The organism is Streptomyces sp. NPDC020747, from assembly GCF_044334695.1.
Taxonomy (GTDB): Bacteria; Actinomycetota; Actinomycetes; order Streptomycetales; family Streptomycetaceae; genus Streptomyces.
In genome coordinates this window covers 115,344-230,686 of sequence record NZ_JBIRTJ010000016.1, presented here as the reverse complement: position 1 = coordinate 230,686, position 115,343 = coordinate 115,344, and the positions used below count along the sequence as shown (strand labels likewise).

Below are 115,343 nucleotides of genomic sequence, written 5' to 3'. Positions count from 1 at the left end.
TGACGGCCTTCGAGCCGATCGGGTGCGCGGGCGGGGACTCCGAAGGGCTGGGTGAGTTGCTGGCGGGGGCGCGTCCGCTTGTGGGGCGGGGGGTTCCTGTGGTGATCGCGGGGTGGGGGCCGCCGGAGCGGTGCGCGACCGCCTCGGTGCTGCGGGTCGCCACCAAGCTGGCGGATCCGCTGCGGGGGGCGGGGAGTTGGCGGCCTGCCCTTCGGGACGATCTGGAGGAGGTCGCTCAGCGGGCCGGGCTTCGGCCCGACGGGTCCGGGCGGGTCGCCTGCCCATTCGGGTATGCCGATGTGGACGCCGCGGTGCGGGGGTTGCTCTCCACGGGGCTGTTCGACGCCGCCGTCGCTGCCACGGATCCGGCTCAGGTCGACAAGGAGGTCCGCGAGGCGCTGCATCCGCATCAGCGGCGGGACGGGACGGTGTGGATGCCGAACATCTTCCGCTACCTGATCGCGCGTACGCCCTGACGGGGGCTTTTCTCGCCCCCGCCGCCCCTACCCGTCCCATCCCTGGGGGCGGCGCCCCCAGACCCCCGCATCGCGCTGACGCGCTCGTCCTCAAACGCCGGACGGGCTGGGGGTGGGTGGGGGTGGGGGTGGGTGGGCAATCGGCCTGAACGGCCTCGTCCTCGAACGCCGGACGGGCTGAAGGGGATCGGGCATGCCGGGGAAGCGGGGCTCAGCCCCGTCTTTGAGGGGCGCGGGGAACTGCGCGACCAGCCACACACGACCCGCACCGGCACCCGGCACCCGGCACCCGGCACCCGGCACCCGCACAAACGACACTGGGGGCGTCCTTCCGAAGAAGGGCGCCCCCAGTCTCGTACCGGAAAGTCGTCAGCCCATGAACTTCTTGAACTCGTCGGGGAGTTCGAAGTCCTGCGGCTGCTGGCCGCCCGGGAGGCCGAAGGCGCCGCCGGCCTGGCCCGCGGCCTCGCGGCGTGCGGCGGCCTCTTCCTCCTGCTGCTTGCGCTTCATCGGGTTGCCGGAGCGCTGCTTGCCCTTGGCCTTCTTGGGCTGCTTCTTCGCGCGGCCGGCGCCGCCACCGGTGCCCGGCATCCCGGGCATTCCCGGCATGCCGCCGCCCTGGGCCATGCGGGACATCATCTTGCGGGCCTCGAAGAACCGCTCGACCAGGCCCTTGACCGCGCTGACCTCGACACCGGAACCCTTGGCGATACGGGCGCGGCGCGAGCCGTTGATGATCGTCGCGTCCTGGCGCTCGGCCGGGGTCATCGACTTGATGATCGCGGCCGTACGGTCGACGTCACGCTCGTCGAGGTTGTTGATCTGGTCCTTGATCTGGCCCATGCCGGGGAGCATGCCGAGCAGCTTGGAGATGGAGCCCATCTTCCTGACCTGCTCCATCTGGGCCAGGAAGTCGTCGAGCGTGAAGTCCTGGCCCTTCTTGGAGGCCAGCTTCTCGGCCATCTGCTCGGCCTCTTGCTGCGAGAAGGTCTGCTCGGCCTTCTCGATCAGCGTGAGCATGTCGCCCATGCCGAGGATGCGGGACGCCATGCGGTCCGGGTGGAACGCGTCGAAGTCGTCCAGCTTCTCGCCGTTAGAGGCGAACATGACCTGGCGGCCGGTGACGTGCGCGATGGAGAGCGCGGCACCACCGCGGGCGTCGCCGTCGAGCTTCGAGAGGACCACGCCGTCGAAGCCGACGCCGTCACGGAAGGCCTCGGCGGTGTTGACCGCGTCCTGACCGACCATCGCGTCGACGACGAAGAGGATCTCGTCGGGCGAGACCGCGTCGCGGATGTCCGCGGCCTGCTGCATCAGCTCCTGGTCGATACCGAGGCGGCCGGCGGTGTCGACGATGACGACGTCGTGCTGCTTCTGCTTCGCGTACTCGATGGAGTCCTTGGCGACCTGGACCGGGTCACCGACGCCGTTGCCCGGCTGGGGGGCGTAGACGCCGACCCCGGCGCGCTCGGCGACGACGCTCAGCTGGGTCACCGCGTTCGGGCGCTGGAGGTCGCAGGCGACCAGCAGCGGGGCGTGTCCCTGGCCCTGGAGCCACTTGCCGAGCTTTCCGGCGAGCGTGGTCTTACCGGCACCCTGCAGACCCGCGAGCATGATCACGGTCGGCGGCTGCTTGGCGAAGCGCAGCCGCCGGGTCTCGCCGCCGAGGATGCCGACGAGCTCCTCGTTGACGATCTTGATGACCTGCTGGGCGGGGTTCAGGGCCTGGGACACCTCGGCCCCGACGGCCCTCTCCTTGACCTGCTTGATGAAGGCCCGCACGACCGGCAGCGCGACATCCGCTTCCAGCAGGGCGATACGGATCTCGCGCGCGGTGGCGTCGATGTCCGCCTCGGACAGGCGCCCCTTGCCGCGAAGGTTCTTGAATGTCGCTGCGAGGCGATCGGAGAGAGTGTCGAACACGGCGGTCGCGAATCCTCAAGTAGGGGGCAGGGGGGCAGGTCCGCCCTCCAGGGTATCTGTCCGCGCCAGTAAGGGTCTCCACCCCGTCACAGGTTCCGGTCGCGGAGTCCCTTCAGGGGCGCGGGCGGTGACATTGTGCGGCTCCGCCGCATGGGCGCGACCCGCCACGGCCGGCCCGCGGCCGTCGAACCACCTGCCGACGGAACACTCACTCCCGCAACGTGTCCTCCAGCGCCCGCGCGACCGAAGCCGCCTGTTCTCCGGGCAACGGCGCCCCTTCGGGCCCGGTCACATAGAACGCGTCCACCGCGTTCGCCCCCAGCGTGGACACGTGCGCGCTGCGGACCCGCACCTGAGCCTCCTCCAGCGCCCGCCCGATCCGGTGCAGCAGTCCAGGCGCGTCATGGGCACGCACCTCGATGACCGTGGCCAGCCGGGATGCCGCGGAGGCCACGGACACCCGGGCCGGCGGCGCCACGATGCCCCGCCTGCGCGGATACGCGGCGTCCCGTTCGGCGAGGCGTCCGGCGATGTCGAGGGAGCCGTCGAGGGCGCGTACGAGATCGGCGCGCAGGCGGGCGGCCTGCGGCAGTGAGCCGTACTCGGCGGCGACCCGCCAGTCGAGGAGCAACACGGAGCCGGAGACGCCGTCGGGCAGCTCCAGCGCCCGTAGCTCCGCCGTCCGCACGGTGAGCCGGTGCATGGCGAGGACGCCGGCGACCGCCGGCAGGACGCCCTCCTGGTCCGGTACCGCGATGAGCAGTTCCACACCGAGGGGTTCCGGGTCGCCGGACGGCTCCTCGGTGGGCGGCTCGGTCTGGGCGCGCAGCGCGAGCACGGGTCCGCCGGTGCGGGCCGCCTCGATGGCGAGCCGCTCCTGCTCGGCGGTGGGCGCGGCGGCCTCGGGCTCCTCGGGGGTGTCCCCGGCGAGCACGGCGGAGACCCGCTTGACCAGGTCGGCGACGAGGGAGGCCCGCCACGAGGACCAGGCGGCGGGCCCGGTGGCCAGCGCGTCCGCCTCGGTGAGCGCGTGCAGCAGCTCCAGCGTGCCCTGCGAGCCGACCGCCTCGGCGACCGAACGCACGGTGGCCGGGTCCTCCAGGTCGCGCCGGGTCGCCGTCTCGACGAGCAGCAGGTGATGGCGTACGAGGGTGGCGAGTACGGCCACGTCCGAGCGGTCGAAGCCGATCCGGGCGGCCACGTCCCGCGCGATGATCTCGCCGGCCACGGAGTGGTCGCCGGGCCAGCCCTTGCCGATGTCGTGCAGCAGGGCGGAGACGAGCAGCAGGTCGGGGCGGTGGACGCGGCGGGTGAACTCCGCGGCGCGGACGGCCGTCTCGATCAGGTGGCGGTCGACGGTCCAGATGTGGACGGCGTTGCGCTGCGGGCGGCAGCGGACCCGCTCCCAGTCGGGCAGCAGCCGGGTGATCAGGCCCTCCGCCTCCAGGGCCTCCCAGACCTCGATGGTCGAGGGGCCCGAGCCGAGCAGCGTGACGAGCTGCTCTCGGGCCTCGGCGGGCCAGGGCGTGGGCAGCGGGCGGACCCCGGCGGCCATGCGGCGCACGGCGTGCAGGGAGAGCGGCAGGCCCGCCTGGGCGGCCGCGGCGGCGGCGCGCAGCGGCAGTACGGGGTCTCGGTCGGGGCGGGCGGCGCGGGCGAGAACGACCTCGCCGTCCTGCTCGACGACGCCCTCGGCCAGCGGTGAACGCTCGGCGGTCGGCTTGCCGCCGCCCAGCATGGCGCGCAGCCGCGGCCGTACGGCGCGCGACCGCAGCACGCGCCCCACCTCGCGCCAGGTGACATCACTGGCGTACGAGACGACGCGGGCGGCCTCGTACACCTGGCGCAGGAGTGTGTCGGCGTCGAGCAGGCCGAGTTCGGCGGCGACCTGGTCCTGCTCCTGGAGGGAGAGGCGGTCGGTGGCTCGGCCGGTGGCGAGGTGCAGGGCGTCGCGGACGTCGAGGAGGCGCCTGCGGGCGTCGGCGAGGCCCTCGCGCGGGGCGTCGGCGAGCCAGGAGGCGGCGACGGCGCGCAGCGCGGTGGCGTCGCGCAGGCCGCCGCGGGCCTCCTTGAGGTCGGGTTCGAGGAGGAACTGCAGCTCACCCTGGCGCTCGGCGCGTTCGGCGCACAGTTCCTGGAGTTCGGGGAGACGTTTCGGCGCCTGGTTGCGCCAGTCGGCGAGGACGGCCGTGCGCAGTCCGGCGGTGAGGCCGAGATCGCCCGCGAGGTGCCGGGCGTCCAGCAGCCCGAGTTGGACCTTGAGGTCCTCGCCCGCCGTCTTGCGTGCCTCGGCGGGCGTACGGACGGAGTGGTCGAGGTCGAGGCCGAGGTCCCAGATCGGGTACCAGATGCGGTCGGCGAGGGAGGCCACCGCGCCCGGGTCGGCGCTGCCGTCGTGCAGAAGCAGCAGGTCGAGGTCGCTGCGCGGGGACAGCTCGCCGCGGCCGTAGCCGCCGACGGCGACGAGCGAGATGCCGCGCAGTTTGTCGGCGCCCGCGTCGAACAGACCGGACAGCCAGTCGTCGGTCAGTTCGGCGAGGGCCGCACGGCGCGGCGGCCCGGACCGCGCCTCCTCCTGGAGGAGGCGCAGCCGGGCCGCCGCATAGCCGCTGGGTCCCGAGTCCTCTGCTTCCGTACGCACGTCCGTACTCGTCACCCAGTGGCTCCTGTTCTTGTTCTGCCTACAGCGCGTCGGGTCCGCGCTCGCCGGTCCGGACCCGGACCGCCGTCTCGACCGGGACGGACCAGACCTTGCCGTCGCCGATCTTGCCGGTACGGGCCGCCTTCACGATGACGTCGAGCAGCTGCTCGGTGTCGTCGTCCTCGACCAGCACCTCGATACGGATCTTGGGGACGAGGTCGACGGTGTACTCGGCACCGCGGTAGACCTCGGTGTGACCCCGCTGACGACCGTAGCCGCTCGCCTCGGTGACCGTCAGACCGTGAACGCCGAAGGCCTGGAGGGCCTCCTTGATCTCGTCGAGCCGGTGGGGCTTCACGACGGCGGTGATGAGCTTCATGCGTCCACCTTCTTGGCCGGGGTGCCCTGGGCCGGGGAGGATGCGGCGCTGAAGGACGCGCCGCCGCCGCCACCGCTGAAGTCGTATGCGGTCTCGGCGTGCTCGGCCTGGTCGATGCCCGCGATCTCGTCGTCCTCGGAGACGCGCATCCCGATCGTCTTGTCGATCAGGAAGGCGAGCACCGCGGAGGCCACGAGGGAGTAGGCGAGGACCGCGAAGACACCGGCGCACTGCTTCCAGAACTGGTCGAGGCCGCCGCCGTAGAAGAGGCCCGCGACGTCGGACTGGCCGCCGCCGGTGGCGAAGAAGCCGATCAGCAGGGAGCCGACGACACCGCCGACGAGGTGGACTCCGACGACGTCGAGCGAGTCGTCGTAGCCGAACTTGTACTTCAGGCCGACGGCCATGGCGCAGAGGATGCCCGCGATGGCACCGACGGCGATCGCGCCGAGCGGGGAGATCGCACCACCCGACGGGGTGATGGCGACCAGACCGGCGACCGCGCCGGAGGCGGCACCGAGCGTGGTGAACGCGCCGTGGCGGATCTTCTCGTAGGCGAGCCAGGCCAGCATGGCCGCGGCGGTGGCGATCTGCGTGTTGATGAACATCAGCGCGCCGACGCCGTCGTCGTTGCCGAGCCAGGAGCCGGCGTTGAATCCGAACCAGCCGAACCACAGCAGACCGGCGCCGAGCATGACCAGCGGCAGGCTGTGCGGGCGCATCGGGTCCCTCTTGAAGCCGACGCGCTTGCCGATCACGAGGATCACACCGAGTGCCGCGGCACCCGCGTTGATGTGGACCGCCGTACCACCGGCGAAGTCGATGACGCCGAGCTCGAAGGCCCAGCCGCCGGCGCCCCAGACCCAGTGCGCGACCGGGAAGTAGACGACCGTGGCCCACAGGGCGACGAACAGCGCCCAGCCCGTGAACTTCACACGGTCCGCGACGGCGCCGCTGATCAGGGCGGGCGTGATGATCGCGAACATCAACTGGAAGACGGCGAAGACGTAGATCGGGATGGTGTAGCCGTCCCAGAGCTGCGTGATGCCGATTCCGCTGAGGCCCACGTAGTCCGAGGACCAGCCGATGATGCTGCCCGAGTCGGTGCCGAAGGCGAGTGAGAAGCCGTAGAGCACCCACAGGATGGTGACTATCCCCATGCTGATGAAGCTCATCATCAGCATGTTCAGGGTGCTCTTGACCCGGACCATGCCTCCGTAGAAGAAGGCGAGTCCGGGAGTCATGATCAGCACCAGGGCGGAACAGATGAGCATGAACCCGGTGTTGGCGGCAGACAGCGTGGGAGCGTCTGCGGCAAGCGTGATGGCTGGTGCCATCGGCGTCTCCTCGTCGTTTGGTACGGCCCCGTGCGGGCGAAGCCATGAGCGGTTATGAGGGGTGGGCCGGTTATGCGCCAGAGATTGGCGCAGCGCGGTTTCGACCGGCGCCCCTCGATGTTTCGCCGCAGTGACGAAGAGGTCCTGTGTGTTACGCCTCGATGAACTGGCTGATGTCGGTCCGCGCGATCGTTATCGTGGCGCAACCTTCACCGAGGGTATGGAACCGGCCGCGGCCGGCCGTCCGATGACCTGGCATGGGGGAGCCGAGTCGGGCTGTTAAGGACGGCGGCCACGGCCGGGGTACTGGGGTCAGACCGCCTCGGCGGTCTCGGGCAGATCGATGGCGAGCTGCTCGGTCAGGTCCACCACGGCGGCGAGATCCCCGAAATCGCGTACAGCCGTGTCGACGGTTTTTCGGATACGAGTGTTGACCCTCTCGGAGCGCACCTTCTTGGCGACCTTGAGGGCTTCACGCACCAGGACGGTGCTCTGCTCGGGCTCCCGCCTCAGGAGGTGCACCGTGCCCATCCCGACGAGGTTGAGTGCGTACGAACGCTGGTGCTCGGTGTCCTTCTCGAAGAGGTCCACGGCCTTCTGCATGATGGGCTCGGCCAGCGAGGCGTACGTGGGGCTGCGGCCCGCGACGTAGGCGAGGTCGCGGAAGGAGTGGGAGTTCTCGCCGTGCAGCTCGGCCTCGGAGAAGAAGCGGATCCAGTCGGGCTCGGGCTCGTCGAACTCGACCGCGTCGCCGAAGGTGTCCTCGGCCATCCGGACGGCTCGCTTGCACTTGCCGGGCTGCCCCATGTTGGCGTAGGCCCGGGCCTCCATCGCATACAGCATGGACTGCGTTCGGGGGCTCGCGCAGTCGCGGCTTCCGTACTGGGCGAGGTGGATCAGTTCCAGAGCGTCGTCGGGCCGGCCGAGGTGGATCATCTGGCGGCTCATGCTGGAGAGGACGTACGAGCCGAGCGGTTTGTCGGCGGCTTCCTTCGCGGCGTGCAGGGCGAGGACGAAGTACTTCTGGGCGGTCGGCTGGAGCCCGACGTCGTAGCTCATCCAGCCCGCCAGCTCGGCCAGCTCGGCGGCGACCTTGAACAGACGCCTGGTGGTGGCCTCGGGCTGGGGCTCCTGGAGGAGGTCGGTCACCTCGTGCAGCTGGCCGACGACCGCCTTGCGGCGCAGGCCTCCGCCGCACTGGGCGTCCCACTGGCGGAACATCACCGTGGTGGATTCGAGGAGGTCGAGCTCGGGCTGGGAGAGCCGGCCGGGGCGGCGGAGGGCGGCGGCGGACTCGGGCTGCTCACGCGGGGTGACGGGGCTGGGCACCAGCCAGCGCTGCATGGGCTCGATCAGTGAGGGGCCCGCGGAGAGCGCCAGTGACGTGCCGAGGAAGCCGCGCCGGGCCAGCATCAGGTCGCTGCGCGAGAACTCACCGATCAGGGCGACGGTCTGCGGACCGGTCCAGGGCAGGTCGACGCCGGACACGGACGGTGACTGGTGCGCGGCGCGCAGGCCCAGGTCCTCGACGGCCACGACACAGCCGAAGCGCTCGGAGAACAGCTCGGAGAGGATGCGCGGGATGGGCTCGCGGGGGTTCTCGCCGTCCAGCCAGCGGCGGACCCGCGAGGTGTCCGTCGAGATGTGGTTGGCTCCCAACTGGCGCGCTCTGCGGTTCACTTGACGCGCCAGCTCACCCTTGGACCAACCGCTGCGCACGAACCACGAGCCCAACAGCTCGTTGGGGCGCTTGTCAGCAGTCGTCCCGCCTCCGCCGTTGCCGCCCACTGGAACGCCCCCATCCCTCAACCCACTTGTGCGCTGTGTGCGCCAAGCCCTACCAGAATGCCGGTACATATGGTCGTCCGTCCGGTGGTTCTCACCCATCGAACGAGAAGCCGAGTTGCCTCCGGCATACCCGCGAGTGCATGCGTCCCCAGGACCCGTGCACACACGGTAATCCTACGATCACCCCTCCAGCCATGGCGATCCCGGAAACGCCACCATTCGCCACCCCTTCGAATGAACTCCCGGCAGCCTGTACGCGATTCACTTGACACATGACGGCCGGGAGTGGGCGGAGCGATGCACGCCGGGGCGCGCGATGCCGGACGCACCACCCGTGACACCACCGGGCGCCGCATGAACCGCACAGCGCCGGGAACAGAGAGTTACGGATCCGTTCCGTCACGTAACCACCGGCACGCCGGACCCGTTGGAGGGGGCATGGGCTTCACGATCGGCGGCATCCGCGAAATCCGGTCCGGCTCTCGTCGCCGCGGCCGCTCCTCGGAGTGCACGGCCGTGGCCGAGTTCACCGGCCTCTGGGGCTGGGACGTGGCGCCCGGCGCCCGGACCGCCGCGGGATCCTGCTCGTGCGGCCGGGCCGACTGCCCGGCACCCGGCGCGCATCCCCTGGACTTCGCCCCGGTCGTCCCGGCCGGTGCCACACTCGACGAAGTGACGCGCACCTGGGGCGAGTTCCCCGGCGCCGCGGTGATGCTTCCCGTGGGCCGCGCCTTCGACATCATCGAGGTCGCCGAGCCGGCCGGCCGCCGCGCCCTGGTCCGGCTCGAACGCATGGGGCTCCCGGTGGGCCCCGTGGCCGCCACCCCGGACGGCCGCGCCCACTTCTTCGTCGCCCCCGGCGCCGCGGCCGAACTGCCCGAGCTGCTCTACCGCATGGGCTGGGACGACGCCGCGCTCGACCTGCACGGCCTGGGCCCCGGCACGTACATCACGGCCCCGCCCTCCGACCGCGCCGGCCTCGGCCCGGTCCACTGGCTCCGCTCCCCCGCCCTCGACTCGGCCACGAAGCCGCCCGCGGCCCGGCTGCTGCTGGGGACACTGGCGTACGTGGCACACCGCTCGCGCGCCTAGGGCCCTTCTGATGGATCTCCGCGGCGTCGCGACGCCTGGCACGCACGCTCGCCGCACGGCGCGAAGGGCCAGGTGGCTCCGCCACATGACCCTCCACACCGCACGCCGATCGCACGCACCGACCGCCGCTCCTTCTCCCACGGAGATCCATCAGAAGGGCCCTAGCCCCGTCGGTACGGGCCCGCCCTCGCGGACCTACCGATACGGAAGGGCCCCACTCCATCTGCACCATGGCGTGGGGCCCTTCCTCGCGTACGTACCTCTCGTACGGGACGTCACTCTCCGATAAGGGCATCCACGAACGCTTCCGGCTCGAACGGGGCCAGGTCGTCCGCGCCCTCGCCGAGGCCGACGAGCTTGACGGGGACGCCCAGTTCACGCTGGACGGCGATGACGATGCCGCCCTTGGCCGTGCCGTCGAGCTTGGTCAGGACGATGCCGGTGATGTCGACGACCTCGGCGAAGACCCGGGCCTGGACCAGGCCGTTCTGGCCGGTGGTGGCGTCCAGGACGAGCAGCACCTCGTCCAGCGGGGCGTGCTTCTCGACGACGCGCTTGACCTTGCCGAGCTCGTCCATGAGACCGGTCTTGGTGTGCAGCCGGCCCGCGGTGTCGATGAGCACGACGTCCGCGCCCTCCTGGATGCCTTCCTTCACGGCGTCGAAGGCGATGGACGCGGGATCGCCGCCCTCGGGGCCGCGCACGGTGCGGGCGCCGACGCGCTCGCCCCAGGTCTGCAGCTGGTCGGCTGCGGCGGCACGGAAGGTGTCGGCCGCGCCGAGCACCACGTGTTTGCCGTCGGCGACGAGCACGCGCGCGAGCTTGCCGGTGGTGGTGGTCTTGCCGGTGCCGTTGACCCCGACGACCATCACGATGCCCGGGGTGTCCAGACCGGACTCGGTGTTCACGGTGCGGTCGAAGTCGGGCACGAGGAGGGTGAGCAGTTCCTCGCGCAGCAGGGACCGCAGCTCGTCGGGGGTCCGCGTGCCGAGCACCCGCACGCGCTCGCGCAGCCGCTCGACCAGCTCCTGGGTGGGCTGCACGCCGACGTCGGCGGTGAGCAGCGTGTCCTCGATCTCCTCCCAGGTGTCCTCGTCGAGGTGCTCGCGCGAGAGGAGCGTGAGCAGCCCCTTGCCGAGCGCGTTCTGCGAGCGGGAGAGGCGGGCGCGCAGCCGCACCAGGCGGCCCTCGGTCGGCTCCGGGACCTCGACCGGGGGTGCTTCGACCACCGGCGCGGGCTCGTCGACGGCGACCGGCCCGGCCGCCGAGCCGTCCGGAAGATCCACCTCCTCTATCGTGCGGCGCGGTTCGTCGCGCGGCGTCTCGGCCTCGTCGCCGATATGCGGCTCGGCCGGCGGAGCGGTGATGTCGGGGGCGGCGGGGGGCGACGGGGGCAGCTGCTTCCGCTTGCGACTGCCGATGACAAGCCCGCCGAGCGCGCCGATCACGACCACGGCGATGACTACAGCAAGGATGACGATTTCCATAACGCGTCCAGTATGCGTGACCTCTCACCCGGCCGTTCGTTGCCCGCGCAGGGCTGCGTGCCCTACGGGCCGGCCCGGCCCGCCGCCCGACCTCGCGTCGGCCGGACGCCCCTCGGGGGCGGAGTCACAACGCACCCGGTGTCGGACGCGTCAGGGTGCGCACAGCGTCCTCGGGGCGTGTCACGGCCCATGAGGTTGGCCGTGACGCGCTCTCGCCACCGGCCGGCCGTTGCTCGCACTCTGGCCGTCTGATGATCCGTCAGTTACGGTCCCCCTGCACCAACGCCACCGGCACCCCACCCGACTCGGCGAAGGGGGACTTTCCCATGCCCGCAACGGTCGTACGTTTCAACCTCGTTGAGCCCGGCGCGACACCCGCCTCGCTCAGCGCCCGCTACAAGGCCGCGCTGGAGATGGCGACTTACGCCGACGACCGCGGGATGACCACCGTGCAGACCGAGGAGCACCACGGCGTCGACAACAACTGGCTGCCCTCGCCGTTCACCTTCGCGGGCGCGGTCTTCGGCGCGACCCGGCGCATCGCGGTCACCGTCTCGGCGATCATCGGCCCGCTGCACGATCCACTGCGGCTGGCCGAGGACATCGCCGTACTCGACCTGCTGAGCGGCGGCCGGCTGATCACGGTCGCGGGGATCGGCTACCGGCCCGAGGAGTACGCGATCTTCGACGTGGAGTGGAAGCGCCGCGGCCGTCTCCAGGACGAGCTCCTGGAGACGCTGCTGAAGGCGTGGACCGGCGAGGAGTTCGAGTACCAGGGCCGTACCGTACGGGTCACACCGCGCCCCTTCTCGGATCCGCACCCCCTGCTGCTGGTCGGCGGCTCCTCCAAGGCGGCGGCCCGCCGCGCGGCCCGGCTCGGTCTGCCGTTCTTCCCGAGCGCGCATCTTCCGGAGCTGGAGGCCTACTACAAGGAGCGGCTGGTCGAGTACGGCAAGGAGGGCTGGACCATGATGCCCTCGGCGGTCACCCCGCTGCTGCACCTGGCCGAGGACCCGGACCGCGTCTGGGCCGAGCACGGCGAGCACTTCCTGCACGAGGCGAGGACGTACGCCTCCTGGCAGTCCTCCGACATCCGCTCGGCGGTGCGGTCGGCGGCCACGACGGTCGACGAGCTGCGCGCCGAGGGCGTCTACCGGATCCTTACGCCGGACGAGTGTCTGACGCAGGGCCTCGACAGCTACGTACTGCATCCGCTGTCCGGCGGGATGCCGATCGACGAGGGCTGGCGCAGCATGCACCTGTTCTGCGAGAACGTACTGCCCCGACTCAAGGGCCACTAGGGCCCTAGCTCCTGCGGATCCTGGGACGGATCTTCGGGGGCCCAACCGGGGCAGTACGTCCTACGGGTACGAGGAGAGGGGCAGCGGGGACTTGGCCCATCTCCCCGAGTTCGGGGAGCCGCCAGGGCTTGCGCGAGCCGCGGCGGCCCGACGGCCTAACCCATCTCCTCCAGGGTCTTGCCCTTCGTCTCCGTCACGAACTTCAGCACGAACGGGATGGAGAGCGCGGCGAAGACCGTGTAGATCACGTAGGTCATGGAGAGGTTCCAGTCGGCCAGCGACGGGAAGCTCGCGGTGATGGCCCAGTTGGCGATCCACTGCGCGGAGGCGGCGACGCCGAGGGCGGCGGCGCGGATCTTGTTCGGGAACATCTCGCCGAGGAAGACCCAGACGACGACACCCCAGGAGAGGGCGAAGAAGAGCACGAACACATGGGCGGCGATCAGGGCGACCCAGCCCTGGGTGGCGGGCAGCTTGCCGTCGACGAGGTCGAAGGAGAAGGCCCAGGCCTCCAGGCCGAGCCCGATGACCATGCCCACGGAGCCGATGAGCGCGAGCGGCTTACGGCCGATCCGGTCGACGAAGATCATGGCGATCACGGTGCCGACGATGTTGATGATCGACGTCGTGAACGAGTAGAAGAACGACTCGGAAGGGTCGACGCCGACGGACTGCCACAGCGTCGAGGAGTAGTAGAACGCGACGTTGATGCCGACGAACTGCTGGAAGACCGAGAGGCCGATGCCGATCCAGACGATCGGCTTGAAGAAGAAGGTCCCGCCGAGCAGGTCCTTGAAGACCGACTTGTGCTCGCTCTTCATGGCGTGCTCGATCTCGGCGACGCGGGCGTCAAGGTCGATGCTGTCGCCCTCGACCTCGCGCAGTACCTCACGGGCGCGCTCGTCCCTGCCCGCGGAGATCAGGAAGCGCGGCGACTCGGGGATCGCGAAGGAGAGCAGCCCGTAGAGCACGGCCGGGACGACCATGACGCCGAGCATGACCTGCCAGGCCTCCAGGCCCATGATCTCGCCGCGCTGGTCGCCGCCCGCGGCGTTCAGGATGCCCCAGTTGACCAGCTGCGAGATGGCGATGCCGATGACGATCGCGGCCTGCTGGAAGGAGCCGAGCCGTCCGCGGTACGCGGCGGGGGCGACCTCGGCGATGTAGGCCGGGCCGATGACCGAGGCCATACCGATGGCGAAGCCGCCGATGACCCGCCAGAAGGCCAGGTCGTACAGGGCGAAGGGCAGCGCGGACCCGACGGCGCTGACGATGAACAGCACGGCCGAGATCTGCATGCAGCGGATGCGGCCGATGCGGTCGGCGATCCGGCCCGCGGTGGCGGCGCCGATCGCGCAACCGATCAGCGCGATGGCGATGACCTGGGCCAGGGCCGCGGAGCCGATGTCGTAGCGGTCCCGGATGGCCTCGACGGCGCCGTTGATCACGGCACTGTCGTAACCGAAGAGGAAACCGCCCATCGCGGCCGCCGCCGCGATGAAGATGACGTGCCCGAGATGTTCGGGATGAGCCGCTCGGGCTCCTGACGGGGGTGGCTGCGCTGTGCTGGTCACGTGTGACTCCTCGGGCCACCGGCCTCACTGCCGGGGGTGGGGGCGAGCCCTTCAGGACGGTGTTTCCAGTGGCGCACACGTTTACGCCGCCCACCGCCTGAAGGTAAAAGCAACGCCGTCGACCTTATGCCTTCAATTCCCGAAGTCAAGAGGGCATAGCTGTGAGCAATGAGGCCCGAGATGACGAAGATGTGTTCAACTCTTGAAGAATTAGAGGCGAGCCGTCAAAACTGCCTGGTCATGGGAAGACGACCGCCCACTGCTACCGCAACCGCTGACTGATCACCTTGGAAACACCGTCCCCCTGCATGGACACGCCGTACAACGCGTCGGCGACTTCCATCGTCCGCTTCTGGTGCGTGATCACGATCAGCTGCGAGGCCTCCTGCAGCTCCTGCATGAGCCTGATCAGCCGCTGAAGGTTCGTGTCGTCCAGCGCCGCCTCGACCTCGTCCATCACATAGAACGGGCTGGGCCGCGCCTTGAAGATCGACACGAGCATGGCCACGGCGGTCAGCGACCGCTCGCCACCGGACAGCAGCGACAGCCGCTTGACCTTCTTCCCCGGCGGCCGCGCCTCCACGTCGACACCCGTGGTGAGCATGTTGTCGGGATCGGTGAGGATCAGCCGCCCGTCCCCACCCGGGAACAGCCGGCCGAAGACCCCTTCGAACTCGCGCGCCGTGTCCCAGAACGCCTGGGTGAAGACCTGCTCGACCCGCTCGTCGACCTCCTTCACCACCTGAAGAAGATCGGCACGCGTCTTCTTCAGGTCCTCCAGCTGCTCGCTGAGGAACTTGTGGCGCTCCTCCAGCGCGGAGAACTCCTCCAACGCGAGCGGATTGACCTTGCCCAGCTGCTGGTAGGCCCGTTCGGCGGACTTGAGCCGCTTCTCCTGCTCGGCACGGTGGAAGCGCCGGGGCTGGTTGCGCGGGTGCTCCGGATCCTCCGGCAGCTCCTCGCCCTCGGCGGGCAGCGAGGGCGGTACGAGCTGGTCGGGCCCGAAGTCCGCGATCAGCCCCGCCGGTTCGACCCCGAGCTCCTCCAGCGCCTTGGCTTCCAGCTGCTCGATCCGCATCCGCTTCTCGGCCCCGAGGACCTCGCCGCGGTGCACCGAGTCCGTGAGCTTGTCGAGCTCGGCCTTGAGGTCGCGGCCCTCGTTGCGGGCGACGACGAGGTCCTGCTCACGCCGCGCCTTGGCGCGCTCCGCGGCCGTGCGCTCCTCGTCCGCCCGGGCGAGCGAGACCTCGACGTGCGCGAGCAGCTGCCGCGCACCGGAGGCGACGGCCCCGGCGACGGCGGCCTCGTGCCGCAGCCGCGCCCTGCGCTGCTCGGCACGCGCGCGTGCCTCACGTTCGGCCCGCGCGGCCCGGTCCAGCGAATCGGCCCGCCCGGCAAGCCCCTTGACCCGCTCCTCGTGCGTACGCGTCTGGAGCCGGGCCTCCATCTCGGTCTGCCGGGCGTTGGCCCCGTCGGCCGCGAGCCGGTCCCGTACGGAGGTGCCGGGCTCCTCCTCGAACGGCATCTCCTCGGCGACGGCGAGCCGTTCGGCCAGCTCCTCCGCCTCCTGGACGGCCCGTTCGAGGGCTTCCTGCGCACGGGTGGCCGCCGCGGTGCTCCGCTCGGCCTCTCCGGCGGCGCCCCGCGCCTGCCCGGCCAACCGCCCGAGCTGCTGGGCGACCTGGGACTTCTCCCGCTCACCGGCCCGCCGCCGCTCACCCAACTCCTCGACGAGAGCGGTCCGTTCCCTGCGCAGCTCAGCGGCCCGGTGCTGCTCCTCGGTCAACTCCTCGCACAGCACGCCCAGTTCTTCCAGCTCGGCCGCCGCCTCGTCGACGGACGCCTGTACTTCGAGCAGACTCGGCGCCCCGGCGGAACCGCCCTGGGCGAAGTGCGCCCCGAGCAGGTCCCCCTCGGCGGTCACCGCGGTCAGCTCGGGCCGGGAGTAGACGAGATCCTCGGCGTCCTCCAGCGTCCCGACGACGACGATGCCCCGCAGCAACCTCCGTACGGCGGGCATGAGATCGAAGGGCCCACGGACGAGATCGGCGGCGAACCGCGGACCACCGCGGTCCGGCTCTCCGCCGGAGGACAGCTCACCGGCTCCCCCGGCGGACTGCCCGCCTGATACGTCGCCGGGGGCGGCCCCAGCGGCGGGCGCGTCCGGCACCCCCGGGGGCCACGCGCCGACGAGATCGTCACCGGTACCGTCCTGCCGGGCGACGCCCTCGGCGTCCGACGGCCCCTCCACGCCACGGCCTCCGGCGCCGCCCGGTCCCGCACCGCCTCCGCCCGCCGACGTCACCGGACTCCGCGGGCCGCGACCGGCCGAGGATCCCGGGGCTGGGTACCCGCCCGCCGGCTCCGGCGCCCCCGCCAGCAACAGCGCCGCCCGTCCCCCGTCCTGCTTGCGCAGCAGGCGGATGGCGTCGGCCGCCGCGGACGGGCTGGTCACCGCGATCGCGTCCGCCGCCACTCCGAAGGCGGCCGCGACCGGGACCTCGTGGCCGGGTGTGACGGAGAGCAGTTCCGCCGCCGGGCCCAGCAGACCGGTCAGCCGGTCCTTCGCCACGAGCAGCGCCCCCGTGCCGTCCTTCCGGCGCAGGCCCAGGGACAGGGCCTCGTGGCGGGCCTGCGTGGCGGCGCGCTTGCGTTCGGCCGCGGTGGCCGCCTCGCGGGCCTCGGTCAGGGCGGACTCGGCGTCGGCGAGGGCGCGCTTGGCCGTCTCGTGCCGCTCGGAGAGTTCCTCGTCGCCCGCGTCCAGGCCGTCGACCTCGGCCTTGAGCTGCTCGTACTCCTCCTGGGCGGCGACGGCCCGTTCCTGCGCCTCGTCGCGGGCGGAGGCGAGCCGGTCGATCTCCGCCTGGGCGGACGCGGCACGCGAACGGGCCGCGTTGACCTGCCCGTTCAGCCGGGCCAGACCTTCGCGGCGGTCCGCGATGGCGCGGGCCACGTCCTTCAGGCGCCGCTCCTCCACCGCCAGTTCGCGCTCCAGGTCGGCCCGGTGCGAGACGGTGTCCTCCAGGGCCCGCTCGGCCGCCTCCAGGGCCGCTTCGAGCTCGGCCTCCTGCTCACGGATCCGGGCGGCCTCGCGCTCCATGTCCTCGGGGTCGCGCCCGCGCCGCTCCTCCGGCGGCTGGGCGGTCGCGCTCTTGACCCGCGCGTCCGCCAGCGAGACAGTGCCGCGCACCCGCTCGGCCAGCTGCGACAGTTCGTGCCAGGTCTGCTGCGCCCGCTGCAGACGCGGGGTGAGCCGCCGTACCTCGTCCTCCAGCATCGCCTCGCGCTGGAGCGCCTTCTTCAGCTCGGCCTCGGCCGACTCCTTGCGCTCCTTGAGCGCGGCCTCGTCGGCGACCTCGGCCTGGAGCGCGCCCCGCAGCCGTACGAGATCGTCGGCGAGCAGCCGCAGGCGGGCGTCGCGGAGGTCGGCCTGGATCACGGCGGCCCGGCGGGCGACGGCGGCCTGCCGGCCCAGCGGCTTCAACTGGCGCCGCAGTTCGTCCGTGAGGTCCTGCACGCGCGCGAGGTTGGCCTGCATCGCGTCCAGCTTCCGCAGCGCCTTCTCCTTGCGCTTGCGGTGCTTGAGGACGCCCGCGGCCTCCTCGATGAAGGCGCGGCGGCCCATCGGATCGGCGTGCAGGACGGAGTCGAGCTGGCCCTGTCCGACGATGACGTGCATCTCGCGGCCGATGCCGGAGTCGGACAACAGCTCCTGGATGTCCAGCAACCGGCAGGTGTCGCCGTTGATCTGGTACTCGCTGCCGCCGTTGCGGAACATGATCCGCGTGATGGTGACCTCGGCGTACTCGATGGGCAGCGCGCCGTCGGAGTTGTCGATGGTCAGGGACACCTCGGCGCGGCCGAGCGGGGGCCGCCCGGTGGTGCCGGCGAAGATGACGTCCTCCATCTTGCCGCCGCGCAGCGACTTGGCGCCCTGCTCGCCCATGACCCAGCTGAGGGCGTCCACGACATTGGACTTGCCCGAGCCGTTGGGGCCCACGACGCAGGTGATGCCCGGCTCGAACCGCAGCGTGGTCGCCGAGGCGAAGGATTTGAACCCGCGCAGGGTCAGGGCCTTGAGGTGCACGCAGCCGGACTCTACCTTCCGGGTGGGTCTCGCTCCACGAACGCGCGGTTTCACCCTTGAACATGCAGGGCACACCAAACGTTAAAGACAGTGAAAGGGTGCGCGGGGGCAAGAAAGAAGGGACGCCGAAGCGTCCCTTGCAACTTTGTCAGCGGCTGACACGGGCAGCCTGTTCACTGGTGGTGACGATGCGATTCAGTGATCAGGTGAGCGCAGGCTCCGCCTGGGGTACGTCGATGCTGTCGAAGTCGTGAGAAGCGGCAGCCGCGAGCGCGTCGTTCTCGGCCTGGATCCGTCCGAGCTCGGATTCCAGATCCTGGACGCGTTGCTGGAGCCGTCGCATCTCGGCAATGAGTCGCGGGTCGGAACCGCCGACGTAACCGAGAAGCGCCTTTGCCATGATGGATGGTCCTCCACACTGAGTGACCGACCGAAGCGGTGTGGGTCGTGAGGGAATCGCACCCGCGATGTTTGGCACTGACGAGTTCTACCGCCGCTCTTACATGCCAAACAGCTAAGGTGCGCGGGGACTTTCAGCGTCTCACCAAAAAGTTTGACGGTCAACACGATCACGCCCCGTATTGGGGGCCAACCCGGGGCGCGCGGCTTGAGAACGGGCGGCGCGGCCACTGTTTCGGGGCCCTGGGGGCGTAGAGATCATCCTTACTCGCGGAGCCTGCCACGACAAGCGATTCTTGGCAACCACCAGGCGCTTTCTGCCCGTGGCAGGTGCCCGGCGCACGCCCCGCGCCCGCTGCCTGGGGTGTTGCGAGCGGTGGTGCGGAGTGGATCTCACCGGATGGCGAAGCCGTCGTAGCCGCCGCGGGGCGTGTCCCAAATCTCAGTGACTCCGTCGACACGGCCCGGCGTGTCGTCCCCCTGGAGCCAGTCGAGGAGTCGCTGACATCCGGCCCGGGGGCCTTCGGAGACCACCTGGACCCGTCCGTCCCCCAAATTGAGAGCAAAACCACTCAGGCCGCCGATCTCCAGCGCCCTGGCCCGCGTGTACCAGCGGAAACCCACACCTTGGACCCGTCCGCGTACCCACGCGACCAGCCTTACATCCTCGCTCATGGCTGCACGCTAACCGGCCAAATGCTCTCGTAGCACTTCGCCCCCTTGCGCCATGGGGTACCGTCCCGACCCAATGAGCCTCACCCGTTCGGGTGAGGAACGTTGACCGCAAGGATGAGGAAGGCCAGGAGATGGGACGCCACCGACGCTCCGCCGCCGGCCGCGCCGCCACAGGCCGCGCCACCGGGGTCACACAAACGTACGATACATACGCGGGCGGTTACGCGGCGGCAGGCTCCGGTGATTACGCGGGTGAAGGCGACTACGCGACCGCGGGTGACAACCTGACCGCCGGGGACTACCTGAACGGCAGCCCCTACGCGACCGCGGGCATGTACGACTCGCCGGGCGGCATTCACGAGACCGGCGACTTCCACTCGAAGAGCGACAGCTACCTCTTCGCTGCGGATCCTGCTACCCACGCCACGACCGGCTATGCGCCGGACGGCGGTTCCGGCCGCGGCCACCGCCGCCGCAGGAGGACCGTGACACCCGTACGCACCGGTCTGCTCGGTGTCTCGGCGGCCGTCGCGATGGGTGCCGTCGCGGTCGCCTCCGGGCTGATCCCGGGCAGCGAAAACCTCTCGATCGGCGGCGGCAACGCGGACAAGGTCCGCGCCCAGGACACCCCGAGCGACGTGCAGACCCAGGGCGGCACGGACGGCGCCACGGACGACCGCGAGGACTCGGGCACCAGCCGTGACCTGGAGCGCTCCGCGTCTCCGACGGTCTCGCCGACGAAGGCCCCGGAGAAGACCGAGAAGAAGACTCCCTCCGCGAAGCCGTCGACCAAGGCTCCGGTCAAGGAGAAGCCGAAGCCCGAGCCGACCACGAAGGCGCCTGAGAAGAAGGCTCCCGAGACGGCTCCGTCGAAGGCGGCATCCACCGCCTCCAAGGCCGAGGCCGAGGTGTTGTCGCTGGTCAACGAGGAGCGGGCGAAGGCTGGCTGCAGCCCGGTGACCGCGTCCAGCACGCTGGCCGCGCTGGCCGAGTCCTTCAGCGAGGACATGGCCGCGCAGGGCTTCTTCGACCACACGGACCCGAGCGGGGCTTCCCCCTGGGACCGCGCGGAGAAACTCGGCATCGCGAACCTCGGCGGGGAGAACATCGCCCGCGGCCAGGCCGACGCCGCCGCGGTGATGGAGGCCTGGATGAACAGCCCCGGCCACCGCGCGAACATCCTGAACTGCGACTTCAAGACCCTGGGCGTCGGCGCGCACTTCGCGTCGGGCGGCCCCTGGTGGACGCAGGACTTCGGCTACTAGCCGCGCGGCACCGCAGAGGAACGCAGAAGGACACCGGAGGGGTCGCTAGCGAAAAGTTAGCGCCCCCTCTTCGGTTTGCGCTGCGGCGAGTATTCTGGCCGCATGGACCTGACGGAGCGACCGGACTTCGAGTTCGACGTGTTCTCGAAGGCGTGCCCGTCCCGGGGCACGCTTGAGCACGTCACGGGGCGCTGGGGCGCGCTCACGCTGGGGGCGCTGTACGAGGGTTCGTTCCGTTTCAACGAACTGCGCCGGCGCGTGGACGGCGTCAGCGAGAAAATGCTGTCCCAGACCCTGCACGCACTGGAGCGCGACGGCCTGGTGCACCGCGAGGCCCAGCCGACGAACCCGCCGCGCGTGGACTACGAGCTGACGCCGCTGGGCCACGAGGTCGCCGAGCGGCTGCTGTCCCTCATCCACTTCGTCCAGGGGCGCATGGACGACGTACTGGAAGCGCGCGAGCGTTACGACACGGCGCGCGGGGGACGCTGACAGCGCGGGCAGAAGTAGCTGGACCGGTTCATCCAGGGCCTGCGCCGCATCAGCGTGCCGCAGCGCCGGCACGGCTCGCCCTCCCTGCCGTACGCGTCGAGCGAGCGGTCGAAGTAGCCCGACTCCCCGTTCACGTTGACGTAGAGGCTGTCGAAGCTGGTGCCGCCGACGGCGAGGGCGGCGTTCATCACATCCCGTACGTGGCCCAGGAGTTCAGCCGTGCGCGGGCGCGTGAACCCGGTGGTGGGACGCTCGTAGTGCAACCGCGCACGCCAAAGCGCCTCGTCCGCATAGATGTTGCCGACGCCGCTGATCAACGACTGGTCCAGCAGGGCGCGTTTGACCGTCGTACGCCGACGCCGCAGCGCCTCGTGGAACGCGTCGTCGTCGAACAGCGGGTCCAGCGGGTCGCGGGCGATGTGTGCGATGACGTCGGGCAGCCCGTCGGGGGACGTGTCGTGCAACGACAGCCCGCCGAAGGTCCGTTGGTCGACGAAGCGGAGCTCGGTGTGAAGGGCGTCCTCGAACCGGACGCGGATGCGCAAATGCTTCTCGTCGGCCGCGTCCTCCGGCTGGACGAGGAGTTGCCCGCTCATCCCGAGGTGCGCGAGAACGGCACTCGGCGAGTCCGCGAGCGGCAGCCAGAGGTACTTGCCGCGACGCTGGGGCAGCCCGATCCGGTGCCCCTTGAGCCGGGCCCCGAAGTCCTCACCGCCCGCGATGTGCCGACGCACCGCACGCGGGTGCAGCACCTGGACGTCGGCGACGGTCCGTCCGCTGACCCAGCGTTCGAGGCCCCGTCGGACGACCTCGACCTCGGGCAGTTCGGGCACGGCTTCTCCTCCGGATACGTGGGCCGACGACTCGGGCGCCCCGGACCGGGGCCGCGCGCCCGCAGCGTACCGCCGGCGCCCCCGAACACGATCGCCCGCCCCCCTCGGACGGGGGACGGGCGATCGGTCACAGCGCCGAACTGCGGATCGGTCAGGCGGAAGCGGCGTCGGATGCCGCCGTCGAGGGGGCCTCGACGGCCTCCTCGGCCGCTGCGACTTCCTCAACCGCCGCGGAGGCTTCGGCTGCCGCGGTTGCCTCGGCCTCCACTGAGGCTTTGGCCGCCGCTGCGACAGTGGCTGCTGCGGACGCCTCTGCCTCCGCCGCGGCCTTCGCCACCTTCGCGCGTTCGTCCGCGGCGGAGCGGATCTCGCGCCACGCGGACTCCGCGGCCTGCTGCTCCGCCTCCTTCTTGCTGCGGCCGGTGCCGGTGCCGTACGAGACGCCTCCGACGCGGGCAGCAGCAGTGAAGGTTTTCTCGTGGTCCGGGCCGGTCTCGGAGACCAGGTACTCGGGCACGCCGAGCCCCTCGGTCGCCGTGAGCTCCTGGAGACTGGTCTTCCAGTCCAGGCCCGCTCCCAGATTCGAGGATTTCTCGATCAGCGGGTCGAAGAGGCGGTGGACGAGTTCGCCCGCCGCGTCGAGACCCTGGTCGAGATAGACAGCGCCGATCACCGCTTCAAGGGTGTCGGCGAGGATGGATGCCTTGTCCCGGCCGCCCGTGCCCTCTTCGCCCCGGCCGAGCCGGATGAAGGAGCCGAGTTCGAGCCCGCGGCCCACCTCCGCCAGCGCACGCGAGTTGACCACCGCGGCCCGCAGCTTGGCCAGTTGGCCTTCAGGCAGGTCGGGGTGGGTTCGGTACAGCGTGTCCGTGACCACGAGGCCGAGCACGGAGTCCCCGAGGAACTCCAGGCGCTCGTTCGTGGGCAGACCGCCGTTCTCGTACGCGTACGAACGGTGGGTCAGTGCACGCACCAGAAGGGCGGACTCGAGCTTGTACCCGAGCCGCCCTTCCAGAAGCGTGTGGGACGAGGCTGTGTTGTCCGCCTTTTTCTTGGCGTTTACGTCCGCCTTGGCGTCAGACATGAAGCCTCTCACCAGCCGCTCAGACCTCGAGGACCTGGCGCTTGTTATAGGTGCCGCAAGCGGGGCACGCGATGTGCTGCAGCTTGGGCTCGTGGCAGCGCTCGCACGCAACCAGGGTGGGGACCGCAGCCTTCCACTGCGACCGGCGGTGGCGCGTGTTGCTGCGCGACATCTTCCGCTTCGGAACAGCCACGGCTACTTCTCCTGCTTCTCGTTGGCGCGCGCCGGTCGAGGCGCTTCGCCACTGATCTCGTCCTTCTCGCCATCTTCGAGTGAACCGGCGAGTCCCTGCAGTGCCGCCCAACGGATGTCGACGGCGTCGTGGTGGTGTTCCGGGTCGTCCGCCAGCCGGGCTCCGCACTGGGAGCACAGGCCGGGGCAGTCGTCCTGGCACACCGGCTGCATCGGCAGTGCGAGCACCACCGCATCCCGCAGCACGGGTTCGAGGTCGAACAAGCCGTCCTCGATGAAGAGCGTGTCCTCGTCGTCCTCGGCGTCGTCGGCCGGCTCCGCTTTCACACGGCCCCGGTCGTCGGCGTCAGGGTACGAGAACATCTCCTGGAACTCCGCTTCGAGCTGCTGCTCGACCGGCTCCAGACACCTTACGCACTCCCCCTTGGCCTGTGCACGGGCGGTGCCTGTGACAAGCACACCTTCCATGACCGACTCAAGACGGAGGCCGAGCTTCACCGGGGCGCCTTCCGGCACTCCGATGACTCCCTGGATACCGAAGTCCTTGGGAGCGTCGATCTCACGGGTCAGGCGCTGCAGCGCGCCAGGACGCCGCCCCAGCTCGTGTGTGTCGAACACGAGAGGGTTGCGGTGGTCGAGGCGGGCGTTCAGGGCCATTCCTGCTTTCGATCTTGAAACTCTGTGAAGCGCCGCCCTTCGGTGCTTCCCGGGCAGCGTTGATCGCGGACGTACACGCGACCGAAGAACCAGGGTACTGGACCTTTCGCTCTCGGCCCAATCCGGCCTCAGCGCCCCTGTTCGTACGCCCTGAGCTGCTCCGCACTGATCATGGTGGTGTCGAAGAGGCTGGTCTCGTCGAGGGCGTTCGCCTGCGCCTGCTGCGGCTGGGGGGCCTGCGGGTCCTGGCCGTACGCCTGCTGCAGGTTCGGGTCGTACGCGGCCTGCTGGTCGTAGCCCTGCTGCGGATAGGCGGCGTACGGATCGGCGGTCTGCTGCTGGTAGCCGTATCCGTCCTGCTGCGCGTACTGCTGCTGGTACCCGTACTGATCGGCGGTCTGCTGCTGATAGGCGTACGCGTCCTGCTGGGCGTACTGCTGCTGGGCCGGGACCGCCGGGGCCTGGGGCTGGACGGCGGCCGGCTGCGCGGGCCGCTCGGAGAGGTCCGAGAGGCCGTCCAGGTACTCGGCGTCGGTGGTGTGCTGCGCGTTGCCGTCCTCGGCGAAGCCGCCCAGGTCGCCGAGGTCGTCGCTGGCGATCCGGCCGTGCAGCTTCTGGCGGCCTCGGCCGACGGCGTCCAGGGTCTTGGCGAGCACGGCCTCGAAGGCGCCGAGCTTGACGTCGACGTACTGGTCGGCGTTGTGGCGCAGGGTCTCCGGGTCGTGGCTGCGCTCGGGAGCGTCCTCGTCCTCGTAGCCCTGCTCGTCGGTGCCGGGGCCCGTGCCGAGGAGCTTCTCGCGGCCTCGGCCGACGGAGCCGAGGGTCTTGGTGAGGACGACCTCGAAGTTGGCGAGCTTGGAGTCGACGTACTCGTCGGCCTCGGCGCGGACGTCCTCGGCCTCCTTGCGGGCCTCGGAGAGGATGCGGTCCGCCTCGTTCTGCGAGCGGCGGGCGACCTCGGTGTCGGAGATCAGGCTGCCGCGCTCGGCGTGCGCGGACTCGATGATCCGCTCGGCCTCCAGACGGGCCTGCTCGACCATCTGCTCGCGGCCGCCGATCAGCTCCTGGGCCTGGGCGAGGGAGCCGGGCAGCGCCTGGCGCACCTCTTCGAGCAGGGAGAGGAGATCGGCGCGGTTGACCACGCACGAGGCCGACATGGGCATGGAACGGGCGCTGCCGACCGCCGAGACGATCTCATCGAGCTTCTTCTGCACGTCCACCGTGTGCTCGCCACTCTCTACAGCTGTGATGGAGACGGACGTCTCGACTGTACGACCACACCCGCCTCTCCCGACACCGGGTGACGCACTGTCAGGAATCCGGGGCTCCGTCAGTCCTTCTTGAGGCGCTCCCTGAGGGCTTCCAGAACCAGCGGCGGCACCAGGTGGGCGACGTCACCGCCCCAGGTCGCGACCTCCTTGACCAGCGAGGAGGACAGGAAGCTGTAGGTGGGGTTGGTCGGGACGAAGAGGGTCTCGACGCCGGAGAGGCCGTTGTTCATCTGGGCCATCTGCAGCTCGTAGTCGAAGTCGCTGACCGCGCGCAGGCCCTTGACGATGGCCGGGATGTCGCGCTCCTTGCAGAAGTCGACGAGGAGGCCGTGGAAGGACTCCACCTCGACGTTTCCGAACTCCGCGGTGACCTGGCGGATCAGGTCTATCCGCTCCTCGATCTCGAACAGACCCCTCTTGGACTGGTTGATCATCACCGCGACGTGCACCACGTCGTACAGCTTGGAGGCTCTGGCGATGATGTCGAGATGTCCGTTGGTGATCGGGTCGAACGACCCGGGACAGACGGCTCGGCGCACTTGAGATCCCTCGCTCTCCGGTCCGGTCATCGTGCGTCTTCGCACGTAGAGGCGGCGCGACCGTACCAAAACGTTCCCTCGCCGTAGCGACGGGACCTCAATGCCTCGAAGCCGTCGGGCCACCGGAATTCGCCGCCTCTAGTACTGCGTTCAACGGTGACGAGCGCTTCGCCCGTGAGCCAGCCCCCGGAGCGGAGTGTGAGCAGGATCTCGCGAAGATCGTCGTCCGTGACGGCGTACGGCGGATCGAGAAAGACGAGGTCGTACGGTGCTGCCGGCGCCGCCGTGCGGATGATCTGTTCCGCTTTGCCGGGCCTGACCTCGGCGCCGGGGAGGCCCAGTGCCTTCACGTTCTCCCGGATCGTGCGGGCCGCGCGGGCGTCGGCCTCCACGAGGAGGGTGTGTCCGGCGCCGCGGCTCAGCGCCTCCAGGCCGACGGCGCCGGAACCGGCGTACAGGTCGAGGACGCGGTCGCCTTCCAGGGGGCCGCCGAGCAGGGACTGCCAGGTCGAGAAGAGTCCCTCGCGGGCCCGGTCGGAGGTGGGCCTCGTGCCGGTGCCCGGTGGGACTGCCAGGCGTCGTCCACCGGCCGTGCCGGCGATCACGCGGGTCATCTGGGGTCCTTGCGGGAGGCGATCGTCACGGACCCCAGTCTGGCAGGCGGGGGTGGCGGGTGCGCTTCCTGGGCTGCGGGGGCGGGGCTGTTCGCGTGCTGGGCGGCTGCGGGTGAGCGGGGGCTGGTCGCGCCCACGCGGCGGAGCCGCATATCGGCACAGCCCCCGCCCCTTGGGGGCGCGGCCACGGGGGCACGTCTGTCCTCAGCCCTTTTCCAGGTACTGCTCCCTCTCCTCGTCCAGCAATGCCTGAAGTGCTGTGCGCAGGCCGGGGAGGTGCTCCAGGTCCGGGTCGGACGCGACCACCGCGGACGCCTCCTCGCGGGCCTCGGCGATGATCTCCTCGTCCTCGATGACGGCGAGCATCCGCAGCGAGGTGCGGGCGCCGGACTGGGCCTGGCCGAGGACATCGCCCTCGCGGCGCTGTTCGAGGTCGATGCGGGAGAGCTCGAAGCCGTCGAGGGTGGCGGCGACGGCGTTGAGGCGCTGGCGGGCCGGGCTCGCCTCCGGCATCTCGGTGACCAGGAGGCACAGGCCCGCCGCCGAGCCACGGCCGACGCGGCCGCGCAGCTGGTGGAGCTGGGAGACGCCGAAGCGGTCGGCGTCCATGATCACCATCGCGGTGGCGTTCGGGACGTTCACCCCGACCTCGATGACGGTGGTCGCCACCAGCACGTCCGTCTCACCTGCCGCGAAGCGGCGCATCACGGCGTCCTTGTCGTCCGGCGGCATACGGCCGTGCAGGACCTCCACCTCGAGTCCCTGGAGCGGGCCCTTGGCGAGCTGGTCGGCGACATCGAGGACCGCGAGGGGCGGGCGCTTCTCGGCATCGGCCGCGTCCTCGGGGGACGGCTTCTTCTTCGCCTTCTTCGAGTCGTCGTCCTCGTCGCCGATGCGCGGGCAGACCACGTACGCCTGGTGGCCGTTGGTCGCTTCCTCCCGCACGCGCTCCCACGCGCGCGAGAGGAAGTGGGGCTTGTCGGCGGCCGGGACGACATGGCTGGCGATGGGCGAGCGGCCGGCGGGGAGCTGGTCCAGGACGGAGGTCTCCAGGTCGCCGAAGACGGTCATGGCGACCGTGCGCGGGATCGGGGTGGCCGTCATCACGAGGAGGTGCGGGGGCTGTTTGCCCTTGCCGCGCAGGGCGTCGCGCTGCTCGACGCCGAACCGGTGCTGCTCGTCCACCACGACCAGCCCCAGGTCGTGGAACTGCACCTTGTCCTCGATCAGCGCGTGCGTCCCGATGACGATCCCCGCCTCCGCGGTGACCAGGTCGAGCAGCGCCTGCCGCCGCGCTGCCGTGCCCATGGACCCGGTGAGCAGCACCACCTTGGTGGAGTGCTCGACGCCACCGAGCATGCCGCCCTCGGCCAGCTCCCCCATCATCTCCGTGATCGACCGGTGGTGCTGCTGGGCGAGCACCTCGGTGGGCGCGAGCATCGCCGCCTGCCCGCCCGCGTCCACGACGGCGAGCATGGCGCGCAGGGCGACCATCGTCTTTCCGGAACCCACCTCCCCCTGGAGCAGCCGGTGCATCGGATGCTCCGTGGCCAGGTCGTCGAAGATCTCCTTGGTGACCTTCTGCTGGCCCTCGGTGAGGGTGAAGGGGAGCTTGGCGTCGAAGGCGGAGAGCAGGCCTTCCTTCTTGGGGCTGCGGGCCACGGCGGGGAGTTGGGCGTCCGCGTGGCGGCGGCGGGCCAGGGCGACCTGGAGGACGAAGGCCTCGTCCCACTTGAGGCGGGAGCGGGCGTCCTCGATGTCCGCCATGGTGTGCGGGCGGTGGATCTTCAGCAGGGCCTCGGGGAGGGGGACAAGACCGCGGCCCGCCCGCAGGGACTCCGGCAGCGGATCGGTTGCCTCCTGGGCGCTCGGCAGCACCGTCTGGACCGCCTTGGCGATCTTCCAGGACTCCAGCTTGGCGGTGGCGGGATAGAGCGGGATGAGGGCGCCCGCCCAGGTGTCCACCGTCTCGGTCACGTCGTCCCCGCGCAGCAGTTCGTACGCCGGGTGGGCCAGCTGGAGGCGGCGGTTGAAGAGGGAGACCTTGCCCGCGAACAGCGCGCGCGTGCCGGGCAGGAGGTCCTTGTGGGGCTTGTGCACGCCGTTGCCGAAGAAGACCAGCTTGAGCTGGCCGCTGCCGTCCGTGATGGTCACTTCGAGGCGCTGGCCCTTGCCCCGGGGGGCCTTGGACGAGGCGAAGGTGAGCAGGCGGGCGTCGGCGACCTGGGCGACCACCGTGACGTGCTCGTCCATGGGCAGGTCGGCGAGGTGGGTGAGCTGGCCACGCTCCTCGTACCTGCGGGGATAGTGGTGCAGCAGGTCGCCGACGGTGTGCAGGCCGAGGTGCTCGGCCATCACCTTCGCGGTGGCGGGTCCGAGCACTGACTTCAGTGGCTGTTCCAGTGGTTCTTCGAGCGCAGGCACGAGATCCATTGCACACCACCGCACTGACAATGCCGTATACGTCCCAGAAATCTGCTGGTCAGACGGCTGGTTCGGGGCCTAGGATGTCCGGCTCCGGCCCTGTTCGCGGTCACCTCGTCTTGGGACCGCCCGACCCCGCGCCGTCGCACGTCCCCCCACCGGCGCAGCGACGATGGACTCCCAGATCTCACAGTCAGCTCAGGCATCCCAGTCACCCCATACGTTCCAGGTCGACCTGCGCGGCCTCGTGGACCTTCTCTCCCATCACCTCTACTCCAGTCCCAAGGTCTATCTGCGCGAACTGCTGCAGAACGCCGTGGACGCGATCACCGCCCGGCGTGCGGAGCAGCCCGACGCGCCTGCCCTGGTGCGGCTGTTCGTCGAGGACGACGGCGGTGCCCTTCGTGTGGAGGACTCCGGGATCGGGCTCACCGAGACGGACGTGCACAGCCTCCTGGCGACCATCGGCCGCAGCTCCAAGCGGGCGGAGGGCCTGGAGTCGGCGCGCTCCGACTTCCTCGGTCAGTTCGGCATCGGCCTGCTCGCCTGCTTCGTGGTCGCCGAGCGCATCCGGGTGGTCAGCCGCAGTGCCCGTACGCCGGACGCACCGCCCGTGGAGTGGACGGCGGCCGACGACGGCTCGTACACGGTCCGTACGCTGCCGCACGAGGCCCGCCCCGAGCCGGGTACGACCGTGTACCTGGTGGCGCGTCCGGGCGCCGGCGACTGGCTGTCCGAGGAGCGGGTCCGCTCGCTGGCCCGGGACTTCGGCTCGCTGCTGCCGTACGACGTACGGGTGGGCGACGAGGCGGTCACGGACCTCCCGGCGCCCTGGGACCGCGCGTACCCGAGCCCTGCCACCCGCAGGGTGGCCCTGGGACGGCACTGCCACGACCTGTTCGGGTTCACTCCGCTGGACTCGATCGACCTGGACGTACCGCTCGCCGGGATCCGCGGGGTGGCGTACGTGCTGCCGTCCGCGGTCAGTCCCGCCCAGCGCGCCGGTCATCGCGTGCACCTGAAGGGCATGCTGCTCACCGAGCGGGCCGAACAGCTGCTGCCCGACTGGGCGTTCTTCGTGCGCTGCGTCCTCGACACGGACAGCCTGCGGCCCACCGCGTCCCGCGAGGCGCTGTACGAGGACGAGGCCCTGGCGGGCGTACGGGAGGCGCTGGGCGAGCGGATCAGGGCCTGGCTGACGGGGCTGGCGGCCGGTGATCCCGAGCGGCTCGCGGCGTTCCTGTCGGTGCACCACCTGGGCGTGAAGTCCCTGGCGCGGCACGACAAGGAGATGCTGCGCACGATGCTGCCGTGGCTGCCCTTCGAGACGACCGACGGGCAGCTGTCCCTGGAGGAGTTCGCCCAGCGGCACCCGGTGGTGCACTTCACGCGGTCCGTGGAGGAGTACCGCCAGGTCGCGCCGATCGCGTCCGCGCAGGGCGTCGGTGTGGTCAACGGCGGCTACACGTACGACAGCGAGCTGGTCGAGGCGCTGCCCTCGGTGCGGCCCGGGACGGTCGTGGCGGAGCTGGACTCCGACACGGTGACCGCGCACCTGGACTCGGTCGACCCGGCGGTGGAACTGGCCCTGTCGGCGTTCCTGGGGGCCGCCCGGGCCAAGCTCGACCCCCTGGGGTGCGATGTCGTCCTGCGCGCCTTCCACCCCCTCTCCGTGCCCGCGCTGCACCTGGACGACCGGGCGGCCCGCCACGAGCAGGCGCGCGCGGAGGCCGAGGAGCAGGCCGACGACCTGTGGGCGGGCATCCTCGGCTCGCTGCGGGGCAGCGCCCCGCGCGCGCGGCTGGTGCTCAACCACCTCAACCCGCTGATCCGGAAGATCAGTTCGCTCGACGACCGGGAGCTGATCGGGACGGCGACGGAGTCCCTCTACGGCCAGGCCCTGCTGATGGCGCAGCGCCCGCTGCGACCGGCGGACTCGGCACTCCTGAACCGGTCGTTCATCGGCCTCCTGGAGTGGGCCACCCACAGCGACTCCCCGGAGGAGGGCCCCCGATGACCCAGAGTATGGACTTCGACGCGCTGCGCCGGGCGATGCAGGAGAACTACGAGCAGCCGGAGGGCCCCGCCCGCAACGCGCGCGCGGAACTCCTGCTCGCCGAGGCCGAGAAGTTGAACATCCCGCTCGCCGTGATCGAGGCGCTCGGCCACCAGCTGAAGGTCTACAACTACAGCTCCGAGAAGGACAGGATGTTCGTCCCCTTCGCGCGCCTGCTGCGCATGTGGGACGAACGGCCCGAGGACTTCGACGAGTACGAGACCCACTCGCTGCACTGGGTCTTCAAGTGGGTGTCCTCCGGAATGGTCGGCCAGCCGCACGTTCCGCTCGCCTCCATCGAGAAGTGGCTCGGCGAGATGGAGCACCGCTACCGGCTCGCCGGTCACTCCGAACGGGCGGTCCGCAGCACCGAGTTCACGGTGGCGCGGTCCATCGGGGACCTGGCGCGGGCCGAGCGGGCGTACACCGCGTGGCTGGCCGCCGACCGGGACACCATGGCCGACTGCCACGCCTGCGAACTGCACGACCAGGGCTGGTGGCTGGCCGAGCGGGGCGACGACGCCGAGGCCCTTGACCTGTGGCGGCCCGTCCTGGAGGGCGAGTACACGTGCGCCCACGAGCCGCACGCGGTCCTCGCGTCCTCGCTGCTGCCCCTGCTGCGGCTGGGTCGCCCGGACGAGGCGCGGGCCCACCATCTGCGCGGCTTCCGGCTCGTACGCCCCATGGAGAGCATGCGCGGGGCGTACGCGGACCATGTGGAGTTCTGCGCGCTCACCGGCAACGAGGGGCGGGCCCTGGAGCTGCTGGCGGAACGTCCCGCCTACTTCACGGACGCCGGGGAACCGCGCAGCCGGATGGACTTCCTGGCCGTGGTCGCCCTGCTGACGGACCGGCTGACCTCGCTCGGGCTCGGCGCGCAGACCGTGCCGGGACCGGCCGGCCGCACCTGGACCGCGGCCGAACTCGCCGCCCACGCGCGCGTGGAGGCCCTTTCGCTGGCGGCCCGCTTCGACGAGCGCAACGGCACGGCGTACGTGAGCGGGCGTGTCCGGGAGCGCATGGAACAAGCGCCGCTGGTGGAACGGCTGCCCCTGGGCATACGCGCGACACCGACCGTGGCGGCTCCTATGCGGCCCGCGCCCGCCCCGTCCGCGGATGGCACCGCCGACAGTGAGCCGGACCTGGCCGCGCTGCTCGCCGAGGCCCGCCGGCTCTCGGCCGCCCTTCACCCGGATTCCGTCGCGGCCTGGGCCGCGGTCGCGGAGACGGCAGGCGACGATGACCTGACTCCCCGCGACCGCGCGGAGCTGACCGACCACGAGGCGATGGGCCTCGGCCCCGAGGGCGTGGAGCTGTTCGCCCGCGCCGCCGAGCTGTACGAGGCGGCGGGCGACCCGGGCGAGGCCCTGGCGGCACGCGCGCGTGGAGCGTACGTACTGGCCCTCTCCGGCCGGACCCGCGAGGCGCTGGCCGCGGTCTCGGAGCCGTACGAGCGGGTGCTCGCCCTCTTCGCGGAGGGCGGGACCGGTGTCCAGCAGGCCGCCTCGGTGCTGGTGGGACGAGCGCGCATCCTGCTGCAGCGGGTCCACGAGGCGGCGGAGACGAACGGAGCGGGAGACGGCTCGAAGGCCCTGGCAGCCGCGGAGACCGCCGCACGGGAGCTGCTGGCCCTCGCCGAGCCGGAGGCCGGGAACGACGTCCTGGTCGCCTCCCGGGCCGCGGAGGCGCAGGCCATGCTCGGAGAGCTCGCCGCGCACGCCGGGGACGCGGAGGGAGCCGCTGAGCTGCTCACGCGGGCCTCGCAGGCGTTCGTGGCGGCCCGGCTGCCGTGGTTCGCGGTGGAGTACGAGGCCCGGCTCACCGGAATCGCGCGCCACCTGGGCGACGCCGAGGCGGCCGAGCACGCGGCCCGGGCGGCGCTGGAGCACGGGGCGGCCTTCCTTGAGCCGACCGGCCACGCCCAACTGCACCTCCAGCTGGCCGAGATACTCGGCGCCACCGGACGGTTCGGGCCCGCCGCCGACCACGCCCTGGAGGCGTCGCACTGGGCCGACGAGGGCGGCGAGGGGCCCACGCTCGGCGCCTGGGCCAGGCATCAGCTCGGCGGCTTCCTGCTGCGTCAGCGGCGGTGGGCGGAGGCCGCGGAGGTCCTGGAGTCGGTGCTGCCGGAGCTGAGCGCGCAGACGCACGGCGACGGCGCGATCGTCCAGACCCACTGGTGGCTCGGCGACTGTCTCACCGAGCTCGGCGAACACCGCGAGGCCGCCGAACACTGGCTCCGGGCGGCCGAGTTCGCCCGGCACTGGCCCGAGCAGCGCGACCACGCGATGCTCGCCCATCTCGCCGCGGAGGCCCTCGGCCACGCCGAGCTGCTCCCTGAGGCGGAGCAGGCCTACGCGCGCGCCGGTGACCTCTGGCGGTCCCTCGGCAACGTCCACGGGCTGATCCGCTCCCTGCGGGCGCGCGCGTGGCTCGCGGTGCGCGAGGAGGGCCCGGGGCTCGACACGGCACGCGAGTTGATGGGCGAAGCGGTCCGCGCGTGCGAGGACGAGGCACCCGACGACGACATGGACGACGAGGCGCGCGAGCAGCTCGTCGCCGAACTCGCGCAGACGCACCGGCAGTTCGGCGACCTGGTCGCCCGCTCCACGCGCGACGACACCGACGACGAGGCGATCCACGCCCTGTTCGAGGAGGCCCTGGCCCACGTCACCCTGGCCGTCGCGGGCTTCCTCTCCCTCGGCGAGGACGCCCTGCACAGCCGTACCGACGCCCAGCTCGCCGCCGGCTGGCTGGAGGCCGACCTGGAGCACCCCGGCTGGGCGGCCGCCCGCGCGCGTGAGGTTCTCGCCGCGTACGCCGAGGGGGACGGCGCCGACAAGACGGTGGTGGCCCGGCGTGCCGAGGCGGAGCGGCTGTTGCGGGCGACGGAGTCGAGCGCGTAGCGCTCCGCGGGAGGGGTGGTTCCTTGTCCGCTGATCGCCGCCTACTCCACGCCGATCAGCAGCAGGGCCCCCTGGCGGCCGCCCCGGTACACGACCGTGTCCACGGCGAGGTAGGACTCCCGGACGCGGGATTCGAGGTGGGCCGCGATCGTGTCGGGGGCCTCGTCTCCAAGGACCAGGGTGACCATCTCGCCGCCCGCCGCGAGCATGCGGTTCAGGACCGCCTCGGCGGTGGCCGTGATGTCCGAGCCGATCACGGCGACGTCGCCCTCGATGAGGCCCAGGATGTCGCCGGCCTGGCAGATGCCGGCCATGGTCCAGGACTGGCGCTCCGCGACCTCGACCTCGGCGTACCGGGTCGCACCGGCGGCCGAGGTCATCGCGACGACGTCCTCGTCGAAGCGCCGCCCTGGCTCGTGCACGGCCAGCGCCGCGATCCCCTGCACCGCGGACCGGGTGGGGATCAGCGCGACCCTGACGCCCTCGGTGCGGGCCTGCTCGGCCGCCGCGGCCGCGGTGTGGCGCAGCTCGGCGTCGTTCGGCAGCAGCACCACCTCGCGCGCGTGGGCCCGCCGTACGGCCTCGACGAGCTCGCCGCTGGCGGGCGGCTCCCCGGGACGGGCGAGGACGGTGGTGGCCCCCGCCTCGGTGTAGAGCCCTGCGAGGCCCTCTCCGGGGACGACGGCCACGACCGCGCGCTCGGCCCGTTCCCGGACCGGCCGGCTCCCGGCGCCCGTCGTGTGTGCGTCGTCCAGCCCGAAGTGCGTGATCCGGATCCGGTACGGCCGCCCGGCCTCGACGCCCGCCTCCACGGCCGCGCCGGCGTCGTCGACGTGCACGTGGACGTTCCACAGGCCGTCCCCGCCGACCACGACGAGCGAGTCGCCGAGCGCGTCGAGCCGGTCCCGCAGCCGTGTCACCGCCGCGTCCTGGGCCTCCAGGAGGTAGATCACCTCGAAGGCGGGCCCGCCCTCGTCGGGAGCGGGGGTTCCGTCCGCGCACTCCCCCGCCTCTCCGAGGGGTCCCGTCGCGGCGGCGTCCACGCGCGCGTGGGGCCCCTTCGTGTCCGGACCCGCCCCCACGCGCGCGTGCCCCGCGAGAACCGGCACCGCCGCCGAGGCGGGCGCCTCCCCCGTGAACGTCTCCACCAGCGCGCCCAGTACGGCCACGAGCCCGCGTCCGCCCGCGTCGACCACCCCGGCCCGCTCCAGGACCGCCAACTGCCCGGGAGTCGCCGCGAGCGCCGCCCGCGCGCCCTCGTACGCCGCACGCGCGACCGCCCCGCAGTCGCCCTCGGCGCCGGAGGCCGCGTCGGCGGCGGCGGAGGCGACCGTGAGGACCGTGCCCTCGACCGGGTGCACGACGGCCTGCCGGGCCGAGTCGGCCGCGCGCCGGAGGGCGAGCCCCAGGCCCTGCCCGTCGGTGTGTGTCGCGTCACTGTCCGCGGCGAGCACCTGGGCCATGCCCCTCAGGAGCTGCGCGAGGATCGTCCCGGAGTTCCCCCGGGCCCCTATGAGCGCGCCGTGCGCCATCGCGTGCACCGCGTCGGCGAGGGCGGGCCCCTCGGGCGCCCGGCCGGGAGAGACAGCCTGCCCTGCGACGGCCACGTACCCGTCGAGGGCTTCCCGGCCGCCCGCGAGTGCGGCATGACCCGCGAAGACGGCCTCGACCGCCGCGGCAGCAGACTCCACGGTCAGGTACAGATTGGTGCCGGTGTCCCCGTCCGCGACGGGATACACGTTGATCGCGTCGATCTCCTCACGCGCGCGGCCGAGTGCCCGCAGCGCGAGGCCGCACCATGCACGCACCGCGGACGCGTCCAGACTCTGCGGCACCTGCGGCACCTACGCCTCCTTGAACAGCCGAACGTCCGACGCAGAGTAGACCCCGGCCAGGTCCCCACCGGAAGAGGCCCGGGCCAGGTCCCCGGGCCGACCATGGTAGTTTCGTTGTACGGACGCAGTCGTTGTATGCTGCTCCGGTTGCCCGATCCCATCGGGCCTTCCTCCTGGCACCGCCACTCAGATCCTAGATCTTGATCCCGGCATGCCGGGATCATCCGTAAGAGCATCTGAAGTCTTTGGAGTGACCCGTGGCTGCCAACTGCGACGTCTGCGGCAAGGGGCCGGGCTTCGGCAACAACATCTCGCACTCTCACCGCCGTACGCCCCGTCGCTGGAACCCGAACATCCAGCGCGTTCGTACCGTAGTGGGCGGGACGCCGAAGCGCGTGAACGCTTGCACCTCGTGCATCAAGGCCGGCAAGGTCTCGCGCTGACGCTCTGCTAGCGCGCGGCCACTGCTGGTTCGCTGCTCAAAGCCGGTCCACTTCACGGTGGACCGGCTTTTTGCTGTACCCGCACGAGCCCCGCAGAGCCTCCCGAGTCCGCCGAGTCCACAGGCGGGCGCGGGGCTGCCTCACCTGCCCGCGTGCATGACGTAAACGCTTACGCAAACGTTTTACGCGCCGTCCGCCCCGAACTGCCACCCATGATCCACCGGCCCGATCCCGCCGCCGAGCGCGAAGCCGCCCGCGATCGCCCCGGTGACGTACTCCTTCGCCGCCGCGACCGCCTCCGGCACCGTCTGCCCCTTCGCGAGCCCCGAAGCGATGGCGCTCGCGAGAGTGCATCCCGTCCCGTGTGTGTGCCGGTTGTCGAACCGGGGGGCCCGCAGCCAGTGCTCCCGCGAGCCGTCCGTGAGGAAATCGACGGCGTCGCCGCTGAGGTGACCGCCCTTGATCAGCACCCATGTCGGCCCGTACGCCAGCACGGCCGCCGCCGCGCGCCGCATCCCGTCCTCCGACTCGACCCGCAGGCCGGTCAGCTGGGCCACCTCGTCGAGGTTCGGCGTCGCCACCGTCGCGACGGGCAACAGCTTCGTGCGTACGGAATCCAGCGCGGACGCGGCGAGCAGCGAGTCGCCGTGCTTGGAGACACCGACCGGGTCGACGACTGAGGGCACGGCCGTGCCGCCGATCAACTCGGCGACGGTCTCGACGAGTTCGGCCGAGGCGAGCATGCCGGTCTTCACCGCGTCGACGCCGATGTCGTCGACCACGCTGCGGTACTGCGCGCGCACCGCCTCCACCGGCAGTTCCCAAGCGCCTTGTACGCCGAGGGAGTTCTGCGCGGTGACGGCGGTGAGCACGCTCATGCCGTGCACGCCGAGCGCGAGCATCGTCTTCAGGTCGGCCTGGATCCCGGCGCCGCCACCGGAGTCGGAGCCGGCGACCGTCAGAACCCTGGGCGGGGTACTCGCACGGGGCGGCGGGGCACTCATGACTCGATGTCCGCGAAGTGGTCCCAGCCGCCCTTGCTGGTCCACGGCGCCCCGTCGACCGTGACCTGCGGCAGCGCCGACGGGTTGAGGACCTCGCCGATCACCTTCCAGCGGGCGGGCAGTTTCACGTCCGGCGGGAAGGTCGCCACGATCGCGTGGTCCTCACCGCCGGTGAGCACCCACTGGAGGGGGTCGACGCCGACGGCCTGACCGATGTCGTTCATCTGCGTGGGGATGTCGACGGCGCCGGAGCGGACGTCGATGCGCACCTTGCTGGCCTCGGCGATGTGCCCGAGGTCGGCGATCAGCCCGTCGCTGACGTCCGTCATCGAGGTCGCGCCGAGCCCGGCGGCCGCGGGGCCCGCGTGGTACGGCGGTTCCGGACGCCGGTGGGCCTCGACGAAGGCACGCGGCGAGCGGAAGCCGCGGGAGAGCACGGCCTGCCCGGCCGCGGACCAGCCCAGCCAGCCCGTCACGGCCACCACGTCACCGGGCTGGGCGCCCGCGCGCATGACCGGCTCGTGGTTGCGCAGATCGCCGAGCGCGGTGATCGCCACGGTGATCGTGTCGCCGCGTACGACATCGCCGCCGACCACGGCCGCGCCGGCGACCTGGCACTCGTCGCGGATGCCGTCCATCAGCTCGGACGGCCAGGTGGCCGGGAGCTCGGCCGGGACGACCAGGCCGAGCAGCAGCGCGGTCGGCACGGCGCCCATCGCGGCGATGTCCGCGAGGTTCTGCGCGGCCGCCTTGCGACCGACGTCGTACGCCGTGGACCAGTCGCGACGGAAGTGCCGGCCCTCCAGGAGGATGTCGGTGCTCGCCACGACCCTGCGGTCGGGGGCGGCCACCACGGCGGCGTCGTCGCCCGGCCCGACGCGTACCGCCGGAGTGGTGGTGAGCCGTGAGGTGAGCTCCTTGATGAGCCCGAACTCCCCCAACTCGCCCACGGTGCCCTTCATCGTTGTACGTCTCCTTTTGTTGCTGCGTCCGCCCGGTCGCGGGCCGCCTCCGACCTGGGTACGGTCGATTCGACCGTCAACCTGTGCGGTCCGTGCACCCCTTCGCGGGGGCCCCTGCCCCCGCGGGTCTCCCCGCGGCGCGCGGCGACGCGATACCGTGGCGTTCCTTTTCCCCACATGATCCTCGTGGCCGCCCTGGAGGTTCCGTGGTACAGGCGTACATCCTGATCCAGACGGAGGTCGGCAAAGCGTCGACCGTCGCCGAAATGATCAGCAAGATACAAGGGGTGATCCAGGCCGAGGATGTGACAGGACCGTACGACGTGATCGTGCGGGCCCAGGCCGACACAGTGGACGATCTCGGCCGCATGGTGGTCGCGAAGGTCCAGCAAGTGGACGGCATCACGCGTACCCTGACCTGCCCGGTCGTGCACCTGTAGCCCCCGTCTACCCTTGGCCGGTGGACTTCTTCCGTCACCGGCGCTTCTCTTATCCCGGGCTGCCCGCCCTCGTTCTGCTGATCGCGGCCACCGGCTGCTCCTCAGCAGACGACAACACCCGGACCGCGGTTCCCAGTCCGGGCACGAAGGCCACCGGGCTGTGTCAGAACCTGGACAAGTCGCTGCCGCGGAAGGTGGACGGACTCGACCGGGAGGATCCCGAGCCCCGGTCCGCGCTGACCGCGGGCTGGGGAAGCCCGGCGATCATACTGCGCTGTGGTGTACAACGGCCGCCCAAGATGGTCGACCCCAAAGTCGCCGAGGGCGGTGACCCCGACGCGGTCGGCGGCGGGGTGAACGGGGTGGGCTGGCTGATGGAGAAGCGGGACGACGGGTCGACCCGCTTCACCTCCGCTCAGCGTCTGGCGTATGTCGAGGTGACCGTGCCCAAGGGGCGGGACACGTCCTCCGTGCTCGTCGACCTGGCCGGGGCCATCAAGAAGGCGATCCCCAAGGGGATCGCCGACTGAGACGGCCCCGGTCGTCCGTCGGCCGCGGGTCCGTCGGGGACCAGGACCTCAGCGCAGGCCCGTCGGGCGGCGCAGCGCCGCCTGGATCAGGCGGTCCACCAGTTCCGGGTACGGCACTCCGGTCGCCTCCCACATCTGCGGGTACATGGAGATCGGGGTGAAGCCGGGCATGGTGTTGATCTCGTTGATGACGAACGTGCCGTCCTCGATGAGGAAGAAGTCCGCACGGACCAGGCCCTCGCAGGAGGCGGCGTCGAAGGCCTCCACGGCCAGGCGCCTGACCTCGGCGGTCTGCTCGACGGTCAGCGGGGCGGGCACGATGCCGGGCGTCGAGTCGATGTACTTCGCCTCGAAGTCGTAGTAGTCGTGCGACTGCACCGGCGGGATCTCGGCCGGTACGGAGGCCCGCGGACCGTCCTCGAACTCCAGGACCCCGCACTCGATCTCGCGGCCGCGCAGCAGCGCCTCCACGAGGAACTTCGGGTCGTGCTGCCGGGCCGCCGCGATCGCCTCGTCGAGGCCGGACAGGTCGTCGACCTTGGTGATGCCGATCGAGGACCCCGCGCGCGCGGGCTTCACGAAGAGCGGCCAGCCGTGCTCCCCCGCGAAGTCGATGATCTTCTTTCGGGCGGCCGACTCGTCGAGCTCCCACTCGCGGGGCCGGATCACCACGTACGGGCCGACCGGCAGCCCGAAGGAGATGAACACCCGCTTCATGTACTCCTTGTCCTGGCCGACGGCCGAGGCGAGCACGCCCGAGCCGACGTACGGGACGCCGGAGAGCTCCAGCAGGCCCTGGAGGGTGCCGTCCTCGCCGTACGGGCCGTGCAGCATCGGGAAGACGACGTCGACCTCGCCGAGCGCCTTGGGGACCGATCCGGGCTCGCTGTAGACGACTTCGCGGTTGGCGGGGTCGACGGGCAGGATCACGCCGCCCTCGCTCGACTCGGCGAGTTCCTCGACGTCCGGCGTACGACGCTCGGTGATCGCCATGCGCTCCGGTTCGTCCGCGGTGAGCACCCAGCGGCCTTCCCGGGTGATTCCGATCGGCAGGACGTCGTACTTGGTCCGGTCGATGGCCCGCAGTACGGCTCCGGCGGTGACCATGGAGATCCCGTGTTCGGAGCTGCGCCCGCCGAAGACGACGGCCACGCGCGGCTTGCGAGGCGGCTGCTGCTCAGGGCTCTGGGGAAGGTTCTCAGTGCTCATATCGCGTTGAGAGTACCCGTTGGTAGGGCCCCGAGTCAGCGTGCCTCGGCCCGCGGGTGAGCCGGAGGGGCACGCCGGAGGCGAACCGAGCGAAGAGGGTTGCTCAGCGTCGTTCGGGCTTGGCGCTGCGCGACATCATTTCCTTGAGGGCGACGACCGGGGGCTTGCCGTCATGGACGATGTCGACGACGGTCTCCGTGATGGGCATGTCGACGCCGTGCCGACGCGCCAAGTCCAGTACGGATTCACAGGACTTGACGCCCTCGGCGGTCTGCTTGGTGACCGCGATGGTCTCCTGGAGGGTCATGCCCTTGCCGAGGTTGGTGCCGAAGGTGTGGTTGCGGGAGAGCGGCGAGGAGCAGGTCGCCACGAGGTCGCCGAGGCCCGCGAGCCCGGAGAACGTCAGCGGGTCGGCGCCCATGGCGAGGCCGAGCCTGGTCGTCTCCGCCAACCCCCGTGTGATCAGGGACCCCTTGGCGTTGTCGCCGAGCCCCATGCCGTCCGCGATGCCGACGGCGAGACCGATGACGTTCTTCACGGCGCCGCCCAGTTCGCAGCCGACCACGTCGGTGTTGGTGTAGGGGCGGAAGTACGGTGTGTGGCAGGCGGCCTGGAGTCGCCGGCCCACCGCCTCGTCGCTGCACGCGACCACCGCGGCGGCCGGCATGCGGGCGGCGATCTCACGGGCGAGGTTGGGCCCGGTGACCACGGCGATCCGGTCGGCGCCGACCTTGGAGACGTCCTCGACGACCTCGCTCATCCGCATGGCGGAGCCGAGTTCGACGCCTTTCATGAGGGAGACGAGGACCGTGCCGGGGGCGAGCAGCGGCACCCAGTCCGCGAGGTTTCCGCGCAGCGTCTGGGAGGGCACGGCGAGCACCGTGAAGTCGGCGTCGTGGGCGGCCTCGGCGGCGTCCGTGGTGGCCCGCAGGTTCTCCGGGAGTTCGATGCCCGGCAGGTAGTCGGGGTTCGTGTGGGTGGAGTTGACCGCTTCGGCGAGCTCGGCCCGCCGTCCCCACAGCGTCACGTCGCACCCGGCGTCGGCGAGCACCATGCCGAAGGCCGTGCCCCACGATCCGGTCCCGAAGACGGCCGCCTTGACGGGCTTTCCGGATGTCGTCACTTGCCGTGCCCCTTTTCGTGCTCAACCTCGGTCATTTCCCGCACGGCCTTCTCCGGCGCGGTGTTCGCCTGCGCCGTCTTCTCCTGCACAGCGGTTTCCTGCTCTTCCTGCCCGTACGTCTCTTCCTTGCCCCGTGTCCTGCGCCGCTGCTCGATGCGCACCTGGCGCGGGTCGTACGGCGTCGAGGGTGCCTTCTCGCCGCGGATCAGCTCCAGCTGCGCGGTGACCGCGGCCATGATGACCTCGGTCGCCTCCTTCAGGAGGTCGGGGGTCATCTCCTCGTCGTAGAAGCGCGAGAGGTCCACGGGCGGGCCCGCGAGCACCTGATGCGTCTTGCGCGGCAGGAGGTCGGGCTTCTTGGCGTACGGGGCCAGCAGATGGTTGGCGCCCCACTGGGCCACCGGAATCACCGGGCACCTGGTCTGCAACGCGACCCGCGCCGCACCCGTCTTGCCGGTCATCGGCCACAGGTCGGGGTCGCGGGTGAGCGTGGCCTCGGGATAGAACGCGACGCATTCCCCGCGCTCCACGGCGTCGATCGCGGCGCGGTAGGCGCTGAGCGCGTCCGTGCTCTCGCGGTACACCGGGATCTGCCCGGTCCCGCGCATGGCCGCCCCGACGAAGCCCTTCCTGAAAAGACCGCTCTTGGCGAGGAATCGCGGAACCCGGCCCGTGTTGTACTGAAAGTGCCCGTACGCGAACGGATCCACGTGGGAATTGTGGTTCACCGCGGTGATAAATCCGCCCTCGGCAGGAATGTTCTCCATTCCGCGCCAGTCCCGCTTGATCAGAACCATCAGCGGCGGTTTGCAGAGAACCGCTGCGAAGCGGTACCAGAAGCCGATTCTGCGGCGGGACACGCGTACACCTTCCTCCTGGGGCCTGGGGGGCCGCACAAGTGTCGCTCCAGGCCGCCTGTCTGTCGAGAACACCGTACGCCCCGGCCACCGGCCCGCCAGGGCGCCCGGGTGACAATGGGCGCGACGAGGGAGGGACGGAACGCGCGTGCAGTGGACCTTGGTCATACCCCTGAAAGCCCTGTCGCGGGCGAAGAGCAGGCTCTCGGACACCGCGGCCGACGGCCTGCGCCCGGGGCTCGCCCTGGCGTTCGCGCAGGACACGGTGGCGGCGGCGCTGGCCTGCCAGGCGGTCGGGGATGTGGCCGTAGTCACGGGTGATGTGCTGGCCGGACGCGAGCTGGCCGCCCTGGGCGCCCGCATCGTCCCGGACGAGCCCGGGGGCGGCCTCAACGCCGCTCTGACGCACGCCGCCTCGGTCGTACGCGCCAGAAGCCCGCAAAGTCCGCTGGCGGCCCTGAACGCCGATCTGCCCGCCCTGCGCCCTCTTGAATTGGCCCGGGTCCTCGACGCGGCCGCCGAATTCCCCCGCGCTTTCCTCCCGGACGCCGCGGGAATCGGCACCACTCTCCTGGCCGCGTCGTCGAACCGCGAATTGCTCCCCGCATTCGGCCCCGATTCCCGCTCCCGCCACCACGCCTCGGGCGCCGCGGAACTCCTCCTGCCCGACGTGCCCTCCGTACGCCAGGACGTGGACACGGGCGCGGACCTGCGAGCGGCATTGGCACTGGGCGTGGGACCGCGCACCGCCGCGGCGGTCGAGCGCCTCAAAGCGGCCTGAACTCTCGGCCCCTCCAGGCAGGCGCGCTCCCGAACGAACCGCATACCCTTCCCCCATGCAGGCGACCGCGTACACATACGACCCAGAGACCCGCACAGGCCAGGTACTGCTGGACGACGGCACCCCTGTCCCCTTCGACGCCCCGGCGTTCGACAGGGGCGGCCTCCGACTGCTCCGCCCGGGTCAACGCGTACGGATCGAGGTCGAGGGCGAGGGTGGAGACGGGGCCGGGGCCGGGGCCGGTCAGGACACTGCCCGGCGCATCACACTCATCACACTGCAAACGTTCTGAACACGCCGCGGGCCGGGCTCCCCAGAGGGAGCCCGGCCCGGCGCGTGAGTATCCCAGCGCCCCTGTCTACCTGCGGGCGGTGGCCTTCTTGGCGGTGGTCTTGCGGGCCGCGGACTTCTTGGCCGGCGCCTTCTTCGCCGCCGCCTTCTTCGCCGGGGCCTTCTTCGCCGCCGCCTTCTTGGCGGTGGTCTTCTTGGCCGTGGTCTTCTTGGCGGCCGCCGAGGTCTTCTTGGCGGTCGTCTTCTTGGCCGTCGCCGTGGTCCGCTTGGCCGTCGTCTTCTTCGCGACGGTCTTCTTGGCGGTGGTCTTCTTCGCCGCCGCCTTCTTCGCGGTGGCCTTCTTGGCGACGGCCTTCTTGACCGTCGCGGACGCGCCGCCGGACAGGCTGCCCTTCGGGGCCTTCTTGACCGCGACCTCGCCACCGCGCGGCAGCTTCTTGGAGCCGCTCACCAGGTCCTTGAAGCCCTGGCCCGCACGGAAGCGCGGCACCGAGGTCTTCTTGACCCGAACGCGCTCCCCGGTCTGCGGGTTGCGGGCGTAACGGGCCGGACGGTCCACTTTCTCGAAGGAACCGAAGCCGGTGACCGAGACCCGGTCCCCGCTGACAACTGCACGCACGATGGCGTCCAGTACGGCGTCGACCGCTTCCGCGGCCTGCTGACGTCCGCCGACCTTGTCGGCAATCGCTTCTACGAGCTGCGCCTTGTTCACGTCTTCCCCTTCGGAGACATTGCCAGAACGAAAGTGTTCAAGCTTTTTCGCACGTTAGGCAGATATATACCGCAAATCAAACACGAAACGGGCTAATCACCCTTGTGCCGCAACGAACTGGGGCTGTCGCGAAGTTCCTCAGCGTTCCTCTTCGGGGATTCGGCCCTCGTCGAGGTCCGTCGTGAACCGCTCCAGCCGCCTTGTCGCATCGGCGAGATCGTGCTTGGCCACGGCCGTAATGACCAGCAGCTTCCGGGTCAGCGCCATTCGTACGCCCTCCGGGACTTGCAGTGCGCGCACCGTTGTGTGCGCTTCCTTGAGTTGGGACGCGACTGCCGCATAGAGCTCGAGTTGGCCGTCGTGTTCCATGCACAGATTGTGCCATCTGGGGCGAGTTGTCGCCTGCGCAGGGGGTAACTACCGCCTCCCGAGGGCCTCCCGCGCACCTCCCCACAAGGCTCTACCGAGACTCGGCTACCCCATCAAAACCCCTTGAAACAAGGGTAGTTGAGGCCAATCGCAAAGTCCTGAACACCCCTTCCGGAGGCAGACACAGATGTACCCCCAACCGTCCACGATTGGGGGTACAGAGGCCTGTTGCGCTGGCTGGAATCAGCCTTGTGGGGTGCGACTCCGATCGGATCCGAAGGGGTTCGGAGCCCCGAAGGCGATCACACCTGAACGGTCCGCGGCTTGTAGGAGGGCCGCTTGGACTCGTACGCGGAGATGTCCGCCTCGTTCTGCAGGGTGATGGAGATGTCGTCCAGCCCGTTCAGCAGCCGCCAGCGGGCGTTCTCGTCGAGCTCGAAGGCGGCCGTGATTCCCTCGGCACGCACCTCACGGGCCTCCAGGTCGACCGTGACCGGAGCCTTCGGGTCCTTCTCGGTGAGCTCCTGCAGCGCGTCCACGATCTTCTGCTCCAGAACCACTGTGAGCAGGCCGTTCTTGAGCGAGTTGCCGCGGAAGATGTCCGCGAAGCGGGACGAGATGACGGCCTTGAAGCCGTAGTTCTGCAGCGCCCACACGGCGTGCTCGCGCGAGGAGCCCGTACCGAAGTCGGGTCCGGCGATCAGGACCGTGGCGCCCGCGCGCTCGGGCTGGTTGAGGACGAAGGACGAGTCCTTGCGCCAGGCCTCGAAGAGCCCGTCCTCAAAACCGTCCCTGGTCACCTTCTTGAGCCAGTGAGCAGGGATGATCTGGTCGGTGTCCACGTTGCTGCGGCGCAGCGGGACGGCCCGGCCGGTGTGCGTGGTGAATGCTTCCATGGCTCTCAGACTCCAGCGGGCGTGCGGGCGGCAGACGACTGGTCGTTCAGGTCGGCGGGAGAGGCCAGATGGCCCAGCACGGCCGTGGCGGCGGCGACCTGCGGGGAGACGAGGTGCGTACGGCCGCCCTTGCCCTGCCTGCCCTCGAAGTTGCGGTTCGAGGTGGACGCGGAGCGCTCTCCGGGGGCCAGCTGGTCGGGGTTCATGCCCAGACACATCGAGCAGCCCGCGTGCCGCCATTCGGCGCCGGCCTCCTTGAAGACCAGGTCCAGGCCCTCGGAGACGGCCTGCAGACCGACGCGCGCGGAGCCGGGGACCACCAGCATCCGTACGCCGTCCGCAACTTTGCGGCCGTCGACGATCGCGGCGGCGGCGCGCAGGTCCTCGATACGGCCGTTGGTGCACGAACCTACGAAGACGGTGTCGACCTTGATGTCGCGCAGCGCCTGTCCGGCCTCCAACCCCATGTATTCCAGGGCCTTTTCGGCGGCGAAGCGCTCCGATGCGTCTTCGTACGAAGCCGGGTCGGGGACGGACGCCGAAAGCGGCGCTCCCTGGCCGGGGTTGGTGCCCCAGGTGACGAACGGCGCGAGGGAGGCGCCGTCGATGACGACCTCGGCGTCGAATTCCGCGTCCTCGTCCGTCCTCAGGGTCTTCCAGTACGCGACGGCGGCGTCCCAGTCCTCGCCCTCGGGGGCGTGGGCGCGGCCCTTGATGTACGCGAAGGTGGTCTCGTCCGGGGCGATCATGCCCGCGCGGGCGCCGGCCTCGATCGACATGTTGCAGATGGTCATGCGGGCCTCCATCGAGAGTTTCTCGATGGCGGAGCCGCGGTACTCCAGGATGTAGCCCTGGCCGCCGCCCGTACCGATCTTGGTGATGATCGCCAGGATCAGGTCCTTGGCCGTGACGTCCTCGGGCAGTTCGCCGTCGACCGTGATGGCCATGGTCTTGGGGCGGGCCAGCGGCAGCGTCTGGGTGGCCAGCACGTGCTCGACCTGGGAGGTGCCGATGCCGAACGCGAGCGCGCCGAAGGCGCCGTGCGTGGAGGTGTGGGAGTCACCGCACACGACCGTGGTGCCGGGCTGGGTCAGGCCCAGCTGCGGGCCCACGACGTGGACGACACCCTGCTCGACGTCGCCCAGCGAGTGCAGGCGCACACCGAAGTCGGCGGCGTTCTTGCGCAGTGTCTCCAGCTGGACGCGGGAGACCGGGTCCGCGATGGGCTTGTCGATGTCGAGGGTCGGGGTGTTGTGATCCTCGGTCGCGATGGTGAGGTCGAGGCGGCGCACGGGGCGCCCCGCCTGACGGAGACCGTCGAAGGCCTGGGGGCTGGTCACCTCGTGCAGCAGGTGCAGATCGATGAAGAGAAGGTCGGGCTCGCCCTCCGCGCGCCGGACGACGTGGTCGTCCCAGACCTTCTCCGCGAGTGTCCTACCCATCGCTTTCCCTCCGGCCGGCCTGTGTGGCGCCGGCCCAACTAGAGATTTCCGATGCGGCGCACCCGTACCCCCCGTATCGGGCGCCCTCCGCCTGGCCCGTTGGTCCGCGGGCCGCTGTACTTACCAGGGTGGCGCGTTCCACGGAAAATTGAACTTGCGTTTCACAGAGTGAGACGCGAGTATCGTTTCATGGACAACAGTAGCGGCGTCGGCGTTCTGGACAAGGCAGCCCTTGTCCTGAGCGCCCTGGAGTCCGGTCCGGCCACCCTCGCAGGGCTGGTCGCGGCAACCGGGCTGGCACGACCCACGGCACATCGCCTCGCCGTGGCACTTGAACACCACCGGATGGTGGCGCGCGACATGCAGGGCCGCTTCATTCTCGGCCCCCGTCTCGCCGAGCTGGCCGCGGCCGCCGGCGAGGACCGCCTCCTCGCGACGGCGGGCCCGGTGCTCACCCACCTCCGCGACATCACGGGCGAGAGCGCGCAGCTCTACCGCCGCCAGGGCGACATGCGCATCTGCGTCGCCGCGGCGGAGCGCCTGTCGGGCCTCAGGGACACGGTCCCCGTCGGCTCCACGCTCACCATGAAGGCGGGCTCCTCGGCCCAGATCCTGATGGCCTGGGAGGAGCCCGAGCGTCTGCACCGCGGCCTCCAGGGCGCCCGCTTCACGGCGACGGCCCTGTCGGGTGTGCGGCGCCGGGGCTGGGCCCAGTCGATCGGCGAGCGCGAGCCGGGCGTCGCGTCCGTCTCGGCGCCCGTGCGCGGGCCGTCGAACCGCGTGGTCGCCGCCGTCTCCGTCTCCGGACCGATCGAGCGCCTCACGCGTCACCCCGGCCGGATGCACGCCCAGGCGATCATCGACGCGGCCACCCGCCTCTCGGAGGCACTGCGCCGCACCGGCTGACGTGCAGCGCGGACCGACACCCGATCCGACTTCCTCCCGCCGGTCGCTTCAACGCCGCAGCGACCGACAGGAGTTGACGTCGACCCGGCGCTCAACACGAAGAAGCCCTCCCCATGATGGGGAGGGCTTCTTCAATGACGTACCCCCGACCGGATTCGAACCGGCGCTACCGCCTTGAGAGGGCGGCGTGCTAGGCCGCTACACAACGGGGGCCCAGGATCTTGCGTTTCCGCAGATCCGAGCTGGTCTACCAGGACTCGAACCTAGAATGACGGTACCAGAAACCGTAGTGTTGCCAATTACACCATAGACCAATGTGGTTCATACCAGTTGTTCGTACCCCCGACCGGATTCGAACCGGCGCTACCGCCTTGAGAGGGCGGCGTGCTAGGCCGCTACACAACGGGGGCCCTAGCGATCCTGCATGAGAATCAGTGGGTGCGACCCGGACTGTCTCCCTGGGAAGGATCTGTACCCCCGACCGGATTCGAACCGGCGCTACTGCCTTGAGAGGGCAGCGTGCTAGGCCGCTACACAACGGGGGCTTTGCGGAGTTGATCTCCGCGGTTGCAGATGAGCTCTGCGAGCTGGCCTACCAGGACTCGAACCTAGACTAACGGAACCAGAAACCGTCGTGCTGCCAATTACACCATAGGCCACTGAAACACAAACCCCCGCAGGGATCCTGCTTTAGCGTGCGCCTCCGGTCCGGCCTTTCGGCCCGCTCTCCGGCGGCGCAGGAAGAACATTACCTGAAGGTGGACGGCGCTCCAAAACGGGTATCGGGCCCGAGGATCGCGGGGAGTTCGGCCAGCGAGGCGATGCGGCGCAGGCCGGTGAGCCGATCCGGCACCCCGCCCGGTGCGGCGTCGGGGTCCGGGGCCGTGACGGCTCTCACGCCCCCGCGGTCGATCCAGACCGAGAACATTCCCGCGTCGGCCGCGCCCTGTCCGTCGATCTCCGGGTGGTCCCCGACGTACGCGACCTCGTGCGGCGGCAGTTCCAGGGCCTCGCAGGCCGCGTGGAACGCCTCCGCCGCGGGTTTCGAGACACCCAGCTCGGCCGCGCAGAGCACGGACTCGAACCGGTTCCGTACGCCGAGAACCCGCAGCTTGTGGTCCTGGACCCGGATGCTGGAGTTGGACAGCACGGCGTGGCGGTGGCTGCCGGCCAGGGTGTCGAGGACGGGCAGGACGTCCGGGAAGAGCGCCCAGGCCGACTCGTAGTGCCCGAGGTACCGGAGGAACCAGTCCTCCGCCTCGGGGTCGGTGAGGGGCTTGCCCAGAAAGGCCCGCACCCGGTCCCGGCGGCCCTCCTCCCAGTCCACCTCCCCCGCCGCGTACCTCGCCCACTGCTGGTCGGTGAGCTCGCGCCAGTGGCCGAGGGCCTGCTCGACGGAGGCGTACCCGTCGAGCAGGCCCTCGGCGGCGAGATGTCCGCGCATACCGGCCCGGTCGGCCGTGGTGTAGTCGAAGATCGTGTCGTCCACGTCCCAGACCACGGCTCTGATCGTCATGGTTCGACGGTACCGGCAGCGCGGGCCCGGCCGGAGGTTCGGGGGTTGTCCCCCGAAGCACAAGAGGGGCGGCCCCGGTCAGCCCGGTGCCGCCCCTCTCGTGTGCTTGAACTACGCGGTCAGCTTCGCCAGCGCCGCGTCGATGCGGGCCAGCGTCTTCTCCTTGCCCAGGATCTCCAGGGACTCGAAGAGCGGCAGGCCGATCGTGCGGCCGGTGACGGCGACGCGGACCGGGGCCTGGGCCTTGCCGAGCTTGAGGCCGTGCTCCTCGCCGGCGGCCAGGACGGCCTCCTTCAGGGACTCGGCGCTCGACCAGTCGGCCGCGTCCAGCTTCTCGCGGGCCGTACGGAGCAGGGCGTCGCTGCCCTCCTTCATGGCCTTCGTCCAGGACGCCTCGTCGAAGGCCGGCTCCGCGAGGAACAGGAAGTCGACGTTGTCCGTGATCTCGGAGAGGACCTTGAGGCGGGTCTGGGCGTGCGGGGCGATCGCGTCCCACGCGGACTGGTCGAAGTCCTCCGGCGCCCAGGGCGCGAAGGGGGCCTTCAGCCAGGGGGCGCAGCGCTCGGCGAAGTCCTTCACATCCAGCAGGCGGATGTGGTCGCCGTTGATCGCCTCGGCCTTCTTGAGGTCGAAGCGGGCCGGGTTCGGGTTCACGTCCGTCACGTCGAAGGCCGCGACCATCTCGTCCATCGTGAAGATGTCCTGGTCGGCGGAGAGCGACCAGCCCAGCAGGGAGAGGTAGTTGAGCAGGCCCTCGGGGAGAAAACCGCGCTCCCGGTAGAGGTTCAGCGAGGACTGCGGGTCGCGCTTGGAGAGCTTCTTGTTGCCCTCGCCCATCACGTACGGCAGATGTCCGAAGGCGGGCACCGACTTGGCGATGCCCAGCTCGGTGAGCGCCTTGTAGAGGGCGACCTGGCGCGGGGTGGAGGAGAGCAGGTCCTCACCGCGCAGGACGTGGGTGATCTCCATCAGGGCGTCGTCGACGGGGTTCACGAGCGTGTAGAGCGGGGCTCCGTTGGCTCGTACGATCCCGTAGTCCGGGACGTTCTCCGGGAGGTACGTGATCTCGCCGCGGACCAGGTCCGTGAAGGTGATCGTCTCGTCGGGCATGCGGAAGCGGACGATGGGGGCGCGGCCCTCGGCCTCGTACGCGGCCTTCCGCTCGGCGGTCAGCTCGCGGCAGTGGCCGTCGTAGCCGGACGGCTTGCCGGCGGCGCGGGCGGCGTCGCGGCGGGCGTCCAGCTCCTCCGTGGAGCAGTAGCAGTGGTAGGCGTGGCCCGCTTCCAGGAGCTTGGCCGCCACGTCGCGGTAGATGTCCATCCGCTGTGACTGGCGGTACGGCTCGTGCGGGCCGCCGACCTCGGGGCCCTCGTCCCAGTCGAAGCCCAGCCAGCGCATCGAGTCGAGCAGCTGGCCGTACGACTCCTCGGAGTCACGGGCCGCGTCGGTGTCCTCGATGCGGAAGACCAGAGTGCCCTCGTTGTGCCGGGCGAACGCCCAGTTGAACAGGGCGGTGCGGACCAGGCCCACGTGGGGGTTGCCGGTCGGGGACGGACAGAAACGTACGCGGACGGTCGCGTTAGCCACGCTTGATCACCTTGTTGGTGAGAGTGCCGATGCCTTCGATGGTGACGGCGACCTCGTCGCCGACGGTGAGGGGGCCGACCCCCGCGGGGGTGCCCGTGAGGATCACGTCGCCGGGGAGCAGCGTCATGGCCTCGGTGATGTTGACGATCAGGTCCTCGACGGAGTGGATCATCTCGCTGGTGCGGCCCAGCTGGCGCTGCTGGCCGTTGACCGTGCACATGATGGTCAGGTCGGACGGGTCGAGGTCCGTCTCCACCCAGGGGCCGAGCGGGCAGGAGGAGTCGAAGCCCTTGGCCCGCGCCCACTGCTTCTCGCGCTTCTGGACGTCGCGTGCGGTGACGTCGTTGGCGCAGGTGTAGCCGAGGATGACGTCCTTGACGCGTTCGCGCGGGACCTCGCGGCACATCCGGCCGATGACGACGGCCAGCTCGGCCTCGTGATGCAGCTCGTTCGAGAAGGAGGGGTACGCGATCTCGTCGCCGGGGCCGATCACAGAGGTGGACGGCTTGAAGAAGGCGAACGGGACGTCGGGCACCTCGTTGCCCAGCTCCCTGGCGTGCTCCGCGTAGTTGCGGCCGAAGGCCACGACCTTGTTGGGGAGCATGGGTGGCAGGAGCCGGACCTTGCTCAGCGGGACCTTGGTGCCGGAGAGCTCGAAGTCCGTGAAGGGATGGCCCTTGATGATGTCGAGCACGAGCCCGTCGGTCGACCCAGGAGGGCTCTCGCCCTCGACCGCGCCGAACGCGACGTTGCCGTCGATGGAGAACCTGGCGATGCGCACGAGATGCCTGCGCCCCTCACTGAGCTGGCTGGAGATTGAGGCTCCAGGCTAACGCGGGGGAGGGGCGCGACCTCGCGGGACCGCGGTGGGCGGGGCGTGGGAGGCTTACTCCGCTGCCATGGCCGCGACCGGGGCGTCCATCAGGATCGTGCGGCGGGGGTTGGCGGTCTGCGCCGGGAGCTCGACGGAGTGCTCCTGCCGCTCCGGCGTACGCAGCTCTTCGGCGTCCTCGAGGTGCGCCAGGGTCGTGCGTCGCGGGTTGGCTATGTTGAGGAACATCATCGTCGTCTTCATCTGCGGTTTCGGACCCTGTCGGTACGGGCGCCGGGCGGCTTCGGGAACCGCCGCGCGAGCGCGGGTTGTCGGATTTGCCATCCCTGTAAAGCGTCAGGCTAAACATGCGATTCCCTGTGGAACGCGTGAAGGCGACGTGATCGCCGTGTGAGTTTCCTCACTCACTAGTAGACAATCCGGGCAATTCGGACCCTCAACTCCCCCTGCCGAAACGGACATTGCCTCACTGAAGGCCTTATTCCGCTCCTGATCATGGCGACTGGGACACCGCTTACCCGCGCATGACTCGTGCACCCGCGTCCGTTATCGACACAATCGAATTCCACGTGCCGTAATACCTTCTTCACTGGGTGTCACGATGGTCACAGCATGACCCATGGGCCTTGTTGGAGATCCGGCACTGTGCTGGAATTCCACGGAACCGCCGCGGGATCGAACCGGCGCGCAAGGGGCGCGAACGCAGCGCCGAGTGGCGGCGGGAAGGGGGGCCTGCGCCGGTCACTCACGACCACACATGGGGGCGCGTTCAGGGCGCTCCCAAGACGCCGACACCGTCTCGCCGTTCACGCGGGGAGGCGCCTGGTCCAGAGGTTGCGACGCTAGTGCAGGGACGTTTCAAGAGGGATGGCAGCGCTTCGGCGGAGCCGGAGCCGCACGGCGGGACCGGCACCGGTTCCTCGCCCCAGCACGCCCAGAACCAAGGACCGGCAGGGGCCGGCGACGGAGGCGAGCGCTCTTCGCGCCCCGGTGCGCCCAAGGGCGCCCAGGGCAAGGGCGGTCCGACCCCGGTGACCGGTGGCCCCGGCACCCCGCCCGCCGCACCGCCCAAGGCGAAGAACCCCAGTGGCCCCGGCTCGCGAATAGCTCTGCGCAACTGGCGCATCTCCACACGTCTGGTGTCGCTGCTCGCGCTGCCCGTGGTCGCCGCCACCTCGCTGGGTGCCCTGCGCATCAGCGACACGATGGACGAGATCCAGCAGCTCGAGAACATGAAGCTGCTGACCGACATGACGAAGCAGGCGACCGAACTCGCCTCCGCGCTCCAGGACGAGCGCGACAGGTCGGCCGGTCCGCTCGCCAACGGCACGAAGGCGTCCGACTTCACCGTCAAGGGCGTCCGCGACAAGACCGACCGTGCGCGTGCCGCCTTCATGGAGGGCACCCACGAGCTCGACGACGCGGGCAACAACGAGAACCTCGACGGCGTCCGGGACAACGTGGTGGCCATCGCCACCCAGCTGAACACCCTGAGCGGCATCCGCAACAACGCCTTCCAGAACGAGGAGAACTCCTCCCAGTCGGTCGAGTCGTACCACCGGCTCATCGAGCGGTTGCTCGGCCTCTCCCAGGACATGGCCGAGGCGACCAGCAATCCGGAGATGATCCAGCGCACGCGCGCCCTGGCGGCCTTCTCCACCGCCAAGGAGTACGCGTCCATCCAGCGCGCGGTCATCGCCGCGGCCCTGCCGGCCACCGACGCCTCGTACGGCGATCTCTCCGAGAACGACCGGCAGTACGGCCTCTCGGCCTTCGAGAACCAGAAGGCGGAGCTCACCAGCTTCGCCAGCATCTACGAGGGCAACTCGCGCGAGCTGACGAAGCCGCTCGACGAGCCGAGCCCGACCATCAAGGCGGCCGACACCTACGCGGAGCGTGTGCTCGGGCGTGAGAACGGTCTGCAGCTGCGTGACAAGCGCTCGTACCTGGACTGGGTGGACGCCGACTCCGCCAGGTACCAGGAAATGTCGAAGATCGAGCTCACGCTGCTCAACGAGATGGAGCAGAAGGCCCGCGAGCTGCGCAACGAGGCCGAGCAGGAAGCGATCATCTCCGGTGCGCTGATCCTGCTGGTGCTCGGTGTCTCGCTGGTCGGCGCCTTCGTGGTGGCCCGCTCCATGATCCGCTCGCTGCGCCGCCTCCAGGACACCGCGACGAGGGTCGCCCAGGACCGGCTGCCCGAACTGGTCAAGCAGCTCTCCGAGTCCGACCCGCAGGACGTCGACACGTCCGTCGAGTCGGTCGGTGTGCACTCGAAGGACGAGATCGGCAAGGTCGCCGCGGCCTTCGACGACGTGCACCGCGAGGCCGTACGACTCGCCGCCGAGCAGGCCCTCCTGCGAGGCAACGTCAACGCGATGTTCACCAACCTCTCGCGCCGTTCCCAGGGCCTCATCCAGCGTCAGCTCTCGCTCATCTCCGAACTGGAGTCCCGCGAGGCCGACCCGGACCAGCTGTCCTCGCTGTTCAAGCTCGACCACCTCGCGACCCGCATGCGCCGTAACGGCGAGAACCTCCTCGTCCTCGCCGGTGAAGAGCCCGGCCGCCGCTGGACCCGCCCGGTCCCGCTGGTCGACGTGCTCCGCGCCGCCGCCTCCGAGGTGGAGCAGTACGAGCGCATCGAGCTGGCCGCCGTGCCGACGACCGAGGTCGCCGGCCGCGTGGTCAACGACCTCGTGCACCTGCTCGCCGAGCTCCTTGAGAACGCCACGTCGTTCTCCTCCCCGCAGACCAAGGTCAAGGTCACCGGTCACGCGCTGCCCGACGGCCGTGTGCTGATCGAGATCCACGACACGGGTATCGGTCTCTCGCCCGAGGACCTCGCGGCGATCAACGAGCGGCTCGCCTCGCCGCCCACCGTGGACGTCTCGGTCTCCCGCCGCATGGGTCTGTTCGTGGTCGGCCGGCTGTCCCAGCGCCACGGCATCCGCATCCAGCTGCGGCCCTCCGACTCCGGTGGTACGACCGCGCTGGTCATGCTGCCCGTCGATGTCGCCCAGGGCGGCAAGAAGATTCCGGGCAACAAGCAGGGCCAGGGTGCTCCCACCGGCGGCGGCCCCGCCGCCGCGCAGGCCGCGGCCGGTGTCGCGGCGGCCCGCCGGGGCGGCGCCGGAAGCGGTCCCGCCCTCGGTGCGGGCGCCCCCACCGGCGGCAACGGCGGACGGCTGAACCCCGGCCCGCAGCGCGGCCAGGTCGGTGCCGGCACCGGAGCGCGTGCCGCACTGCCCAGGCCGGACGCGGGCGGTCGCCCGGGAGGACCGGGCGGACCACGCGGTCCCCAGCAGCCCCCGCAGGGCAGGCCGGCCCCGGCCGGTGCCGGTGCCCCGCAGTCCTTCAACGGCTTCGACAGCAACGACTCCGGCCGGCAGGACGCGTTCGGCGGCGGCCGTCAGGACACGATGGGCGGCAACGGCCGCAGCTCCGTGCCCCCGCCGCCCCAGCAGCGTCCGACCGGTGGCGACCAGGGCCGTCGTGCGCCTCAGCTGCCGCCGCGCGGTGGTCCGCGTGCCGAGCTGCCCGGCGGCAACCCGCAGCCGCGGGTGCCCAGCTGGAGCGACGACAACGCGCAGCCGCCGGTGCCGCGTTCCCCGATGGACGCCCCGCGCGGCCACGAGGAGCCGGACGCCACCTCGCAGCTGCCGCGGATCAACGACCGTCAGGGCCCGGGTTCTCCCGCGTCCACGGCGTCCACCTCAGAGTTTCCGCGGATCGACGACCGTCAGGGCGCCGGTTCCACGGGCGAGTACCCGCGGCCGGACTACGACGCCCCGCGTTCCGGCGCGGGTGCGCCGCAGAGCAACGGGCAGTTCGTCCGCCCGGACGTCTTCGGCACGCCGAATCCTTCCGGCTCGGGCCAGAACCCGTCCTCGGGAGGCCAGTACAACCGCCAGGACCCCGCCTCCACCGGCCAGTTCTCGATGCCCGGCTACGACGACGGTGGTTCCACCGGTCAGTACGCGGCGCCCGGGCAGGATGTTCAGCAGAACCACACCGGTCAGTTCCCGGCGCCGAACCACGGCGAGCGGCAGGGCGGCGGCACCGGACAGTTCGAGCGTCCCGGTGCCAACGGCACCAACGGCTCCCGCCCCCAGCGTCCGCAGTCGCGTCGGCGTCCCGCGCTCCCCCAGGAGCCCGAGGCGCTGCCGCCGGCGGGTCCCGGTGACGGGCGTACGCCGCTGTACGACACCCTGGAGACCAACTGGTTCAACCAGGCCCAGGCCGGCAACGGCGAGCAGGCACCGCAGGAGCCCGCACAGGCTCCCACGGCCCCGCAGCGTCCGGTGCCCGCCGCGACAGGGTCCGCCTCCTGGCGGGCCACCCCCAATGACGAACTCGGCCGGCAGGCCGAGCGGGTACGCCAGCCCTCCGCGGGTGGCGTGACCGTCTCGGGTCTGCCGCGCCGGGTCCCCCGCGCGAACCTCGTCGCGGGGACGGCTCAGCAGCAACAGCACCAAACCGGTCCGCAGGTCTCGCGTGCGCCCGATGACGTACGCGGCCGGCTGACCAATCTTCGTAGGGGCATCCAGCAGGGCCGGCAGGCCGGCAACGGCCAGACCGGCAGCTTCCCCAGCCCCACTCACCAGCAGGAGCGTTAGTTGAGCCAGATGAGCCAGGCGGCACAGAACCTCAACTGGTTGATCACCAACTTCGTTGACAACACCCCCGGGGTGTCCCACACCGTCGTCGTTTCCGCCGACGGACTCCTTCTGGCCATGTCCGAGGGCTTTCCGCGCGACCGCGCCGACCAGCTCGCGGCCGTCGCCTCCGGACTCACCTCACTCACGGCCGGCGCCTCCCGGATCTTCGAGGGCGGCACCGTCGCCCAGACGGTCGTCGAGATGGAACGCGGCTTCCTCTTCCTGATGTCCGTCTCGGACGGATCGTCCCTCGCGGTCCTCTCCCACCCGGACTGCGACATCGGCCTTGTCGGATACGAGATGGCGCTGCTCGTCGACCGTGCGGGTGCGGTGCTGACGCCGGATCTGCGGGCCGAACTCCAGGGCAGCCTGCTCCATTAGCCAGGTTCTTACGTACGTCCGAATTTCACCGAACGTCCGCACAATCCGTCGGCCGCCCTCCCCCCACCGGCCCCGTCAGACGGCACGACTGACCGACCTGCTGTCCCGCCCGGAGGATCAATGACCCCGCCCACCGCCTCTCATGATCCGTACGCACAGCCGTACGAGGATGAAGGCGACCAGCCGCTGGTACGTCCGTACGCGATGACCGGCGGCCGGACCCGGCCGCGCTACCAGCTCGCCATAGAGGCACTGATCAGCACCACGGCCGACCCGGCGCAGCTGATGGGGCTGCTCCCGGAGCACCAGCGGATCTGCCACCTCTGCCGTGAGGTGAAGTCGGTGGCCGAGGTGTCGGCCCTGCTGTCCATGCCCCTGGGTGTGGCACGGATTCTCGTCGCGGACCTCGCGGAAGCCGGACTCGTCGCGATCCACCAGCCGGGTGGCGACGAGAGCAATGGCGGCGCCCCGGACGTGACACTGCTCGAAAGGGTGCTCAGTGGACTTCGCAAGCTCTGACGGGGGTCGGGCGACCACCTCCGCGAAGATCGTGGTGGCGGGTGGCTTCGGTGTCGGCAAGACCACGTTCGTGGGTGCCGTCTCCGAGATCAACCCGCTGCGCACCGAGGCCGTCATGACGTCCGCTTCGGCCGGCATCGACGACCTCACCCACACCGGGGACAAGACGACGACCACCGTCGCCATGGACTTCGGCCGTATCACCCTGGACCAGGACCTGATCCTGTACCTGTTCGGTACGCCCGGCCAGGACCGTTTCTGGTTCATGTGGGACGACCTGGTACGCGGCGCGATCGGCGCCGTCGTGCTGGTCGACACCCGCCGTCTCGCCGACTGCTTCCCCGCGGTCGACTACTTCGAGAACAGCGGCCTGCCGTTCGTCATAGCCCTGAACGGCTTCGACGGACACCAGCCGTACACGCCCGACGAGGTCCGCGAGGCCCTGCAGATCGGGCCGGACGCACCGATCATCACGACGGACGCCCGCCACCGCGCGGACGCCAAGTCGGCGCTGATCACACTGGTCGAGCATGCCTTGATGGCTCGCCTGCGCTAGGGACCACACGGAGGCCGTGTCCTGGTCGGCCCTGCGGGCCTGTCGGGCCTGGCATACAAGTTGGCAACGCCGTACGGCAGTTGTCGTAGACGCACTGGAGCCGACTGTGTCATTTGACACGGTCGGCCTTGGTGTTCATAACGTTTCGACAGAGATATCCAGTGGTACCGACACGCGTCGCGGTCGTCTGATGCCGCTGTGCTCACAAAAGCCCCGCCTTTTGGCGGGGCTCGCTCTTTATGACCGTTTTATCTAGGGCTTACATCACTCGGAATCCTTGGTTCCGAGTGTTTGGACGAGCACACCCTGACGTGCTGGAATGCCAGAACTGCCCAGTAGCAAGGGCCGAAGACACACGCGGCACGACGAAGGTGCACACGCCGAGAGGTTGTTGGTCGAGTGAGGCGTAGCAAGAACGGTCCCGAGCCGTCGGCGCGGGGCAACTTCACCCCGCCGCCGCGCGGAGCGGCACCCGCACATGTGTCCGGCCCGGAGCCGGCGGCCCCACCCGCCAAGAGTGGCGGGCGTCTGTCCCCGCGCAACTGGCGTGTGCCGACCAGGCTGAACGCCATTCTCCTCATACCCGTGATCGTCGGGCTCGTCATGGGCGGCTTCCAGGTGAAGAGCTCCATAGACACCTGGCAGGAGGCCCAGGACGCGGAGAAGGTCGCCAAGATCGTCGACGCGGCCGGGCAGTACGCCGAGGCGCTCCTCAACGAGCGCGACGTCTCCGCCCAGCCGCTGCTGGAAGGCGACCGGAACAGCGCGACCGTCAAGCAGGCCCGCGCTGTGACGGACCAGAAGGCCGACGCGTTCCACCAGGAAGTCGTGGGGATGCCGGCCGGTCAGGGCCTCGAACGCCGACTGAAGCTGGTGGAGGACGCCGAGCCCACACTGGGCCAGCTGCGCAAGGCCGCGTACACCACCGCGATGGATCCGACGAAGACCGAAGAGGGCTACGTCACCGTCGAGCACCTCCTGGCTGAGTTCTCGAACGAGCTGGGCCTCGGTACCGGCAACATCACGAGCTACGGCCGTACCGTGTACGCCGTCACGCTGGCCAAGGGCGCCGAGTCCCTGCAGCGCTCGATCGGCATGCACCTCCTGGTGAAGCCCAGCTCCAACGAGAAGGTCCGTCAGCAGCAGGTCACCGCGTTCACGTCGTACGCGTACCTGGAGAACATAGCCGTCCAGGAGTACATCTCCGGTGGCACGGAGGCGGACGCCGCGCGGCTCAAGCAGGTGATGGCGGAGAAGACCGCCCAGGGCGCGAAGCTGGCCGCCGAGGCGAAGAGCAAGACCGAGGCGGCCGGCCGGACCTACAAGGCACCGCCCGCCATGACCGGCATGATCCAGGCCATCGGCAGCGGCAGCTCGCCCACCGACCTCGCTCAGCAGGGCATCACGCCCGAGACCTGGATGGCGGCCTCCACCCTCAAGTTCGACGGCTACGGCGAGGTCGAGGAGGACCTCATCAACCGGGCGGTCGACGAAGCGGGCCAGATCGCCACCGACGCCCAGCGCGACGCCTTCCTCAACGGCGCCATCGTCATCGTGGCCCTGCTCGCCGCCTTCATCATCGCCGGCCTCATGGCCCGCCAGATGAGCCGCTCGATGCGCCAGCTGCGCAACGCGGCCTTCGGTGTCGCCGAGCAGCGTCTGCCGATGCTGGTCGACCAGCTCTCGCGCACCGACCCGGGCCGGGTCGACACCCGGGTCACGCCCATCCCGATCACCACCACGGACGAGATCGGCGAAGTCGCCCGCGCCTTCGACCAGGTCCACCGCGAGGCCGTACGACTGGCCGCCGAGCAGGCTCTGCTCCGTGGAAACATCAACGCGATCTTCACCAACCTGTCGCGCCGCAACCAGTCCCTGATCGAGGGCCAGCTGACCCTGATCACCGAGCTGGAGAACAACGAGGCCGACCCGGACCAGCTGGAGAACCTCTTCCGTCTGGACCACCTCGCGACCCGTATGCGCCGCAACGGCGAGAACCTCCTGGTCCTCGCCGGCGAGGAGCCGGGCCGCCGCTGGGACCAGCCGGTCCCGCTGGTCGACGTGCTGCGCGCCGCCTCCTCCGAGGTGGAGCAGTACGAGCGCATCGAGCTGTCGGGCGTACCGGAGGCCGAGATCCACGGCCGCGCGGTCACCGACCTCGTGCACCTGCTCGCCGAGCTCCTGGAGAACGCCACCACGTTCTCCTCGCCGCAGACGAAGGTCCGCGTCACCGCGACCCGGCTGCCCGACGGCCGCATCATGGTCGAGATCCACGACAAGGGCATCGGACTCACCGCCGAGGACTTCGCGGACATCAACCACAAGCTGGCCAACCCGCCGACCGTCGACGCCGCGATCTCGCAGCGCATGGGTCTGTTCGTGGTCGGCCGGCTGTCCGACCGGCACGGCATCCGCGTCCAGCTGCGCCCCTCGGGCGAGCAGGCCGGTACGACCTCGCTCGTCATGCTCCCCGACATCATCACGCACGGTGGCGGCGGCGAGACGGCACCGCAGCGCGACGAGTTCACCGTCTCGCAGATCATCCCGGAGCAGCAGCCCTTCGGCGGCGAGGAGTTCCAGAGCGGCGGCCAGCCGATGCGCACGGCCGCCGAGCTGGGCTTCGACGACAGCCGCTACACCGAGGTCCCGGACGACATACGCGAGCTGGACCCCGTGGGCCGTTCGCTGATGCGTGAGGAGCGCCGGGCGGCCCTGGAGGCCCAGACGCACGGCGAGCTGGAGGGCGGGTCCCCGTCGTTCACCGGCGAGTTCGACCCGCAGCAGGGCTACGACAACGGTCAGCAGGCCTTCGACAACGGTGCTGCGGCGTACGACAACGGAGCGGCCGCGTACAGCGAGGCCCCCTCGTACGACCAGCAGACGCCGTACGAGGAGCCCCAGCAGGCGTCGTACGACGAGACGTACTTCCCTGCCAACGGCGGATACCCGGAACCCTCCTACACGGAGCCGGTCCAGGAGGAGCCCCAGCCCGCCCACGCTCCCGCGCGGGACACCTTCTCGCCCTTCGAGGAGCAGTCCTACCAGGACGACTGGCCGCAGCAGGACTCGTACCAGAACGGCTACCGTTCCGAGTACGCTCCCGAAGCGGAGTCCGTGCAGGCCGCTGACGTGGCCGAGCAGGACCCCGTAGGCTTCGAGCGTCCGGGAACGGCCTCTCCCGCCGCCCACGCGCTGACCGACGCCGGGCTTCCGCGCCGCGGATCCACCGACGCCGGGCTCCCCCGTCGCGGATCCACCGCGAGCGCGGGCGGCCAGCAGTCCGTGGGCCAGGAGTCGCCGTCTCCCTTCGGTGGCGGCAAGGACAGCAACTCAAGTGGCGGCAACGGCTCCGGCAAGGGCGACTGGCGGTCGAACAACGACCAGATGTGGCAGCGCGCCGAGCAGCTGAAGAAGCCCAAGGCGGGCGGGGTCACCTCCTCCGGCCTGCCGAGGCGTGTGCCCAAGGCCAACCTGGTCGAGGGCACCGCGGAATCGACCCCCCAGGGCGGCCCCCAGGTCTCCCGCGCTCCCGAGGACGTCCGGGGCAGGCTGAGCAACCTGCGCCGCGGGGTCCAGAGGGGGCGTAACGCAGGAAGCGAAACGAACGGCCAGGCCACCAGAAATCAACACGGTGGTCCTGACAGCACCTACAACCAGGAGCGTTAGTGTGAGCCCGATGAGCCAGGCGGCGCAGAACCTGAACTGGTTGATCACCAACTTCGTGGACAACACCCCCGGGGTGTCGCACACGGTGGTGGTCTCCGCCGACGGACTCCTTCTGGCGATGTCCGAAGGGTTCCCGCGTGACCGTGCCGACCAGCTGGCCGCCGTCGCGTCGGGTCTCACCTCGCTGACCGCGGGCGCGTCCCGCATCTTCGAGGGCGGGAGTGTGAATCAGACGGTTGTGGAGATGGAGCGGGGATTCCTCTTCATCATGTCCATTTCCGATGGATCATCACTCGCAGTACTCGCACATCCGGAAGCGGACATCGGTCTCGTCGGGTACGAGATGGCCCTTCTGGTGGACCGTGCCGGTACGGTTCTGACCCCTGATCTGCGTGCGGAGCTCCAGGGGAGCCTTCTCAACTAGCAGACAAGCGATGCGTTTTGGCGTCCCGTGGCCGTAAGGTTTCGGGACGCGGCTCCACACTGATGGGCCCGGCACGGTCGGAGGAGGAGAAAGTGGCAACACCCCCAGGCGGATCGCCTTCGGGCAACTGGTCCTATGGCCCTGGCCAGGGCCAGGGCGGGAACGACTCGCCGAACCGGTACAACTTCCCCTCCGCACCGTCCCCGCGGCGCCAGCAGCCCTACGCACCCCAGGGTCCCGGGCCCTCCCCGTACGACCAGCCGCCGGCGCCGCGCATCCAGCCCGTGCAGCCGCAGCGACGCTCCCCCGAACCATCGCCCGCGGGGGGCGCCAGCAACCCGCTGGTCCGCCCCTACGCCATGACGGGCGGCCGCACCAGGCCTCGGTATCAGCTCGCCATCGAGGCACTGGTGCACACCACCGCGCAGCCGCACCAGATGCAGGGCCAGCTGCCCGAGCATCAGCGGATCTGCAACCTCTGCCGGGAGATCAAGTCGGTGGCCGAAATCTCGGCCCTCCTGACGATCCCTCTCGGCGTGGCCAGGATCCTCGTCGCCGACTTGGCGGAGGCGGGCCTGGTCGCCATTCATCAGCCCGGCGGCGACGAGAGCGCCGGCGGGCAGCCAGCCGTGACTTTGCTCGAAAGGGTGCTCAGTGGACTTCGCAAGCTCTAGCGGAGGGCCTTCCCGCTCCACCACGTCCGCGAAGATCGTGGTGGCGGGCGGCTTCGGCGTGGGCAAGACCACGTTCGTCGGGGCCGTCTCGGAGATCAACCCGCTGCGTACCGAGGCCGTGATGACGTCCGCTTCGGCGGGCATCGACGACCTCACCCACACGGGGGACAAGACCACCACCACGGTGGCGATGGACTTCGGTCGTATCACCCTGGACCAGGACCTGATCCTGTACCTGTTCGGTACGCCCGGCCAGGACCGCTTCTGGTTCATGTGGGACGACCTGGTACGCGGCGCGATCGGCGCGATCGTGCTGGTCGACACCCGCCGTCTCGCCGACTGCTTCCCCGCGGTCGACTACTTCGAGAACAGCGGGCTGCCGTTCGTGATCGCCCTGAACGGCTTCGACGGCAACCAGCCGTACAACCCGGACGAGGTCCGGGAGGCGCTCCAGATCGGGCCCGACACCCCGATCATCACCACGGACGCCCGCCACCGCGCGGACGCCAAGTCGGCGCTCATCACGCTGGTGGAGCATGCCTTGATGGCACGCCTGCGGTAGCGGTCAGGTTTTTCGCGGCCCCCGTTCCTCCTCCGGGAGGGCGGGGGCCGTCGCCTTTGGGCCACAATGCTCTGGTCGATGCCTGGGGAGGGGTTGCGATGAGCGCGGAGGCGGCTGCGTTACGGCTGGGGACGACCGTGGCGAAGACGGCGGCGCAGTTCTGGCTGGGCGGGAGGCGGCGGGAGCAGGAACGACGTCTGCCGATGGCCGAGTTGATCGAGACACGGGTACCGGGGCTGCGGCTTCGGCGGAGTCTGGAGCGGCAGTTCCAGCAGATCGCCGACGCCGTGTTCGACCGGGTGGAACCGTTTCTGGAGCAGGAGTTCCGGGGGCTGGAGGAGTCCAGCCGCGAGGCCGTGATCGACGCGGTGGGCATCACGTTCGAGCGGGCCGACCTGTCGGACGAGGCGCTGCTGGCGACGGATGCGCAGCCGGCCGAGCTGATCCGCCGCATCACCGGAGCGGTCGACGCACCGGTCGGCCTGAACGACCCGGAGACCCGCCTCTACGAACTGCTCTTCGCCGAATGCTGCGAGTACTACGTCCACGTCGTGCGCAACCTGCCGGTCTTCGAGGAGCGGGCCGCGGCGGAGTTGCTGGCCCGTACGACGTCCTTGGGCACCGAGATCGCCCGCGTCCTGGAACAGCTCCCGGAACGTTCGCTGTTCGCGCCGGACGGCGCCGACCAGGACACGGCGTTCCGCCGCAGATACCTGCAACTGGTCAGCGAGGACCTCGACGAGGTGGAGCTGTTCCGCCGCGCCTCCGACCGCGCGGCGGCACAGGTGCGGCTGTCGGTCGCGTACGTCAGTCTGCGTGCCACCGGGAAGGACGGGAACCGCCGCCGCGCCGGACGCTCCCTGCCACGGCTGCGGCCCGACATGAGCGACTGGGAGGAGGCCGGGAGCGAGGGCGCCGGGATGCGGGTCGAGTCCGCGCTGGTCGGGGTCTCGCGAGTCCTGCTGCGTGGCGAGGCGGGCTCCGGCAAGACCACCCTGCTGCGCTGGCTGGCCGTCACGGCGGCCCGGGGCGCCTTCACCGGAGAACTGACCGACTGGAACGGCCTCACCCCGGTCCTCGTGAAGCTGCGCGGCTACAGCGGCTGCCCCCTGCCGGTCCCTGAGGCGATGCTCGACGGCGTCGCCGCGCCCCTCACCGGCATCATGCCCAGGGGCTGGGTGGAGCGGCAGTTCGACAGTGGCAGAGCGCTTCTCCTGATCGACGGTGTGGACGAGCTGCTCGACCGGGAACGGCGAGCCGTACGGGACTGGCTGCGCACGCTCCTGAGGACCTACGACGGTGTCCGTGTGGTGGTCACCTCCCGCCCGGCGGCGGCCGGCGCGGACTGGTTGCGCGGGGAGGACTTCACCGCCCTGCACCTGGACCGGATGACGCCGCCGGACCTGGCGGCCTTCGTACGGCAGTGGCACCAGGCCGTACGGGAACTGGGCGACGAGCTGCCCTGCGCGGCGGACGAACTCCCCCAGTACGAACAGTCCCTGCTCACCAGTCTCAAGGACCGCGCGCACCTCCAGTCGCTGGCGGGCACTCCTCTGCTCGCGTCCATGGTGTGCGCGATGCACCTCAACCGGGGTCGCCAACTGCCGCGCGACCGGATGGAGTTGTACCGGAGCGCGCTGCACACGCTGGTCCACGACCGGGACTCGGACCGGAACGTGCCGAGCGCCGTGGACAGCAAGCTGAGCCTCGGCGACAAGCTCGTCATACTCCGGGATCTCGCCTGGCGGCTGTCGGACAACAACCGCAGCGAGATCGCGCTGGAACAGGCCGCCGTCCACGTGGGCTCGAAGCTCACGGCGATGCGGCACCTCGATGTTCTGGACGGCGAGGCGGTTCTGAGGCAGCTGCGGGACCGCTCCGGGGTGCTCCGCTCCCCCGCCGTCGGACGCCTGGACTTCGTGCACCGGACCTTCCAGGAGTACCTCGCCGCCGAGGAGGCCGCGCAGGAGGACCGGATCGGGAACCTGGTCGGCAAGGCCCACCTCGACCTGTGGCGGGAGACGATCATCATGACGGCGGGGCATGCCAACACCCGCCAGCGGGAGGAGCTGCTGACCGGCATCCTCGACCGGGCCGAGGAGGAACCCCGGCACGGGCGGACGCTGCGGCTGCTGGCGGCCTCCTGCCAGGAGACGCTGCCGTCCGTGTCGGAGAGGCTGGCGCAGCGCCTGGACGAGGCGGTGACGCGGCTGCTTCCGGCCCACCGGAAGACCGACCCGCCCGCCCTGGCGGCGGTGGGGCCGAGCCTGTTGCGCAGGATGCCTCGTTCGCTGGGGGAGCTGACGGAACGGGCCGCCACACAGACGGTGCGGACCGTGGCGCTGATCGGGGGCGAGGAGGCGCTGGGACTGCTGGCGGGGTACGTGGGTGACGAGCGCGAGGGTGTGGTCGACGAACTCGTCAGCGCCTGGGGCTACTTCGAAGCGGAAGCCTACGCCGACCAGGTTCTGTCGAGGCTGCCGTTGGAGACCCGATTCGTGGACCTCACGCACTCCGGCCAGTGGCGTGTCGTGAACCGGTTGAGCTCTGTCGAGGGCCTGGCGATCAAGTATCCCTTCACCGATTTCAGATCGTTGGGCGAGCTACCGCCGTTGAGGCGTCTGTCCATTTACGACCTGCGCGGCGAAGCCGACCTCTCGGTGCTTCGGGCCCACCCCGACCTGACCTTTTTCGGCGTGTTGGGTGACATGCCGAAACAGTCGCTCGAAGTGCTCGGCGAACTGTCGCACTTGAACTACCTGTACCTCTCCCTCGACGGCCCACTGAGCCTCGAAGGCCTGCGTCTGGGACCGCAGACCTCCGACCTGTCGCTCTCCAGAGTGATCGCGTCCACCGATCTCTCGCCTCTGGCCGAATGCTCCGACATCAAGCTCCTGTCGCTGCTGACCAGGGAAACCTGCCTGCCCAAAGGGCTGTCCGCCGTGTCGTCACTGACCGGGCTGGAGGAACTGACCCTCTCCGACTTCGACATCGCCGCCTGGCTGGGTGCGCCCGATTTCGTTCCCCCCAGGGCGAAGAGCCTCCGGCTGCACGACTGCGTCCTGCCCGACGACCCCCACGCCCTCGACTTCCCCGGCGTGGACGTCACCATCGTCTGACACACACGCCGAAGCCCCGCCCTCCTCGCGGGAGAGCGGGGCCGTGGTCACGCGGAAAGCTCAGTGCCAGCTGTGCGGAGCGCGGAAGCCGGGCTCGCGCTCCAGGCGGCGCCAGCCGGCCTTCGCTCGGCCTCGGTGGGTCGGGGCCGCGGCGGGGGCGGAGGCGGCGCGGGCCAGGAGGATGGCCGTGATGGCGGCGACTTCCTCGGGCTCGGCGTGGCCCTTCTCGACGCGAATATCAGGGATGTCCATGTGTGTGAGTCTCCGTGAGAGAGGGGTCCGCGGGGTTGCCGCGATGGGTCCGCCGAGTTACTACTGCGGCGGGTTTCCGTGCTTGCGGGAGGGCAGATCGGCGTGCTTCGTACGCAGCATCGCGAGGGAGCGGATGAGTACCTCGCGGGTCTCGGCGGGGTCGATGACGTCGTCGACCAGGCCGCGCTCGGCCGCGTAGTAGGGGTGCATCAGCTCCGCCTTGTACTCCTTGACCATGCGCACGCGCATGGCCTCGGGGTCCTCGGCGTCGGCGATCTGCCGGCGGAAGATGACGTTGGCGGCGCCCTCGGCGCCCATCACGGCGATCTCGTTGGTGGGCCACGCGTAGGTGAGGTCCGCGCCGATGGACTGGCTGTCCATGACGATGTACGCGCCGCCGTAGGCCTTGCGAAGGATCAGTGAGATCCGCGGCACGGTCGCGTTGCAGTAGGCGTAGAGGAGCTTCGCGCCATGGCGGATGATGCCGCCGTGCTCCTGGTCGACACCCGGAAGGAAGCCCGGGACATCCAGCAGAGTGACGATCGGGATGTTAAAAGCGTCGCACATCTGGACGAAACGCGCAGCTTTCTCCGACGCCTCGATGTCCAGCACCCCGGCCAGGCTCTGCGGCTGGTTGGCGACGATGCCCACCACCTGGCCGTCGAGCCGGGCGAGCGCGCAGATGATGTTGCGGGCCCAGCGCTCGTGGATCTCCAGGTAGTCGCCGTCGTCGACGAGCTCCTCGATGACCTTCGTCATGTCGTACGGACGGTTGCCGTCCGCCGGGACCAGGTCGAGCAGCACGTCCGAGCGGCGGTCGGCCTCGTCCTCGGAGTGGGTCACCGGCGGGTTCTCGCGGTTGTTCTGCGGGAGCATCGACAGGAGGTAGCGGACCTCCGCGATGCACGTCTCCTCGTCGTCGTACGCGAAGTGCGCCACCCCGGACGTCTCGGCGTGCACGTCGGCGCCACCCAGGCCGTTCTGGGTGATCTCCTCGCCGGTGACCGCCTTGACGACGTCCGGGCCCGTGATGAACATCTGCGAGGTCTCGCGGACCATGAACACGAAGTCCGTCAGGGCCGGGCTGTAGGCCGCACCGCCCGCGCACGGGCCGAGCATCACGGAGATCTGCGGGATGACACCCGAGGCGCGGGTGTTGCGCTGGAAGATGCCGCCGTAGCCGGCGAGGGCCGAGACACCCTCCTGGATTCGGGCGCCCGCGCCGTCGTTGAGGGACACCAGGGGCGCACCGGCCGCGATGGCCATGTCCATGATCTTGTGGATCTTCGTGGCGTGGGCCTCGCCCAGCGCGCCGCCGAAAATCCGGAAGTCGTGCGCGTACACGAAGACCGTGCGGCCCTCCACCGTGCCCCAGCCGGTGATCACACCGTCCGTGTACGGCTTCCTCGCCTCCAGGCCGAACCCGGTCGCCCGGTGGCGGCGCAGCTGCTCGACCTCGTTGAACGAGCCGGCGTCCAGCAGGAGCTCGATCCGCTCCCGGGAGGTCAGCTTGCCCTTGGCGTGCTGCGCCGCGGTCGCCTTGTCACTGGGTCCGCGAAGAGCCTCCGCACGGATCGCGTGCAGTTCGGCCACGCGCCCGCGGGCGTCGGTGGGTTCGCCTGCCGAGGATCCGGTCTCGTCCAAAACGGTCATGTAGCGACCTTACGAAGCCCACCAAGGAAAGCGGGCCGTCGACTCCGTACAGTCTCCGGCCCGTTTTACTGGTACCCCTGAACAGAACCACGACCGCATGCAGGCGATCCGACTGCTCAGAGGGCGTTCGGCTTGTAGGGGTCTCACAAAGCCGTCAGCTGAGAGCCACCTCACATTCGTGCGTGGCGCATGCCGTCCCCGGAGTGACGCGCACCCTCAGACGGCGACCGGCGGCGAGCACCTCGACGCTGGGACCGGCGCGCACGACCCGGCGTACGGGACGGTCCCAGACGATCTCCAGGGCCTCTCCGGTGCGCGGCGGTTCGCTGACGGAGAGGGTAGCGGTGCGGCCGCGGCGGCGCACGAGCACGCTCGCGGGGGCCGAGGCGGTGAGCGGGCCCGCCCGGCCCGCCCGCCAGAAGTTGGCGGCGGTCAGGCCCAGGGAGGGCACGGACACGGCCTGGCGGTCGGAGTCGTTGGCGAGGACCGACAGCCGGCGGGGGTCGGCCGCGCGGGCGGCGACCGTGCGGCGCGAGGCTCCGGGCAGGACGGCGTACGCGTACGTGGCGTCCACCGGGTCGGTGCCGTGGTCGAGCCAGAGGGTCTGCCAGCGGCGGGTCCGGGTTTCGGTGGTGCTGGTGGTGTTGATGTCGGACCAGGCGCCGGTGCGGTCCTCGCGGCGGGTGCGCAGGGCCGACCGGTCCAGGACCACCCAGCCGCCGTGGCCTTCGAGATGCGCCCACCCCGGGCCCCGTACGAGGGCCTGGGTCCCGCCCTCCCCCAGGTTGCGGTTGTCGACGACCGTCTCGACCGGGACGCCGTCGGTGGCCGTGATGCCCGCGCCCAGGCAGACGATCGTGTCCGCGAGGCAGAACCAGGACTTGCGGGCCTCCAGGGTCGACCCGAGGCCCTTCAAGTGCTGTCCGACGGCCGCGAACTCCCCGTCCGTCACGCCGCCGACCCAGCGCACGGCGGGCTTGGGTTCGCCCCACTCGCCGCCGGCCCTGTCCGCGAGCCGCTTGGTGGACACGGTCGTGCCGGGGAGCCGGTACCAGTCGACGGTGGGCCAGTACCAGTTCGTGTATTGGTCACTGGGGCCACCGGCCCACCAGTAGAGCATTCCGGCGCCCGTGTGCCAGCCGCGCGGGTTCTCGCCGTTGCCGCACTCGTAGTACGCGATCCGGTCGCTCGCCATGGCGATGTTCGCGGTGAAGCCGGGGCGGCGGTGGACGGCCCGGTCCATGGCGGCGAAGAGGTGGTGGCCGACCGGCTCGGGCGCGGCCTCGACCGCCGAGCCGGCGACCGCGTGCAGCCGGGCCAGGTCACCGACGCCGAACTGAGGAGCCGTCAGAAGTGGCGTGACGGTGTCCCGTTCGATCCATCCCTTGACGCTCGCGTGCCAGCGCTCGCGCTCCGCCGCGCTCGCACCCTGGGCGAGCAGCGCGATCGCGGCGATCAGCCCCTGCCCGTGGAAGTGGTCGCCGCGCATGATGTGGAGGTCGTCGTTCTTGAGGTAACCCCGGCTGATGGCACGCCCGTTGACGCTGTCCATCATCAACCCGTCGTGGATCAGGGGCGCGTAGGCACCCTCCACGCTGTCGAGGACGATCTGTCTGTTGGCGTCGGTCACCTCCCACGTCGAACCGGCCAGCAGCGCGAAGAGGCGGCCGAGTCCGTCGAGCAGGACCTGTCCGTACGTTCCCGAGTACGCGACCCAGGTGTGCTGGACGAACGACCCGTCGGCGTACAGCCCGTCCCCCTTCGTGACGTACGGGAAGACCGGTGAGAGCGCGTCCCGGGCGAGCGCGGTCTTCTCGGGGGCGCGGCCGAGGATGCCGCGCAGGGCGACGGAGCGGCACAGGTCGACTCGGTTGGCGCCGGTCGAGGTGCCCGAGTAGTCGCGGAGCATCGAGTCGGGGATGAAGTGGTCGACGGCGGCGCAGGCTGCGGCGACCTGGGCGGCGGTGAGTTCGCCGTGGAGGGCGGCCACGATGTCCATGAGGAGGCGGGGGCTGCCGATCTGCCACTCCCACCAGTTGCCGTAGCGGGCGGTGGAGGGGTTGTAGACGGTGACGGAGAGGTGGTCGAGGCCGCGGAGGACGTCCGCGAGCAGGCCCTCGTCGCCGGTGGAGCCGGTGCCCTCCTGGACGTACGCCTGGGCCATCGTCCACAGCCGGCTGTAGCTCTGGGTGATGCCGGTCGGCGGGTCGTAGGGGTAACCGGGCCAGAGGGAAGTCGCGGTCGGGGCCATGGTCCGCCGGAAGCCGCGGGCCAGTTCGCCGGTCTCGGCGAGGCGGGCGGCGTACGGCTCGGCGGTCGGGTCGTAGCCCGCTCCGAGGGCGATCTCCAGCCAGCGGAGGCGGAGGGTGTCGTACTCGTCGTCGTCGCGGGCCGCGTGTGCGGAGGCGGTGGGCATGAGCGCCGGGCTCGCCGTGAGCGCCGCTGCCAGGAGGAACGTACGGCGGGTGGGGGTCATGCCAGGCGATGGTGCCCGAGGTGTCCGTGTGCTCACCAGAGGGGCAACGGGTGATCTTAGGAGTAGACCAATGGCAACCAGGAGTAATCGGTGCAACACGCCATGCATTCAGTTGAAACCCGTAAGGAATAGGCCTATGGTCGAAGTGGTTGAACGTTGAACAGCTTCGGCGCAGGGCCGGGCTCGTCCCTTCAAGGAGTTAGTCATGGGCCTCTTCGGCAGCAAGGACAAGACCGACACCATCACCGCGACGCCCGCCGCCGTGAACCCCGACCTTGCCGCTCTCACCGGCGACTACACGATCGACCCGTCCCACTCGACGATCGGCTTCGTCGCGCGTCACGCCATGGTGACGAACGTCAAGGGCGGCTTCCTGGACTTCTCCGGCAGCCTGCACCTGGACGGCGCCGACCCGTCGCGGTCGACGGCTTCCCTCGACATCACGATGGACAGCATCAACACCGGTTCCGCCGACCGTGACGGACACCTGAAGAGCGCGGACTTCTTCAAGACGGACGAGTTCCCGACGATGACGTTCCGCTCCACCAAGGCCGAGGCCCTCGGTGGCGACGACTACCGGATCACCGGTGACCTGACGATCCTCGGCACCACCCAGCAGCTCGCCATCGACCTGGAGTTCAACGGCTCCGCGAAGGACCCGTTCGGCAACGAGCGCGTCGGCTTCGAGGGCAAGGCGGAGATCCTGCGCTCCGAGTGGGGCCTCACCTGGAACGCGGCGCTGGAGACCGGCGGCGTGCTCGTCTCCGACAAGATCAAGCTGAACTTCGACATCTCGGCGATCAAGAACGTCGGCTGACCGGGTCCGGACTTCCTTCCCACAACTGACCGATCTCCGAGCGCGCCCGTCGTCCGGCTTCCCTGGATTCCCCTGGATTCCCTGGGAGCGGAAGGCGGGCGCTCGGGTGTGCCGGGGCGGGTTGGGGGATTCCGGCAGGCCGTGGGCCCACTGGTCCGTCGCCCCGTCACGCCCGTCACCGCGCCCGGCGGCCCGACTCAAGCCCCGTGATCGCCTTCTCCAGGCGGGCCGCCCTGACCTCCGGGGTCCTCGCCTTCAGGAGGCCCAGGACGACCAGGTACTGGTCCGTCCTGCCGAGCCCTTCGAAGAAGGCCTTCGCGCGCGGGCTGCGGTCCAGCGCGGCGGCCAGGTCGTCCGGGACCGTGGCGTTCCGCTGGGACTCGTACGCCGCCTCCCACCGGCCGTCCGCCTTGGCCGCCGCGACCTCCGCGAGCCCCGGGGGCCGCATCCGGCCGGCCGCGGTGAGGGCCTCGACCTTGCGCACGTTGACCATCGACCAGAGGCTGCCGGGCCTGCGCGGGGTGTACTTCTGCAGGTAGTACGAGTCGTCGAGGCCCCGCCGCTGACCGTCGATCCAGCCGTGGCAGAGGGCCGTGTCGAGGGCCTCCGTGATGGTGACCGACGGCAGGCCGGAGCCCTTCTTGGCGATCTTCAGCCAGACGCCGCCGCGGAGCCCGGCATTGGCGGACATCCAGGCGTCGAGGTCCGCCACGTCCGTGAAGGTCCTGATCTCCACGCCGCCGAGGGTGCCGGGGGCTCCGGGAGTGCCGGAGATCTTGGCGGTACCTGAGGTCGTGGCGGTGCCTGAGGGCTGGGAGGTCCCGGAGTCCTTGGAGCTGTTGGAGGTCTCGTCCATAGAAAGACAGTAGGGCGGGACTAGGACAACTTCTGTCCTATAAGGCCGGTTGGCCGTACAGGAGTCTGACGTTATTGTGCGCCGGTGTCCGCGTTCATGCAGCAACTCCCCGCCCTGATAGGCGTGGTCGTCGGTGCCCTCGGCTCGTATCTGGCGATCGTGCGCGGGGACCAGGTCCGGTTCCGGCGCGAGCAGACGGCGCGCTGGGAGGAACGGCGCCTCACCGTGTACTCCGACTACGCCCGCGTCCTGAAGAAGAGCGTCACCCTGACCTACCGGGTCTCGGCCCACCTCGGCAACGATCCGCATCCGCATCCCCTCTCTCCCGAGGAGGCGGCGCCTCAACTGGCCTCGGCCCTCGAAGCCCGCGATCCGGTCGGCGAGGCGCTTCTGATGCTCGGCTCGCCGGGCGTGGTGGAACGGGCTCGCGAGTGGGTCGTCCTGGTCATCGAGATGGAACGCTTCCTGGACACCCGCGTCCACGACCCCGAGGCCTGGTCGGCCCTGCTGGCCCGCCAACGGGCGGCCCGGGAGCGGTACTACTCCGCGGTGCGCGACGATCTGGCCCTGCCGCCGGGGCACTCGGGACGGTGGATCTTCGACGAGTCGGCTTCGGCCGGGGCGTGAGGAGTTCTGGTTCCCTGTCACTGGAGCAGGGAGCAGGGAGCAGGGGCAGCGGAGCGAGGAGATGGTCGAACGCCTGGGCCTCATGCCCGGATCGGCCATCAGCGGCGCTGAGGCGAAGCAGGCCGCGGACCGGCATCGCGGGCTCGCGGAGGGGTTCTCCGGCAATTGAGTGGACCGGGGAAGTCGGGCGTCGCTAGCCTGCCCCCATGTCCAGCCCCGAGGCATCAAGACTCCGGCCACCGGCTTTCCGGTGGCTGCTCGGGATGTCCGGCTGAAGCGTCGCGGTCGAGCGCGTACACGCTCCTGCCCTTCTCACTGTCGTCACCATCACCGTGCCCGTCACCGGAACGCCGTGCAGCCTGTCATGTTCGTTTTCGGGTGTACGGAGTTCTGTCATGCCGTTCGGGCTGTATCTGTTGGGGCTCGCTGTCTTCGCTCAGGGGACCTCCGAGTTCATGTTGTCCGGGCTGGTGCCGGACATCGCGCGGGAGATGGAGGTGTCGGTACCGGCGGCCGGGTCGCTGACCTCGGCGTTCGCCGCCGGGATGGTCGTGGGGGCGCCGCTCATGGCCGTGTTGGCGCGGCGCTGGTCCCGGCGGGCGGCGCTGCTGGGGTTTCTGGGCGTCTTCCTGGTTGTTCATGTCGTCGGTGCGGTCACCGACAGCTTCGCCGTGCTGCTGGTCACCCGGGTCGTGGGCGCGCTCGCCAACGCCGGGTTCCTCGCGGTCGCGGTGGTGACGGCCGTGGCGATGGTCGACGCCGACGCCAAGGCGCGGGCCACGTCCGTGCTGCTCGGCGGGGTCACCGTCGCCTGTGTCGCGGGGGTGCCGGGCGGTGCCGTCCTCGGGCAGCTGTGGGGATGGCGGGCCGCCTTCTGGGCCGTGGTCGTCCTCTCCGTGCCCGCCCTCTTCGCGATCGTGCGGTCGGTGCCGGGCGGGGTGCCCGGGGCCGCTCGCGCGAGTGTGCGCGGCGAGATGCGGGCACTGCGCGCACCCCGGCTTCAAGTGGCCCTGCTTCTGGGGGCGTTGGTGAACGGGGCCACCTTCTGCACCTTCACCTATCTCGCACCGATCGTCACCTCCGTCGCCCGGCTGGGCGAGGCATGGGTGCCCGTCGTGCTCGCGCTCTTCGGGTTCGGCTCCTTCGTCGGGGTCGCCGTCGCCGGGCGGATCGCCGACGCCCGGCCCGGCCGGGTCCTGGTCGTGGGCGGAGTGGCCCTGCTCGTCGGGTGGGGCCTCCTCGGCCTGACCGCCGGGAACCCGGTGGCGGCCGTCGTACTCGCCTTCGTACAGGGCGTGTTGTCGTTCGGCGTCGGGTCCACGCTGATCTCCCGGGCGCTGTACGAGGCGGCCGGGGCGCCGACCCTTGCGGGCGGTTTCGCCACGGCCGCGTTCAACGTGGGCGGGGCGCTCGGGCCGTGGCTGGGCGGGCTCGCGATCGGGGCGGGGCTGGGGTACCGCTCACCGGTGTGGATGAGCGCCGTACTGGTGGGGCTCGCCCTGGTGGCTGGAGTGGCCGCGCGGCGGACAGGGGTCCTCTCGGACCGCGTGAGCGCCGACGGCGACGGCGACGGCGACGCGGACGGCGTCCGCGACTTCGACGACAGCGGGCGTCCCCTCGGACGGTCCACGGATTAACCCGGTGCGGGTCGGCGGGCGGGCGGTTAGCCTCCGGGGATGACCTGGCTGCCCGCTGACTTCGTACATCCGCTGCGCGTAGACGTGCCCGGCGGGCATCATCTCCGGCCGATCACCGGGGGCGACGCCGCGATCGACCACCCGACGGTGATGGGGTCTCGGGAGCGGTTGTGGTCCATCTTCGGGGAGGCCTGGGGATGGCCCGCCGCGACGATCACATACGAGGCGAACCTGGCGGACCTGGAGCGGCACGAGGCCGAGATCGCCGCTCACAAGTCGTTCAACTACGTGTTGTTCGACGAGGCGGAGAGCGTCGAGTACGGGTGCGTCTACATCGATCCCCCGGAGAAGGCCGGGGCCGATGCCGAGATCTCCTGGTGGGTCGTCGACGAGCGGGTGGGGACCGACTTGGAGCGGGATCTCGACGCGTTCGTCCCGCGGTGGATCGGTGAGGCGTGGCCCTTCGAACGGCCGCGGTTCATCGGGCGCGACCTGTCCTGGAAGGAATGGCTGGCACTGCCGGACCTGGCAGGCTGAAGCGCTGAACTGCCGTGGCCGCCCCAGCACTTACGCGTCCCGCACCCTGAAGGCCGCACCCGCCACCAGCAGCAACCCCAGCGCGTACGCCGCCAGTACGCCGAGGCCCGGCCAGGGGCCGATCGGGAGGCGGGAGAGGTCCCGTGTGGCCTGGATGGCGAGGCCCGCCGGCATCGGGGCCCAGCGTTCGAGGCGGTCCCGCCAGCTCGGGTCGCCCAGGAGGTCGGCCAGGAGCGGGACCGCGTACAGCAGGCCCAGGCCCAGCGTGATGGCGCCCGTGCTGTCCCGGAGCAGGGCCGCGAGGCCGAGGCCGAGCAGGGCGGTCAGGGTCAGGCAGAGGACCGACCCGAAGGCGGCGCGGAGCGTGGGGCCGTCGGCCAGGGACGGGAGCGGGTAGCCGGCCTCCTGAGTGAAGCCGTTGCCGGGGAGGATCAGCCGGCCCGCGTAGAGGGAACCCAGGATCGCCGCCGTTCCCGCCGCCGCCGTCATGGCGGCCAGGACCGCCGCCTTCGACGCCAGCAGCGACACCCTGTGCGGCATCGCCGTCAGTGTCGTGCGGATCGTCCCCGTGCCGTACTCCGCCCCCATCGACAGCGCGCCGAGGACGAGGGCCGTCGCCTGGCCCAGCCAGACGCCCGTCAGGCTCAGTTTCACGGTGTCCTCGTGGCAGGCGGCCGCCGACGGGCACGCGCCGGTGCCGACGGCGGACACCGCTGCCGCGCCGACCGTGACCGTGAGGACCGCTGTCGCCGCCAGCAACCACCAACTGCTGTGCAGAGTACGGAGTTTCGTCCACTCGGCGTGCAACAGCCGCAGCGCCCTCAAACGGCTCACACGATCCACGCGGCTCGCGTGATCCACCCGGTTCACGCGATCCACGCGGTTCACGCGTCCCTCCTGCGCAGGCGCCAGGCCGCGAGGGCCAGCGCCACCGCCGCGTACGCGCCCAGCACCGCAAGGCCGTTCCAGGGGGCCATCGGGTAACAGCCGCTCTCCGGCAGGCAGTTGTGGTCCACCTGTGGGTAGTAGGTGACGCCTTGCTGGATCGCGAAGGCCGCCGCCGGGGTCAGCCGCAGCAGCCATTCGGCGGCCGGGAGCGGGAGGGCGAACGCCAGGATCTGCGGCAGGATCACCAGGACCACCACCGCCGTGATCGCGCCCGCGCTGCTGCGGAGCAGCGCGCCCACGGCCAGGGCGAGGACCGCGACCAGGGACAGCAGGAGCGCGCTGCCGACGACCGCCCGCGGGACCACCCCCTCCAGCATCGACAGATCCGGGAACGCGGGCGGTTCGAAACCGTTGGAGCGCAGCGTGTCCTGGGCGAGCGAGAAGGCCAGGGCCGCCGCGACGAGCCCCGCCGCGAACGTCACTCCCCCGATCACCAGGACCTTCGCCGCCAGCACCTGCCCCCGGCGCGGACTCGCCGTGAACGTCGTACGGATCATGCCGCGCTTGTACTCGGCGGTGATGAAGAGCGCGCCGAGCGCCACCATGAACAGGACGCCCACGAAGACGCCCTGGAAGCTCATCTGGACGGTGTCGCCGCCGGTCTGGTCCGGGGCGATGTCGCCCTGGCCGGTGAGCGTGAAGGCGCCGTCGCCGGTGACCTTCGTACTGCCGGGGATCGGCCGGGCCGGGCCCGACTGCGGGAGGTTCGGGTCGTCCGGGTCGGGGGCGCCCACGTCGGTGCTGGTCCAGGACGGCCGCGCGCTGTCGCCGCGCAGTTCCACATGGTCGAAGTCGGCCGTCGCGGTCGCGATTCCCGCGGTCGCCGAGGTACCGCCGAAGGAGCGGCGCAGTGTGGTGTGCAGCGGGGTGGCGACGAAGAGCCCCGCCCGGGCCGTCCTCGGCAGGTCCGCCGGGCGCACTGTCGCGATCTTCGTCCACCTCCGGCCGTCCGGCGACTCGTAGCCCGTCAGCTCCTGGCCCGAGCGGGTCAGCCGGAGCCAGCGTGCGCCGGCCGACGAGCCCTGCTCGTCGTGGGTGAAGTCCCACTGCATACGGACGCCGTGGTCCGGGGTCACCATCAGTGCCACGTACGAACTGCCGGGCTTCGTGGTCGACTTGACCATGATTCCGGCCTTCGCCCAGGGCTCCGGGGACCTGCCCTCGCGGCCCTCGATGCCGGACACCTGGACCGTGACGCTGCCGTCCCCGGTGAGCGGTCGGTGGACGAAGCGGAAGGTATCGTCCACACGGGTGCCGTCGGGGGCGGAGACGATGCGGACCCTGCCGTTGGAGTCGTTGACGGAGCCGCTCGCGCCGAGTTGCGAGATCACGACCGTGGCGACGGCCGCGAGCACAAGGACCAGCAGCCAGCTCCGTACGGTCCAGAACTTGCTCCACTCCGCGCGCAGCAGCCGTACGAACCCGTCCCGCCCTGGCTGGAGTTGTGACCTGTACGGGGTGATCGGCGCGGGATTCGGAGGTGTCGAGGGAGTGAGTGAGGGCGGCGTCGGGGAGGACGTCATCGTGCGACCTCGCCGTCCGCCGCGGAGACGAACTCCGTGGAGTCCCGGGTCAGTTCCATGTACGCCTCTTCCAGGGTGGCCCGGTGTGCGCCCACCTCCGCGAACGCGATCCCGGCCTCGGTGAGGAGCGCCACGATCCGTTCCGGCGGCAGACCGGTGACGGTGAGGGTGTCGCGGCCGGTGACCGCGACCGTGCCGCCCTTGTGGGCGAGCAGTTCCATCGCCTCCGTACGAGCACTCGTGCGCAGGGCGACGCGGTCGCCGGACGCCGCGGCCAGCAGGTCGGCGACGGCCGTGTCGGCGATGAGGCGGCCCCGGCCGATGACGACCAAGTGGTCGGCGGTGTCCTCCAGTTCGCTCATGAGGTGGCTGGACACGAGGACGGCCCGGCCCTCGGCGGCCAGCCGGCGCAGCAGGCCGCGGATCCACTGGATGCCCTCGGGGTCGAGGCCGTTGACCGGTTCGTCGAGGATGAGCACGGGCGGGTCGCCGAGGAGCGCGGCGGCGATGCCGAGGCGCTGGCGCATGCCGAGCGAGTAGCCGCCCGCCCTGCGCCGGGCCGGCTGTTCCATGCCGACCTGTTCGAGGACCTCGTCGACCCGGCGCATGGACAGGCCGTGCGAGTGGGCCAGCCAGCGCAGATGGTCGCGGCCACGGCGGGCCGGGTGCAGCGCGGCGGCGTCGAGCAGCGCGCCGACCTCCAACAGCGGGGTGCGCAGGGCGTGGTAGGGGCGCCCGCCGATCAGGGCGTGGCCCGTGTCGGGGGCGTCCAGGCCGAGTACGGTCCGCATGGTCGTCGACTTGCCTGCCCCGTTGGGGCCGACGAAGCCGGTGACCTGGCCCGGTTCGACCGTGAAGGAGAGCCCGTCCACGGCGACGGTCTGCCCGAACCTCTTGCGGAGGTCCCGGACTTCGATGGTTGCGTCCATGCCAGCGAGGCTAGGGAGCCACGGCGTGCGGCGTCGTCCCGCCCGGGAGCAGTCTTCGCCGCCCCCGGCCCGGGGGACGGCATCCCCCGCGCGAGGGACATGACACTGCTGACCTGGGGGACGCGGTCCGGCGCGGGCGGCGGCAGAATGGCGGACGTGGACGAGGCGGACGAGGTGACGACAGAGCGGGCGGCCCGTCAGACGGTGGAACTCCCGGGCCCGCCATGGCAGTTGGGGCTGCGCGGACTCCGGCCGGTCGTGCTGTGCGGGCCCTGGCCGTTCACACTGCGCCGACCCTGGCCATTGGGGCTGCGTGGGCTCTGGCCGTTGGGGCTGCGCCGTGCCGCCGCCTCCTCCCGTGCCGCCGCCTCCGGCGCCACGCGCTCGCGCGACCGCGGCGGCGCAGGCACCCTCAACCACGGCGTACGAGCCGACGGCCACGGCGCAGGTGTCGACGGCTACGGGGCGGATGCCATACGCCACGGCGCAGGTGCCCCCAGCCGTGGCGTACACGCCCTCGGCCGAGCGGTTCGCCGCCTCTCCTCCGCAGCGCGCCCCGGTTCCTCCTCGGCCCTGTTCTCCGCCGGTGCCACCGGTGCTGCCGGTGCCGGGCCCCTCTCCCCCGTCGTGCTCTCCGTCGGTCTCGCGGTCCTCGCCTCCGCCGAGATCCTGGTCCGCGCCGCCGGGCTGCGCGGGAATCTCGCGCTGGCCCTGCTGCTCGCGCTGTGCACCACGCTGCCCGTGGGGTTCGTCCTCGCGCCGGAGCGCGGGGCGCGCGTTCGCGGCGCCGCGGCCATCGCGCTCACCACGGCCTGCGTCCTGGCCCTGGAACCCTTCCGCGCCCTCACCCTCGCGGGGGCGGCGGCCCAGCTGATCACCGTCCATGCGCTGGGCCGGGCGGGAACACCCCTGCTCAGCGGTCTGCTCGTGCTGCCGTACGTCGGTCTCGCGCTCGCCGCGGCGGGTGACTCCGCCGACTCCACCGTCCGTGTCGTGGCCGTCTTGGTCGCCACGCTCGCCTCCGCCGCGGCGGCCACGGGCATCACCCGGCACGTACGGACGGCCGCGCAGGCGCACAGCGCCACGGAACAGGCCTTCGCGGACACCCTGCTCGAACACGCGGCGCGGGGTGAACGGGCCCGTATCGCGCGGGAGTTGCACGATGTCGTCGCCCATCACATCTCGATGATCGCCGTCCAGGCCGAGACCGCCCGGCTGACCACCCAGGGGCTGCCCGCCGACGGCGCCACCCGGCTGCTCGCCATCGGGGACACCGCGCGGGCCGCGCTGACGGAGATGCGGCGGCTCCTCGGAGTGCTGCGCGAGGACGCGGACGTCGGGGTCACCCGGCGCCCCCAGCCGGGCCTGCGCCAACTGATCGAGCTGGTCGACGACTCCCGGGACGCCGCGGGCTCCCGTACCCGGCTGATCGTCAGCGGCACGGTCGCCCCGCTCGACCCGGGCATCGAGGTCACCGCCTACCGCATCGTCCAGGAGGCCCTGACGAACGCCCGCCGGCACGCTCCGGGCGCCGCAGTCGACGTAGAACTCCGTTACGGGCCGGACGACTTGGAGCTCCGCGTACGCGACAACGGACCTGGACCCCGCCCCGGCCCCGGCTGCGGTTCCGGCTCGGAGCCCGCACACCCCGCACACCGGACAGACTCTGCGGCCTCAGCACACCGTGACCACGCCGGACACGGCCTCCTCGGCATGCGTGAACGCGCGGCAACCGTGGGCGGCACCCTGCGCACCGGCCCCGCGCCCGGCGGCGGCTTCCTGGTCGAGGCACGCCTCCCCGTACGGGCGGAGGCCCTCGCATGACAACCCCCGAAGCCGCTCCCGAAGCCGTCGCGAGGACAGACGCCGACGCGGCCGCCGAGACAGACGCCAAAACGGCGGCCGATGCGCCGACAGAAGCCCGCCCCGTCCGTATCGTCGTCGCCGACGACCACGAGGTCGTCCGCGCCGGATACGCCGGACTCCTCGCCACCCAGCCGGACTTCACGGTCGTGGGCACCGCGCGGGACGGCGCGGAGGCGGTCCGGGTGTGCCGCGAACAGCGGCCCGACGTGGTGCTGATGGACGTACGGATGCCGGTGTCGGACGGCATCCAGGCGACCGCGGAGCTCGTGGGCAACGCGGCGCTGACGGGCGACGAGCCGTTCACACACCCGCCACGCGTACTGATCCTCACCACCTTCGACCTCGACGAGCACGTGTACGACGCCCTCATCGCCGGAGCGAGCGGGTTCCTCCTCAAGGACGTCACCGCGGAGCGGCTCTTCGACGCCGTACGGGTCGTCGCCGCCGGGGAGGCCCTGCTGGCGCCCGGGGTCACGCGCCGGCTGATCGCCGAGTTCGCCCGGCTGAAGCCGAGGACACCGCGCAGGGACGCGCTCGCGGTCCTCACTCCGCGCGAGTCGGAGGTGTTGCGGCTGCTCGCCGAGGGGCTGTCCAATCCCGAGCTCGCCGGGCGTCTGCACGTGGGCGAGGAGACGGTGAAGACGCACGTCAGCCGGGTGCTCTCGAAGCTCGGGCTGCGCGACCGGACCCAGGCGGTGGTCATGGCGTACGAAACGGGTCTGGTCGTGCCGGGGGCGGGGAGCTCGGCCTGAACGGAGCACGGAACTCTGCCTGACCGGAGCACGGAACTCTGCCTGGCCCGAGCACGGAACTCGCCCTGCCCCGAGCGCAGAAGTCGCCCTGACCGGATAGGGGCGGCCGGTTTTCACCCCTTGTGGGGGCGGTCACAGCGTTCACATAATCCCTCAACAGAAATTGACCGGCTCATGCCAGCAAACGCGATAATTTGTCGCATTCCTTGGCATGTGCCTGCCATTTCTGCCGTATCCGGTTCCACCAGCTCGTATGTCAACCCCCCACGGAAGGCATCACGTTGAAGAACCTCCTCAAGGCCCTCAAGAGATGCGCGGTCGCCGGTGCGGCCGCCCTCGCGGTCGTCAGCCTTCAGCCCGTCTCCTCCGCGCAGGCGGCCCCCGCGCCCGTGGTCGGCGGAACCCGCGCCGCGCAGGGCGAGTTCCCGTTCATGGTCCGGCTCTCCATGGGCTGTGGCGGCGCGCTGTACACCCAGCAGATCGTGCTCACCGCCGCGCACTGTGTGAGCGGCTCCGGCAACAACACCAGCATCACGGCCACCGCCGGAGTCGTGGACCTCCAGAACACCAGCGGCCGGGTCCAGGTCAGGTCCACCAAGGTCCTCCAGGCCCCCGGCTACAACGGCACCGGCAAGGACTGGGCGCTCATCAAGCTCGCCCAGCCGATCAACCTGCCGACCCTGAAGATCGCCACGACCACGCAGTACAACACCGGCGACTTCACCGTCGCCGGCTGGGGCGCGGCCTCCGAGGGTGGCGCGCAGCAGCGCTACATGCTCAAGGCCACCGTGCCGTTCGTCAGCGACGCCACCTGCCGTTCCTACAGCGGCTACAGCGGTCTCGTCGCGAGCGAGGAGATCTGCGCCGGCTTCACCGCGGGCGGCGTCGACACCTGCCAGGGTGACTCCGGCGGCCCGATGTTCCGCCGGGACAGCGCCAACGAGTGGATCCAGGTCGGCATCGTCAGCTGGGGCATAGGCTGCGCCCGGGCCAACGCCCCCGGCGTCTACAGCGAGGTCTCGACGTTCGCGTCGGCCATCGCCTCGGCGGCGTCGACTCTCTGACGCCCGCCCCATCTTCCGTACGAGGTCCACGGGTCCGGTGCCATGCGGCGCCGGGCCCGTTCCTGTCCCCGTTCCTGTCCCCGTTCCTGTCCCGTTCCTGTCCCCGTTCCCTCGCCACTTCAGCGGCCGGAAGCCGCGGGGCTCAGCAGAAGCCGACGGGGTTCAGAATCCCCCGCCGAAGTCACCGCCGCCCCCGAAGTCACCGCCTCCGAAGCCGCCGCCGTAGTCGCCGGAGTCGAAGTCGGCGCCGGACACGTCCCCGCCCTCGTACCCTCCGCCGCCGAAGTCCCCGTACCCGGAGCCGTAGTCGGCCGCGTACGACGGGCTGGCCATCATGGAGCCGAGCAGGGTGCCGACGAGGAGGCCGGGCAGGATTCCGCCGCCGAAGTAGCCGCCCGCCCAGGGGCCGTACGCCGGGCCCGCCTCCCAGTAGGGGCGGCGGCCGTGGTCGGTGTCGACCTCGCGGACGGCGGGGTCGTGGCCCTCGGCGAGCCGGACCTGGTCGGCGGCGCAGACGGGCACGTCACGGGTTGCCCCGCCCGACGGCGTCCAGGTGGCGTCGGCGACCGACGGGCCGTGGCGCGGGTCGAAGAAGCAGGGGGCCCGGCGCTCGGGGACGGGCCGGTGCTCGCGGCGCGCGGCGAGCACCGCGAGCGAGAAGCGCCCGTCCTCCAGGGACTGGGTGACGGCTCGCACCTCCTCGGGGCGGGTGGCCGCGGCCATGAAGGACTTCGCCTTGTCGTAGGAGTCGAGGGCGCGCTCGTAGTCGGCGCGCATCGCGTCGTCCGCGCCCGCCTCCGCGGGGTGGAAGTCGAGCCGGTCGAGCTCCTCGCCGAAGGCGGTGATGTCCTCGTCGACGACGACCCGCAGCTTGTCGAGCGCGGCCTGTCGCTCGGCCTCCTTCTGGCGGCGACTGCGGCGCACGAGGGCGTACGCGCCGGCGCCGCCCGCCACGATCACCGCGCCGACCCCGATCAGGGCGCCCGTGTCCACGCCGCCCCCGCCGTCGCTCCAGCCGCTGGGCGCCGAGCCGCCGACGTTGGCGAGGGCCCGGTCGGTGAAGTTGTCGAGCTGGGTCTTGGTGTCCTCACCCTGGACGCTGGTGACGAGGTTCTTCGCGCCGTCCTGGGACATGACCGAGGAGTCGGCCTTCGCGTCGAACTGGTCGCCGAGCCTGACCGCGTACAGGCCGGTGATGCCGGTCGCGGTGCGCAGGTTCGGGAAGAGGTCCTGCTTCGGGAAGTCCGCGGGGAGCACGGCGACGAAGACCGGCTTGTCGGCCCTCTCGATCTTCTCGGCCAGGGCGTCGGCGTCGGCCGACGACAGCTGCCCTGACATGGACGGGTCGACGTACACGGGGCTCTTCTTCAGGGCGTCGGCGACCGTCGACACGTCCGTCGCCGCCTGGGCGCCCGTGGCCCCGACGGACAGCACCGCCAAGGCCGCGAACGCGATCAGGAGTACGGAGAGTCCCAGCCTGAGGGTCTGTGCGGCCTTCATACCTTCGAAGCTACTCCTGAGTGAGCGAAAACGAACCTCAGGTCCGGTGGGCGGCGCACTCGCCGCCCACCGGACCTGGCATGTACGGCCCCAGCGGGGTCAGACCGCCCGGTACGCCGCCGTCAGCTTCGCCACCGCCTGTCCGTAGCGGCCGGTCAGCAGCAGGTGATCGGCGTCGGCGAAGGGTTTCGCGCTCGCCGCGGTGATCGTCTGCCCCATCCTCTGCTGGACGAGCAGCCGTGCCTTGGTGACGATCGCGCGTCCTGCCGTCTCGGACCCGGCCTTCTCGGCCACGGCGGCCGCGACTGCGAGGGCCTTCAGCGCACTGGTGCCACCGCTCGGCACGGAGGTCAGCGTGGTCAGCCCCCAGCCGTACGGGAACTGCGGATCGTACGAGGAGTCGCCGACGTTGATCGGCAGCTGGGCCTCAGACTTCGGCCAGGTGAGCGGCAGTTGACCGGTGAAGGCCCGCTTCCCGTACAGCACGTCCGCGACACCGTCGCCCTCGGTTCCCGGCAGCCAGGACGCGACCAGCGCGTCGATGTTACCGAGCCGGTCGCCGACGAGCTGCGGCCGTCCGGACACGACGAGCACCGCGCACTTCATGGCGTCGCACACCTTGTCGACGGCGGCCCGGTCGGCGGCGGAGAGCAGCAGGTCATTGCCGTTGCCGACATCGCCGACGCCCTCGGCGTACGGGGTCTCGCCGACGACCACGACACCCACGTCATGGCCGCCGGTCGGCGCCGACGCGTCCTTGGAGTACGTGACCTCGTCCCCGGCAGCCTTCCGCATGCCCTCCAGGATCGTCGTCCCGTCCGTGATCTTCCCGGACGAGCCCTGCCAGGTGATGGTCCAGCCACCGGCCTGGTTGCCGATGTCGTCGGCGTTGGATCCGGCGACGTACACCTTCTGCGACTTCTTCAGCGGCAGCACACCGCCCGCGTTCTTCAGCAGGACCTGGGACTCGGCCGCCGCCTCGCGGGCCACGGCCCGGTGCTTGGCCGAGCCGATCGCGGAGGCCCCGCTGGTGTCGGCGTACGGCTTCTCGAAGAGGCCCAGCCTGAACTTCTGGGTGAGGATGCGGGACACGGCGTCGTCGATCCGCTTCCCGGAGATCCGGCCGGCGGTCACCTCGTCCGTCAACGTCCTGTGGAAGTCCTTGTACGCGTACGGGACCATGATCATGTCGAGGCCCGCGTTGACGGACGTACGGACGTCGCTCGCGTAGTCGCCCGGGACCTGGTCGATGGCCTGCCAGTCGCTGATCACGAAGCCGTCGAAGCCCATGCGGCCCTTGAGCACGCCGTTGATCATCGCGGCGTCCGCGTGCATCTTCACCGGGCCCTCGGAGTCGCCGAGGATGTCGAGCGAGGAGTACGAGGGCATGACCGTGCCGACGCCCCGGTCCACGGCGTCCTGGTAGGGCGCGAGGTGGACGGCCTCCAGCTCCTGCCGGGTGACCTTGGTGACGCCCTGGTCGATGGTGTACGTGCCGGTCGTGGACGAGCCGTACTCGGTGCCGCCGTCGCCGACGAAGTGCTTGGCGGTGGCGAGTACCTTGTCGTTCCTCTTCAAGTCCTTGCCGCTGGGCGCCCCTTGGAGGCCCTGGATGACGGTCTCCATGGACTCGACGAGCGCCGGGTCCTCGCCGAACGACTCGTAGGTCCGTCCCCAGCGCTCGTCGCGCGTCACGCACAGGCAGGGCGCGAAGTCCCACGGGATGCCGGTGGCCCGGACCTCGGCGGCGGTCACCTTCCCTGCCTCGTGGGCGAGTTGGGGATCGCGCGAGGCACCGATGCCGATGTTGTGCGGCATGATCGTGGCGCCGACGAGGTTGTTGTGGCCGTGCACCGCGTCCACGCCGTAGATGAGCGGGATCTGGAACCGGGTTGCCTGCGCCCTGAGTTGGAAGCCGTCGATCATCTTCGCCCAGGCCGCGGGCGTGTTCGGCGTCGGTGTGGAACCGCCGCCGGAGAGCAGCGAGCCGAGGTCGTACGCGGCGATGTCACCCGGCGTGGTGAGCGCGCCGCGCTCGGCCTGGGTCATCTGGCCGGCCTTCTCCGCGAGGGACATCCGGGAGAGCAGGTCCGCGACCCGCTTCTTCACCGGCAACTTCGGGTCCAGGTACGGGAGTCCGTGGGCGTCGATCACGACCTGCGGGTTCTCGGCGGGTGCCTTCGCGCCGGTGACCGTCAGCTTCAGCGGGACGGTCTCGGCGTTCTCGCCCGCCCTGTCGCGCAGGGTCGCCACGGTGACGGTCCGCGAGGCGCCGGAGGCCGTGCCCGCCGGGAAGGTCAGCTCGCCCTCGACCGGGGTGTAGTCCTTGCCGGACTCGCCGGTGCCGCCGGCTGTCTCGTAAGCGACGGTGACGGGCTCCTCGATCGGGGCGGAGCCGGTGGTGGCGACCGTGATCTTCACGGCGGCCGAGCGACCTTCCTTGACGGGGTACACGGCGGCGTCGGTGACGACGTTGGCGCGCAGCGCCTGATCGGCCTTGCCGTACAACTCAACGCCGTCCATGGCGAATTGATCCGCGCCCCCGACCGGGAGCGTGAGCGCGTAGCCCCACGTCTCGGTGAGGCCGAGGACCTGGTCGATGCCTCCGACGGGCTGGTAGTCCGTGCGGTAGGTGAAGGCGGTGAAGGGGATCTCCAGCTGTTTCCAGCCGGTCCAGTCGTCGGTGAAGGAGGTGGTCCACAGCTCGGAGGCCTCGCCGTTGGCGCCGCCGTCCTTCAGCTCGAAGTTGACCTTCTTGCCGTTGTTCCGGCCCTCCCACCAGAAGCGGATGCCCTGGTGGGCCGACCAGTCGTGGGCCGGCTCGGCGAAGGCGAAGTCGTGCGTGAAGCCGCCGTAGCCGCTGATGTCGTACGTACCGGAGAGGACCTTCTCGCCCTGCGGCGCGTCGTCCCGGGCGGCGAGCTCCAGCGTGGGCGGGTCGTCCGTGTCGCTGCCCCAGGTGAAGATGCCCTCGGCGGGCGGGTTCGCGAACGGGATCTCGCCCTCGAAGTTGTCGACGGGCACGGGCGCGGGATCGTCCGCTCCGGAGGCGGGGCCCGCCACCGCGAACGGGAGCAGCCCGGTCAGCAGGGCGGCGGAGACGAGCAGGGCGGTTCTTCGCATGGACCTTCCCTCGGCTCTGGTGCGGCTGTTATGACTTGGCCTCTCAGGACTTACCTCACGGCGTGAGTCAACTGACGCCCCGCCATACCGTCAAGACTTCACGTCAGAAGCGGTACACACCCAACTCCCGTACGAATCAGGGCTGTTGCTCCTTCAGAAACTGAAGGAGCACCCCCTCGACGCTCGCCCGAAGCCGTCATTTACTCACGCCTCGCACGCCCCCATCCCCCACCTCCGGAACCACCGCAGGTCTGACCGTCGTCGGCGCCCTACGCGGGGCCGCCCGTCGCGCCACCTGACTCGCGGGCCGGCCGGGTCACCACGACCGCCGCCTTGAGGTCGGCCCAGAACTCCGGTCGCGGGTCGACCCCGTGCCCGAGTCGGTAAGACCGTGGTCCGGGTCCTGCCGCGCACCCGCAGACGTACCTCGGACGGTCCGGGATGGGCCAAGAGGATCTCCTTCAGCTTCCACCGGACGCACCCGGACATCCCGCTGAAGACCGTGATGCTGAACGGTCTGGACGCCGCGGTGCGTGCGCTCGCCGCCGGTGAGATCGACGCGGCGTTCGTCCACGAGCGGGAGCCGGTCGGGATCTCGCCCCCGGCCTCGCGGCGCTCGTCGCCCACGTGCGGGAGAGTCCGCCGCCCGCCGACACCAGGGGTCTGTGGCTGCCCCGCCCGTTCGCGAACGCGGAAGCGTGACAGCCACGGGGCCCCTCGGGGCGTACGCGTGACGGCCGCTCGGTTGCTCCGCCGACTCCGCCTCGGCTACTCGGCCGGCTCCACCCCGGCGCGCAGCAGCCCGTACGTGTACGCGTCCTCCAGGGCCTGCCACGACGCCGCGATCACGTTCTCGGCGACGCCCACCGTCGACCACTCGCCCGTGCCGTCGGAGGTGGAGATGAGGACGCGGGTCGTGGACTGGGTGCCGTGCTTGCCCTCCAGGATGCGGACCTTGTAGTCGACGAGCTCCAGCTTGGCGAGCTGGGGGTAGATCTTCTCCAGGGCCACGCGCAGGGAGCGGTCGAGGGCGTTGACCGGGCCGTTGCCCTCGGCCGTGGCGACGATGCGCTCGCCCTTGGCGAACAGCTTGACCGTGGCCTCGTTGGCGTGGCTGCCGTCGGGGCGGTCCTCGACGATGGCACGCCAGGACTCGACCTCGAAGTACTTGCGGGCCTTCCCCTCGGCCTCCTCCCGCAGGAGCAGCTCGAAGGAGGCGTCCGCGGCCTCGTACGTGTAGCCCTGGAGTTCGCGCTCCTTGACCCGGTCGACGACCCGGCCGACCAGCTCGCGGTCGTCGCCCAGGTCGACGCCGAGCTCCTTGCCCTTGAGCTCGATGGAGGCGCGGCCGGCCATGTCGGAGACCAGCATCCGCATGGTGTTGCCGACCTGCTCGGGGTCGATGTGCTGGTACAGGTCCGGGTCGACCTTGATGGCCGAGGCGTGCAGGCCCGCCTTGTGGGCGAAGGCCGAGACACCTACGTACGGCTGGTGCGTGGACGGGGTCAGGTTCACGACCTCGGCGATCGCGTGCGAGATGCGGGTCATCTCGGACAGCGCGCCATCGGGGAGGACCGTCTTGCCGTACTTGAGCTCCAGGGCGGCGACGACCGGGAAGAGGTTGGAGTTGCCGACGCGCTCGCCGTAGCCGTTGGCCGTGCACTGGACGTGGGTCGCGCCCGCGTCGACGGCGGCGAGGGTGTTGGCGACGGCGCAGCCGGTGTCGTCCTGGGCGTGGATGCCCAGGCGTGCGCCGGTGTCGGCGAGGACGGTGGCGACGACGGCCTGGACCTGGGCGGGCAGCATGCCGCCGTTGGTGTCGCACAGCACGACCACGTCGGCGCCGGCCTCCGCGGCGGCCCGGACGACGGCCTTCGCGTACTGCGGGTTCGCGCGGTAGCCGTCGAAGAAGTGCTCGCAGTCGACGAAGACGCGCCGGTCCTGGGAGCGGAGGTAGGAGACGGTGTCGCGGACCATCTCCAGGTTCTCTTCGAGGGTGGTGCGCAGCGCCAGTTCGACATGCCGGTCGTGGGACTTGGCGACGAGCGTGACGACGGGAGCGCCGGACTCGACGAGTGCCCTGACCTGCGGGTCCTCGCTCGCCTTGCCGCCCGCCCGGCGGGTGGCGCCGAAGGCCACGAGCTGGGCGTGCCTGAAGTCGATCTCCTGCTGGGCGCGGGCGAAGAACTCGGTGTCGCGCGGGTTGGCCCCCGGCCAGCCGCCCTCGATGAAGCCCACGCCGAAGTCGTCCAGGTGCCGTGCGATGGCCAGCTTGTCCGCGACGGTGAGGTTGATGCCCTCTCGCTGCGCACCGTCGCGCAGCGTCGTGTCGAAGACGTGGAAGGTGTCGTCGACTCGGGAGGGGCCGCGACGGGAGGAGTCGCGATTCTCGTCGGTTGCGTCCGTCATCTCTTGAGGCTCCTGTATCGGATTCGGTCTACCGGAATGACCGGCTCCACCGTCCATGGTCTCTCGCGCTCCGGTTCCGGCTGAAGGTGGGCCAGGAAACAGAAAAACCTCTCGCGGGTGCGAGAGGTCTGCGCGCGGGTCTGGACGACGGTGGCCGCCCGTACGTGGTCGTACGGTGCGGTCACTGCGGACCGGCGCGCCTGCTGCCAATAATCGTGGCGAACGAGAGCACGGAGGCAGTCTGGCACAGACCGCCCCCGTGCTCACGGTCCGTCTCAGGATGCGAGCACTGTGCTGATCACCGCGGGTGCCGGGCGTCGATCACCGCAGGTGGCGGACGAACACGTGCCGACTGTCCCAGGTGTCGCCCGGCACCAGGTCGGCCGAGTAGGAGTCGAAGGCGACGCTCCGGCCCCGCGCGTCGATCACCGGACCGGTCGCGGACTCGTCGTTCGCGCCCCCGGCGGTGTCGACGCTGGCGAGCCTGGTGGCACCGGTGCGCAGGTCACGTACGTACACACGCTGTGTGTGGTTGGGGTCCCCCGGGTCGACCGAGCCGAAGACGAGGTGGCGGTTGTCGGCGCTCAGCGCGCCGGACACGGTGGACGCGGCCGGGTCGGCGGCGTCGATCCGGCGGATCGATCCGGTCTCCAGATCGCGGATGAACATGTTCTGGCCGTTGTTGGTGTCGCCCGGGGTGAGCTTGGAGTCGAGCGAGCGGAAGAGAACGTAACGGCCGTCGGCGCTGACGGTCGGGTACTCGGACTGGGCGTCCGGGACGGCTCCGTCCGGCGCCTTGTCCGCCTGCCACAGCTCGCCGCCGGGTACGTCACGGACGTAGACGTCGCTCCAGTCCCCGCTCGTCGGGAACGGGACGAAGAACTGGTAGCCGACGCGAGTGCCGTCCGCGCTGATCGACAGGTTGGTGACCGATCGCCACCGCCCGGGATCGGGTGCCTGGCTGACCCGGACCGCGGTGCCGGTCCTGCGGTCGACGCGATAGACCCGGGCGTGCTGGTCGTGATCCGAGGAGCCCTCCGAACGGCTCGCGGCGAAGGCGACATAGCGGCCGTCCGCGCTGATCGCGGGCTGACGCCCGGTGTCGTAGCCGGGCGCCTGCTCGTCGTCGAGACGCTCGACGGCACCGGTGCGGAGGTCCTTCACATAGACGTGCGAGCGGCCACCGGTGTCTCCGGGCACCAGGTTGGTCGCGGTCGAACTGAACGCCACATGGCGGCCGTCGGCGCTCAGCGAGACGTCCTCGACGTCCCCGTCGCCCTGACTTCCGTCGGCGGCGGTGCTGACCCTGCTGGTGACGCCGGTCCCGAGGTCGCGTACGAAGGCGTCGGTCGTGCCGTTGGTGTCGCCGGCCACGAGGTTGGCGGCCTGCGAGCGGAAGGCCACGTAACGGCCGTTCGCGCTCAGGCCGCTGACGCCCGACCCGTGGTCGCCGTCGGCGCCGTCGGGCGCCACGCTGACCTTCTCGGTACCCGGAGCGGCCGGTGCGGCCTGTGCGGCGGACGCGGTGGCCGGCAGTGCCGCGCCGGTCAGTGCGGCGGCCAGGGCGGCACAGAGCGCGAGTCTCCTTGCGTTGGTCATGGTTCCCCCGTTTTTCACTTCGGTCTTCCCGTTGGTCGCATCTCCCCCGGCCCTGCGCCAGGGGCCCACAGGGATACAAGCTCACCACCGACACGGGGTCAATCAGCCGAATTGAGTACAACCTGGACCGGTACTCAGGTGTCCGAGCGCGCCGACGGCTCGTCCAGAACTCCCGTACGTGGTCACGCGACGGCCTCCACACGGACGGCGTCCGGGACGAGCCGGGTCTCGTAGCCGCCCGAGCAGTCACCGGCCACGACAGCGATCTCGGCGCCGCAGGAGCAGACGCGGTTGACGCCCTCGTAGGGGCTCGCGCCGCAGCAGCCGCGCAAGCGGGACATGTCGGGGTGGAGGTCCAGCTCGACGACGTCGAGCGGGTGCAGGACGTAGGTGCCGCGCGGCCCGGCGGACACGAGCGAGCCTCGCTCGTCGGACATCCACATCCCGCCGGGCACGATCCCGTCGTACGCGTCCTCGTCTCCCTCGTACGGTTCGAAGGGCGCCCCGAACGGCTGCGGATCGACCACATACGTGCCGCGCGGGACGCTCGCCGGACCGTGCCGCCGTCCCTCCGCGTCGGGCTTGCCGTCCCAGCCGGGGTACTCGGGCATCTCGTCGAGCTGCCGGACGGGCTCGGTCAGCCGGCGCCCGCAGGCGGCACAGAGCAGTACGTTCACCCGTACGTTCTACCTGAGCGTTCTACCTGAGCGTTCCGAAGGAGTCGTGGTGGATGCGGTGGACGCCGCCGCCCGCGAAGATCGCCCGTGCGTCGACCGCGAACACAGAAGGCGCCCCCCGACACAGGGGGGGCGCCCCTCATGCAACGTAACCGCTGGGCCCGGCACGCAACGCGACCGCTGGCGCCCGGGCACAACGTGACCGCTGCACCCGGGCGCCAGCGGGGCCGGAGCCTCAGCCCAGGTTGTGCATCCAGCCGTGCTGGTCCTTCGTCACGCCCCGCTGGATGTCGAGGAGGGCCTGGCGGAGCTTGATGGTGACCTCGCCGGGCTCGCCGCCGGACTGCTGCCACTCGGCGGAGGAGCGCTTGACCGTGCCGACGGGGGTGATGACGGCCGCCGTGCCGCAGGCGAAGACCTCGGTCAGGGTGCCGTTCTCGGCGTCGCGCTGCCACTGGTCGATGGAGACGCGGGCCTCCTCGGACTCGTAGCCGAGGTCACGGGCGACCGAGAGGAGCGAGTCGCGGGTGACGCCCTCCAGGATGGAGCCCGTCAGCGTGGGCGTGACGATCACCGGCTTTGAATTGGACGCAGCGCCGTACACGAAGTACAGGTTCATGCCGCCCAGTTCCTCGACCCACTTGTGCTCGACGGCGTCGAGGTAGCAGACCTGGTCGCAGCCCTTCGAGGCGGCCTCGGCCTGGGCGAGCAGGGAGGCGGCGTAGTTGCCGCCGGTCTTGGCGTCGCCCATGCCGCCGGGGACGGCGCGCACACGGTCCTCGGAGAGCCAGATCGAGACGGGCTTCACGCCGCCCGGGAAGTAAGCGCCGGCGGGGGACGCGATGACCAGGAAGAGGTACTCGTTGGCGGGCTTCACGCCCAGGCCGACCTCGCTCGCGATCATGAACGGGCGCAGGTAGAGCGACTCCTCGCCACCGTGCGCGGGCACCCATGCCTTGTCCTGCTGGACCAGCGCGTCACATGCCTCGATGAACGTCTCGACGGGCAGCTCGGGCATGGCCAGGCGACGGGCGGAGGACTGGAAGCGCAGGGCGTTGCGGTCCGGGCGGAAGGTGGCGACGGAGCCGTCGGGCTGCCGGTAGGCCTTCAGGCCCTCGAAGATCTCCTGCGCGTAGTGCAGGACGTTGGTCGCCGGGTCCAGGGAGAGCGGTCCGTACGGCGTGAGCTGGCCGTCGTGCCAGCCGCGGCCCTCGGTCCACTTGATCGTCACCATGTGGTCGGTGAAGTGGCGGCCGAACCCGGGGTTGGCGAGGATGGCCTCGCGCTCCGCGCCGGAAAGTGGCGAGGCCGAGGGCTTGAGCTCGATCGTGGGCGTCGTCATGAGTGGTTGTCCTTCACCGGTTTCGTGTGTGACGGGCCGCGCTCACGCCCGTACCTGCCAGTGGCCGGTGTCAGGACGTCCGAGCATTCCCTCATTCCGCGGCTCCGCGTTCGATTGTCGCGCCGGCGGGGCCATGGACGAAAAGGGCGTGAATGCGACCCAGAGGATGATGGTGACACCCGGCGGGGACATAGCAAAGCCGCCGGGTGCTTGAGAGACCCGGCGGCTTCGAGAGTTTCGAGTGGCGCGGCGGGGTCAGCCGGCTACTCGTACGGCGAGGGCGTCGCCGATTTCCTCGGTGCTGCGGGCGGGCTTGCCGACGCGCTCCGCGAGGTCGGCGGAGACGGCGTCCTCGATGCGGGCGGCCTCGGACTCGTGACCGAGGTGACGCAGCAGGAGGGCGACGGACAGGACGGTGGCGCTGGGGTCGGCCTTGCCCTGGCCGGCGATGTCGGGCGCCGAGCCGTGCACGGGCTCGAACATCGACGGGAACTCGCCGGACGGGTTGATGTTCCCGCTCGCGGCGACGCCGATGCCTCCGGAGACGGCCGCCGCGAGGTCGGTGATGATGTCGCCGAAGAGGTTGTCGGTGACGATCACGTCGAAGCGGGCGGGGTCCGTGACGAGGTAGATCGTCGCGGCGTCCACGTGGATGTAGTCCGTGGTGACCTCGGGGAACTCCTCGGCCACCTTGTTGAAGACGTTCGTCCACAGGTGACCCGCGAAGGTCAGCACGTTGTTCTTGTGGACCAGCGTGAGCTTCTTGCGCGGGCGGGCCTGGGCGCGGGCGAAGGCGTCACGGACGACGCGCTCCACACCGAAGGCCGTGTTCACGGAGACCTCGGTGGCGACCTCGTGCTCGGTGCCCTTGCGGATGGTGCCGCCGTTGCCCGTGTACGGGCCCTCGGTGCCCTCGCGGACCACGACGAAGTCGATCTCCGGCTGGCCGGCGAGCGGGGTGGCGACACCCGGAAGGAGCTTCGACGGGCGCAGGTTGACGTGATGGTCGAAGGCGAAGCGGAGCTTGAGCAGGAAGCCGCGCTCCAGCACACCGGACGGCACGCTCGGGTCACCGATCGCGCCGAGCAGGATGGCGTCGTGCTTCTTCAGGGCGTCCAGGTCGGCCTCGGTGAGGGTCTCACCGGTCGCGTGGTAGCGCTTGGCGCCGAAGTCGAACTCCTTGGTCTCCAGCTTCACATCCTGCGGGAGGACGGCGGAGAGGACCTTCAGGCCTTGGGCCACGACTTCCTGGCCGATGCCGTCACCGGGGATCACTGCGAGATTGATGCTGCGAGACATGTCGGCACCCTACTCCTCGTCCCACGGGATGACATGGGGCGTCCGCGATACGGACACCACCGGGCGACCACCTGGTGGCCGCGCATCAATCTGTCGGCTCCCGTTCACCCGTATGTACGCCGGTTGTTGGGGCACGCTGGGAAGTTCCTCACCATGGACACTCCCGACGTCGGCATCCCTCCGCAGCTCGCACGCCGGATGAGCATGGCGGAGCAGTACGAGTACCTGCGGACGAAGTACTCGCGGCGCCGCGCCCTGGTGACCGCGGGCGCGGTGGCCGGCGGGCTGCTGACCGGCTGTTCGGGCTCGGGCTCCGGTACGGACACGGCGGGCCGGACGGCCTCGCCCCTGTCCGCCACGTCCACGCCCGGCCCACAAGTGAGCGGCTCGGTCGTCACCCCCTTCGGCCGCCACCTCGCCTTCGGCGCGGACCCGAAGACCCAGATGCGGATCTCGTGGCAGGTGCCGCTCCCGGTGAGGAAGCCGTACGTGCGTGTGGGGCTGAAGCCGTGGGAGCTGAGCCGGAAGATCGAGGCCGAGGTCCGCGACCTGCACACCCCTGAGGTGGAGGGGCAGCGGCTCGCGGTGGAGCAGTACTACCTGCACACGGCGCTCGACGGCCTGCGCCCCGGCACGACGTACTACTACGGCGTCGGCCACGAGGGCTTCGACCCGGCGTCCAAGGAACGGCATTCCACGGTCGGCTCGTTCACCACGGCGCCCGCCCGCCCCGAGACGTTCGTGTTCACCGCGTTCGGCGACCAGGGCGTCACCCCGGACGCGCTCGCCAACGACCGGCTGATCCTCGGCCGGCAGCCGTCCTTCCATCTGCACGCGGGGGACATCTGCTACGCCGACGACACGGGCCACGGCGAGAAGTCGGACTACTACGCGCCCACCACCTGGGACCTGTTCCTCAAGCAGACCGAACCGGTGGCGAAGTCCGTCCCGTGGATGGTGACGACCGGCAACCACGACATGGAGGCGTGGTACTCGCCGAACGGGTACGGCGGGCAGTCCGCGCGCTGGACCCTCCCGGACAACGGCTTCGACGCGAAGAACTCCCCGGGCGTCTACTCGTTCACGTACGGCAACGTCGGGGTCGTGGCGCTGGACGCGAACGACGTGTCGTACGAGATCCCCGCCAACAAGGGCTACTCGGACGGCAAGCAGACCGCCTGGCTCGACGGGCGGCTCGGAGAGCTGCGAAAGCAGGTCGACTTCATCGTGGTCTTCTTCCACCACTGCACGTACTCGACGTCGACCCACGCCTCGGACGGCGGCGTGCGCGACGCCTGGCTGCCGCTGTTCACCAAGCACCAGGTGGACCTGGTGATCAACGGGCACAACCACGTGTACGAGCGGACCGACGCCATCAAGGGCGGCAAGGTGGGCAGGCGGGTGCCCGTCGGCGCGTCGACCGATCCGACGCGGGACGGGATCGTGTACGTCACGGCGGGCGGGGCGGGCAAGAGCCTCTACCACTTCCCCGCCGGGGTGAAGGACAGCTACGAGGGGAAGATCGCCGACCGCGAGTCCGTGGAGACGTACCACTGGACGAAGTCGAAGGACCAGAACCCCGACACCGTGGAGTGGTCGAGGGTGCGGTACACCGGCTACTCCTTCCTCTCCGTGGAGGCGGAGGCGGGAGCGGCCCCGAAGCTCAAGGTGTCGGCGCTGGCGCAGAGCGGCGAGCGCATCGACCACTTCGAGGTGCGACGGGGCCGGAAGTAGGGCCGGCCGGGCTCAGCCCCCGGTGCGCCCGGCGCTCAGTGCCCGGTGCGCTCGGGCCTCAGTGCTCGGTGTGCCCGGTCGAGCCGCCGTTGTCCCTGCGGTCGAGGGCGCGCTGGAGCGCGGCTGCGGCGTTCTTGCGGTCGGACTCGCTCGAACGGGAGACGTGACGGACTCGGCGGGCGGTCGTCTCGGCCATGATGAATCGACTCCTTGCCTCCGGCAGCGGCCGCCGGAAGTGCGATGAGGGATTACGAGACGCCGGATGGGGCGGGGAGCGCGGGGCCGCAGGGGTTGCCTGCCAGGGGCTCCGGCTCACGACCGCCATTCGCTTGGTCGAGCGAGACGTTCGGCTCCTACAAAGCTAGGTGAGGACCGCGCATCTGTCTCTACAGTTAGTCGGACTTCCTACTATCTGAGACGGCGGATCGGGTCACACCGCACTGACCTGCACTTTCCGTATTTGCCTCTCTGGAGGGGCATCACTGGAGGGCATCACCGGAGGCAGCTAGAGAACATCGCCGTCGCGCCAGTCGAAGGTCAGTTCGTGGGACGGGTCGAGGGGGCCGGACGAGGCGGGGCGGACGAAGGTGGTGCCCTCCTCGTCGGGGAGGCGCACGACGCCGTCCGGGCCGAGGACGGAGATCCGGCCCGGCCAGACCTGCCAGCCGCGGGCGGTGTAGAGGGCGGCGCCCGCCTCGCTCGCGGAGAGCGCGCCGAGGGCGTACGCGCGGTCGACGACCCCTTCCAGCGCGGCCATGATCTGCCCGCCGAGGCCGGTCCGGCGTAGGTCCGCGCGGACGGCGACCGCCTCGACGTACCCCGTGCGCAGGGAACGGCCCCGGTGCAGCACCCTGCGCATGACCACCGAGCCGTGGGCGGCGAGTCCGGCCCCGTCGTGCACGAGGGCGTGCACCCCGCCGAGCCCGTGGTCCCAGTCCTCGTCGGAGAAGTCCCCCTGGAACGCGTCGTCCAGGAAGGTGCGGGCGGCGCGGAGTTCGACGGGGGCGAGGTCCGCCGTGTGGGCGGTGCGCAGTCGGATGGCCATCGCGCCAGTATCGGACGGCCGTCGCCTCAGAAGTCTCCCGGAGTGAGTCTCGGGCCGTTCCGGGTAGTCCCTCTCTTACTGAACGACACATCAGCAATCCGATGTCTGATGCTGTCAGATTCCTTGACACGCCCCAATACCCCCTCCACTCTCACATTTATCGACCAGTCATCGGATGACTGTGACAGGAGGGGTTCCACATGGCGGTCCAACCCCGGGCCCGCACCATCGTGTTGACGCTTTGTTCCGCACTCCTCGCCACCACCGCGGCGACGCTTCCGGCCCGCGCCGAAGGCCCCGCCGCGTCCGCGCGCCCCACGTCCTGGGAGGTGCGCGGTCCGCACGGCTCCCCCACGGCCGTGGTCTCCCTCGACCCGGCCGACGGCAGCCCGGCCCTGGCGGTCAGACGCGCCGGCCGTACGGTCCTCGAACCGTCCCCCGTCGGCCTTGTCACCGAACAGGCCGACTTCTCCCGGGACTTGACCTTCACCGGCCGCTCCGACCGCACGGTCTCGGAGCGCTACACCGCCTCAACGGGCAAGTCGCACAAGCGGGTTGTCCGTATGACCGAGTCCCGCTTCCGCTTCCGTACGGCGGACGGCGCGCGTATCGACCTGCTGACCCGTGTCGCCGCTGACGGCGTCGCGTACCGCTACGTCCTGCCGGACGATCACGGCGACGTCGTACGCGAGGCCTCCGCCTTCACCTTCCCGGCCACCGCCGAGCCCGTCATCAGCGCCTACCGCAAGGACAACGAACTCCCCTTCTCCCGCTACCAGTCGGCGGCCGCGGTACCGGCGGGCACGTACTCGATGCAGGCCCTCTTCAAGACGGACGGCGGCTACGCGCTGGTCGCCGAGTCGGACCTGACCGGCAGCTACGCCGGCTCCCACCTCACGCACGCGGCAGGCTCGTCCACGTTCGGCGTGAGCCCGTGGAACGACGAGCCGATCCAGGTGTCCGGCAAGCTCACCACACCCTGGCGCGCGGTGGTCACCGGCGATCTGTCGACGGTCACCGAGTCGACGTTCACCGACGACCTCGCCCCCAAGTCCCGCGTCCGCGACACCTCTTGGATCAAGCCGGGCCCGGCCCTGTGGACCTGGCTCGCCGGCGGCAAGGAGGCCGGGCAGAGCCTGGCGGCGCAGAAGAAGTACGTCGACTACGCGGCCGAGCGGAACTGGCCGTACGAGGTCGTCGACGCGGGCTGGTACTACAAGCCCGGCGAGTGGGACGTCATCGACCCCGACTGGCAGACGAACAACTGGATGCCGGAGCTGGTGCGTTACGGCAAGGAACGCGGCGTCGAGATCCAGGTCTGGCTCCACTACTCGCTCCTCGTCGACCCCGTCGAACGGGAGAAGTGGCTGTCCACGCTGGAGCGTTGGGGCGTCAAGGGCGTGAAGATCGACTTCATGGATTCGGAGTCCCAGGAGCGGATGGCCTGGTACGACGACATCCTCGCGGCCACCGCGAAGCACCACCTGATGGTCAACTTCCATGGCTCCACGATCCCCAAGGGCATCCAGCGCACCTGGCCGCATGTGATGACGATGGAGGGCGTCGGCGGCGAGGAGAAGCGCAACAACACCTCCGAGCAGCTGGCCGCGCTCCCCTTCACCCGCAACGCCATCGGCTCCATGGACTTCACCCCGGGCGCCTTCCACCGCCCCTTCCGCCCCAACGTCGGCTCGGACGCGGGCGAGTTGGGCCTGACCGTCCTCTACGAGTCCGGCATCCAGAACCTCGCCGGCACCCCTGAGTCGTACGAGGCCCGCCCTGAGGCCCGCCGCTACCTGGAGCAACTGCCCAGCGGCTGGGAGGAGACCAGGCTGCTGACCGGCGATCCCGGCCGCTCCGCGGTCCTGGCCCGCCGTGCGTCCGACGGCCGCTGGTTCATCGGCGGCACGTTCGCGGGGGCGGCCCACAGCGTGGACGTACCCATGCGTCTGGGCACGGGCAAGTGGCTCGTCGAGACCGTGACCGACGGCCCGTCGGGCCTGGTCCGCGAACCGCACGTCGTCCGCGGCGGCACCACGCTCACCGTGCCCGTAGTGGCGGACGGCGGCTTCGCCGCGCTGGCCTGCCACTGGTACCCGGGCCGGACGAGCTGCGACCGCTGACACCGCACGTCCCTGCCGTGGCCCCGCCTCCGCACGGAGGCGGGGCCACGGTACGTCGGCGCAACGCACGCCGCCCCCGGCCCGGAGGGGATGCTTCCGGGGCGGGGGCGGTCAGTGAGACGTCGGCCCGGGTGCGGGGACGCCTCAGTCCATGTGCCGGTACGGGTAGCCGGTTGAGCCCATGTGCCGGTACTGGTACGAGCGGCCGGTTCAGCCCATGTGCGGGTACGGGTAGTCGGTCGGCGCGACCAGCGTCTCCTTGATGGCCCGCGTCAGCGTCCAGCGCATCAGGTTCTGCGGGGCGCCCGCCTTGTCGTTCGTACCCGACGCGCGACCGCCGCCGAAGGGCTGCTGGCCGACGACGGCGCCGGTCGACTTGTCGTTGATGTAGAAGTTGCCCGCGGCGTAGCGGAGCTTCTCCATCGTGTACGCGGCGGCCGCGCGGTCGCCCGCGATGACCGAGCCGGTGAGCGCGTAGTCGGACACCGACTCCATCTGCGCCAGCATCTCGTCGTACTGATCGTCCTCGTAGACATGCACCGCGAGGAACGGGCCGAAGTACTCCGTCGTGAAGACCTCGTTCGCCGGGTCCGTGCACTCGACGACCGTCGGGCGGACGAAGTAGCCGACGGAGTCGTCGTAGGTGCCGCCCGCGACGACCGTGCAGGACGGGTCGGCGTGCGCCCGGTCGATCGCCGCCTTGTTCTTGGCGAAGGAACGCTCGTCGATGACGGCGCCGATGAAGTTCGACAGATCGGTGACGTCACCCATGGTGATGCCGTCGATCTCGGCCGCGAACTCCTCCTTGAAGCCGGAGTTCCAGATGGAGGCCGGGACGTAGGCACGCGAGGAGGCCGAGCACTTCTGGCCCTGGTACTCGAAGGAGCCGCGGGTCAGGGCCGTCTTCAGGACGGCACGGTCTGCGCTCGGGTGCGCGACGACGAAGTCCTTGCCGCCGGTCTCGCCGACCATGCGGGGGTACGTGCGGTACTTCTCGATGTTGTTGCCGACCGTCTTCCACAGGTACTGGAAGGTCTTGGTCGAGCCGGTGAAGTGCACGCCGGCGAGGTCGCGGTGCTCCAGGGCGACCCCGGAGACCTCGATGCCGTCACCGGTGACGAGGTTGATGACGCCCTTGGGCAGACCGGCCTCCTCCAGCAGCTGCATGAGCAGGACGGCCGCGTGGGTCTGCGTCGGCGACGGCTTCCACACCACCACGTTGCCCATCAGCGCGGGCGCGGTCGGCAGGTTGCCCGCGATCGCCGTGAAGTTGAAGGGCGTGATCGCGTAGACGAAGCCTTCGAGCGGGCGGTGGTCGAGGCGGTTCCAGACGCCCGGCGAGTTGGCCGGCGGCTGCTCGGCGAGCAGGTCACGGGCGTACTTGACGTTGAAGCGCCAGAAGTCGACCAGCTCGCAGGGACAGTCGATCTCGGCCTGCTGGGCGGTCTTCGACTGGCCGAGCATCGTCGAGGCGGCGAGCGTCTCGCGCCACGGGCCCGCCAGCAGCTCGGCGGCGCGCAGGATGATCGCGGCGCGGTCGTCGAAGGACATCGCGCGCCAGGCCGGCGCGGCGGCGAGGGCCGCGTCGACCGCGTCCTGGGCGTCCTGCCGAGTGGCGTTCGCATACGTGCCGAGGCGGGCCTTGTGGTTGTGCGGCTGCACGACGTCGAAGCGGTCGCCGCCGCCCATCCGCTTCTCGCCGCCGATGGTCATCGGCAGGTCGACCGGGTTCTCGGCGAGTTCCTTGAGCTTGGCCTCCAGGCGGGCGCGCTCGGGAGAGCCGGGGGCATAGCCGTGCACCGGCTCGTTGACGGGGGTGGGGACCTGGGTGACGGCGTCCATGGTGTCCGTAACTCCTTAGTGAGCGGTGTTGTCGGGGCTCAAGCCCTGGTTCTCAGTTCTGGTTCTCAGCTCTTGGTGAGGATCGAGCGGCCGAAGAAGAGGAGGTTGGCCGGCTTCTCCGCGAGGCGCCGCATGAAGTAGCCGTACCAGTCGGTGCCGTACGCGGTGTAGACGCGCATCCGGTGCCCCTCGGCGGCGAGTCGCAGATGCTCGTCGCTCCTGATCCCGTACAGCATCTGGAACTCGTACTCGTCGGGCTTGCGGCCGGCGCGTCGGGCCAGCTCCTGGGCGATGGAGATGAGGCGCGGGTCGTGGGACCCGATCATCGGGTACCCGGTGCCCTCCATCAGGATGCGCAGGACACGGACGTACGCCTTGTCGGTCTCGGCCTTCTGCTGGTACGCGACCTCCGCGGGCTCCTTGTAGGCGCCCTTCACGAGCCGTACGCGGCTGCCGGCCTCGGCGAGGCGGCGGGCGTCGGCCTCGGTGCGGAAGAGGTAGGCCTGGATGACGCAGCCGGTCTCCGGGAAGTCCTTCCGCAGCTCCTCGTGGATGGCGAACATCGAGTCGAGGGTGGTGTGGTCCTCGGCGTCGAGCGTGACGGTCGTACCGATGGCGGCGGCGGCCTCGACGACCGGGCGGACGTTGGCGAGGGCGAGCTCGTGGCCGCCGAGGAGTGCCTGCCCGAAGAGGGACAGCTTGACCGACATCTCGGCGCGCTCCCCGAGCTCCAGCCGCTTGAGGCGGTCGATCAGCTCCAGGTAGGCGTCACGGGCGAGGGTGGCCTGCTCGGGCGTGGTGATGTCCTCGCCGACCACGTCCATGGTGACCTCCAGGCCCTTGGCCGTGAGGTCCTGGATGATCGGTACGACCTGGTCGACGCTCTCGCCGGGGATGAAGCGGTCGACGACCGGCCTGGTCACCGGGGCCGCCGAGATCAGACGACGCATCCGGTCGCTGCGCGACGCGGCGAGAATCACGGGACCCAGCACGGGGCACCTCCACAACAAGGCCGGCGGAAGGCCGTACCCGCCGCCGCCCGGCGGCGTTCCGGTACGACACGGAGAACCACCGTGAAACCTAAGGATCCCTCCGATCGTCGGCCATCGACAGCTGTCACGCATCCGTGCCCTGGATCTCAGACAGATGTATGAAGGCGCGGGGAAATGATGGAGAATGCCCGGGTGACATCGGATCCCAAAGGTGAATACCAGGAGCTGGTGGACGAGATCTCGGAGCTCCTCGGCGCCCCCGCGACGCTGGAGAACCGCGACTTCGAGCTGATCGCCTTCGGCGCGTACGACAGCGAGGGCGAGCTGGACGCCTCCGCGCTGGACCCCGTACGCGCCCGCTCGATCCTCACGCGCCGCTCGACCTCGGCGGTCCGCACCTGGTTCGAGGGCTTCGGCATCGCGCGCGCCACGGCGCCGGTCCGTATCCCCCCGACCCCGGAGGCGGGCGTGTACCGGGGCCGCGTCTGCCTCCCCGTACGCCATCGGGGTGTCGTCCTCGGGTACGTGTGGCTGCTGTCGGACGATCCGGGGCCCACCGACCAGCAGCTCTCCGCGGCGATGGAGGTCACCCCGCGCATCGGCGCCCTCCTGGCGGACGAGGCCCAGGCGGGCGCGGACCTCAGCCGTGAGCTGCGCGCGGTCCTCACCGCCGAGAGCGGCTGGCAGCGTGACATGGCACTGGCCGAGCTCCACACGGAACTCGGCGCCCGCGGCGAGGGCCTCCACACGATGGTCTGCGTGGCCCCCTGGCCCTCGTCCCACCCCGACGACGCGCCGTCGGTCCGCACCATCCCGTCCGCCACCGCCGTCTGCGCCCTCCCCTGGGGCCCCACCGCCCAGAGCCTGGCCCTGCTGGTCCGCCTCCGCTCCCCGGAGGTCCTCACTCCGGCGACCACGGCGGCGGCCCGCCTGCTGGAGAGGGCGGAGGGCGTACGGGCATCAGCGCGCCCTCAGTCGTCCACGTCCGAGCCCGGCCCCCCGGAGCCTCACCGGCAGACCGGCGGCACCCAGGGCCGGGGCACGGCCCAGCCCCCGAACCAGGGCCGGGGCCGGGACACCGGGCCGGACCAGCAGCCGGACCGGACGGGCGGGGCGGAGGCTGCGCGGGCGGCCGAGGGGACAGGGGGAGCCGAGCGGGCAGACCGCGAGACAGGCACATCCGGGCGGACGGCCCAGGCTTCAGGGGCATCCGGGCGCGTGGTCCAGGAGGCGGAGGGGTCCCGGCGGGCCGCCCAGCCGTCGGACCAGGCGCGGAGCGCCCCGCGTACGTCGCCCCCCGGCCGCCCCCGAGCGGTCGGAGCCGCACAGGCCCCGGAACCGCACGGCCTCCGCCCCGGACGGGTCGTGGCCGGGATCGCCGTCCCCCGCTCCGGTCTCGCCGACCTCGGCACCTCCTGGCAGGAGGCATCGGCCGCCGCCCGCGCGGCGCTGGCCGAGCCCCGGCTGGGCCCGGTCGCGCACTGGTCGTCCATCGGCCCGTACCGCCTGCTGACGACGATGCCGCCGACCGCGTCCCACGACCCCGCCGTACGCCCGCTCCTGGCCCCCGCCCACCGCGAACTGGCCCACACCGCCGAGGTGTTCCTCGACTGCGCGGGCCAGGCCGGCCGCACCGCCGCCGAACTGGGCATCCACCGCCAGACCCTCTACTACCGCCTCTCCCGCGTCGAACAGCTCACCGGCCTCGACCTGGACGACGGCGAGGACCGCCTGCTCCTGCACATGGGGCTCAAGGCGCAGCGCCTCTAGACGGATGCAGGATCCGCGACTTCGTTAGCAGCGAAGGCAGTTCGTCAGCAGTGGATCAGCAAATCCGCGATCGCGTTGACAACTACTGCGTTCACGATCCCGTTGACCACTACTGCGTTCAGTAGTGGTCCTTGTCGGGGTTCTTCTGATCTTCTCTGAGTGCGCGTGAGCCGTCCTCCGTAGCGTCCCCGGCCTGGCAGTACGGAGCGCGGGCGGCGCCCGGCGTACCCGCAAGGTACCCACGGTGTCGATCCGGCACGAGGACCTGTCGGTGCGTGAAGTGCCGGTGCGGCAGCTGCTGTTGGCCGACTTCTCGGGGTCGAAGCCGTGGCGGGATGTCCGGTCGGTACGCGGGATGGCCCACTACTCGGGGAAGTATGCGTCCGTGACGGCGGGCGGGCACGTGGTCCATGAGAGCCGTCTGGAGTTGGCCCGGCTGCTGCTGGCGGACTTTGATCCTGAGGTGCGGGGGATCTTCGCTCAGCCGTGCCGGTTGACGGCTCGGGTCGGTGACCGGGTGCGGCACCATGTGCCGGACTTTCCGATGGCCATGCGCTCGGGGACGGTGCGGGTGGTCAACGTCAAACCGGCGGACCGTCTGTTGGATGCGAAGATCGCGGAAGCTCTGGCGTGGCCGGGTGAGCTGTTTCAGCAACACGGCTGGGCTACGAGATCTGGTCCGGAGCCGATCGTGTGCTGCTGGAGGAACATTCGGTTCCTGGCCGGATACAGGCGCCCCGGCGTGGTGCCCGAGAACGCGGTGTAGCGGGCGTGGCAGCAGGTCGTGGACGGCGAGGAACTGGCCCTGGCAGAACGCCGGTTGGCCGGGGGTCGACCCGCTGAACAGGCAAGACCGGCACTGATGGCGTTGTTGTGGTCCGGGCGGCCGGCGACGGATCTGTCTCGGCCGTTGTCCGGTGAATCGGTGTTGCGGAGGCGCGCGTGACCAGGTGGACGACGCCGCTGCAACCAGGACTCCCGATCAGCTTCGACGGCGAGCAGTTCACCGTCGCCGAGATCGAAGGCCGCCGGATTCTTCTCCGGCCGACGGCTGCGGTCGTCGGCATGCCGAGGTGGCGTCAGCTCGATATCTCCGTGCTGCCGGCACATCCCACCACCGAGATCCTGGTCCCGGCGCCGCGGGAGGAGCCGACGGCCGCGGCGATCCTGGGCGGTCTCGACGACGGCAGCGATGACGAACTGACGCGGAAGTTCCGTCATGTTCAAGAAGTCCGGACCGGTTACCAACTCGGCAGCGAGGAACTGGCCCTTCCGGGCGAGCCACGGCCCGACTACGCGCCCGGCACGCCATGGATGCACCGGTACGCGGCCAAGGCGACGGAACTCGGTGTCGCCGAAAGCACGATCCGGAACTGGGTATGGCAGGTCGAGCGCTCAGGCCCAGCTGGGCTGGTTCGTGAGCGCCCGGCGCCAAGTGTGCCGGACCGGGCCGACGATCGCTGGCTGGGGATGGCCCGGTCAGTACTGGAAGAGCACGAGAAGTCGTCCCGGCCGGTGCGGAACTTGATCCTGGCCGAGATCGAGGAGCGTCTGACCAAGGAGGACGGGAGGGAGACCGTTCCGGTCCCGGCCCGCACGACGGGTTACGAACTGCTGCGGGCGCTGGCCAAGGGCACGAACGCCTTCGAGGGCAGCACGAAGGGGAAGCGGTCGATCGCGGATGCCCCGAAAGGGACCTACGGCAGGCTGCGGGCGCCGCGGCCTGGCGAGTACGTGGTGCTGGACACCAACTGTCTGGACGTGTTCGCGATGGAGCCGGTGACCTGCCGGTGGGTGCGGTGCGAACTCACCGTCGCGATGGATCTCTACAGCCGGTGCATCACCGGGCTGCGGCTGACTCCGGTGTCCACGAAGTCGACAGACGTGGCAGGGGTGTTGTTCGAGACGGTCCGTCCACGCGAGGCGCCCGAAGACGGGGGCGAGCTGCTGCCGTATTGCGGCGTGCCGTCCGCCGTCGTGGTCGACGCGAACAAGCTGGTCGACCGGGACGGGCAGCCGCTGTTGCCCACGGTCGCAGCTGAGACGATCATCTTCGACCACGGCAAGGTCTACCTGTCGAACCGCATCCAGAGCGTCTGCGCGAAGCTGGACATCTCGCTGCAGCCTGCCCGGCCGAAGACGCCGACCGACAAGCCGGTCGAGCGCTGGTTCCGCTCCCTCAACCAGGGGCTGTTGGCTGCCCGGCTACAAGGGCTCGGACGTCCACAGCCGCAGCGAGAAGGCCGAGGACGAGGCGTTCTTCTTCATCGACGAACTCGAAGCGGTCATCCGCGAGTGGATCACTCAGATCTATCACCGTCGCCACCACCGCGGACTGTGTGTCCCGGAGGTCCCCGGGCTGAAGCGCATCGGATGTCGTCCAGGATGCTCTCCATCCATTCGATCCACACCGTCTCTCCGTTCAGAAGGTGGGAAGGTCGGAAGGGAGCTGGGCCGGTTCGGGTCGTCAGACGAGGCCGTGCTCGTGGGCGAACACCACGATCTGCACCCGGTCGCGCAAGCCGAGCTTGCGCAGGATGGATCCGACGTGGGTCTTGACCGTCGACTCTCCGGCGAAGACGCTGCGTGCGATCTCGGCGTTGCTCAGACCCTGGGCGACGGCGACGAAGACCTCCCGCTCCTTGTCCGTCAGGGCGCCGAAGGCGACCGGTGCCGGGGTCGTGGCGCGGACCTGCTGTTCCATGAGGGTGATGAGGTCGGCGGGGGCGAGCACCGCGTGCCCCGCGTGCACGGTGCGAATGGCGTTGCACAACTGCTGCGGGGTGGCTTCCTTGAGGAGGAAACCGCTGGCGCCGTGGCGGATGGCGGTGGCGGCCCGGTCGTCGAGGTTGAACGTGGTCAGCACCACCACCCGGAGCGGGCGGACGAGGCCGGTGGTGGGGGAGGGCAGGAAGATCTGCCGGGTGGCCTCGACGCCGTCCATGCCCGGCATGCGGATGTCCATGAGGACCACGTCGGGCCGGCGCTCGTCGACGAGGCTGACCGCTTCGTGTCCGTCGGCGGCGGTGCCGACGACGGTCATGTCCGGCTGGGCCTGCACCATCACCTGCACGCCCTCGCGGAAGAGCCGCTGGTCGTCGACGAGCAGGACCCGGATGTCGTCCCGGATGTCGCGGGTGGAGTCGTCGAGCCGGTTCATCGGGACTCCGTCCGTACCGGAATCCACGCTGTGACCTGGAATTCCTCGCCTTCGCCGCCGGTTCCCCGCTGGATGTCGAGCCTGCCGCCCACCAAGGCGAGGCGCTGCCGCATGCCGGCCAGCCCCAGCCCGGCGGACGCGACGGACTTCGGCTCGGCGGCGATCGCGTTCCGCACCTGGATGCGCAGTTCGTGCTCCCCGGGCCGCTGCGGCCAGTGGCGGTCCAGACGGACCGGAACACTTCTGCGGCCGTGCTTGACGGCGTTGGTGAGCGATTCCTGCAGCACACGCAGGGCCACGTTCCGCGCATCGGGCGCCAGGGGACGTTCGGTGCCGTGCTCGGTGTGGATGACTTCCTGGCCGCCCGCGCGCACCCCGGTCAGGATGTCGTCCAGGCGCCCCGCCCGTCCGCCGGCGTCCGCCGGGGCGCCGGTCAGCACGTGCCGTACGTCCTGCAAGGAGCTACGGGCCGATATCGCGATGTTCTGCATGATCCTCTTCATGTCGTCCCATGCGTCCTCGTCGTCGGGAAGGTACTGGGCCGACTCGGCCTGCGCGAGGATCACCGCCAGCGAGTGGCCGACGACATCGTGGACATCCCTGGCCAGGCGGGCCTGCTCCTCCTGGAGCGCGGCGATCTCCTGGGCCTGGGAGCGTTCGGCGTGCGCGCGTTCCGTGTCCGCCTCGGCGGCTTCCTGCGACCGCTTCGCGGCTCGGGCGCGCTCCGCGAAGCGGACCGTCAGCCCGGCCAGCCAGGGCAGCCCCAGAAGCGTCACGGCGGTGACCAGCACGACGTACGCCCAGTTCGCCCCGGATTGGCTGAGCCAGACGCTCAGCCCGTCGAGGGGCCCCGTGATCGGCAGCGGGCCACCCGCGGCGGCGTGCAGCAGGACCAGGCCGGCGGCGAGGGGGGCGGCCAGGCCACTCAGCCACAGCGTCGCCCGGTTCCCCCACCGGGCACAGCCGAAGAGCACGCTCGCCTCGCCGACCTGGACGAGCAGGAACGGGGCGGCGGCCAGCACCTGGGCCACGCTCACCAGCGCGGCCAGCGCGAGCGCCGCACCCGGTGCGCGCCGGCTCCCGCCGACCACCGTCGCGGCGCTCACGACCAGCAGGAGCTGTCGGCCGTCGGCCGTGGACGGAGCGCGCCAGGCCACCTCCAGGAGCCCCAGGAGAAGGACAGCGAGGCCGACGGCCGCGTCCGGAGCCCAAGCACGCCGGAACCAAGAGACACTCAAACCGTTTCTCCACCCGTTCCGGGGCCGGTCAGCCCAGAACCGACCCGAGGAAACCCTGGTAGACGACCGCGTAGGCGCACAGTGCCAGCGACACGGCTGCCGCCAGCGTCAGCGCCCGCTCACGGTTGCCGCGCCCCATCGCCAGAGGCAGCGCCACCATGAGCACCGCACACACCCAGGCCTGCGGCATGTAGTGCAGCACGAAGGCGTAGTGGGCGGCCTCCGTGCCGATCGCTCCGGCCAATGCGGCGCCCCCGACGATACGGCGGTTGAGGCTGCCGCGCCGCCACCAGGCCCCGGCGGCGCCGAACAGCGGTCCGGCCACGACCGCCATGACCAGCCACACCAGCACGTGAGTCAGCATGCCCATGCCGTCACGGCCGAATTCGGCGAACCCGTAGTAGCCGGTGACCAGCCCCACCTCCGCGGCCAGCCCTCCGGCCACCGCCACCCGCACGCCCCGGTCCGCCAGCAGGGCGCCGGCGACGAAGGCGACCGCCGACCAGACCGCCCCCGAGTTGGCGATCTGATTCCAGCTGCCCGGCAGCCGGCCCTGCGCCAGGTTCGTCATGACACCCAGCGCGAGTCCGGCGCCGAGACATCCCGCGACGCTTTTCAGCGCGAAACGGTCCGGCGAGAGCGGTGCGACCTCGCGCCTCTGCGTGGCGAACATGTCGGGGCCAGCCCTTCTGCAGCGATCGGCAATGACGTCCCGCCGCACGTCAGACATGGTGCGGCTGAGGAGGCTTCCACTGTCCCGATCCCTTCCCTGCGCCGCCTCCGCCTCAGGTACGCGGAGTCGGTACCTGAGGCGGAGGCGGTGAGGAGATGAGGAGATGATTCTGCGAGGTGGCAGCTGTAGCGGATCTTGCCGTTGTCCCGGGGCTCGCCAGTGGATGCAGCGGCCGTCGATGCTGTGCTCCCACCTGCCTCGGCGAGGGTCTCGTCGCCCCGGGAACGGTGTTCTCGGAGGTCTGGCTGCCCAGAGCCATCTGTTCGACGTCGCCGGCGGGGGCTGCCTTGCCGTCCGAGCACGACCGGTCGACGCTGCCGGTCCTTGGGCTGACCGGCCAGGAAGGCTTCGACGTCTTGGAGGTCGGCAAGTGCCCAGTCAGAGCGACCGCGGAGGAATCCCAGCGAGACGTTCTGCTCATGGTCCGCGGCCACAAGCAGTGCTCACCACGCGCGGAATTCGACGATTCCGCAGGAGTCCGTGCTCACGAAGCGGCGGTCCCTACAACGGTGGCGTCACATGTACGACTGGAAATCGATCCGCACGTCTTCGAAGTCTCGGTCCGCCAGGTCCCGGGGGCGGATCAGCCAGGACGCGGCGCAACTGAGAGGCGTGTCCACGAACGTGAAATCCGCGCGTGCCAGCATGACGAACGCCTCGTCATCGGTGACGGGCCAGGGTGCCGGGTCGTGATGGATCACGGACGAGTATCCGCCGAGCGTGAGTTCGCCGTTCGCGGTCTCTTCCCAGTGGTCCAGCAGGTACGGGTGGATGAGCCGCACGGTTTCCCTGTCGGCGATGTCGTGGTTGTCGTCCGGCATGAACCGGTCGAGCCGGCCTAGCAGGGGGTACGACTCGAACGTGTAGGACGCCTCCTCTTCCGAGGGGACCCGTTCCGTCGTCGCCGTTCCGGCCGGGACGTACACCACCCGGCCTTCCTTCGTGGGCCCGGGGACGTGGCTCGGCTCGCTGTTGTTGGCGAAGAACAGTAGGTGCCCGTCCTCCGGCAACTGGATGTCCAGTTCGCCGACCGGAACAGCGGCACAGTCGACCGACGCGATGAATGCCGGGAAGCCGGTCCACTCGACGTCCGGGGGAAGCCGGGGACGGCCTCCGTACTGTCCGACGACCGGCTCGTCGGAGCCCTCCATCGACCGCAGCTCCAGGCGCGGGCGGGCGAGTCGCAGCGCCCTGTCGAGGAGGTCCTCGGGCACGCCCCGCTTGCGGGCCGCCAGGCGGTATTCGTCGAGTGCGTTCATGGCCGACAGTCTGCAACAGCGGTCTGACACACCCCTGTTGGGACGTCACCCGTTGTCACGGGCTCGACCGCGGAGAACCACCGATCGCGGTGAGCGCGTGCCGGAGGGCGGTTTCGCTCGGTGCGCGGTCACGCCAGCGGGCGCCGATGTGGCCGTCGGGCCGGACGAGCAGCGCTCCCTGGGGGCCGAGGCCACAGAGATCGGCGTGCTCGCCGGGGAGGCGCTCGATGCGCAACAGCCCTGGTGCGGTGGCTTGTTGCTGCCAGGCGGCGGGGTCCGGGGTGAGCAGGGTGAACCATTCGCCGAAGGCGTCGAGCGTGGAGCGGTCGGGCGTGAGCCAGAGGTGCGGCATGCGATGGCCGGGCTCCGCGGTGGGGACGTAGTCCGTGCCTGTGTCCGTGCCTGTGCCCGTGTCGGTCGGCTCGGGTGGGGTGCCACCGTCGGCGAGGGCACCGTCGCCAAGAACCGCGTCGGAGCGGTAGGCCGCGCCGAGCACGAGACCGAGTTGGGCGAAGTACCGGTCGGACCAGGGCAGTTCGACCCGTTCCGGCGCCGCTTCGCCGCTCTGGAGCTGCTCGTGGCGCAGACTCTGCGCCTCGAACATGAGCTTGCTGTTGGCCACCGCCTGGTGGAGGGTCCGCTGGGCGACGGGGCGTCGTTCCGTCTCGTACGTGTCCAACAGGCTCGGTCCGGCCCACCCCTGGAGAACGCCCGCCAGCTTCCAGCACAGGTTGTGGACATCGGCGATGCCGGTGTTCATGCCCAGGCCGCCGACGATCGGGATCGCGTGCGCGGCATCACCGGCCAGCAGGATCCGGCCGTGCCGGAAGCGCTCGGCGACGAACGCGTTCATCACCCAGTGCTGAACCCGCGACACATCGGCTCGTACGCCGGCGTCCGGGCCGGGGCCGAGAGCGCGCGAGACGAGGCCGGCCCAGTCGGTGTGCTCGGCGTCCTCTGGTGTGGGGCCGAGCCAGGCCCAGCCGCCTTCGGGGTAGAGCGGGAGGAAGGATCCGTGCGCGGTGAAGTAGACCCCGGCGGGCTGGTCGGCACACCAGCCGTCGAGGTCGGCGTCGAACACCACGGTGGTGACGGCCGCCAGCGCTCCGGGGCCGGTGGTGCCGATTCCCAGCCGCTGCCGGACGGTGGAGTTCGCGCCGTCGGCGGCGAGTACGTAGCGCGCGCGGACGCGGGTCTCCTCACCGCTTCGGCGGTCGACGAGTACGGCGACGACGCTGTCGGCTTCCTCGGTGAGGTCGACGAGCTCGGCCCCGAACCTCATCTCCGCGTCTGCCGCGGCGAGCAGGGTCGGTTCGAGCCGGTCCTGCGAGCTGACGACACCGGTCACGGGGCTTTCGGGGATCGGCCCGTTGATCCCGACCATGGCCGCCGTGGCGAAGTCGCGGTCGTGCAGGGTGTCCCGGAAGCGGATGCGGCCGTACTCCGGTGCGAAGGCGCCGGCCGTGATCGCGCCGGCCAGTCCGAGCCCGCGGTAGATCTCCATCGAACGCACGTTGACCAGCCGGGACCGTGGAAACGGCGACAGCTCGCCGTGCTTCTCGACCAGCGACACCCGCACACCCCAGCGCTCCAGCAACGCGCGAGCGGTGAGCCCGACCGGCCCGCCACCGACGATCAGTACGTCCACCTCGGCGTCCGCCAGGGACATGTCGAGCTCCTTCTGGTCAGCTTGGACCTTCCTCCCCGCGCGGCGGCCGGCCACAACGTCCTCGCGTCGACGTACACCCGAACGTGCGAAGGTACGAATACACCTCTACGTCCCGGTCTCCGTCGACCGCGTACCGGCGTCGGCGTCGGCGTCGATGTCGACCTCGTACCGGCGCCGGGACCAGAGCCGAGACATACTCCCGACCATGCCCCTCCTGATGATCGACCTCGACAACACCCTGGTCGACCGCGACGCCGCCTTCCGGGAGGCGGCGTCGGTCTTCCTCGGCGAGAACGCGCTCCCCGGGGACGACCTCGCGTGGCTGATGTCCGTCGATGCCAGTGGCTATACGCCGAGGGAGGACGTCGCCCGGGCCATGGCCGAGCGGTACGGCGGGGCCGTCTCCGGAGCCACCGTCCGGGACTTCCTCGACCGGGGCGCCGCCGATCGTGTCGTACTGGCCGCGGCGACCCGCGACGCGCTCGGCGCGGCTGTCGGCGCCGGATGCACGTGCGTGATCGTCACCAACGGCCGTGTCGTGCAGCAGGAGGCGAAGATCCGGGGCACCGGGCTCGACGGGATCGTCCACGGATGGGTGATCTCCGAGGCCGTCGGGTGCAAGAAGCCCGCGCCGGAGATCTTCCGCGCGGCGGCTGCCTCCGTGGGGGCATCCCTGCGCGGGGCCTGGGTGATCGGGGACTCGGCGCACGCCGACATCGGCGGCGCGAGGGGACTCGACGGTGTCCGGAGCGTGTGGGTGTCGGGCGGCCGGCCGTGGACCGACGGGACATTCCGGCCCACACACATCACCGACGACGCCGCGTCCGCCCTCGCCCACGTCGGCGCCCATGTCGGCGAGCAGCTCGGCGAGCACGTCGGCGGCGCCCGGGATGACGTGGCACCGGACGCCCCGGGGCCCACGTGACAGCCACCAGGCGACGGCCGGGATTCGGACGCCGCTACTGAAAACGATTGTCATCATGCTACGGTCGGCGCCACGTCTCCATTGACCATCCCTTTACCCGGAGTGCTCCGTGCGCCTGCCCGCCCGCCTTCTCCCCCTGTCCGCGGTGACCGCGGCCTCCGCCCTGCTGCTCACCGGCTGTTTCTCGGAATCCGCCCCGGGCGGTTCCGCGGGCGACTCCGCCGGCGGCGACGGCAAGCGCGTACGCGTGGCGATGATGAACCCGCCGCGCTCCGGACTGTCGCCACTGTCCGACGACGCGTTCAAGCTGTCGCGCTGGTCGACCGCCGAGACGCTGGTGACGCTCGACGCGGACGGCGACGCCGAGCCCGCTCTCGCCACCAAGTGGCAGCAGAACGGCAGGACTTGGACCTTCGAGATACGGGACGGCGTCACCTTCCACGACGGTACGAAGCTCACCGCCGAGTCCGTCGTCCGGTCGCTCACGAAGGCCGCGACCGCCTCCCCCAAGCCGCGCATCCTCGACGGCGTCGACCTGACGGTGAAGGCCGACGGCGACTCGATCGCGGTCACCACCGGCACCGAGGACCCGCTCGTCCCGCAGCGGCTGAGCTCGCCGCAGCTGTCGATCCTGGCGGCTAAGGCGTACCGCGGGAAGACCGTCAGCCCGGTCGGCGCGGGCACCGGCCCCTTCGAGCTGACGAAGGTGAACGGCACGTCGTCCGCGACCCTCGACCGCTACGACGGCTACTGGGGCGGCACGGCCAAGTCCCCCGGAATCGATGTGAAGTTCGTGCCCGACGGCACCGCCCGCGCGGCCACCCTGCGCAGCGGCGAGGCCGACGTCGTCGAGGCGGTACCGGTGTCGCAGGCCGCGCTGCTCGACAAGGACCTGGTCACCGAGGTGCCCATGCCGCGCACCAACACCCTCTACCTCAATACCGGGAGCGGCCCCTTCAAGGACGCCTCCCTCAGGGCCGCCGCCCGTGAGGCCGTCGACGCCGGGTCGATCGTCAAGGGTGTCTACGAAGGCCGCGCCGACGTCGCGAAGGGACTGCTGGGCCCCGCTCTCCCCTGGGCCGCCGAGCTGCGGAAGCCGGTCCAGCGCGCCAAGTCCGGTGATCCGAACGGCAGGACGATCACGATCGGTACGTTCACCGACCGCGCCGAACTGCCCGAGGTGGCCCAGACGCTGCAACAGCAGCTCCAGCAGGCCGGGTTCGAGGTGAAGCTGGATGTTCGCGAGTACGCGAACATCGAATCCGACGCGCTGGCGGGCGAGTTCGACGCGTTCATCCTGTCCCGGGCGACCGTCCTCGACTCGGGCGACCCGGCCGCGTACCTCTACAGCGACTTCGGCTCGAAGGGGTCCTTCAACATCTCGCAGCTGTCCGACAAGAAGGTCGACGCGGCCCTGGAGAAGGCGGCCGGGACGAAGACCGGTGACGCGCGGCGCCGGGCCGTCGTCGAAGCGGAAGGCGCGGTGTTGGCCACGGACGCCGCGATCCCGATGCTGCACGAGCGCGTGATCCAGGGCGACGCGGCCGGAGTCGTGGACGTCGAGCACGACCCGCGTGAGCGAGCACTGATCACCGCGGACACGTACGTCAAGTGACGTTCATGGCACGCCTGTTCACCCCCGGCCGCCGGGCCGCCGTCACGCGGCTCGGCTGTCTCGTCGCGGTTGTCGCCGCCGTCGGACTGCTCCCCTGGCTCTCCGGCCGCGACCCCGCCCTCACCGTCCTGCGCGCCCGTTCGGCCGAGCAGGAGGGCACGCCGGAGGCCCTGGCCGCGATCCGCGCCGACCTCGGTCTGGACGCGGGTCCCCTTTCCCTGCTGGGGAGTTGGCTCTCGGGCCTGCCGCGCGGCGACCTCGGCACGTCGTGGGTGTCGGGCACCGACGTCCTGCCGTCGGTCGTCTCCGGTCTCCAGGTGTCCCTCGCCCTGATGGGCGCGGCGCTCGGGGTCGCCCTCCTGGTGACCTGCGCGGTCGTCGCTCCGGTTCTCGTACGGGGCCGGGGGTCGGCCGGCGCGTTCGCCGCGATGCTCGCCGCGCTGCCCGAATTCCTGCTGGCCACGGTCGCGTTGCTGGTGTGCGGGGTGTGGCTGGGCGTGCTGCCGACCGCCGGCTGGCAGGGCCCTCAGTACATGGTGCTGCCCGCCGTCGCGCTCGGCGTTCCCGCGGGCGGACTGCTCGGCCGGCTGGTCGCGGACGCGCTGCCGCCCGTCCTCGACGAGCGGTGGGTGGAGCTGTGGCGGGGCGCCGGGGTCGGCAGGGCACGCATCTCGGCCGCCGCCCTACGTCGCGTACTCCCGCCGCTGGTACCGCAGTTCGGGATGGTCGCCGTCGGACTGACCGGCGGGGCGGTCGCCGTGGAGACGGTGTTCGCGGTACCGGGCATCGGGCGTACGGCCCTGGGGGCGGCCAAGTCGCAGGACCTGCCGCTGCTCCAGGGATCGGTCCTCGCGCTGCTCGCCCTCGGCCTCGTCACGGGCGCGGCGGCAGCCCTCGTACGACAGCGGCTGCTGGGCCCCGCCCTGCGCGACGCGGGGCTGACGCTGCCCGCGGCCCGCCCGGTCCGCGCGCATCCGGCCGTCCCCCTGACGCTCGGGATCACACTGCTGACCTGCGTCGGCTGGGGTCTGCTGCGCGACCCGTACACGGTCGACACGAACTCCCGCCTCCAGGAGCCCTCCTGGGCGTATCCGCTCGGCACGGACGGGCTCGGCCGCGATGTGCTGGCGCGGCTCGGGCACGGCGCGGCGTCGACGATCGGCACGGCGACCGCGGTCTGTCTGGCCGGCCTCGTCCTCGCGCTCGCCCTCGGTTTCCTGCCGGCCGTGGCGTCCGGCGCCTCGGACATCGCCAACGCGCTGCCGCCGGTGATCGCCGGCATCCTGGTCGCGGCCGTCGTGGGCCCCGGAGCGGGCGGTGCCGCGCTCGCCGTGGCCCTGCTCTCCTGGCCCGCCCTGTCGTCACACGCGGCGGCACTGGTGCAGGAGATCCGCGCGTCGACGTTCCTGCTGGCCCAACGCGCCATCGGGGCAAGCCCGTTGTGGATCCTCACCCGTCACGTCCTGCCCTCGGTGGCGGCCCCGGTCACCCGCCACGCCCTCCTGCGCCTCCCCGGCATCGCCCTGGCCCTGGCCTCCCTCGGCTTCCTCGGCCTCGGCGCCCAGC

General features: G+C 70.7%; 92 protein-coding genes and 5 tRNA genes (2 of these 97 cut by a window edge). 37 read left to right on the top strand and 60 right to left on the bottom strand.

Annotated features, from left to right (window positions below; all coding sequences use genetic code 11):
* On the top strand, window positions 1-476 hold the 3' portion of the coding sequence (locus ACH4YP_RS36035; protein ID WP_361062283.1) for an SAM-dependent methyltransferase. Its footprint begins 394 nt before the window's first position; the window shows 476 of its 870 coding nt (coding positions 395-870); its start codon lies off the left edge, out of view; its stop codon occupies window positions 474-476.
* A gap of 369 nt (window positions 477-845) precedes the next feature.
* Here ACH4YP_RS36035 and ffh read toward each other — a convergent pair whose 3' ends face one another.
* From ffh to ACH4YP_RS36010, 5 genes are all read right to left on the bottom strand, one after another.
* Entirely contained in the window at window positions 846-2,399 is a 1,554-nt protein-coding gene (ffh, locus tag ACH4YP_RS36030; protein ID WP_361065633.1) for a signal recognition particle protein, read from the bottom strand.
* A 208-nt stretch (window positions 2,400-2,607) separates the two neighbouring features.
* Window positions 2,608-5,055, bottom strand: coding sequence for a [protein-PII] uridylyltransferase (locus ACH4YP_RS36025; protein ID WP_398495097.1), 2,448 nt, complete (start codon window positions 5,053-5,055; stop codon window positions 2,608-2,610).
* A gap of 25 nt (window positions 5,056-5,080) precedes the next feature.
* Window positions 5,081-5,419 carry a P-II family nitrogen regulator gene (locus ACH4YP_RS36020; protein WP_361065639.1) on the bottom strand — a complete coding sequence of 113 codons (339 nt, stop codon included), beginning with the start codon at window positions 5,417-5,419 and terminating at the stop codon, window positions 5,081-5,083.
* Complete coding sequence (locus tag ACH4YP_RS36015) at window positions 5,416-6,756, bottom strand: ammonium transporter (protein ID WP_361065642.1); 1,341 nt, start codon at window positions 6,754-6,756, stop codon at window positions 5,416-5,418. The genes ACH4YP_RS36020 and ACH4YP_RS36015 overlap by 4 nt, the downstream gene beginning before the upstream one ends.
* A 312-nt stretch (window positions 6,757-7,068) precedes the next feature.
* Window positions 7,069-8,544, bottom strand: coding sequence for a hypothetical protein (locus ACH4YP_RS36010; RefSeq protein ID WP_398495095.1), 1,476 nt, complete (start codon window positions 8,542-8,544; stop codon window positions 7,069-7,071).
* A gap of 438 nt (window positions 8,545-8,982) precedes the next feature.
* On the opposite strand from ACH4YP_RS36010, the gene ACH4YP_RS36005 reads away from it, so the two are divergent.
* The gene (locus ACH4YP_RS36005; protein ID WP_361065648.1) at window positions 8,983-9,636 is read left to right on the top strand and encodes a bifunctional DNA primase/polymerase; all 654 of its coding nucleotides are present in this window, start codon (window positions 8,983-8,985) and stop codon (window positions 9,634-9,636) included.
* 275 nt (window positions 9,637-9,911) lie between these two features.
* Here ACH4YP_RS36005 and ftsY read toward each other — a convergent pair whose 3' ends face one another.
* Complete coding sequence (gene ftsY / locus ACH4YP_RS36000) at window positions 9,912-11,123, bottom strand: signal recognition particle-docking protein FtsY (protein ID WP_361065651.1); 1,212 nt, start codon at window positions 11,121-11,123, stop codon at window positions 9,912-9,914.
* A gap of 326 nt (window positions 11,124-11,449) precedes the next feature.
* Between ftsY and ACH4YP_RS35995 the strand changes: the two genes are divergently transcribed.
* Window positions 11,450-12,424, top strand: a complete 975-nt coding sequence (locus ACH4YP_RS35995) for an LLM class flavin-dependent oxidoreductase (protein ID WP_398495092.1) — start codon at window positions 11,450-11,452, stop codon at window positions 12,422-12,424.
* 155 nt (window positions 12,425-12,579) lie between these two features.
* Here the strand turns inward: ACH4YP_RS35995 and ACH4YP_RS35990 are convergent, their stop codons facing one another.
* From ACH4YP_RS35990 to ACH4YP_RS35975, 4 genes are all read right to left on the bottom strand, one after another.
* Complete coding sequence (locus tag ACH4YP_RS35990) at window positions 12,580-13,998, bottom strand: sugar porter family MFS transporter (RefSeq protein ID WP_361065656.1); 1,419 nt, start codon at window positions 13,996-13,998, stop codon at window positions 12,580-12,582.
* A 262-nt stretch (window positions 13,999-14,260) separates the two neighbouring features.
* Entirely contained in the window at window positions 14,261-18,085 is a 3,825-nt protein-coding gene (locus ACH4YP_RS35985; RefSeq protein ID WP_398495090.1) for an AAA family ATPase, read from the bottom strand.
* Between the two features lie 202 nt (window positions 18,086-18,287).
* Window positions 18,288-18,485, bottom strand: a complete 198-nt coding sequence (locus ACH4YP_RS35980) for a hypothetical protein (protein ID WP_055616188.1) — start codon at window positions 18,483-18,485, stop codon at window positions 18,288-18,290.
* Window positions 18,486-18,877: 392 nt separating this feature from the next.
* A complete protein-coding gene (locus ACH4YP_RS35975) occupies window positions 18,878-19,159 on the bottom strand; it encodes an acylphosphatase (protein WP_361065662.1) in 282 nt (93 codons plus the stop codon).
* Between the two features lie 131 nt (window positions 19,160-19,290).
* Between ACH4YP_RS35975 and ACH4YP_RS35970 the strand changes: the two genes are divergently transcribed.
* Both ACH4YP_RS35970 and ACH4YP_RS35965 read left to right on the top strand, forming a co-directional pair.
* Complete coding sequence (locus ACH4YP_RS35970; protein WP_398495087.1) at window positions 19,291-20,424, top strand: CAP domain-containing protein; 1,134 nt, start codon at window positions 19,291-19,293, stop codon at window positions 20,422-20,424.
* A gap of 102 nt (window positions 20,425-20,526) precedes the next feature.
* On the top strand, window positions 20,527-20,916 hold the full coding sequence (locus tag ACH4YP_RS35965) for a winged helix-turn-helix transcriptional regulator (protein WP_398495085.1): 390 nt from the start codon (window positions 20,527-20,529) through the stop codon (window positions 20,914-20,916).
* Here the strand turns inward: ACH4YP_RS35965 and mutM are convergent.
* The 8 genes from mutM to recG all read right to left on the bottom strand — a co-directional run bounded on the left by mutM (window position 20,889) and on the right by recG (window position 28,539).
* Window positions 20,889-21,749 (bottom strand): bifunctional DNA-formamidopyrimidine glycosylase/DNA-(apurinic or apyrimidinic site) lyase, encoded by an 861-nt coding sequence (gene mutM, locus ACH4YP_RS35960; protein WP_361065671.1) that lies wholly within the window; start codon window positions 21,747-21,749, stop codon window positions 20,889-20,891. The genes ACH4YP_RS35965 and mutM overlap by 28 nt on opposite strands.
* Before the next feature lie 151 nt (window positions 21,750-21,900).
* On the bottom strand, window positions 21,901-22,833 hold the full coding sequence (gene rnc / locus ACH4YP_RS35955) for a ribonuclease III (protein ID WP_361065674.1): 933 nt from the start codon (window positions 22,831-22,833) through the stop codon (window positions 21,901-21,903).
* 19 nt (window positions 22,834-22,852) lie between these two features.
* Window positions 22,853-23,026, bottom strand: a complete 174-nt coding sequence (gene rpmF, locus ACH4YP_RS35950; RefSeq protein ID WP_006139588.1) for a 50S ribosomal protein L32 — start codon at window positions 23,024-23,026, stop codon at window positions 22,853-22,855.
* 2 nt (window positions 23,027-23,028) lie between these two features.
* On the bottom strand, window positions 23,029-23,682 hold the full coding sequence (locus ACH4YP_RS35945; protein WP_361065677.1) for a DUF177 domain-containing protein: 654 nt from the start codon (window positions 23,680-23,682) through the stop codon (window positions 23,029-23,031).
* Between the two features lie 128 nt (window positions 23,683-23,810).
* The gene (locus ACH4YP_RS35940) at window positions 23,811-24,902 is read right to left on the bottom strand and encodes a cell division initiation protein (RefSeq protein ID WP_361065680.1); all 1,092 of its coding nucleotides are present in this window, start codon (window positions 24,900-24,902) and stop codon (window positions 23,811-23,813) included.
* Between the two features lie 110 nt (window positions 24,903-25,012).
* On the bottom strand, window positions 25,013-25,492 hold the full coding sequence (coaD, locus tag ACH4YP_RS35935; protein ID WP_361065708.1) for a pantetheine-phosphate adenylyltransferase: 480 nt from the start codon (window positions 25,490-25,492) through the stop codon (window positions 25,013-25,015).
* Window positions 25,493-25,518: 26 nt separating this feature from the next.
* Window positions 25,519-26,106, bottom strand: coding sequence for a 16S rRNA (guanine(966)-N(2))-methyltransferase RsmD (gene rsmD / locus ACH4YP_RS35930; protein WP_361065683.1), 588 nt, complete (start codon window positions 26,104-26,106; stop codon window positions 25,519-25,521).
* A gap of 204 nt (window positions 26,107-26,310) precedes the next feature.
* Window positions 26,311-28,539 carry an ATP-dependent DNA helicase RecG gene (gene recG / locus ACH4YP_RS35925; RefSeq protein WP_398495081.1) on the bottom strand — a complete coding sequence of 743 codons (2,229 nt, stop codon included), beginning with the start codon at window positions 28,537-28,539 and terminating at the stop codon, window positions 26,311-26,313.
* Window positions 28,540-28,702: 163 nt separating this feature from the next.
* Here recG and ACH4YP_RS35920 point away from each other — a divergent pair, with 163 nt between their 5' ends.
* Complete coding sequence (locus ACH4YP_RS35920; RefSeq protein ID WP_361065689.1) at window positions 28,703-30,547, top strand: HSP90 family protein; 1,845 nt, start codon at window positions 28,703-28,705, stop codon at window positions 30,545-30,547.
* Window positions 30,544-33,492, top strand: coding sequence for a tetratricopeptide repeat protein (locus tag ACH4YP_RS35915; protein WP_398495079.1), 2,949 nt, complete (start codon window positions 30,544-30,546; stop codon window positions 33,490-33,492). The genes ACH4YP_RS35920 and ACH4YP_RS35915 overlap by 4 nt, the downstream gene beginning before the upstream one ends.
* Window positions 33,493-33,533: 41 nt before the next feature.
* Here ACH4YP_RS35915 and ACH4YP_RS35910 read toward each other — a convergent pair whose 3' ends face one another.
* Window positions 33,534-35,336: a DAK2 domain-containing protein gene (locus tag ACH4YP_RS35910; RefSeq protein WP_398495077.1), complete on the bottom strand. Its 1,803-nt coding sequence runs from the start codon at window positions 35,334-35,336 to the stop codon at window positions 33,534-33,536.
* 248 nt (window positions 35,337-35,584) lie between these two features.
* On the opposite strand from ACH4YP_RS35910, the gene rpmB reads away from it, so the two are divergent.
* A complete protein-coding gene (gene rpmB / locus ACH4YP_RS35905; protein ID WP_004924906.1) occupies window positions 35,585-35,770 on the top strand; it encodes a 50S ribosomal protein L28 in 186 nt (61 codons plus the stop codon).
* A 182-nt stretch (window positions 35,771-35,952) separates the two neighbouring features.
* Here rpmB and thiD read toward each other — a convergent pair whose 3' ends face one another.
* Together thiD and ACH4YP_RS35895 are read right to left on the bottom strand one after the other, a co-directional pair.
* Entirely contained in the window at window positions 35,953-36,774 is an 822-nt protein-coding gene (gene thiD / locus ACH4YP_RS35900) for a bifunctional hydroxymethylpyrimidine kinase/phosphomethylpyrimidine kinase (protein WP_398495075.1), read from the bottom strand.
* Window positions 36,771-37,736, bottom strand: a complete 966-nt coding sequence (locus tag ACH4YP_RS35895) for a thiamine-phosphate kinase (protein WP_361065701.1) — start codon at window positions 37,734-37,736, stop codon at window positions 36,771-36,773. The genes thiD and ACH4YP_RS35895 overlap by 4 nt, the downstream gene beginning before the upstream one ends.
* A 206-nt stretch (window positions 37,737-37,942) precedes the next feature.
* On the opposite strand from ACH4YP_RS35895, the gene ACH4YP_RS35890 reads away from it, so the two are divergent.
* A complete protein-coding gene (locus ACH4YP_RS35890) occupies window positions 37,943-38,176 on the top strand; it encodes an Lrp/AsnC ligand binding domain-containing protein (RefSeq protein ID WP_055614017.1) in 234 nt (77 codons plus the stop codon).
* A 20-nt stretch (window positions 38,177-38,196) separates the two neighbouring features.
* Entirely contained in the window at window positions 38,197-38,706 is a 510-nt protein-coding gene (locus ACH4YP_RS35885) for a DUF3515 domain-containing protein (protein ID WP_398495072.1), read from the top strand.
* A gap of 48 nt (window positions 38,707-38,754) precedes the next feature.
* Here the strand turns inward: ACH4YP_RS35885 and ACH4YP_RS35880 are convergent, their stop codons facing one another.
* The 3 genes from ACH4YP_RS35880 to ACH4YP_RS35870 all read right to left on the bottom strand — a co-directional run bounded on the left by ACH4YP_RS35880 (window position 38,755) and on the right by ACH4YP_RS35870 (window position 41,898).
* On the bottom strand, window positions 38,755-39,915 hold the full coding sequence (locus ACH4YP_RS35880) for a D-alanine--D-alanine ligase family protein (RefSeq protein WP_361071058.1): 1,161 nt from the start codon (window positions 39,913-39,915) through the stop codon (window positions 38,755-38,757).
* A gap of 103 nt (window positions 39,916-40,018) precedes the next feature.
* Complete coding sequence (locus tag ACH4YP_RS35875) at window positions 40,019-41,038, bottom strand: NAD(P)H-dependent glycerol-3-phosphate dehydrogenase (RefSeq protein ID WP_361071055.1); 1,020 nt, start codon at window positions 41,036-41,038, stop codon at window positions 40,019-40,021.
* Window positions 41,035-41,898: a lysophospholipid acyltransferase family protein gene (locus tag ACH4YP_RS35870; protein WP_398495070.1), complete on the bottom strand. Its 864-nt coding sequence runs from the start codon at window positions 41,896-41,898 to the stop codon at window positions 41,035-41,037. The genes ACH4YP_RS35875 and ACH4YP_RS35870 overlap by 4 nt, the downstream gene beginning before the upstream one ends.
* Before the next feature lie 145 nt (window positions 41,899-42,043).
* Here ACH4YP_RS35870 and cofC point away from each other — a divergent pair, with 145 nt between their 5' ends.
* Window positions 42,044-42,676, top strand: a complete 633-nt coding sequence (gene cofC / locus ACH4YP_RS35865) for a 2-phospho-L-lactate guanylyltransferase (protein WP_398495068.1) — start codon at window positions 42,044-42,046, stop codon at window positions 42,674-42,676.
* Window positions 42,677-42,731: 55 nt separating this feature from the next.
* The gene (locus tag ACH4YP_RS35860) at window positions 42,732-42,968 is read left to right on the top strand and encodes a hypothetical protein (protein ID WP_398495066.1); all 237 of its coding nucleotides are present in this window, start codon (window positions 42,732-42,734) and stop codon (window positions 42,966-42,968) included.
* Between the two features lie 66 nt (window positions 42,969-43,034).
* On the opposite strand, the gene ACH4YP_RS35855 is transcribed toward ACH4YP_RS35860, so the two are convergent.
* The 4 genes from ACH4YP_RS35855 to leuC all read right to left on the bottom strand — a co-directional run bounded on the left by ACH4YP_RS35855 (window position 43,035) and on the right by leuC (window position 46,386).
* Window positions 43,035-43,679: an HU family DNA-binding protein gene (locus tag ACH4YP_RS35855; protein ID WP_398495064.1), complete on the bottom strand. Its 645-nt coding sequence runs from the start codon at window positions 43,677-43,679 to the stop codon at window positions 43,035-43,037.
* 138 nt (window positions 43,680-43,817) lie between these two features.
* The gene (locus tag ACH4YP_RS35850; RefSeq protein ID WP_361071041.1) at window positions 43,818-44,048 is read right to left on the bottom strand and encodes a hypothetical protein; all 231 of its coding nucleotides are present in this window, start codon (window positions 44,046-44,048) and stop codon (window positions 43,818-43,820) included.
* A 302-nt stretch (window positions 44,049-44,350) separates the two neighbouring features.
* On the bottom strand, window positions 44,351-44,944 hold the full coding sequence (leuD, locus tag ACH4YP_RS35845) for a 3-isopropylmalate dehydratase small subunit (protein ID WP_361071038.1): 594 nt from the start codon (window positions 44,942-44,944) through the stop codon (window positions 44,351-44,353).
* Window positions 44,945-44,949: 5 nt separating this feature from the next.
* A complete protein-coding gene (leuC, locus tag ACH4YP_RS35840) occupies window positions 44,950-46,386 on the bottom strand; it encodes a 3-isopropylmalate dehydratase large subunit (RefSeq protein ID WP_361071035.1) in 1,437 nt (478 codons plus the stop codon).
* Between the two features lie 189 nt (window positions 46,387-46,575).
* Between leuC and ndgR the strand changes: the two genes are divergently transcribed.
* Entirely contained in the window at window positions 46,576-47,292 is a 717-nt protein-coding gene (gene ndgR, locus ACH4YP_RS35835) for an IclR family transcriptional regulator NdgR (protein WP_189843598.1), read from the top strand.
* Between the two features lie 140 nt (window positions 47,293-47,432).
* Here ndgR and ACH4YP_RS35830 read toward each other — a convergent pair.
* From ACH4YP_RS35830 to ACH4YP_RS35790, 9 genes are all read right to left on the bottom strand, one after another.
* Window positions 47,433-47,505, bottom strand: a tRNA-Glu gene (locus tag ACH4YP_RS35830).
* Between the two features lie 29 nt (window positions 47,506-47,534).
* A tRNA-Gln gene (locus ACH4YP_RS35825) sits at window positions 47,535-47,606 on the bottom strand.
* A gap of 23 nt (window positions 47,607-47,629) precedes the next feature.
* Window positions 47,630-47,702 (bottom strand) — tRNA-Glu (locus tag ACH4YP_RS35820).
* A 62-nt stretch (window positions 47,703-47,764) separates the two neighbouring features.
* A tRNA-Glu gene (locus ACH4YP_RS35815) sits at window positions 47,765-47,837 on the bottom strand.
* Between the two features lie 42 nt (window positions 47,838-47,879).
* Window positions 47,880-47,951 (bottom strand) — tRNA-Gln (locus ACH4YP_RS35810).
* A gap of 89 nt (window positions 47,952-48,040) precedes the next feature.
* Window positions 48,041-48,808, bottom strand: coding sequence for an HAD family hydrolase (locus tag ACH4YP_RS35805; RefSeq protein ID WP_398495060.1), 768 nt, complete (start codon window positions 48,806-48,808; stop codon window positions 48,041-48,043).
* A gap of 111 nt (window positions 48,809-48,919) precedes the next feature.
* Entirely contained in the window at window positions 48,920-50,395 is a 1,476-nt protein-coding gene (gene gltX / locus ACH4YP_RS35800; RefSeq protein WP_361071027.1) for a glutamate--tRNA ligase, read from the bottom strand.
* Window positions 50,388-51,176: a fumarylacetoacetate hydrolase family protein gene (locus ACH4YP_RS35795; RefSeq protein ID WP_361071024.1), complete on the bottom strand. Its 789-nt coding sequence runs from the start codon at window positions 51,174-51,176 to the stop codon at window positions 50,388-50,390. The genes gltX and ACH4YP_RS35795 overlap by 8 nt, the downstream gene beginning before the upstream one ends.
* A 105-nt stretch (window positions 51,177-51,281) precedes the next feature.
* Window positions 51,282-51,470, bottom strand: a complete 189-nt coding sequence (locus tag ACH4YP_RS35790) for a hypothetical protein (RefSeq protein WP_361071021.1) — start codon at window positions 51,468-51,470, stop codon at window positions 51,282-51,284.
* Between the two features lie 602 nt (window positions 51,471-52,072).
* Here ACH4YP_RS35790 and ACH4YP_RS35785 point away from each other — a divergent pair.
* The 9 genes from ACH4YP_RS35785 to ACH4YP_RS35745 all read left to right on the top strand — a co-directional run bounded on the left by ACH4YP_RS35785 (window position 52,073) and on the right by ACH4YP_RS35745 (window position 65,786).
* Complete coding sequence (locus tag ACH4YP_RS35785) at window positions 52,073-55,843, top strand: nitrate- and nitrite sensing domain-containing protein (RefSeq protein WP_398495057.1); 3,771 nt, start codon at window positions 52,073-52,075, stop codon at window positions 55,841-55,843.
* 9 nt (window positions 55,844-55,852) lie between these two features.
* Window positions 55,853-56,266 carry a roadblock/LC7 domain-containing protein gene (locus ACH4YP_RS35780; protein ID WP_044471908.1) on the top strand — a complete coding sequence of 138 codons (414 nt, stop codon included), beginning with the start codon at window positions 55,853-55,855 and terminating at the stop codon, window positions 56,264-56,266.
* 120 nt (window positions 56,267-56,386) lie between these two features.
* Window positions 56,387-56,785, top strand: coding sequence for a DUF742 domain-containing protein (locus ACH4YP_RS35775; RefSeq protein ID WP_055614003.1), 399 nt, complete (start codon window positions 56,387-56,389; stop codon window positions 56,783-56,785).
* Window positions 56,766-57,341 carry an ATP/GTP-binding protein gene (locus tag ACH4YP_RS35770; protein ID WP_055614002.1) on the top strand — a complete coding sequence of 192 codons (576 nt, stop codon included), beginning with the start codon at window positions 56,766-56,768 and terminating at the stop codon, window positions 57,339-57,341. Before ACH4YP_RS35775 ends, ACH4YP_RS35770 begins: the two co-directional genes overlap by 20 nt.
* Window positions 57,342-57,740: 399 nt before the next feature.
* On the top strand, window positions 57,741-61,007 hold the full coding sequence (locus ACH4YP_RS35765; protein WP_361058321.1) for a nitrate- and nitrite sensing domain-containing protein: 3,267 nt from the start codon (window positions 57,741-57,743) through the stop codon (window positions 61,005-61,007).
* A 10-nt stretch (window positions 61,008-61,017) separates the two neighbouring features.
* Complete coding sequence (locus ACH4YP_RS35760) at window positions 61,018-61,431, top strand: roadblock/LC7 domain-containing protein (RefSeq protein ID WP_033321188.1); 414 nt, start codon at window positions 61,018-61,020, stop codon at window positions 61,429-61,431.
* 92 nt (window positions 61,432-61,523) lie between these two features.
* Window positions 61,524-62,105 (top strand): DUF742 domain-containing protein, encoded by a 582-nt coding sequence (locus ACH4YP_RS35755; RefSeq protein ID WP_361058319.1) that lies wholly within the window; start codon window positions 61,524-61,526, stop codon window positions 62,103-62,105.
* Entirely contained in the window at window positions 62,086-62,667 is a 582-nt protein-coding gene (locus ACH4YP_RS35750) for an ATP/GTP-binding protein (RefSeq protein ID WP_026248371.1), read from the top strand. The genes ACH4YP_RS35755 and ACH4YP_RS35750 overlap by 20 nt, the downstream gene beginning before the upstream one ends.
* Before the next feature lie 98 nt (window positions 62,668-62,765).
* Entirely contained in the window at window positions 62,766-65,786 is a 3,021-nt protein-coding gene (locus ACH4YP_RS35745; RefSeq protein WP_398495054.1) for an NACHT domain-containing protein, read from the top strand.
* 60 nt (window positions 65,787-65,846) lie between these two features.
* On the opposite strand, the gene ACH4YP_RS35740 is transcribed toward ACH4YP_RS35745, so the two are convergent.
* The 3 genes from ACH4YP_RS35740 to ACH4YP_RS35730 all read right to left on the bottom strand — a co-directional run bounded on the left by ACH4YP_RS35740 (window position 65,847) and on the right by ACH4YP_RS35730 (window position 70,167).
* The gene (locus tag ACH4YP_RS35740; RefSeq protein WP_055614000.1) at window positions 65,847-66,038 is read right to left on the bottom strand and encodes an acyl-CoA carboxylase subunit epsilon; all 192 of its coding nucleotides are present in this window, start codon (window positions 66,036-66,038) and stop codon (window positions 65,847-65,849) included.
* 60 nt (window positions 66,039-66,098) lie between these two features.
* Window positions 66,099-67,691, bottom strand: a complete 1,593-nt coding sequence (locus tag ACH4YP_RS35735; protein WP_361058299.1) for an acyl-CoA carboxylase subunit beta — start codon at window positions 67,689-67,691, stop codon at window positions 66,099-66,101.
* A gap of 154 nt (window positions 67,692-67,845) precedes the next feature.
* The gene (locus tag ACH4YP_RS35730; protein WP_361058297.1) at window positions 67,846-70,167 is read right to left on the bottom strand and encodes a polysaccharide lyase 8 family protein; all 2,322 of its coding nucleotides are present in this window, start codon (window positions 70,165-70,167) and stop codon (window positions 67,846-67,848) included.
* Window positions 70,168-70,372: 205 nt separating this feature from the next.
* On the opposite strand from ACH4YP_RS35730, the gene ACH4YP_RS35725 reads away from it, so the two are divergent.
* A complete protein-coding gene (locus ACH4YP_RS35725; RefSeq protein ID WP_361058295.1) occupies window positions 70,373-70,984 on the top strand; it encodes a YceI family protein in 612 nt (203 codons plus the stop codon).
* Window positions 70,985-71,159: 175 nt separating this feature from the next.
* Here ACH4YP_RS35725 and ACH4YP_RS35720 read toward each other — a convergent pair whose 3' ends face one another.
* A complete protein-coding gene (locus ACH4YP_RS35720; protein WP_361058325.1) occupies window positions 71,160-71,675 on the bottom strand; it encodes a YdeI/OmpD-associated family protein in 516 nt (171 codons plus the stop codon).
* Between the two features lie 249 nt (window positions 71,676-71,924).
* Between ACH4YP_RS35720 and ACH4YP_RS35715 the strand changes: the two genes are divergently transcribed.
* The 3 genes from ACH4YP_RS35715 to ACH4YP_RS35705 all read left to right on the top strand — a co-directional run bounded on the left by ACH4YP_RS35715 (window position 71,925) and on the right by ACH4YP_RS35705 (window position 74,641).
* On the top strand, window positions 71,925-72,467 hold the full coding sequence (locus ACH4YP_RS35715; protein WP_361058293.1) for a hypothetical protein: 543 nt from the start codon (window positions 71,925-71,927) through the stop codon (window positions 72,465-72,467).
* Between the two features lie 395 nt (window positions 72,468-72,862).
* The gene (locus tag ACH4YP_RS35710; RefSeq protein WP_361058291.1) at window positions 72,863-74,104 is read left to right on the top strand and encodes a Cmx/CmrA family chloramphenicol efflux MFS transporter; all 1,242 of its coding nucleotides are present in this window, start codon (window positions 72,863-72,865) and stop codon (window positions 74,102-74,104) included.
* Between the two features lie 39 nt (window positions 74,105-74,143).
* The gene (locus ACH4YP_RS35705; protein ID WP_361058289.1) at window positions 74,144-74,641 is read left to right on the top strand and encodes an N-acetyltransferase; all 498 of its coding nucleotides are present in this window, start codon (window positions 74,144-74,146) and stop codon (window positions 74,639-74,641) included.
* Window positions 74,642-74,671: 30 nt separating this feature from the next.
* Here the strand turns inward: ACH4YP_RS35705 and ACH4YP_RS35700 are convergent, their stop codons facing one another.
* The 3 genes from ACH4YP_RS35700 to ACH4YP_RS35690 are packed head-to-tail and all read right to left on the bottom strand — an operon-like array spanning window position 74,672 to window position 78,041.
* Window positions 74,672-75,475, bottom strand: coding sequence for an ABC transporter permease subunit (locus ACH4YP_RS35700; RefSeq protein WP_361058287.1), 804 nt, complete (start codon window positions 75,473-75,475; stop codon window positions 74,672-74,674).
* Window positions 75,476-75,525: 50 nt separating this feature from the next.
* On the bottom strand, window positions 75,526-77,112 hold the full coding sequence (locus tag ACH4YP_RS35695) for an ABC transporter permease subunit (RefSeq protein WP_398495049.1): 1,587 nt from the start codon (window positions 77,110-77,112) through the stop codon (window positions 75,526-75,528).
* Window positions 77,109-78,041 carry an ABC transporter ATP-binding protein gene (locus ACH4YP_RS35690; protein ID WP_398495047.1) on the bottom strand — a complete coding sequence of 311 codons (933 nt, stop codon included), beginning with the start codon at window positions 78,039-78,041 and terminating at the stop codon, window positions 77,109-77,111. Before ACH4YP_RS35690 ends, ACH4YP_RS35695 begins: the two co-directional genes overlap by 4 nt.
* Window positions 78,042-78,140: 99 nt before the next feature.
* On the opposite strand from ACH4YP_RS35690, the gene ACH4YP_RS35685 reads away from it, so the two are divergent.
* The 3 genes from ACH4YP_RS35685 (at window position 78,141) to ACH4YP_RS35675 (ending at window position 81,723) form a co-directional block, all read left to right on the top strand.
* On the top strand, window positions 78,141-79,865 hold the full coding sequence (locus tag ACH4YP_RS35685) for a sensor histidine kinase (protein ID WP_398495045.1): 1,725 nt from the start codon (window positions 78,141-78,143) through the stop codon (window positions 79,863-79,865).
* Entirely contained in the window at window positions 79,862-80,659 is a 798-nt protein-coding gene (locus ACH4YP_RS35680) for a response regulator (protein WP_398495043.1), read from the top strand. The genes ACH4YP_RS35685 and ACH4YP_RS35680 overlap by 4 nt, the downstream gene beginning before the upstream one ends.
* 281 nt (window positions 80,660-80,940) lie before the next feature.
* Window positions 80,941-81,723, top strand: coding sequence for a serine protease (locus ACH4YP_RS35675; RefSeq protein ID WP_398495041.1), 783 nt, complete (start codon window positions 80,941-80,943; stop codon window positions 81,721-81,723).
* Window positions 81,724-81,885: 162 nt separating this feature from the next.
* Here ACH4YP_RS35675 and ACH4YP_RS35670 read toward each other — a convergent pair whose 3' ends face one another.
* From ACH4YP_RS35670 to ACH4YP_RS35640, 7 genes are all read right to left on the bottom strand, one after another.
* Window positions 81,886-83,223, bottom strand: coding sequence for a hypothetical protein (locus tag ACH4YP_RS35670; protein ID WP_398495039.1), 1,338 nt, complete (start codon window positions 83,221-83,223; stop codon window positions 81,886-81,888).
* Between the two features lie 99 nt (window positions 83,224-83,322).
* A complete protein-coding gene (locus ACH4YP_RS35665; RefSeq protein ID WP_398495037.1) occupies window positions 83,323-86,346 on the bottom strand; it encodes a glycoside hydrolase family 3 protein in 3,024 nt (1,007 codons plus the stop codon).
* Window positions 86,347-87,114: 768 nt separating this feature from the next.
* Entirely contained in the window at window positions 87,115-88,755 is a 1,641-nt protein-coding gene (gene cimA, locus ACH4YP_RS35660; protein ID WP_398495035.1) for a citramalate synthase, read from the bottom strand.
* Window positions 88,756-89,076: 321 nt separating this feature from the next.
* Window positions 89,077-90,354: a TolB family protein gene (locus tag ACH4YP_RS35655; protein WP_398495033.1), complete on the bottom strand. Its 1,278-nt coding sequence runs from the start codon at window positions 90,352-90,354 to the stop codon at window positions 89,077-89,079.
* A 182-nt stretch (window positions 90,355-90,536) separates the two neighbouring features.
* Window positions 90,537-91,031 carry a hypothetical protein gene (locus ACH4YP_RS35650; RefSeq protein WP_398495032.1) on the bottom strand — a complete coding sequence of 165 codons (495 nt, stop codon included), beginning with the start codon at window positions 91,029-91,031 and terminating at the stop codon, window positions 90,537-90,539.
* Window positions 91,032-91,266: 235 nt separating this feature from the next.
* Window positions 91,267-92,373 (bottom strand): branched-chain amino acid aminotransferase, encoded by a 1,107-nt coding sequence (locus ACH4YP_RS35645; RefSeq protein ID WP_398495031.1) that lies wholly within the window; start codon window positions 92,371-92,373, stop codon window positions 91,267-91,269.
* A 255-nt stretch (window positions 92,374-92,628) separates the two neighbouring features.
* Window positions 92,629-93,672: a 3-isopropylmalate dehydrogenase gene (locus ACH4YP_RS35640; RefSeq protein WP_398495029.1), complete on the bottom strand. Its 1,044-nt coding sequence runs from the start codon at window positions 93,670-93,672 to the stop codon at window positions 92,629-92,631.
* 153 nt (window positions 93,673-93,825) lie between these two features.
* On the opposite strand from ACH4YP_RS35640, the gene ACH4YP_RS35635 reads away from it, so the two are divergent.
* Window positions 93,826-95,406: a purple acid phosphatase family protein gene (locus ACH4YP_RS35635; RefSeq protein WP_398495028.1), complete on the top strand. Its 1,581-nt coding sequence runs from the start codon at window positions 93,826-93,828 to the stop codon at window positions 95,404-95,406.
* Window positions 95,407-95,464: 58 nt separating this feature from the next.
* On the opposite strand, the gene ACH4YP_RS35630 is transcribed toward ACH4YP_RS35635, so the two are convergent.
* Window positions 95,465-95,602: a hypothetical protein gene (locus ACH4YP_RS35630; protein WP_361058262.1), complete on the bottom strand. Its 138-nt coding sequence runs from the start codon at window positions 95,600-95,602 to the stop codon at window positions 95,465-95,467.
* A 309-nt stretch (window positions 95,603-95,911) separates the two neighbouring features.
* Window positions 95,912-96,451: a GNAT family N-acetyltransferase gene (locus tag ACH4YP_RS35625; protein ID WP_361058260.1), complete on the bottom strand. Its 540-nt coding sequence runs from the start codon at window positions 96,449-96,451 to the stop codon at window positions 95,912-95,914.
* A gap of 200 nt (window positions 96,452-96,651) precedes the next feature.
* Between ACH4YP_RS35625 and ACH4YP_RS35620 the strand changes: the two genes are divergently transcribed.
* Entirely contained in the window at window positions 96,652-98,574 is a 1,923-nt protein-coding gene (locus tag ACH4YP_RS35620; RefSeq protein WP_398495026.1) for a glycoside hydrolase family 97 catalytic domain-containing protein, read from the top strand.
* Between the two features lie 210 nt (window positions 98,575-98,784).
* Here ACH4YP_RS35620 and pruA read toward each other — a convergent pair whose 3' ends face one another.
* Window positions 98,785-100,416 (bottom strand): L-glutamate gamma-semialdehyde dehydrogenase, encoded by a 1,632-nt coding sequence (gene pruA / locus ACH4YP_RS35615; RefSeq protein WP_398495024.1) that lies wholly within the window; start codon window positions 100,414-100,416, stop codon window positions 98,785-98,787.
* Between the two features lie 65 nt (window positions 100,417-100,481).
* Window positions 100,482-101,408, bottom strand: coding sequence for a proline dehydrogenase family protein (locus ACH4YP_RS35610; RefSeq protein ID WP_398495022.1), 927 nt, complete (start codon window positions 101,406-101,408; stop codon window positions 100,482-100,484).
* A 192-nt stretch (window positions 101,409-101,600) separates the two neighbouring features.
* On the opposite strand from ACH4YP_RS35610, the gene ACH4YP_RS35605 reads away from it, so the two are divergent.
* From ACH4YP_RS35605 to ACH4YP_RS35595, 3 genes are all read left to right on the top strand, one after another.
* Entirely contained in the window at window positions 101,601-103,178 is a 1,578-nt protein-coding gene (locus ACH4YP_RS35605) for a helix-turn-helix domain-containing protein (RefSeq protein ID WP_398495021.1), read from the top strand.
* 244 nt (window positions 103,179-103,422) lie between these two features.
* Entirely contained in the window at window positions 103,423-103,944 is a 522-nt protein-coding gene (locus tag ACH4YP_RS35600; protein ID WP_398495019.1) for a TnsA-like heteromeric transposase endonuclease subunit, read from the top strand.
* 176 nt (window positions 103,945-104,120) lie between these two features.
* Entirely contained in the window at window positions 104,121-105,737 is a 1,617-nt protein-coding gene (locus ACH4YP_RS35595; RefSeq protein WP_398495017.1) for a hypothetical protein, read from the top strand.
* Here the strand turns inward: ACH4YP_RS35595 and ACH4YP_RS35590 are convergent.
* From ACH4YP_RS35590 to ACH4YP_RS35570, 5 genes are all read right to left on the bottom strand, one after another.
* Window positions 105,646-106,338 carry a response regulator transcription factor gene (locus ACH4YP_RS35590; RefSeq protein WP_361058250.1) on the bottom strand — a complete coding sequence of 231 codons (693 nt, stop codon included), beginning with the start codon at window positions 106,336-106,338 and terminating at the stop codon, window positions 105,646-105,648. The two genes, ACH4YP_RS35595 and ACH4YP_RS35590, sit on opposite strands and share 92 nt — an antisense overlap.
* Window positions 106,335-107,576, bottom strand: coding sequence for a sensor histidine kinase (locus ACH4YP_RS35585; protein ID WP_398495015.1), 1,242 nt, complete (start codon window positions 107,574-107,576; stop codon window positions 106,335-106,337). The genes ACH4YP_RS35590 and ACH4YP_RS35585 overlap by 4 nt, the downstream gene beginning before the upstream one ends.
* A gap of 28 nt (window positions 107,577-107,604) precedes the next feature.
* On the bottom strand, window positions 107,605-108,249 hold the full coding sequence (locus ACH4YP_RS35580) for a DUF6518 family protein (protein WP_361058246.1): 645 nt from the start codon (window positions 108,247-108,249) through the stop codon (window positions 107,605-107,607).
* 575 nt (window positions 108,250-108,824) lie between these two features.
* Window positions 108,825-109,568: a DUF1963 domain-containing protein gene (locus ACH4YP_RS35575; protein WP_361058244.1), complete on the bottom strand. Its 744-nt coding sequence runs from the start codon at window positions 109,566-109,568 to the stop codon at window positions 108,825-108,827.
* A gap of 55 nt (window positions 109,569-109,623) precedes the next feature.
* A complete protein-coding gene (locus ACH4YP_RS35570; protein WP_398495013.1) occupies window positions 109,624-111,237 on the bottom strand; it encodes an FAD-dependent monooxygenase in 1,614 nt (537 codons plus the stop codon).
* Between the two features lie 205 nt (window positions 111,238-111,442).
* Here ACH4YP_RS35570 and ACH4YP_RS35565 point away from each other — a divergent pair, with 205 nt between their 5' ends.
* From ACH4YP_RS35565 to ACH4YP_RS35555, 3 genes are all read left to right on the top strand, one after another.
* A complete protein-coding gene (locus tag ACH4YP_RS35565) occupies window positions 111,443-112,162 on the top strand; it encodes an HAD family hydrolase (RefSeq protein ID WP_398495011.1) in 720 nt (239 codons plus the stop codon).
* 109 nt (window positions 112,163-112,271) lie between these two features.
* A complete protein-coding gene (locus ACH4YP_RS35560; RefSeq protein WP_398495009.1) occupies window positions 112,272-113,777 on the top strand; it encodes an ABC transporter substrate-binding protein in 1,506 nt (501 codons plus the stop codon).
* Between the two features lie 5 nt (window positions 113,778-113,782).
* A protein-coding gene (locus ACH4YP_RS35555; protein WP_398495007.1) for an ABC transporter permease subunit crosses the window boundary here: on the top strand, window positions 113,783-115,343 show its 5' portion. It continues 233 nt past the right edge of the window; only the first 1,561 of its 1,794 coding nucleotides appear in the window; the start codon lies at window positions 113,783-113,785; the stop codon falls past the right edge of the window.

Bases quoted from the DNA above. Each gene is read 5' to 3' on its own strand.
- ACH4YP_RS36020 (WP_361065639.1), bottom strand. From the start codon at position 5,419: ATGAAGCTCATCACCGCCGTCGTGAAGCCCCACCGGCTCGACGAGATC.
- ACH4YP_RS36015 (WP_361065642.1), bottom strand. From the start codon at position 6,756: ATGGCACCAGCCATCACGCTTGCCGCAGACGCTCCCACGCTGTCTGCC.
- ACH4YP_RS36005 (WP_361065648.1), top strand. From the start codon at position 8,983: ATGGGCTTCACGATCGGCGGCATCCGCGAAATCCGGTCCGGCTCTCGT.
- ftsY (WP_361065651.1), bottom strand. From the start codon at position 11,123: ATGGAAATCGTCATCCTTGCTGTAGTCATCGCCGTGGTCGTGATCGGC.
- ACH4YP_RS35995 (WP_398495092.1), top strand. From the start codon at position 11,450: ATGCCCGCAACGGTCGTACGTTTCAACCTCGTTGAGCCCGGCGCGACA.
- ACH4YP_RS35980 (WP_055616188.1), bottom strand. From the start codon at position 18,485: ATGGCAAAGGCGCTTCTCGGTTACGTCGGCGGTTCCGACCCGCGACTC.
- ACH4YP_RS35975 (WP_361065662.1), bottom strand. From the start codon at position 19,159: ATGAGCGAGGATGTAAGGCTGGTCGCGTGGGTACGCGGACGGGTCCAA.
- ACH4YP_RS35970 (WP_398495087.1), top strand. From the start codon at position 19,291: ATGGGACGCCACCGACGCTCCGCCGCCGGCCGCGCCGCCACAGGCCGC.
- ACH4YP_RS35965 (WP_398495085.1), top strand. From the start codon at position 20,527: ATGGACCTGACGGAGCGACCGGACTTCGAGTTCGACGTGTTCTCGAAG.
- rnc (WP_361065674.1), bottom strand. From the start codon at position 22,833: ATGTCTGACGCCAAGGCGGACGTAAACGCCAAGAAAAAGGCGGACAAC.
- ACH4YP_RS35945 (WP_361065677.1), bottom strand. From the start codon at position 23,682: ATGGCCCTGAACGCCCGCCTCGACCACCGCAACCCTCTCGTGTTCGAC.
- rsmD (WP_361065683.1), bottom strand. From the start codon at position 26,106: ATGACCCGCGTGATCGCCGGCACGGCCGGTGGACGACGCCTGGCAGTC.
- recG (WP_398495081.1), bottom strand. From the start codon at position 28,539: ATGGATCTCGTGCCTGCGCTCGAAGAACCACTGGAACAGCCACTGAAG.
- ACH4YP_RS35920 (WP_361065689.1), top strand. From the start codon at position 28,703: ATGGACTCCCAGATCTCACAGTCAGCTCAGGCATCCCAGTCACCCCAT.
- ACH4YP_RS35915 (WP_398495079.1), top strand. From the start codon at position 30,544: ATGACCCAGAGTATGGACTTCGACGCGCTGCGCCGGGCGATGCAGGAG.
- thiD (WP_398495075.1), bottom strand. From the start codon at position 36,774: ATGAGTGCCCCGCCGCCCCGTGCGAGTACCCCGCCCAGGGTTCTGACG.
- ACH4YP_RS35895 (WP_361065701.1), bottom strand. From the start codon at position 37,736: ATGAAGGGCACCGTGGGCGAGTTGGGGGAGTTCGGGCTCATCAAGGAG.
- ACH4YP_RS35880 (WP_361071058.1), bottom strand. From the start codon at position 39,915: ATGAGCACTGAGAACCTTCCCCAGAGCCCTGAGCAGCAGCCGCCTCGC.
- ACH4YP_RS35860 (WP_398495066.1), top strand. From the start codon at position 42,732: ATGCAGGCGACCGCGTACACATACGACCCAGAGACCCGCACAGGCCAG.
- ACH4YP_RS35850 (WP_361071041.1), bottom strand. From the start codon at position 44,048: ATGGAACACGACGGCCAACTCGAGCTCTATGCGGCAGTCGCGTCCCAA.
- leuD (WP_361071038.1), bottom strand. From the start codon at position 44,944: ATGGAAGCATTCACCACGCACACCGGCCGGGCCGTCCCGCTGCGCCGC.
- leuC (WP_361071035.1), bottom strand. From the start codon at position 46,386: ATGGGTAGGACACTCGCGGAGAAGGTCTGGGACGACCACGTCGTCCGG.
- ndgR (WP_189843598.1), top strand. From the start codon at position 46,576: ATGGACAACAGTAGCGGCGTCGGCGTTCTGGACAAGGCAGCCCTTGTC.
- ACH4YP_RS35805 (WP_398495060.1), bottom strand. From the start codon at position 48,808: ATGACGATCAGAGCCGTGGTCTGGGACGTGGACGACACGATCTTCGAC.
- ACH4YP_RS35790 (WP_361071021.1), bottom strand. From the start codon at position 51,470: ATGAAGACGACGATGATGTTCCTCAACATAGCCAACCCGCGACGCACG.
- ACH4YP_RS35780 (WP_044471908.1), top strand. From the start codon at position 55,853: ATGAGCCAGGCGGCACAGAACCTCAACTGGTTGATCACCAACTTCGTT.
- ACH4YP_RS35775 (WP_055614003.1), top strand. From the start codon at position 56,387: ATGACCCCGCCCACCGCCTCTCATGATCCGTACGCACAGCCGTACGAG.
- ACH4YP_RS35760 (WP_033321188.1), top strand. From the start codon at position 61,018: ATGAGCCAGGCGGCGCAGAACCTGAACTGGTTGATCACCAACTTCGTG.
- ACH4YP_RS35745 (WP_398495054.1), top strand. From the start codon at position 62,766: ATGAGCGCGGAGGCGGCTGCGTTACGGCTGGGGACGACCGTGGCGAAG.
- ACH4YP_RS35740 (WP_055614000.1), bottom strand. From the start codon at position 66,038: ATGGACATCCCTGATATTCGCGTCGAGAAGGGCCACGCCGAGCCCGAG.
- ACH4YP_RS35735 (WP_361058299.1), bottom strand. From the start codon at position 67,691: ATGACCGTTTTGGACGAGACCGGATCCTCGGCAGGCGAACCCACCGAC.
- ACH4YP_RS35730 (WP_361058297.1), bottom strand. From the start codon at position 70,167: ATGACCCCCACCCGCCGTACGTTCCTCCTGGCAGCGGCGCTCACGGCG.
- ACH4YP_RS35725 (WP_361058295.1), top strand. From the start codon at position 70,373: ATGGGCCTCTTCGGCAGCAAGGACAAGACCGACACCATCACCGCGACG.
- ACH4YP_RS35720 (WP_361058325.1), bottom strand. From the start codon at position 71,675: ATGTCCGCCAATGCCGGGCTCCGCGGCGGCGTCTGGCTGAAGATCGCC.
- ACH4YP_RS35710 (WP_361058291.1), top strand. From the start codon at position 72,863: ATGCCGTTCGGGCTGTATCTGTTGGGGCTCGCTGTCTTCGCTCAGGGG.
- ACH4YP_RS35705 (WP_361058289.1), top strand. From the start codon at position 74,144: ATGACCTGGCTGCCCGCTGACTTCGTACATCCGCTGCGCGTAGACGTG.
- ACH4YP_RS35695 (WP_398495049.1), bottom strand. From the start codon at position 77,112: ATGACGTCCTCCCCGACGCCGCCCTCACTCACTCCCTCGACACCTCCG.
- ACH4YP_RS35690 (WP_398495047.1), bottom strand. From the start codon at position 78,041: ATGGACGCAACCATCGAAGTCCGGGACCTCCGCAAGAGGTTCGGGCAG.
- ACH4YP_RS35685 (WP_398495045.1), top strand. From the start codon at position 78,141: ATGACACTGCTGACCTGGGGGACGCGGTCCGGCGCGGGCGGCGGCAGA.
- ACH4YP_RS35680 (WP_398495043.1), top strand. From the start codon at position 79,862: ATGACAACCCCCGAAGCCGCTCCCGAAGCCGTCGCGAGGACAGACGCC.
- ACH4YP_RS35670 (WP_398495039.1), bottom strand. From the start codon at position 83,223: ATGAAGGCCGCACAGACCCTCAGGCTGGGACTCTCCGTACTCCTGATC.
- ACH4YP_RS35665 (WP_398495037.1), bottom strand. From the start codon at position 86,346: ATGCGAAGAACCGCCCTGCTCGTCTCCGCCGCCCTGCTGACCGGGCTG.
- cimA (WP_398495035.1), bottom strand. From the start codon at position 88,755: ATGACGGACGCAACCGACGAGAATCGCGACTCCTCCCGTCGCGGCCCC.
- ACH4YP_RS35655 (WP_398495033.1), bottom strand. From the start codon at position 90,354: ATGACCAACGCAAGGAGACTCGCGCTCTGTGCCGCCCTGGCCGCCGCA.
- ACH4YP_RS35645 (WP_398495031.1), bottom strand. From the start codon at position 92,373: ATGACGACGCCCACGATCGAGCTCAAGCCCTCGGCCTCGCCACTTTCC.
- ACH4YP_RS35640 (WP_398495029.1), bottom strand. From the start codon at position 93,672: ATGTCTCGCAGCATCAATCTCGCAGTGATCCCCGGTGACGGCATCGGC.
- ACH4YP_RS35635 (WP_398495028.1), top strand. From the start codon at position 93,826: ATGGACACTCCCGACGTCGGCATCCCTCCGCAGCTCGCACGCCGGATG.
- ACH4YP_RS35630 (WP_361058262.1), bottom strand. From the start codon at position 95,602: ATGGCCGAGACGACCGCCCGCCGAGTCCGTCACGTCTCCCGTTCGAGC.
- ACH4YP_RS35625 (WP_361058260.1), bottom strand. From the start codon at position 96,451: ATGGCCATCCGACTGCGCACCGCCCACACGGCGGACCTCGCCCCCGTC.
- ACH4YP_RS35620 (WP_398495026.1), top strand. From the start codon at position 96,652: ATGGCGGTCCAACCCCGGGCCCGCACCATCGTGTTGACGCTTTGTTCC.
- pruA (WP_398495024.1), bottom strand. From the start codon at position 100,416: ATGGACGCCGTCACCCAGGTCCCCACCCCCGTCAACGAGCCGGTGCAC.
- ACH4YP_RS35590 (WP_361058250.1), bottom strand. From the start codon at position 106,338: ATGAACCGGCTCGACGACTCCACCCGCGACATCCGGGACGACATCCGG.
- ACH4YP_RS35580 (WP_361058246.1), bottom strand. From the start codon at position 108,249: ATGTTCGCCACGCAGAGGCGCGAGGTCGCACCGCTCTCGCCGGACCGT.
- ACH4YP_RS35575 (WP_361058244.1), bottom strand. From the start codon at position 109,568: ATGAACGCACTCGACGAATACCGCCTGGCGGCCCGCAAGCGGGGCGTG.
- ACH4YP_RS35570 (WP_398495013.1), bottom strand. From the start codon at position 111,237: ATGTCCCTGGCGGACGCCGAGGTGGACGTACTGATCGTCGGTGGCGGG.
- ACH4YP_RS35565 (WP_398495011.1), top strand. From the start codon at position 111,443: ATGCCCCTCCTGATGATCGACCTCGACAACACCCTGGTCGACCGCGAC.